Annotated in this window: 102 protein-coding genes, 1 tRNA gene and 1 riboswitch (1 of these 104 running past the window's edge); of the genes, 43 read left to right on the plus strand and 60 right to left on the minus strand. The window is 39.5% G+C overall.

Annotated features, from left to right (window positions below; genetic code table 11):
- Positions 1 to 67: 67 nt before the first annotated feature.
- A complete protein-coding gene (locus DBR40_RS13270; RefSeq protein ID WP_233603884.1) occupies positions 68 to 562 on the minus strand; it encodes a hypothetical protein in 495 nt (164 codons plus the stop codon).
- 123 nt (positions 563 to 685) lie between these two features.
- On the opposite strand from DBR40_RS13270, the gene DBR40_RS13275 reads away from it, so the two are divergent.
- Positions 686 to 1,801, plus strand: coding sequence for a trans-sulfuration enzyme family protein (locus tag DBR40_RS13275; protein ID WP_124560242.1), 1,116 nt, complete (start codon positions 686 to 688; stop codon positions 1,799 to 1,801).
- A gap of 56 nt (positions 1,802 to 1,857) precedes the next feature.
- Here the strand turns inward: DBR40_RS13275 and DBR40_RS13280 are convergent, their stop codons facing one another.
- Positions 1,858 to 2,865: a hypothetical protein gene (locus DBR40_RS13280; protein WP_124560243.1), complete on the minus strand. Its 1,008-nt coding sequence runs from the start codon at positions 2,863 to 2,865 to the stop codon at positions 1,858 to 1,860.
- Positions 2,866 to 3,078: 213 nt separating this feature from the next.
- Positions 3,079 to 3,189, plus strand: a riboswitch (SAM riboswitch).
- Positions 3,190 to 3,462: 273 nt separating this feature from the next.
- Here DBR40_RS13280 and DBR40_RS13285 point away from each other — a divergent pair.
- From DBR40_RS13285 to DBR40_RS13295, 3 genes are all read left to right on the plus strand, one after another.
- Positions 3,463 to 4,794 carry an O-acetylhomoserine aminocarboxypropyltransferase/cysteine synthase family protein gene (locus tag DBR40_RS13285; RefSeq protein ID WP_124560244.1) on the plus strand — a complete coding sequence of 444 codons (1,332 nt, stop codon included), beginning with the start codon at positions 3,463 to 3,465 and terminating at the stop codon, positions 4,792 to 4,794.
- A 33-nt stretch (positions 4,795 to 4,827) separates the two neighbouring features.
- On the plus strand, positions 4,828 to 5,886 hold the full coding sequence (gene metX, locus DBR40_RS13290; protein ID WP_124560245.1) for a homoserine O-acetyltransferase family protein: 1,059 nt from the start codon (positions 4,828 to 4,830) through the stop codon (positions 5,884 to 5,886).
- Positions 5,887 to 5,999: 113 nt separating this feature from the next.
- Complete coding sequence (locus DBR40_RS13295; protein ID WP_124560246.1) at positions 6,000 to 7,244, plus strand: homoserine dehydrogenase; 1,245 nt, start codon at positions 6,000 to 6,002, stop codon at positions 7,242 to 7,244.
- 210 nt (positions 7,245 to 7,454) lie between these two features.
- Here the strand turns inward: DBR40_RS13295 and DBR40_RS13300 are convergent, their stop codons facing one another.
- Together DBR40_RS13300 and DBR40_RS13305 are read right to left on the minus strand one after the other, a co-directional pair.
- On the minus strand, positions 7,455 to 7,907 hold the full coding sequence (locus DBR40_RS13300; protein WP_124560247.1) for a hypothetical protein: 453 nt from the start codon (positions 7,905 to 7,907) through the stop codon (positions 7,455 to 7,457).
- A 29-nt stretch (positions 7,908 to 7,936) separates the two neighbouring features.
- Positions 7,937 to 8,707: a queuosine precursor transporter gene (locus DBR40_RS13305; RefSeq protein ID WP_124560248.1), complete on the minus strand. Its 771-nt coding sequence runs from the start codon at positions 8,705 to 8,707 to the stop codon at positions 7,937 to 7,939.
- Positions 8,708 to 8,899: 192 nt separating this feature from the next.
- On the opposite strand from DBR40_RS13305, the gene DBR40_RS13310 reads away from it, so the two are divergent.
- Entirely contained in the window at positions 8,900 to 10,126 is a 1,227-nt protein-coding gene (locus DBR40_RS13310) for a multidrug effflux MFS transporter (RefSeq protein WP_124560249.1), read from the plus strand.
- A gap of 275 nt (positions 10,127 to 10,401) precedes the next feature.
- Here the strand turns inward: DBR40_RS13310 and DBR40_RS13315 are convergent, their stop codons facing one another.
- Complete coding sequence (locus tag DBR40_RS13315) at positions 10,402 to 11,091, minus strand: PepSY-associated TM helix domain-containing protein (RefSeq protein ID WP_199748340.1); 690 nt, start codon at positions 11,089 to 11,091, stop codon at positions 10,402 to 10,404.
- Positions 11,057 to 12,589, minus strand: a complete 1,533-nt coding sequence (locus DBR40_RS13320) for a DUF2271 domain-containing protein (protein WP_124560250.1) — start codon at positions 12,587 to 12,589, stop codon at positions 11,057 to 11,059. The genes DBR40_RS13315 and DBR40_RS13320 overlap by 35 nt, the downstream gene beginning before the upstream one ends.
- A gap of 258 nt (positions 12,590 to 12,847) precedes the next feature.
- Here DBR40_RS13320 and DBR40_RS13325 point away from each other — a divergent pair, with 258 nt between their 5' ends.
- The 6 genes from DBR40_RS13325 to DBR40_RS13350 all read left to right on the plus strand — a co-directional run bounded on the left by DBR40_RS13325 (position 12,848) and on the right by DBR40_RS13350 (position 18,331).
- Positions 12,848 to 13,993 (plus strand): methionine aminotransferase, encoded by a 1,146-nt coding sequence (locus DBR40_RS13325; protein ID WP_124560251.1) that lies wholly within the window; start codon positions 12,848 to 12,850, stop codon positions 13,991 to 13,993.
- 21 nt (positions 13,994 to 14,014) lie between these two features.
- On the plus strand, positions 14,015 to 14,833 hold the full coding sequence (locus DBR40_RS13330) for a nitrilase family protein (RefSeq protein WP_199748341.1): 819 nt from the start codon (positions 14,015 to 14,017) through the stop codon (positions 14,831 to 14,833).
- A 184-nt stretch (positions 14,834 to 15,017) separates the two neighbouring features.
- The gene (locus tag DBR40_RS13335) at positions 15,018 to 16,052 is read left to right on the plus strand and encodes a N(4)-(beta-N-acetylglucosaminyl)-L-asparaginase (protein ID WP_124560252.1); all 1,035 of its coding nucleotides are present in this window, start codon (positions 15,018 to 15,020) and stop codon (positions 16,050 to 16,052) included.
- A 37-nt stretch (positions 16,053 to 16,089) separates the two neighbouring features.
- Positions 16,090 to 16,968 (plus strand): YegJ family protein, encoded by an 879-nt coding sequence (locus tag DBR40_RS13340; RefSeq protein WP_124560253.1) that lies wholly within the window; start codon positions 16,090 to 16,092, stop codon positions 16,966 to 16,968.
- Positions 16,969 to 16,986: 18 nt separating this feature from the next.
- Positions 16,987 to 17,751, plus strand: a complete 765-nt coding sequence (locus DBR40_RS13345; RefSeq protein ID WP_124560254.1) for a copper homeostasis protein CutC — start codon at positions 16,987 to 16,989, stop codon at positions 17,749 to 17,751.
- Positions 17,752 to 17,797: 46 nt separating this feature from the next.
- A complete protein-coding gene (locus DBR40_RS13350) occupies positions 17,798 to 18,331 on the plus strand; it encodes a hypothetical protein (protein WP_124560255.1) in 534 nt (177 codons plus the stop codon).
- A 189-nt stretch (positions 18,332 to 18,520) separates the two neighbouring features.
- Here DBR40_RS13350 and DBR40_RS13355 read toward each other — a convergent pair whose 3' ends face one another.
- The 3 genes from DBR40_RS13355 to DBR40_RS13365 form a co-directional block, all read right to left on the minus strand.
- A complete protein-coding gene (locus DBR40_RS13355; RefSeq protein WP_124560256.1) occupies positions 18,521 to 18,913 on the minus strand; it encodes a DUF983 domain-containing protein in 393 nt (130 codons plus the stop codon).
- A 161-nt stretch (positions 18,914 to 19,074) separates the two neighbouring features.
- Complete coding sequence (locus DBR40_RS13360) at positions 19,075 to 19,662, minus strand: Crp/Fnr family transcriptional regulator (RefSeq protein ID WP_124560257.1); 588 nt, start codon at positions 19,660 to 19,662, stop codon at positions 19,075 to 19,077.
- An 18-nt stretch (positions 19,663 to 19,680) separates the two neighbouring features.
- Complete coding sequence (locus tag DBR40_RS13365) at positions 19,681 to 20,667, minus strand: D-alanine--D-alanine ligase (protein WP_124560258.1); 987 nt, start codon at positions 20,665 to 20,667, stop codon at positions 19,681 to 19,683.
- Between the two features lie 216 nt (positions 20,668 to 20,883).
- Here DBR40_RS13365 and DBR40_RS13370 point away from each other — a divergent pair, with 216 nt between their 5' ends.
- The 11 genes from DBR40_RS13370 (at position 20,884) to DBR40_RS13420 (ending at position 31,388) form a co-directional block, all read left to right on the plus strand.
- Complete coding sequence (locus DBR40_RS13370) at positions 20,884 to 21,654, plus strand: PASTA domain-containing protein (RefSeq protein ID WP_124560259.1); 771 nt, start codon at positions 20,884 to 20,886, stop codon at positions 21,652 to 21,654.
- 17 nt (positions 21,655 to 21,671) lie between these two features.
- Positions 21,672 to 22,727 carry an endolytic transglycosylase MltG gene (gene mltG / locus DBR40_RS13375; RefSeq protein WP_124560260.1) on the plus strand — a complete coding sequence of 352 codons (1,056 nt, stop codon included), beginning with the start codon at positions 21,672 to 21,674 and terminating at the stop codon, positions 22,725 to 22,727.
- Entirely contained in the window at positions 22,727 to 23,134 is a 408-nt protein-coding gene (locus DBR40_RS13380; RefSeq protein WP_039472572.1) for an acyl-CoA thioesterase, read from the plus strand. The genes mltG and DBR40_RS13380 overlap by 1 nt, the downstream gene beginning before the upstream one ends.
- A gap of 8 nt (positions 23,135 to 23,142) precedes the next feature.
- Entirely contained in the window at positions 23,143 to 24,132 is a 990-nt protein-coding gene (locus DBR40_RS13385) for a YihY/virulence factor BrkB family protein (RefSeq protein ID WP_124560261.1), read from the plus strand.
- A 95-nt stretch (positions 24,133 to 24,227) separates the two neighbouring features.
- A tRNA-Ser gene (locus DBR40_RS13390) sits at positions 24,228 to 24,312 on the plus strand.
- A gap of 183 nt (positions 24,313 to 24,495) precedes the next feature.
- On the plus strand, positions 24,496 to 25,461 hold the full coding sequence (locus DBR40_RS13395; protein ID WP_124560262.1) for a toxin-antitoxin system YwqK family antitoxin: 966 nt from the start codon (positions 24,496 to 24,498) through the stop codon (positions 25,459 to 25,461).
- Positions 25,462 to 25,709: 248 nt separating this feature from the next.
- Positions 25,710 to 26,558 (plus strand): alpha/beta fold hydrolase, encoded by an 849-nt coding sequence (locus DBR40_RS13400; RefSeq protein ID WP_124560263.1) that lies wholly within the window; start codon positions 25,710 to 25,712, stop codon positions 26,556 to 26,558.
- A gap of 635 nt (positions 26,559 to 27,193) precedes the next feature.
- Positions 27,194 to 28,045 carry a DUF3347 domain-containing protein gene (locus tag DBR40_RS13405; protein WP_124560264.1) on the plus strand — a complete coding sequence of 284 codons (852 nt, stop codon included), beginning with the start codon at positions 27,194 to 27,196 and terminating at the stop codon, positions 28,043 to 28,045.
- Positions 28,046 to 28,071: 26 nt separating this feature from the next.
- Entirely contained in the window at positions 28,072 to 28,647 is a 576-nt protein-coding gene (locus DBR40_RS13410; protein WP_124560265.1) for a DUF3347 domain-containing protein, read from the plus strand.
- Between the two features lies 1 nt (position 28,648).
- Positions 28,649 to 29,107, plus strand: a complete 459-nt coding sequence (locus tag DBR40_RS13415; RefSeq protein ID WP_124560266.1) for a heme-binding domain-containing protein — start codon at positions 28,649 to 28,651, stop codon at positions 29,105 to 29,107.
- Positions 29,108 to 29,117: 10 nt separating this feature from the next.
- Positions 29,118 to 31,388: a multicopper oxidase family protein gene (locus DBR40_RS13420; RefSeq protein WP_124560267.1), complete on the plus strand. Its 2,271-nt coding sequence runs from the start codon at positions 29,118 to 29,120 to the stop codon at positions 31,386 to 31,388.
- 105 nt (positions 31,389 to 31,493) lie between these two features.
- On the opposite strand, the gene DBR40_RS13425 is transcribed toward DBR40_RS13420, so the two are convergent.
- The 27 genes from DBR40_RS13425 to DBR40_RS13555 all read right to left on the minus strand — a co-directional run bounded on the left by DBR40_RS13425 (position 31,494) and on the right by DBR40_RS13555 (position 61,560).
- Positions 31,494 to 31,793 (minus strand): hypothetical protein, encoded by a 300-nt coding sequence (locus tag DBR40_RS13425; RefSeq protein WP_039472556.1) that lies wholly within the window; start codon positions 31,791 to 31,793, stop codon positions 31,494 to 31,496.
- Positions 31,794 to 31,835: 42 nt separating this feature from the next.
- Entirely contained in the window at positions 31,836 to 32,393 is a 558-nt protein-coding gene (locus DBR40_RS13430) for a hypothetical protein (protein WP_124560268.1), read from the minus strand.
- A 161-nt stretch (positions 32,394 to 32,554) separates the two neighbouring features.
- Entirely contained in the window at positions 32,555 to 32,971 is a 417-nt protein-coding gene (locus DBR40_RS13435) for a helix-turn-helix domain-containing protein (protein WP_124560269.1), read from the minus strand.
- Positions 32,972 to 33,097: 126 nt separating this feature from the next.
- A complete protein-coding gene (locus DBR40_RS13440; protein ID WP_124560270.1) occupies positions 33,098 to 35,026 on the minus strand; it encodes a polysaccharide biosynthesis protein in 1,929 nt (642 codons plus the stop codon).
- A 32-nt stretch (positions 35,027 to 35,058) separates the two neighbouring features.
- Positions 35,059 to 36,117, minus strand: a complete 1,059-nt coding sequence (locus tag DBR40_RS13445; protein WP_233603885.1) for a GNAT family N-acetyltransferase — start codon at positions 36,115 to 36,117, stop codon at positions 35,059 to 35,061.
- A gap of 29 nt (positions 36,118 to 36,146) precedes the next feature.
- On the minus strand, positions 36,147 to 37,184 hold the full coding sequence (locus tag DBR40_RS13450; RefSeq protein ID WP_124560272.1) for a GNAT family N-acetyltransferase: 1,038 nt from the start codon (positions 37,182 to 37,184) through the stop codon (positions 36,147 to 36,149).
- A gap of 23 nt (positions 37,185 to 37,207) precedes the next feature.
- The gene (locus tag DBR40_RS13455) at positions 37,208 to 37,702 is read right to left on the minus strand and encodes a GNAT family N-acetyltransferase (protein ID WP_124560273.1); all 495 of its coding nucleotides are present in this window, start codon (positions 37,700 to 37,702) and stop codon (positions 37,208 to 37,210) included.
- Positions 37,699 to 38,670: a hypothetical protein gene (locus tag DBR40_RS13460; RefSeq protein WP_124560274.1), complete on the minus strand. Its 972-nt coding sequence runs from the start codon at positions 38,668 to 38,670 to the stop codon at positions 37,699 to 37,701. The genes DBR40_RS13455 and DBR40_RS13460 overlap by 4 nt, the downstream gene beginning before the upstream one ends.
- An 11-nt stretch (positions 38,671 to 38,681) precedes the next feature.
- A complete protein-coding gene (locus DBR40_RS13465) occupies positions 38,682 to 39,485 on the minus strand; it encodes a phytanoyl-CoA dioxygenase family protein (RefSeq protein WP_124560275.1) in 804 nt (267 codons plus the stop codon).
- A 54-nt stretch (positions 39,486 to 39,539) separates the two neighbouring features.
- On the minus strand, positions 39,540 to 40,694 hold the full coding sequence (locus tag DBR40_RS13470; protein ID WP_233603886.1) for a glycosyltransferase family 4 protein: 1,155 nt from the start codon (positions 40,692 to 40,694) through the stop codon (positions 39,540 to 39,542).
- A 76-nt stretch (positions 40,695 to 40,770) separates the two neighbouring features.
- Positions 40,771 to 42,180, minus strand: a complete 1,410-nt coding sequence (locus DBR40_RS13475) for a polysaccharide lyase family 1 protein (RefSeq protein ID WP_233603887.1) — start codon at positions 42,178 to 42,180, stop codon at positions 40,771 to 40,773.
- A 212-nt stretch (positions 42,181 to 42,392) separates the two neighbouring features.
- A complete protein-coding gene (locus tag DBR40_RS13480; RefSeq protein WP_124560276.1) occupies positions 42,393 to 43,484 on the minus strand; it encodes an NAD-dependent epimerase in 1,092 nt (363 codons plus the stop codon).
- 116 nt (positions 43,485 to 43,600) lie between these two features.
- Positions 43,601 to 44,683, minus strand: coding sequence for a glycosyltransferase (locus DBR40_RS13485; RefSeq protein ID WP_124560277.1), 1,083 nt, complete (start codon positions 44,681 to 44,683; stop codon positions 43,601 to 43,603).
- Positions 44,684 to 44,694: 11 nt separating this feature from the next.
- The gene (locus DBR40_RS13490; RefSeq protein WP_124560278.1) at positions 44,695 to 45,591 is read right to left on the minus strand and encodes a hypothetical protein; all 897 of its coding nucleotides are present in this window, start codon (positions 45,589 to 45,591) and stop codon (positions 44,695 to 44,697) included.
- 4 nt (positions 45,592 to 45,595) lie between these two features.
- Positions 45,596 to 47,437, minus strand: coding sequence for an asparagine synthase (glutamine-hydrolyzing) (gene asnB / locus DBR40_RS13495; protein WP_124560279.1), 1,842 nt, complete (start codon positions 47,435 to 47,437; stop codon positions 45,596 to 45,598).
- 20 nt (positions 47,438 to 47,457) lie between these two features.
- On the minus strand, positions 47,458 to 48,558 hold the full coding sequence (locus DBR40_RS13500) for a glycosyltransferase (RefSeq protein ID WP_124560280.1): 1,101 nt from the start codon (positions 48,556 to 48,558) through the stop codon (positions 47,458 to 47,460).
- Between the two features lie 6 nt (positions 48,559 to 48,564).
- The gene (locus tag DBR40_RS13505; RefSeq protein WP_124560281.1) at positions 48,565 to 49,167 is read right to left on the minus strand and encodes a sugar transferase; all 603 of its coding nucleotides are present in this window, start codon (positions 49,165 to 49,167) and stop codon (positions 48,565 to 48,567) included.
- Entirely contained in the window at positions 49,164 to 50,438 is a 1,275-nt protein-coding gene (locus DBR40_RS13510; RefSeq protein WP_124560282.1) for a DegT/DnrJ/EryC1/StrS family aminotransferase, read from the minus strand. The genes DBR40_RS13505 and DBR40_RS13510 overlap by 4 nt, the downstream gene beginning before the upstream one ends.
- A 58-nt stretch (positions 50,439 to 50,496) precedes the next feature.
- The gene (locus DBR40_RS13515; protein WP_124560283.1) at positions 50,497 to 51,714 is read right to left on the minus strand and encodes an O-antigen ligase family protein; all 1,218 of its coding nucleotides are present in this window, start codon (positions 51,712 to 51,714) and stop codon (positions 50,497 to 50,499) included.
- On the minus strand, positions 51,711 to 52,805 hold the full coding sequence (locus DBR40_RS13520; RefSeq protein ID WP_124560284.1) for a glycosyltransferase family 4 protein: 1,095 nt from the start codon (positions 52,803 to 52,805) through the stop codon (positions 51,711 to 51,713). The genes DBR40_RS13515 and DBR40_RS13520 overlap by 4 nt, the downstream gene beginning before the upstream one ends.
- 6 nt (positions 52,806 to 52,811) lie before the next feature.
- Positions 52,812 to 53,696 carry a glycosyltransferase family 2 protein gene (locus DBR40_RS13525; protein WP_124560285.1) on the minus strand — a complete coding sequence of 295 codons (885 nt, stop codon included), beginning with the start codon at positions 53,694 to 53,696 and terminating at the stop codon, positions 52,812 to 52,814.
- The gene (locus DBR40_RS13530; protein WP_124560286.1) at positions 53,696 to 54,853 is read right to left on the minus strand and encodes a DegT/DnrJ/EryC1/StrS family aminotransferase; all 1,158 of its coding nucleotides are present in this window, start codon (positions 54,851 to 54,853) and stop codon (positions 53,696 to 53,698) included. The genes DBR40_RS13525 and DBR40_RS13530 overlap by 1 nt, the downstream gene beginning before the upstream one ends.
- Positions 54,850 to 56,292 carry a lipopolysaccharide biosynthesis protein gene (locus DBR40_RS13535; RefSeq protein WP_124560287.1) on the minus strand — a complete coding sequence of 481 codons (1,443 nt, stop codon included), beginning with the start codon at positions 56,290 to 56,292 and terminating at the stop codon, positions 54,850 to 54,852. Before DBR40_RS13535 ends, DBR40_RS13530 begins: the two co-directional genes overlap by 4 nt.
- Before the next feature lie 5 nt (positions 56,293 to 56,297).
- Positions 56,298 to 57,596: a nucleotide sugar dehydrogenase gene (locus DBR40_RS13540; RefSeq protein WP_124560288.1), complete on the minus strand. Its 1,299-nt coding sequence runs from the start codon at positions 57,594 to 57,596 to the stop codon at positions 56,298 to 56,300.
- Positions 57,589 to 58,137, minus strand: coding sequence for a UpxY family transcription antiterminator (locus tag DBR40_RS13545; RefSeq protein ID WP_124560289.1), 549 nt, complete (start codon positions 58,135 to 58,137; stop codon positions 57,589 to 57,591). Before DBR40_RS13545 ends, DBR40_RS13540 begins: the two co-directional genes overlap by 8 nt.
- Positions 58,138 to 58,487: 350 nt before the next feature.
- Complete coding sequence (locus DBR40_RS13550; protein WP_124560290.1) at positions 58,488 to 60,779, minus strand: GumC family protein; 2,292 nt, start codon at positions 60,777 to 60,779, stop codon at positions 58,488 to 58,490.
- Between the two features lie 22 nt (positions 60,780 to 60,801).
- Positions 60,802 to 61,560 (minus strand): polysaccharide biosynthesis/export family protein, encoded by a 759-nt coding sequence (locus DBR40_RS13555; RefSeq protein ID WP_124560291.1) that lies wholly within the window; start codon positions 61,558 to 61,560, stop codon positions 60,802 to 60,804.
- Positions 61,561 to 62,283: 723 nt separating this feature from the next.
- Between DBR40_RS13555 and DBR40_RS13560 the strand changes: the two genes are divergently transcribed.
- Positions 62,284 to 62,961 carry an acetyltransferase gene (locus DBR40_RS13560; protein WP_124560292.1) on the plus strand — a complete coding sequence of 226 codons (678 nt, stop codon included), beginning with the start codon at positions 62,284 to 62,286 and terminating at the stop codon, positions 62,959 to 62,961.
- A 77-nt stretch (positions 62,962 to 63,038) separates the two neighbouring features.
- On the opposite strand, the gene DBR40_RS13565 is transcribed toward DBR40_RS13560, so the two are convergent.
- Together DBR40_RS13565 and DBR40_RS13570 are read right to left on the minus strand one after the other, a co-directional pair.
- The gene (locus DBR40_RS13565; RefSeq protein WP_124560293.1) at positions 63,039 to 63,428 is read right to left on the minus strand and encodes a response regulator transcription factor; all 390 of its coding nucleotides are present in this window, start codon (positions 63,426 to 63,428) and stop codon (positions 63,039 to 63,041) included.
- Positions 63,429 to 63,472: 44 nt separating this feature from the next.
- Complete coding sequence (locus tag DBR40_RS13570) at positions 63,473 to 64,237, minus strand: DeoR/GlpR family DNA-binding transcription regulator (protein WP_124560294.1); 765 nt, start codon at positions 64,235 to 64,237, stop codon at positions 63,473 to 63,475.
- A 194-nt stretch (positions 64,238 to 64,431) separates the two neighbouring features.
- Between DBR40_RS13570 and DBR40_RS13575 the strand changes: the two genes are divergently transcribed.
- From DBR40_RS13575 to DBR40_RS13585, 3 genes are read left to right on the plus strand one after another with little or no spacing between them, the layout of a single operon-like run.
- On the plus strand, positions 64,432 to 66,036 hold the full coding sequence (locus DBR40_RS13575; RefSeq protein ID WP_410522637.1) for a glycerol-3-phosphate dehydrogenase/oxidase: 1,605 nt from the start codon (positions 64,432 to 64,434) through the stop codon (positions 66,034 to 66,036).
- A gap of 14 nt (positions 66,037 to 66,050) precedes the next feature.
- Positions 66,051 to 67,541, plus strand: a complete 1,491-nt coding sequence (gene glpK, locus DBR40_RS13580) for a glycerol kinase GlpK (protein WP_124560296.1) — start codon at positions 66,051 to 66,053, stop codon at positions 67,539 to 67,541.
- Between the two features lie 30 nt (positions 67,542 to 67,571).
- Positions 67,572 to 68,309: an MIP/aquaporin family protein gene (locus DBR40_RS13585; protein WP_124560297.1), complete on the plus strand. Its 738-nt coding sequence runs from the start codon at positions 67,572 to 67,574 to the stop codon at positions 68,307 to 68,309.
- 99 nt (positions 68,310 to 68,408) lie between these two features.
- Here DBR40_RS13585 and DBR40_RS13590 read toward each other — a convergent pair whose 3' ends face one another.
- Together DBR40_RS13590 and DBR40_RS13595 are read right to left on the minus strand one after the other, a co-directional pair.
- Positions 68,409 to 69,692: a M16 family metallopeptidase gene (locus DBR40_RS13590; protein ID WP_124560298.1), complete on the minus strand. Its 1,284-nt coding sequence runs from the start codon at positions 69,690 to 69,692 to the stop codon at positions 68,409 to 68,411.
- Between the two features lie 9 nt (positions 69,693 to 69,701).
- Complete coding sequence (locus tag DBR40_RS13595) at positions 69,702 to 71,072, minus strand: M16 family metallopeptidase (protein WP_233603888.1); 1,371 nt, start codon at positions 71,070 to 71,072, stop codon at positions 69,702 to 69,704.
- A 176-nt stretch (positions 71,073 to 71,248) separates the two neighbouring features.
- Here DBR40_RS13595 and DBR40_RS13600 point away from each other — a divergent pair, with 176 nt between their 5' ends.
- From DBR40_RS13600 to DBR40_RS13615, 4 genes are all read left to right on the plus strand, one after another.
- A complete protein-coding gene (locus DBR40_RS13600; protein ID WP_158674049.1) occupies positions 71,249 to 71,926 on the plus strand; it encodes a 3'-5' exonuclease in 678 nt (225 codons plus the stop codon).
- Entirely contained in the window at positions 71,916 to 73,367 is a 1,452-nt protein-coding gene (locus DBR40_RS13605; protein WP_124560301.1) for a DUF294 nucleotidyltransferase-like domain-containing protein, read from the plus strand. Before DBR40_RS13600 ends, DBR40_RS13605 begins: the two co-directional genes overlap by 11 nt.
- Before the next feature lie 618 nt (positions 73,368 to 73,985).
- Positions 73,986 to 75,599 (plus strand): discoidin domain-containing protein, encoded by a 1,614-nt coding sequence (locus DBR40_RS13610; RefSeq protein ID WP_124560302.1) that lies wholly within the window; start codon positions 73,986 to 73,988, stop codon positions 75,597 to 75,599.
- Between the two features lie 420 nt (positions 75,600 to 76,019).
- Positions 76,020 to 76,349, plus strand: coding sequence for a YegP family protein (locus DBR40_RS13615; protein WP_124560303.1), 330 nt, complete (start codon positions 76,020 to 76,022; stop codon positions 76,347 to 76,349).
- A 67-nt stretch (positions 76,350 to 76,416) separates the two neighbouring features.
- On the opposite strand, the gene rplT is transcribed toward DBR40_RS13615, so the two are convergent.
- The 9 genes from rplT to DBR40_RS13660 all read right to left on the minus strand — a co-directional run bounded on the left by rplT (position 76,417) and on the right by DBR40_RS13660 (position 86,364).
- Positions 76,417 to 76,761: a 50S ribosomal protein L20 gene (gene rplT / locus DBR40_RS13620; protein ID WP_025144714.1), complete on the minus strand. Its 345-nt coding sequence runs from the start codon at positions 76,759 to 76,761 to the stop codon at positions 76,417 to 76,419.
- Positions 76,762 to 76,834: 73 nt separating this feature from the next.
- Entirely contained in the window at positions 76,835 to 77,035 is a 201-nt protein-coding gene (gene rpmI / locus DBR40_RS13625; protein ID WP_010600880.1) for a 50S ribosomal protein L35, read from the minus strand.
- 29 nt (positions 77,036 to 77,064) lie between these two features.
- Positions 77,065 to 77,634, minus strand: a complete 570-nt coding sequence (gene infC / locus DBR40_RS13630; RefSeq protein WP_124560304.1) for a translation initiation factor IF-3 — start codon at positions 77,632 to 77,634, stop codon at positions 77,065 to 77,067.
- A 17-nt stretch (positions 77,635 to 77,651) separates the two neighbouring features.
- Positions 77,652 to 79,577: a threonine--tRNA ligase gene (gene thrS, locus DBR40_RS13635; RefSeq protein WP_124560305.1), complete on the minus strand. Its 1,926-nt coding sequence runs from the start codon at positions 79,575 to 79,577 to the stop codon at positions 77,652 to 77,654.
- A 337-nt stretch (positions 79,578 to 79,914) separates the two neighbouring features.
- Positions 79,915 to 81,006, minus strand: a complete 1,092-nt coding sequence (locus DBR40_RS13640) for an acyltransferase family protein (protein WP_124560306.1) — start codon at positions 81,004 to 81,006, stop codon at positions 79,915 to 79,917.
- Between the two features lie 142 nt (positions 81,007 to 81,148).
- Positions 81,149 to 82,057, minus strand: a complete 909-nt coding sequence (locus tag DBR40_RS13645) for a hypothetical protein (protein ID WP_124560307.1) — start codon at positions 82,055 to 82,057, stop codon at positions 81,149 to 81,151.
- 220 nt (positions 82,058 to 82,277) lie between these two features.
- On the minus strand, positions 82,278 to 83,015 hold the full coding sequence (locus DBR40_RS13650; RefSeq protein WP_124560440.1) for a (Fe-S)-binding protein: 738 nt from the start codon (positions 83,013 to 83,015) through the stop codon (positions 82,278 to 82,280).
- A 21-nt stretch (positions 83,016 to 83,036) separates the two neighbouring features.
- Complete coding sequence (locus DBR40_RS13655) at positions 83,037 to 84,344, minus strand: MFS transporter (RefSeq protein ID WP_124560308.1); 1,308 nt, start codon at positions 84,342 to 84,344, stop codon at positions 83,037 to 83,039.
- Between the two features lie 127 nt (positions 84,345 to 84,471).
- Positions 84,472 to 86,364, minus strand: coding sequence for an ATP-dependent DNA helicase RecQ (locus DBR40_RS13660; protein WP_124560309.1), 1,893 nt, complete (start codon positions 86,362 to 86,364; stop codon positions 84,472 to 84,474).
- 73 nt (positions 86,365 to 86,437) lie between these two features.
- Here DBR40_RS13660 and DBR40_RS13665 point away from each other — a divergent pair, with 73 nt between their 5' ends.
- Together DBR40_RS13665 and DBR40_RS13670 are read left to right on the plus strand one after the other, a co-directional pair.
- The gene (locus DBR40_RS13665; protein WP_199748342.1) at positions 86,438 to 89,665 is read left to right on the plus strand and encodes an amidohydrolase family protein; all 3,228 of its coding nucleotides are present in this window, start codon (positions 86,438 to 86,440) and stop codon (positions 89,663 to 89,665) included.
- Between the two features lie 80 nt (positions 89,666 to 89,745).
- Positions 89,746 to 90,009 (plus strand): hypothetical protein, encoded by a 264-nt coding sequence (locus DBR40_RS13670; protein WP_124560310.1) that lies wholly within the window; start codon positions 89,746 to 89,748, stop codon positions 90,007 to 90,009.
- Between the two features lie 258 nt (positions 90,010 to 90,267).
- On the opposite strand, the gene DBR40_RS13675 is transcribed toward DBR40_RS13670, so the two are convergent.
- On the minus strand, positions 90,268 to 92,484 hold the full coding sequence (locus tag DBR40_RS13675) for a B12-binding domain-containing radical SAM protein (RefSeq protein WP_124560311.1): 2,217 nt from the start codon (positions 92,482 to 92,484) through the stop codon (positions 90,268 to 90,270).
- Between the two features lie 478 nt (positions 92,485 to 92,962).
- On the opposite strand from DBR40_RS13675, the gene DBR40_RS13680 reads away from it, so the two are divergent.
- On the plus strand, positions 92,963 to 93,670 hold the full coding sequence (locus DBR40_RS13680; protein ID WP_124560312.1) for a hypothetical protein: 708 nt from the start codon (positions 92,963 to 92,965) through the stop codon (positions 93,668 to 93,670).
- Positions 93,671 to 93,677: 7 nt separating this feature from the next.
- Here the strand turns inward: DBR40_RS13680 and DBR40_RS13685 are convergent, their stop codons facing one another.
- The gene (locus tag DBR40_RS13685; RefSeq protein ID WP_124560313.1) at positions 93,678 to 94,868 is read right to left on the minus strand and encodes an NAD(P)/FAD-dependent oxidoreductase; all 1,191 of its coding nucleotides are present in this window, start codon (positions 94,866 to 94,868) and stop codon (positions 93,678 to 93,680) included.
- 56 nt (positions 94,869 to 94,924) lie between these two features.
- On the opposite strand from DBR40_RS13685, the gene DBR40_RS13690 reads away from it, so the two are divergent.
- The 3 genes from DBR40_RS13690 to DBR40_RS13700 all read left to right on the plus strand — a co-directional run bounded on the left by DBR40_RS13690 (position 94,925) and on the right by DBR40_RS13700 (position 97,272).
- The gene (locus DBR40_RS13690; protein WP_124560314.1) at positions 94,925 to 96,064 is read left to right on the plus strand and encodes a 5-(carboxyamino)imidazole ribonucleotide synthase; all 1,140 of its coding nucleotides are present in this window, start codon (positions 94,925 to 94,927) and stop codon (positions 96,062 to 96,064) included.
- Between the two features lie 29 nt (positions 96,065 to 96,093).
- Positions 96,094 to 96,594 (plus strand): 5-(carboxyamino)imidazole ribonucleotide mutase, encoded by a 501-nt coding sequence (purE, locus tag DBR40_RS13695; RefSeq protein WP_124560315.1) that lies wholly within the window; start codon positions 96,094 to 96,096, stop codon positions 96,592 to 96,594.
- 249 nt (positions 96,595 to 96,843) lie between these two features.
- Positions 96,844 to 97,272: a hypothetical protein gene (locus tag DBR40_RS13700; RefSeq protein ID WP_158674051.1), complete on the plus strand. Its 429-nt coding sequence runs from the start codon at positions 96,844 to 96,846 to the stop codon at positions 97,270 to 97,272.
- 28 nt (positions 97,273 to 97,300) lie between these two features.
- Here the strand turns inward: DBR40_RS13700 and DBR40_RS13705 are convergent, their stop codons facing one another.
- Positions 97,301 to 97,864: a YqgE/AlgH family protein gene (locus tag DBR40_RS13705; RefSeq protein ID WP_124560317.1), complete on the minus strand. Its 564-nt coding sequence runs from the start codon at positions 97,862 to 97,864 to the stop codon at positions 97,301 to 97,303.
- A 46-nt stretch (positions 97,865 to 97,910) separates the two neighbouring features.
- Between DBR40_RS13705 and pdxH the strand changes: the two genes are divergently transcribed.
- The gene (pdxH, locus tag DBR40_RS13710; RefSeq protein ID WP_124560318.1) at positions 97,911 to 98,561 is read left to right on the plus strand and encodes a pyridoxamine 5'-phosphate oxidase; all 651 of its coding nucleotides are present in this window, start codon (positions 97,911 to 97,913) and stop codon (positions 98,559 to 98,561) included.
- 427 nt (positions 98,562 to 98,988) lie between these two features.
- Here the strand turns inward: pdxH and DBR40_RS13715 are convergent, their stop codons facing one another.
- Genes DBR40_RS13715 through DBR40_RS13725 form a run of 3 tightly spaced genes read right to left on the minus strand, consistent with a single transcriptional unit; the run spans position 98,989 to position 104,670 of the window.
- On the minus strand, positions 98,989 to 99,930 hold the full coding sequence (locus DBR40_RS13715) for a DUF1735 domain-containing protein (RefSeq protein WP_124560319.1): 942 nt from the start codon (positions 99,928 to 99,930) through the stop codon (positions 98,989 to 98,991).
- A 22-nt stretch (positions 99,931 to 99,952) separates the two neighbouring features.
- Complete coding sequence (locus DBR40_RS13720; RefSeq protein ID WP_233603889.1) at positions 99,953 to 101,548, minus strand: SusD/RagB family nutrient-binding outer membrane lipoprotein; 1,596 nt, start codon at positions 101,546 to 101,548, stop codon at positions 99,953 to 99,955.
- A gap of 11 nt (positions 101,549 to 101,559) precedes the next feature.
- Positions 101,560 to 104,670: a SusC/RagA family TonB-linked outer membrane protein gene (locus DBR40_RS13725; protein ID WP_124560321.1), complete on the minus strand. Its 3,111-nt coding sequence runs from the start codon at positions 104,668 to 104,670 to the stop codon at positions 101,560 to 101,562.
- Positions 104,671 to 105,229: 559 nt separating this feature from the next.
- Between DBR40_RS13725 and DBR40_RS13730 the strand changes: the two genes are divergently transcribed.
- Positions 105,230 to 106,159 carry a 3-hydroxyacyl-CoA dehydrogenase family protein gene (locus DBR40_RS13730; RefSeq protein ID WP_124560442.1) on the plus strand — a complete coding sequence of 310 codons (930 nt, stop codon included), beginning with the start codon at positions 105,230 to 105,232 and terminating at the stop codon, positions 106,157 to 106,159.
- Complete coding sequence (gene ruvB, locus DBR40_RS13735; protein ID WP_124560322.1) at positions 106,156 to 107,178, plus strand: Holliday junction branch migration DNA helicase RuvB; 1,023 nt, start codon at positions 106,156 to 106,158, stop codon at positions 107,176 to 107,178. The genes DBR40_RS13730 and ruvB overlap by 4 nt, the downstream gene beginning before the upstream one ends.
- Positions 107,179 to 107,312: 134 nt before the next feature.
- Here ruvB and DBR40_RS13740 read toward each other — a convergent pair whose 3' ends face one another.
- A complete protein-coding gene (locus DBR40_RS13740) occupies positions 107,313 to 107,765 on the minus strand; it encodes a GxxExxY protein (RefSeq protein WP_233603890.1) in 453 nt (150 codons plus the stop codon).
- Positions 107,766 to 107,945: 180 nt separating this feature from the next.
- Between DBR40_RS13740 and DBR40_RS13745 the strand changes: the two genes are divergently transcribed.
- Positions 107,946 to 109,454: a bifunctional GNAT family N-acetyltransferase/carbon-nitrogen hydrolase family protein gene (locus DBR40_RS13745; protein WP_124560323.1), complete on the plus strand. Its 1,509-nt coding sequence runs from the start codon at positions 107,946 to 107,948 to the stop codon at positions 109,452 to 109,454.
- 58 nt (positions 109,455 to 109,512) lie between these two features.
- On the opposite strand, the gene DBR40_RS13750 is transcribed toward DBR40_RS13745, so the two are convergent.
- The gene (locus tag DBR40_RS13750; RefSeq protein ID WP_124560324.1) at positions 109,513 to 109,719 is read right to left on the minus strand and encodes a hypothetical protein; all 207 of its coding nucleotides are present in this window, start codon (positions 109,717 to 109,719) and stop codon (positions 109,513 to 109,515) included.
- A gap of 136 nt (positions 109,720 to 109,855) precedes the next feature.
- Between DBR40_RS13750 and queG the strand changes: the two genes are divergently transcribed.
- Both queG and DBR40_RS13760 read left to right on the plus strand, forming a co-directional pair.
- Positions 109,856 to 110,791 carry a tRNA epoxyqueuosine(34) reductase QueG gene (gene queG, locus DBR40_RS13755; RefSeq protein ID WP_124560325.1) on the plus strand — a complete coding sequence of 312 codons (936 nt, stop codon included), beginning with the start codon at positions 109,856 to 109,858 and terminating at the stop codon, positions 110,789 to 110,791.
- Positions 110,792 to 111,643 (plus strand): hypothetical protein, encoded by an 852-nt coding sequence (locus DBR40_RS13760; protein ID WP_124560326.1) that lies wholly within the window; start codon positions 110,792 to 110,794, stop codon positions 111,641 to 111,643. It abuts the gene before it with no gap.
- Here the strand turns inward: DBR40_RS13760 and DBR40_RS13765 are convergent.
- From DBR40_RS13765 to DBR40_RS13775, 3 genes are all read right to left on the minus strand, one after another.
- Positions 111,640 to 113,499, minus strand: a complete 1,860-nt coding sequence (locus DBR40_RS13765) for a M1 family metallopeptidase (protein WP_124560327.1) — start codon at positions 113,497 to 113,499, stop codon at positions 111,640 to 111,642. The two genes, DBR40_RS13760 and DBR40_RS13765, sit on opposite strands and share 4 nt — an antisense overlap.
- 164 nt (positions 113,500 to 113,663) lie before the next feature.
- Entirely contained in the window at positions 113,664 to 113,945 is a 282-nt protein-coding gene (locus DBR40_RS13770) for a GxxExxY protein (RefSeq protein WP_199748343.1), read from the minus strand.
- A 43-nt stretch (positions 113,946 to 113,988) separates the two neighbouring features.
- Positions 113,989 to 114,942, minus strand: a complete 954-nt coding sequence (locus DBR40_RS13775; RefSeq protein WP_124560328.1) for a 3'-5' exonuclease — start codon at positions 114,940 to 114,942, stop codon at positions 113,989 to 113,991.
- 184 nt (positions 114,943 to 115,126) lie between these two features.
- On the opposite strand from DBR40_RS13775, the gene DBR40_RS13780 reads away from it, so the two are divergent.
- Positions 115,127 to 115,343, plus strand: partial view of a DUF3857 domain-containing protein gene (locus tag DBR40_RS13780; protein WP_124560329.1) — the beginning only. Its footprint extends 1,751 nt past the window's final position; 217 of the gene's 1,968 nt are visible here — the first part of the coding sequence; its start codon is at positions 115,127 to 115,129; its stop codon lies off the right edge, out of view.

The following is a 115,343-nucleotide window of genomic DNA, read 5'->3' on the forward strand; positions in this document are numbered from 1 at the left end:
CCTGGCACACAACAAAAAAGCACCTCTTTTCAGAAGTGCTTTCGGGTATGTTTTTCAATGCTAAATATTATCGTGCAGCTGGTACAAACGTTAAAATGATGTTTGCTGTTCTGCCACCAAATTCAATTGGCGATTTTAATACCATTTGGGTGCTCGAAAGTTCGGTTAATACTAAACGGTAACCTTCAGTTACGTTTTTAGCTTTATCACCTTCGTAGATTTTTTTAAACTGGAAAGTCTGATCTTTTGGTGCTGCCGACCAGAAAATAGTCTGCATTACCGATCCGCACGCGCTTGATGCCGGTAAAGTGTACGATCCGTTACCGCTGTTGGTTAATTTCCAGGTACTGCCCTGAAAGCATTTGTACGATTTCTCGCCGAATAAACCTTGCACGGCACCATCAGGTAAACCTTCTAAAGCTACATTGCTTACTACCCAGTCGCGCACTACTGTACCTCTGCTACCGGTAACACCTGCGGTTACCCTTTTTGCAGTATTGCAGCTTTGTAACATTACTAAAGTAGAACATGCGATTGCGATAGCTATAAATAATCTTTTCATTTTAGTTTAATTTAAATTCTGTCAAAGTTGTTACATAAATCTTGCCAAAACAATTACGAAGTTTAAATTAGCTGCAAAATATTAAATTGCAATCTGATATTATTTCGATCAACCCCTATTATCATGAAACCCGAAACCCTTGCTATTCACGCATCTAATCTCGTTAACAGTGCTACAGGCGATGTTACTCCTCCCATTAATCTGTCTACAACTTTTTTTCGCGATGAGCATGGCGGGTACCCTGGAGGCCATATGTATAGCCGGGTAAGCAATCCAAACCGGTCTGCTTTAGAAAACACTTTAGCCAAATTAGAATACGGTGAAGATGCAGCTGCTTTCTCATCGGGCAATACTTCGGGTATGGCCTTGTTTCAGGCGTTAAAAGCAGGGAGCCATATTATTGCACCCGATGATATGTATTGGGGCTTTAAAAAACAATTACTTACCATTTTCGCCGATATACTTGAATTTGATTTCGTCGACCAAACAGACCTGGATCTGGTTAAAGCCTCTGTTAAGCCTAACACCAAACTCATTTGGTCTGAAACACCTTCCAATCCCTTGTTAAAAGTTACGGATATAAGTGCAATAACTAAAATTGCAAAGGCAGCCAATATAACTTTTGCCTGCGACAGTACTTTCGCCTCTCCTATTTTACAAAACCCGATTTTGCTCGGGGCTGATATTGTAATGCACAGCAGTACCAAATACCTGGGTGGCCACAGCGATGTATTAGGTGGCGTTTTGATTACAGCGAAAAAGGATGGACTGTGGGATAAAATTAAGAATGTGCAGCAAACCGGTGGTGCCGTTCCATCGCCTTTTGATTGCTATCTGTTAACGCGCAGTATTAAAACCCTGGCATACCGCATGAAAGGTCACTGCGAGAATGGTAAAAAAGTAGCTAAATATTTAAATCAGCACCCGAAGGTAGAAGCTGTTTTTTATCCGGGATTGGAAACGCATCCCCAACATGAAATTGCTAAAAGCCAAATGAAAGATTTTGGTGGTATGATGTCGTTCCTGGTAAAAGGTGGTGTAGAGGCAGCAAGTAAAGCGGTTAATAAAGTGCAGTTGTTTGCGCAGGCTACCAGCTTAGGCGGCGTTGAAAGTTTGATTGAACACCGCTACTCGATTGAAGGACCGGATAGTAAAACACCTAAAAACCTGTTGCGCATTTCGGTTGGGTTGGAACATGCAGATGATATTATTGCTGATTTGGAGCAGGCTTTAAACTAGCATTTAACCCTATAAGGTTTCTAAAACCTTATAGGGTTATCTATAGGACTTAAAAACTATTTCGGGTTACAAACCGTAGTTAATTTAAGCGAATAATTGGCTTCTAAAGGCTCATTGGTTTGCGCTAAACGTTGTGAACCCGTATTGGCCGGACAAGCAATATCGCCTGCGGCATCGTAAACCAATTTGTTGCCGTTGGCCAATAACTCTTTAGGTACATAAATCTGCACTTTAGTAATTGAATAGCCCGAAGGAAAATAGCGAACATAATAACCATCAGGATGTTTGGTCCAGATGCCGCTGGGCACATCGCTTCTTGGAGGTGCCATACCTGCTACAATTGCATATTTCTCCATATCAGCATAGGTGTAATTGCCTGATGCCACCAACTGCCTGATATTGTTTTCGGCTTCAAACACAGCTTTTAAGCCTGATGGCAACTGATCTTTAGCTTTCTCCATTACATCAAAAGGTAAAATGCCCAAAGCACCACCTTCTAACTGGGTAAGTTGCTTAGGTGTAAGTAACTTAATGGCAGTAAGTTTAACCTGGCCGCTGTAATCGGCAAATTTTGTGCGGGCAATAATGGTCCACAATAAAACCTGAATATCGTGCTGTTCTACTTCGGGGTGCTTTTCGGCACTCTTTAATATCGATACTACAATTTCTTCTTTGGGTCCTAAAACCGGAGCAAACATGTAGCCATCGCCTTTTGAAGGGGCAAAGGTTCCGGCTTTAAGGCAATAGCTTTTATTGGTCATTTCGTAAAAACCTTCGCAAAGCACATAACCGCCCTCCGGATTTTTAGGTAATAAATATAAAGGCTGAAATTTCTCCTTCGATTTAAAATCGGGCATCATCTCGCCTTCGCGATTCACATCTTCAAAACTGGTGGTAATGGCAGCAGGCTGTTTCAGGAATTTATCAACCCCTAAGGCTTTAGCACCCTGTGCTGTACCCACTTTTAGTAGTTTATCTTTTAAGCCACCAAACTGGGCATTAACGTTATTTAAGCAGGCAACAGTAAATAGTATTGCCAAACCATAGAATTTTACATTTTTCATGATGATTAGATTTAGATAGGTAACACAAACTTAAAGTTTTAACCATTAACTTTATATTAAAATATTTAAGGAGCCTTAATTATTTAAAATTAGCACCCTCATTCACAGTAGCTTGCTTTAAATTCAAAATTTTATTTTGTGGATTAAAATTAAATTCAGACATTTGGAATATTATTTGGCAATAAGCTAAGTAAAAGTCAATCTTCAGAGGTTGATTTATAAAGAAGTGGCGAGAGACTGGCTCCATGACCCACTGGCAACCCTCAGAAAGAGAAGGTGCCAATTCCTGACTGGCTAACACGGTGTTATCTGGTGATATAAATTTTAACTGATGAAAACATTAAATCTTCAATCGCTAAGCGAACCTGGTTCAAACCTTAAAAAAGTAGAAGATCTTTCTATGTCTTTTATGTGTTGCAATATGCAGGCGATTACTTGTATGTGCTGTTGCATACAGTAATTTAAAAATCTTCCCTTTTTGTGTTTTTCAAACTGGAAGGTCCCGCTAAAACGGGATACGCCCACACAGCTTTAACCTTTAGGTTAATCTGATCCCTACAGATTATTCAACATTTAAAAATTTAAGCATTAAAGATTATGTCAACTTCATATAAATTCGAAACTTTACAAATACACGCAGGTCAGGAAATCGATCCAACTACAGGCTCAAGGGCTGTTCCTATTTATCAAACCACTTCATACGGTTTTAAAAATGCTGAGCATGGAGCCAATTTATTTGCTTTAAAAGAGTTCGGTAATATCTATACCAGGATCATGAACCCAACCAGCGATGTTTTCGAAAAACGCATTGCAGCTTTAGAAGGTGGCGTAGCAGCATTAGCAGTAGCATCTGGTCAGGCAGCACAATTTATTGCCTTAAATAATATCCTGGAGGCTGGCGACAGCATTGTTTCTTCATCTCATGTTTACGGCGGTACTTATAATCAGTTTAAAGTAGCGTTTAAGCGTTTGGGTATTCATGTTGATTTTGCTAACCCGGATGTGCCAGAAGAATTTGAAGCTAAAATTACCGATAAAACAAAAGCTATTTATTTAGAGACTATCGGTAACCCGGCATTTAGTGTGCCCGATTTTGAAAAAATTGCGGCTATTGCCAAAAAATATGATCTTCCTTTAGTTGTTGATAATACTTTCGGTGCTGCAGGTTACCTGTTTAAACCATTAGAACATGGCGCTAACGTAGTGGTACAATCGGCTACCAAATGGATTGGCGGACATGGAACCAGCATTGGTGGTGTAATTGTTGATGGCGGAAATTATAACTGGGGAAATGGTAAGTTTCCACAATTTAGTCAACCATCAGAAGGCTACCATGGTTTGGTTTTTAGCGATGTTTTCGGTGTCGACGGTCCTTTTGGCAATATTCAGTTTATTATTCGTGCCCGTGTAGAAGGTTTAAGGGATTTAGGTCCGGCTATTGCGCCGTTCAACTCTTTCCTGTTATTGCAAGGTCTCGAAACTTTATCGCTTCGTGTACAACGCCATGTAGATAATGCTTTAGAATTGGCTACCTGGTTAGAAAATCACCCGGCAGTTAAAGAAGTGGCTTATCCTGGTTTGGCCAGCAGTAAATACAATAATTTGGCAAAGAAATATTTAAGCAATGGCTTTGGAGCAGTTTTATCTTTCGAGTTAAACGGCAGCAAAGAAAGAGCAACCCAATTAATCGATAATTTAAAACTGATTTCGCACCTCGCAAACGTGGGCGATGCCAAAACGCTGATTATCCAGCCATCGGCTACCACACACCAGCAATTAAGCGATAGCGAACAACTGGCTGCAGGTGTTAAACCGAACTCGCTTCGCGTATCAGTTGGTATCGAGCATATCGACGACATTAAGGCCGATTTTGAGCAGGCTTTTGCAGCAATTGGCTTATCAGTAAGTGCAGCCAGTTTACAAGCCTAATCCTTTTTTTATTACCATCAGCATTATTTTAGCATGAGCACAGCATCAACATATCAATATAACAAACAATTTAAGCTCGAAAGCGGAAAAAAAATCCGTAACCTGCAAATCGCTTATCAAACATATGGCAAATTAAACGCAAAGAAAGATAACGTAATATGGGTTTGCCATGCGCTTACTGCCAATGCCGATGTTTTTGAATGGTGGGAAGGTTTGTTTGGGCAAAACGCTTTATTCAATCCAAACGATCATTATATTATTTGTGCTAATGTTTTAGGCTCTAATTATGGTACAACCAATCCTTTAAGTACCAATCCGGTTAACAGCCTGCCTTATTACTTGTCGTTTCCGCAGTTTACCATCCGCGATTTTGTATCAGCACACCAGCTTTTAGCGGCGCATTTACAAATCGATACCATTAAACTATTAATTGGTGGCTCGTTAGGTGGACAACAAGCTGTTGAATGGAGCATTATTGAGCCGAATAAAATTGAGAACCTGATTTTAGTGGCTACTAATGCCGTGCATTCGCCCTGGGGAATTGCCTTTAACGAAAGTCAGCGACTAGCCATTACTACCGACCGTACTTTTTATGCCAATAAGCCTGATGGAGGCATTAAAGGTTTGAAAGCAGCCAGAAGCATTGCACTTTTAAGCTATCGTACTTACAATGCCTATGGCAGCACACAGGTAGAAAGTGTAAACGATAAAACTGATAATTTCAGGGCTTCGTCTTATCAGAATTATCAGGGAGAGAAATTAACCAATCGCTTTAACGCATACAGTTATTATTATTTAACCAAAGCAATGGATAGCCACAATGTTGGCCGCAACCGCAAAAGCATAGCTGATGCCTTAAAGCTGGTTAAAGCAAACACACTGGTAATTGGAATCGAAAACGACTTTTTATTCCCGATTTCAGAACAGAGATACCTGGCCGATCACATTACAGGTGCTGAATTTGCCACCATCCATTCTGAATATGGTCATGACGGGTTCTTAATCGAAACCAATACTTTAACCAATATTATCGGAACTTTTATTAAAGAGAGCCGCGATAAGAAAATAATCAAATTACAGCATACTGCATAGAAAGAGTAAAAGCAGAAAGACTTAAGCGTAAAGCTAAATAATAAAGACAAAAACAAATATAAGAACAATAGGATCGGTTAAAATCCGGTTATCTGTATAATCACAAAATAAAAATGAGTAAGAATTTAAAAATCGGTTTATTTGGTTTCGGAGTTGTAGGACAAGGTTTGCTGGACATTATCCAGAGCCAGAACCTGAATCTGGAAATCATTAAAATCGCGATAAAAGATCCAAAGAAGAAACGTACGCTCAATAAAGATTTGTTTACTACCGATCGTAACGAAATACTGAATAATACCGAAATCAATACAATTGTAGAATTGATTAACGATGCAGATGCTGCATACGAAATTGTAACTACCGCCTTAAAAAATGGCAAAAATGTAGTTTCGGCCAATAAAAAAATGATTGCTACCCACTTAAAAGAGCTGGTAGATTTACAGGCAGAACACGGTACTTCCCTATTGTATGAAGGTGCAGTGTGTGGTAGTATTCCAATTATCCGTAACTTGGAAGAATATTACGATAACGAATTGTTCCATGCATTAAGTGGCATTTTTAACGGATCGTCCAATTACATTCTGTCGAAAATATTTAACGAAAACCAGAGCTACGATTCGGCATTGAAAGAAGCTCAGGACTTAGGTTTTGCCGAAACCGATCCTATTTTGGATGTGGGAGGTTACGATCCGAAATATAAACTGGCTATTGCTACGGCCCATGCTTATGGTTTATTTGTAAACCCCGATATCATCCTGAACATTGGTATCCAAAACCTTTCGCAGTACGATATTAAATATGCACGCGAGAAAAATTTTAAAATCAAACTGGTACCAACAGCCCGTAAGGTAAATACCAAAGATGTGGTAACTTATGTTTTGCCTAAACTAGTAGCTAAGGATGATTTCTTGTATAATGTAGAAAACGAGTATAATGCTGTAGCAGTACAGGCTGCTTTTGCCGATAAACAGTTTTTCTATGGTAAAGGTGCAGGTGGCCATCCAACCGGTGCAGCTGTATTGTCGGATATTGCCGCATTACGCTACGATTACCGTTATGAGTATAAAAAGTACCACTCAGAAAACGGTGTAAAACATACTGAAGAAATTTTACTGGAAGTGTATTTACGCTACGCAGATGAAGATCTGATTACCTTACTGGAATTTGATAACATTAGCGAACGTTATGCTGCCGATAGTTATAAATATGTGGTTGGAACAGTTAAGCTGGAAAGCCTGATCAAGAACCGCGAATTGCTTTTAGATCAATCTGTTTTTGTGGCCTATACCGGCCGGCAGATTTACAAGCAGGAGCTGCTGAGTGAAAATGTTTTTGCCGAAGAACTGGCAGCCCTTTAAACTTAGAAACTGTTTAAATTTCTGTGAAATATCTAATGGGCGTTGTCTCCACCGCCCATTAGGATTCGCTAGAGGTGGGTGTCCTCACCCACCTGATAGACCTGTGAATTATTTATTCATTTTTAAACAGCTTCTTAATTTTTAAGGTTAATTTTTTTATTTGTTTTGTTGTTAAGCATAAAGGCCGGAGCGAGTCCGGCCTTTTGTGTTTTATTTTACTTTAACATACTTTTCAATAATCACCCGGTCCACCCCTTCTCCTTCTACCTTTTCTACGCCTTGTTGGGTTAAAGTATCTTTATTGATGCTGAGTTTGAAATTAAAAGTCTTTCCTTCCCAGTTTTTGTTTTTATAATATTCGAGGTGTTCGGTATAATTATCTTTATCCAGTACAAAAGTTCCGCCTCCGGCATCAAAATCAGCAGTATCTTTAGGGTTAACACTGTGTTTTAAAAATGCAAAATGGGTATTGTTAAACATTTTGATCATTTTCAGTTTACCGGTATAATCCGTTACCTCACTTTTGCCATGCTGCGAGGTAGTAGCCGAAACCAACTGCCAGGTGCCTTCAATATTCAGCGACTGATCTTTTTGTTTTTCTGCCGAACTATTGCAAGCCGCAAGTGAGAGCACAGCAAGGCCCATTAAATAATTTAATTTCATAAGTATTTATATTTGGTTAGTTTTTATTGTTATCCTCTGCCTGCCATCTTCATTAACTTATGCGCCAAATCTTTGCCTAAATAGCCGTCAATAATCCGGTGTACCAGATACAGAATCGGGGTCATTAAAATGGCTACAATAAATTTGTAGGTATAGCCCACTAAGCCTATGGCAAAAACCATTTTCCAGGTGTAGTGGTATTGTGGATTAAGGTAAAATGCAATAAAAATTACCACAAAGCTATCTACAAACTGAGAAATGAGTGTTGAACCCGTAGCCCTTAACCACAAGGCCCGCTCTCCCGTAATTTTCTTAATGCGGTGAAAAATGAGCACATCAACCATCTGGCCTATAATAAAGGCGGTTATTGAGCCGACAATAATCCACATGCCTTGCCCAAAAATACCCGCGAAGGCATTGTTCATGTTCAGGTCTTCCCCATTAATATTTTGATGCACCCAAAAATCGGCTGCGCTTAAATGCATAGATCCCCAAACCACGATAAAAGCAAAGGCTATTAAAATAGAAGTGAGAATAGATAAAAACCTTACCTGTTTTACCCCGAAATACTCGTTTATAATATCTGTCATGATGAAGATAATGGGCCAGGTTAGTACCCCTGCCGACATTACGAACGAAAGATGTGGCACACCTAATAGGTTGATGTCGAACTTCTTCATGCCAATGGTTTCTTCTACACTGAATAATTTAACACCAATAAACTCTGATAATATAGCATTGGCCACAAAAAAACTACCCAGAACAAGTAGTAAACGGCTTTCTTTCGTTTTAAAAGTCATAGGCAATAAATCTAAATATAATCTATCAAATTACAGCGCAGATTATGCTTTTTAACAGGAACCTTACGTTCAGTTCCGGGCTAATTTATTCATTTTAACCGCCAACTGTAATTTTTACAATCGCTCGACCCGCAAATTTAGGTTAGCAAATTAAATCTCCCAATCTTTGCGCCTCCGAAAAACTAACAGATCATGGCTAAGAAACAACACTTCTATTTAATACTTATTTTAGGTTCACTTGCTGCCCTTGGTCCTTTTTCTATTGATATGTATCTGCCTGGTTTTGTAGATATTGCCAAAGATTTAAAAAGCACCGAATCTGTAGTTTCACTATCCTTATCCAGCTTTTTTATCGGAATTTCGGCTGGTCAGCTTTTATATGGACCGCTGTTGGATAAATATGGCCGAAAAAAGCCATTGTATTTTGGTCTGGGACTTTATATACTCTCTTCATTTTTATGTTTAGCCGTAACTGATGTAAACCAACTCATTGTTTTACGCTTTGTACAAGCCATCGGAAGCTGTGCCACTGCTGTAGCTTCAGTTGCTATGGTGCGCGATTTGTTTTCAGTAGAAGAAAGCCCTAAGGTATTTGCTTCGTTAATGTTGGTGATTGCCGTTTCGCCTATGCTGGCTCCTACTGCCGGTGGTTATTTAATTTCGGCACTGGGCTGGAAATATGTTTTCGTATTTTTAGGTTTCATGGCAGTTTTAATGCTTTTGGCCTCTATTTTCAAGCTGCCTGAAAGCTATAAGCCCGATCCAAATTATTCGTTAAAGCCGAAGCCTATATTAACCAGCTTTTACACCGTATTACGAGAACCTCAGTTCTATACTTATGCCTTAATCAGCGCTATTACCTTTTCTGGCTTGTTTGCCTATGTATCGTCATCGCCAACCGTGTTTATGAAAATTTACGAAGTAAGTAAAACAGGTTACGGCTGGATATTCGCGCTGCTATCGGTTTCATTTATTGGTTCGAGTCAGGTGAATAGTTTAATATTAAAATGGTTCAGCAGTAAAAAGATTGTAACCTGGGCGTTAGTTGCCCAGTGTATATTTAGTCTTGTATTCTTAATTTTTGCCTTAAATAACTGGCTCAGTTTATACAGTACTATTGGTTTTATCGCTTTGTTTCTGGCCTGCTTAGGACTTATTAACCCCAACGCAGCAGCATTATCGCTGGCCCCGTTTTCTAAAAATGCCGGTAGTGCATCGGCTTTAATGGGAGCATTACAAATGGGTTTGGGTGCGCTGGCTTCGGTAATGGTAAGTTTGTTTAGCGAACATTCGGTTGTGCCTATGCCTTTGGTAATGACAGCAGCAGCGTTTATCGCGCTATTTTGTTTGTTAATTGGCCGCAGGTTTATTGTTAGTGAAGTAGAAGCAAGCGCTGATGCGGCTGTAGTGGCGCATTAAGTTTTTAAGCACTTTATTTCCCGCTGATTTCGCAGAAAAGGCACTCAGATTAGTAATTAAATCAATATGATCTGCGGTAAAATCATTTATATCTGCGGGAAAAACATAGGCGTTTAGTATTAGATCTTATTTTTTCTAACAATAAGGGGCTAAACTAGTTAGATTTCTCGACTTCGTTCGAAATGACGGTTAAGACTGATGACACCACGATTTTCTTTCAGCATTTTTTATAAATAAACACGGCTTTGTGTTTCTTCTGTCTTTGTGGTAAACAATTATGGCACTAAAAACTTATAAATCAAATAACAAGCAATCGTTCCTGCTGCAGCGATAATAAAACCACTCAAACGTTTCTTTTTAATAAAACAAATCAGAATAATCCCTGAAATAGAAACCAGTGTCATCAATACAGCCGAGATATCAATAATCCACGACCAGGCTTTGCCAGAATCCCTGCCTTTATGCAAATCGTTTATTACCGCAACAACACCCATCCGCGTAACAGCAAGTTCGTATTTACCTGTTTCACGATCGATAAAAGCATCTGCTACATAACCAGGCCCATTAAAAGTTAAGCTTAACTCCTGTTCTTCAATCCTAAAATCGCCCAAAGCACCTTTTACCTCATGTTTATTCCGCAGGAATTCTACTAATTGCAATTTATTAATTTTTGATGTATCGGCTACCTTAATCCATTTGAGGTTAACTGTTCCCGAATCTTTGGTAACCACTTCTTTGCCTGGGGTAAACCAATCGGCATGGTTTAAAGTTAAACCCGAAACGGCAAAGAATAAAAGGATGGTAAAACTCACCATCGAAAGGTAAATGTGCAGCCATCGCGATAATCCGGCTAAACGCTTTTTACCCTTACCTTTGCCACTCTCTTTTTTTACTGCCATTTTACCTAAACCTGCCGGTACGGCAATTAAACTACTTTTTTGCGGTTCCGATTTTTCTGTATTCAAGTGATGCTGATGCTAATTCCGGATTGGGGGTTAATTCTAATTTTTGTGCTGAGCCGGCAAATTTCATTTCTTTCGAAATAAGCTGATAGGTACCGTGCTCACGAGCCACTTCGATATAAACGGTGTATTTGCCTTCTTTTACCAATTGTCCGCTATCATTTTTACCGTCCCAAACTAAGCTATACTTACCCGGGCCGCGAGTTGCAGAACTGGTTGAACTCAATTTGCCTTCGGCACCTTTTTTAAATTCATCGCCGTTTGATCTCGTCCACGATTTTAAGTCTGGTAACCAGCGGGGTTTATTGTACCAGATGGCCAGGTTGCGAACAGGGTTTTTTGCTGCATCTTCTACCCAAACCGCTACAAAAGGACGGCGTACCCTACGACCATCAGCCGATTCGATACTGGCAATTTCGAGATTAACCAGCAATTCAAATTTGGTATTCCAAAGTTTATCGGCACGGTTAGCCTTTGGGCTGGTAACAGTCTTTTTCTCTTCTACAAGCTCGTATTTATTCCAGTTTTTACTCTTAACCTCATTGCCGTCTTTAGTAACCAATAAATAGGCGATATCATTGTTGCCCGAAGTTAGTTGCGCAATTTCATTTAGGGTAAGTACGTTAAAGGCTGTTGCCAGCGCACCGGCCTCACTTGCATTGGTTGCGATAACTGTAGCACTGATAATCTCTGATACAGGCTTTCCGCTACGTGGATCAACGATATGCGAATACCATTTGCCACCTATGCTAAAACCCCTGTGGTAGTTACCACTGGTTGCTACAGCCATATTGGCTACTTTTACCGTAGTTAAAGCGGCTTCGTTTTCGGCAGATGCCTTAGGGTTTGTAATTTCAATGTTTTCGGTTTGGCTACCTTTAATCACCATATCGCCACCAATATTAACCACCACATTTTCAATCCCTGGCGCCTGCATAGCGGCTTCTGCAGCCTTATTGATGATATAGCTTTTGGCAAACGAGTTTAAAGCAAGTGGTGCATGATTCAGGCGCGTAACGGTTTTATTTTGTGCATCAAGACTGTAGTGCTTTTGTTTAACCAGGCTCACTGCATCCTGTAATACCGCTTCAGTGGGTAAACGATTGGCTTCAGCAGCCTTTTTCCATACCCTGCTAATCACTTCTGCCGAAGCATCGATGGCGCCATTGGTTACCGTTTTATAATGTTCGAACTGCTGTAATACCTCAAATAATTCGGGCGAAATTTTAACGGTTTGCTGTCTATTATTCATCCATTTGCTAAATTCACTATCAGCTTTATAAGCACTTAAAATATGATCTAAACGATCAATTTCATTCAGGGCACGTGCTTCTGCGAGGTTGGCATCAGCTTGAGTGGCCGCTTTAAATTTTAGCTCTAACGATGTTCCCAGTACATTTTCATAATTGGATACAAAAGTACGCAAGGGTTTAACCGGCGTAATAAAAGAAGAAGCTGTAACCACCAACAGAAAGGCTGTGGCCAGGTGTTTAAATTTCATATTCAAGTTAATTTGAGATTGCCTTACAAAGGAAATGGTTTAATTTGGAATAATTATAAATAAGCTTAAATTATATTGGAAATGATACGTTTTGACCCACTGCTTTTTGAATCATCACCAAAGCCAACACCATTTGCATTGACACGATATTAAACTCAGGGTTTAATCTGATATAAACTTTAATTGATGCCCCTGACCTATCGTTTTTAAGGGCTTTGCTATAGGCTTTAAGCTTTTTTTCCTATTTTCGCTTATAAGATGCTGAATATACAATCTAAACTTCCTGGCGTAAGTACCACCATTTTTACGGTGATGAGCAAGCTTGCGGCAGAACACAATGCCATTAATCTATCGCAGGGTTTTCCGGATTATGCATGCGATCCAAATCTGGTTGAACTGGTGACTAAGGCTATGCAGGATGGTTTTAACCAATATGCACCCATGCCTGGTTTGCCCGTTTTAAAAGAAACCATTGCTGCTAAAGTAGAAAACCTTTATAAAGTAAAATATAATCCTGATACCGAAATTACAGTAACGGCCGGAGGTACTCAGGCTATTTTTACTGCGCTGGCCGCTATCATCAGTGCTGGAGATGAGGTAATTATATTTGAACCAGCCTACGATAGTTACGCACCAACCATTAAACTGCTTGGCGGACTGGTTAAGACCTACGAACTTGCCCCTCCCGATTATGCCATAGACTGGGATATGGTGAAGAAGCTTTTTACGTCAAGAACCCGGATGATCATCTTAAATTCGCCACAAAACCCAACAGGCAGCATTTTATCAGCTGATGACATGAAAGCCCTGATTAAACTGGTTACTGGTACAGATATTTTGATTTTGAGTGATGAAGTGTACGAGCATTTAATTTACGATGAGCAAAAGCACCAAAGTGTAATGTTATATCCCGAATTAAAGCAGCGGAGCTTCATTGTGGCCTCTTTCGGCAAGCTTTTACATGCTACAGGCTGGAAGCTCGGCTATTGCCTAGCACCCGAAAAACTAACCAAAGAATTCAGGAAGGTACACCAATTTAATGTTTTCAGCGTTAATAGTCCCATGCAACAAGCTATTGCCACTTATTTGCAAACACCTACCAATTACACCGGAATCGCTGCCTTTTTTCAGGAGAAACGTGATTATTTCAGAAGTCTGCTGGCCGAAAGCAGGTTAGAACTACTACCCTGTAACGGATCGTATTTTCAGTGCGTTAGCTACCGGAACATCAGCGATGAAAAAGATACCGATTTTAGTATGCGGCTGATTAAAGAATTTGGTGTGGCCACAATACCTGTTTCTGCATTTTACCAGAAAGGTACCGACCACAAGATTATCAGGTTCTGTTTTGCCAAAGAGCACGAAACACTGGCTTTAGCTGCAGAGAAATTAAAGAATATTTAACGGCACCAAACTCATATAGAAATGGAAGCACCTGTTTACACTCAAATAGAAAACCTGAAAGTAACTGTTTTTCAGGCTTATCTTTTTTGGGAAAACATCGATAAGAACCTCTTAAACCTTGCTCTTCGCCTCTCGATGGGTGTACGGGAAAAAACAGATTTAATTATCCTGCCCGAAATGTTTAACACCGGTTTTAGCATGAACTCCGAAGCCTTAGCCGAAGAAATGGGTGGTAAAACCATGCAGTGGATGCACAAAATGGCCGATTTATATAATTGTGTGGTTACCGGCAGCATCATTATAAAAGAAAATAACCAATATTACAACCGCTTAATCTGGATGGAACCAGATGGAAAGCACCAGCATTACGATAAGCGCCATTTGTTTGGCATGGGCGATGAAGACGAACATTTTAGCCCCGGTAAGCAAAAACTGGTGGTTGAACTGAAAGGCTGGAAAATCAGATTAGCCATTTGCTACGACCTCCGTTTCCCGGTATGGTTGCGTAATGTAGATCAGGAATACGATATTTTACTGCTGGTAGCTAACTGGCCTGATAAACGTTCGGCGCACTGGAAAGCCTTAATTCCGGCACGTGCTATAGAAAACCAAAGTTATGTTATTGCTGTAAACCGCGTGGGGCATGATGGTAACCAGATTTACCACAGTGGCTTATCAATGTGTTTAGATCCTTATGGCAATACCGTTTATTACAAACCAGAAGACGAAGATCTCTATACCTTTAGTATCAATTACGAAGAATTGGTTAAAATAAGGCGACAGTTTCCTTTTCTTAAAGATGCAGATAGGTTTACAATTAACCAAAGGCCAAGCGAATAACCAATGATCAAATTGCAATTTTCAAACTACAACCTCCAGTTAACCAGTTAAACGATTTATACAATTAACCAAAAGTTAGAGAATAACCAATAATCAAATTACAATTTACAAAGTGTAACTACCGATTAACCAGTTAACCGATTTATACACTTAACCAAATAAAACAACAAACCATCCAACATACATGTTTAACCGCCGTAAATTTATAAAAGCCTCTGCCCTTTCTGCCGGGTTACTGGCTATTGACAAAAGCAGCATAGCAGCTGTAGTTCCAGAGAGAAGCCAAAAAGCAGCTAATTTCCCTATTGTAATTTCGACCTGGGATTTTGGGATTGCGGCCAATGCCGATGCCTGGAAAGTACTTTCTACAGGCGGCCGGGCGCTTGATGCTGTTGAGCAAGGTGTTTGGGTGCCTGAGGCTGACGAAAAAAATCAGTCGGTGGGTTATGGTGGTTTACCCGATCGTGATGGTCGTGTAACGCTCGATGCCTGTATTATGGATGAGCAAGGCAATTGCGGTGCAGTTTTAGCACTCGAGTACATTAAACATCCCATTTCGGTAGCCCGTAAAGTAATGGAAAAAACGCCTCACGTAATGTTGGCGGGCGATGGAGCACTTCAGTTTGCATTAGAACAAGGCTTTAAAAAAGAAAACCTGCTTACCCCTGCAAGCGAAAAAGCATGGAAGGAATGGTTAAAAACAGCCAAGTATGCGCCGGTAATGAATATTGAAAATAAGCTTTACCAAAAAGCTGCCCCTCAAAAATTACCCGGAAACCAATATAACCACGATACCATTGGTATGCTGGCTATCGATGCCAAAGGCAATATTTCTGGCGCCTGTACTACCAGTGGCATGGCTTATAAACTTCATGGCCGCATTGGCGATAGCCCTATTATTGGTGCTGGTTTATATGTAGATAATGAAATCGGTGGCGCAACCTCTACCGGCGTTGGCGAAGAAGTAGTGAGAAATGTAGGCTCGTTTTTGGTGGTAGAACTCATGCGACAAGGTTATAGCCCCGAAGCAGCTTGTAAAGAAGCCGTAATGCGTATCATTAAAAAGAAACCTGAGACTGCTAAAAATATCCAGGTTGGTTTCTTAGCCATTAACAAAAAAGGCGAATATGGTGCTTATGCCATTCAGCAGGGTTTCAGCTATGCGGTTTGTAATGCCGAAAAGCAAGATCTTTTAATTAAAGGCAAAAGCTACTACTAATTGCCATATTCATAGCTCACATCTAAATAAAACTCCAATGGGACTATTAGCAAAGATTTTCGGTAAAAAGAACGTTGCCGAACGTAAAGGCGAGCCAGATATGGTTATTATTCCCGAGGATAATGAAAAAATGGATTGGGCCATTGAAAAAGCAGTGCTCACCCTTTGGTATTTTGAAGCCAGCCTGAAAAACCCATTGCCACATCAGAATTACTTTTCAGTGAAAGTGATGATTATTGATGGAGATAACGGAGAACATATCTGGTTAACCGATCCTCATTTTGATGATGAAGGGAATTTATTTGGTACTGTCGGAAATGCTCCTGTTAATGTTCATAACATAAAACTGAACCAAAAAATCGGAATTAAACGCGAGCTGATATCTGATTGGATGATTATCGAAGACGGTCGTTTAATTGGCGGTTACACCATCAGGGCTATCCGCGATAACATTCCGGATAAAGATAAAATGGCATTCGATCAGCAAATTAATTTATATATCGATGAGGGGGTTGATCATTTCAAAACAAACCTGGAAACACCCGAAGGTGCAATTCTATCCTTAGAAAAAGCTTATAACTACAAGGATATCAATGCAGCAATGGATTGTAAAGATTTTCTTGAAGAAGCCACCACAATGCTTTCAGGCATGGATATGGATATCAACAAAGCATTAATCGCAGAAACTGCCGAATTATTAAAACTGTCTTTCATCAAAAATATAGAAGAAAACGGTTTTCCTGATTTTTCAGCTATCCAGAATGCTTTCCCCGAACGTAAAAAGATCGATGAAACGCACTGGGTAATTACCGAAGTGTGCTGGCATCCCGACGGTGGTAAATCCGTTCAACTATTAAATACCTATAAATCGCCTAAAGGTTGGGTAGTACTTGGCCCAAAAGGACCCAAAGCATAACATTAAACAAAGCACAACATGCATAATAAAGAAATAGTTGGTGGATTAGAAGTATGTGCCAATTCTTATACCTCTGCCCTGGCAGCACAAAAAGGTGGTGCCATCAGGGTTGAATTTTGCGATAATCTGGCCGAAGGCGGTACTACCCCAAGCTACGGACAAATAGCGCTTGCTAAAAAAAATCTCACTATTGCCATTTGGCCGATCATCCGTCCAAGGGGTGGCGATTTCTTATACTCAGATATAGAGTTTGAGTTGATGAAGGAAGATATAATTGCCTGTAAATCTTTAAAATGTGAAGGGGTAGTTATTGGTATACTTCATGCTGATGGTAGCATTGATAAAGCCAGATGTGCCGAACTGATTGCACTTGCACAGCCTATGGGCGTGGCTTTTCACCGGGCTTTTGATATGAGTAATAACATGGTTCAGGCCTTAGAAGACCTCGTTGAGCTCAAAGTTCAACGGGTTTTAACCTCAGGTGGTGCACCAAACGCCCCACTAGGTATCGAAAAACTGGCGCAGCTCGTTAAACAAGCTAATGGCCGCATTGCAATTATGCCAGGCGCGGGCATAAATGAGGGCAACATACAGGAACTGATTACCAAAACAGGTGCTAAAGAATTTCATGCTTCAGCAAAGGGGTTTGTGGCCAGTAAAATGGAGTATAGAAATACTGAAGCCAAAATGGGCAGTATCGAAGATGAATACCGTTACGAGTTAACCTCCGAAGAGAAAGTTAAAGGACTGACAGAAATTATCAGAAAGAATTTAAATAAATAGTATTCAGTTAATTAGTATATTTAAGTAACCATTAACTATACTAATTATGATCAAAAAACTAGTCCCCCTCTTTGCGGTGGCTTTACTTTTGGCGGCATGCCAGAGTAAGGAAGCAAAAACAACTAACACGGTAGCTACCGATACCACAAAGTACCCTTACACGCCTAAAAAAGTGCATAATTGGGAAATGAACCCTGAACCAGGCAACATGGTTGCTGCCATGAGCGCATTAAAAGGTTTTGCATCGTTGGATACAGCAGCTGTTAAACCTTTTCTTGGCGATAGCATCTGGCTTATGGTCGATAACTACAGCTTTAAAGGCACCAGAAGTCAGTTTTTAGGTGAAGCACAACACGAAATAGACCGGTTTAAGCATATCCAGATCGATATGGAAGATATGGAATCGGTAATCAGCAAAGATAAATCAGAAGAATGGGTGAGCTTGTGGTACAAACAGATTTCGACCATGAAAGATGGTAAAACAGATACCGTAAATTGCTTCAACGATTTTAAAATGAAAGACGGTAAAGTGGTGGGCTGGTCTGAATATGTACAGCACCCAATGAAGGGCAAACCTTGATGATGAGACATTGCGTTTCGAGATGCTCAAGGTGACGATTTTAATAGATTATCCGTCATTTCGAGCGGAGTCGAGAAATCTCTTTATAGTTAAGCCCTTCAAGAGGCTCAGTATGGCAAACTTTAATTTGCTATAATTTAAGAAGTCAGATGTTTCCATCTGACTTCCCTTCCTATATCTTGCCGCCGATTAATCGCCGCTTCCAGGTACGTAATGCAGGCCTGGTGTTAAATAGTGCAACAAAATTACCCTCGAATAGCGGTAATTGATGGGAGACAAAAGTAGCACACCGCTTAATATCAAGGCAACATAATACCAAAGGTTTTCATAAACCAATGGTAAACCCAAAATGTAGGAGGCCACTCCTATGGTAATGATCTCAGCAACATTCATGGCGTAACTCACAAACATGGCCACATAAAAGAAGCCAGGTTCGCGCTCGAATTTTAAATTGCAATGCGGACAGTTAATATTTGTTTTCTGAAGTCTGAACGAATAAGCATTTCCTGTAAAAATATCGCCTTTGCGGCAACGTGGACATTTACATTGTAAAAAGGATTGAAATTTTGATAACTCAGCCATAATATTCTGATTTGATACTACAAAGTTAGGCTTTAATATTCCACTAAATTATGATCTGTGTCATATTGATCGTTCATTGGTCATTAGTTTATTGCTTAGTAAATAGCACAACCAAAACAGCAAGAACTTTAAGGCCAACATTCTTTACTCCGCTTTGGAGCTTATTTTACCCTTTTTACTATTTTTCCTTTAACAGTTTTAATGAAACCTTTTTCAGCTAGCATTTTTACACCACGGATTACCGTTTCTACCCGTAAACCAGTCATATCGGCCAGTTCCTGGCGGGTTACCTTTAAATGTTCGCCTTCAGCAATATCCTGTAGTAAATAATTGATGATGGTGAGTAAACGGTGATCGGCTTTTTCATTGGCCAGTTCTTCGAGCATCATCGATTTATAAAATAAGCGGTGACTTAGCGTCTGGATCAGGTTCATGCTAAAATCAGGCTCATGCTTAATCAGACAGAAAAAGTCATCCTTATTTACGGCTATAAGCTGCGAATCTTTATTGGTAACGGTATAGGCCAGATAAGGTTTGTTAATAAGCAATGCTGGCTCTCCAAAATGTTGACCAGCTTTAAAAACGCCCTGAATAAACTCCTTGCCCTCATCGCTCACAGTTACCATGCGCACCTCTCCTGATTTAATGAAATACACATACCTGGGCTGCATGCCGGGCTCGTAAATCACCAAATCTTTAGCGTAAGCTTTTACCTTTAAACCGCTGTCAATAAGCTTCTGGATATTCATTTTTCAGTTAATTTTAAACTAGCCTAAGGTTTCTTTCATTAACCGGGTGTAAAACTCTTTCAGTGTAATGCCCATTGCTGCTACCTGTTGTGGAATAAAGCTGGTAGCGGTTTGACCGGGAATGGTATTAATTTCAATAAAATAAAACTTGCCGGTTTCGTGCTCCAGGAAATAATCTACCCGTACCACGCCCCTGCAGTTTAACTTTTTATATACATCAGTTACAACCTGTTGTACCCTAACCAGTTCTTCTTCATTCATGTTGCCTGGCGTAATCTCTTCGGTGGCACCAGGTGTGTATTTAGCCTCAAAATCGAAAAACTCATTCTGAGGAATAACTTCGGTAGTAGGCAAAACAATAATCTTTCCTTCGGCACCAAAAATACCGATCGAAAACTCACGGCCACTAACAAATTCTTCTATCAGGATTTGGCTATCTTCTTTAAACGCTTTTTCAATTGCCTCTTCCAGGTCATCAGCATGTTTAACCTTGGTCATACCAATGCTGCTACCACCACTGTTGGGTTTAACAAAATACGGAAGCCTTAAATCCTGCTTAATCTGATTTACATTGTAATTGCCTCCTTTAAAGATCTGCACCGATTTAGCGGTATATAAATGATCTATCCCCTCAACAATTGCTTTGGTATAGCCTTTATTCATGGTAATAGATGAAGTCAAAGCATCGCAGGTAGTGTAAGGAATGCCAATCATATCGAAATAGCCCTGCAACTTACCATCTTCACCCGGCGAACCGTGTATGGCAATAAATACACCGTCGAACTTTATTTTTCTTCCCTCTAAGGTTAACGAAAAATCGTTCTTATCAATTTCAATTTTTACCGAATCGGCAGGCTCGTAGAACCAGCCCTTTTCGTTCAGCATAATTTTATAAACATCGTATAATTCGGGGTCGATATGTTGCGCAATAGTTGCCGCACTTTTTACCGAAACTACCCATTCGCCTGTGGTACCGCCTGTTAACAATGCTATCGTTTTTTTCATGTCTGAAATCCTGTTATAAATAGAAATTGAATATAAATATATCCTCAAAAATATAAATATCTTTGTTCTTTAGTTAATTTTGAACCATAGAATATACAATAAATAAAATCAATATAATTTGGACGGATAATTGCTTATGCCCCTAATCTATTCTACATTCAATAATTAAAAATAGCTACATTTGAGCTTACATGCATAACCCAAAATTTAAGATTCATGTCTAAATTTATAGATTACTTAAAAACGAAATCCTTTAGAAACAACATTTTAGCAGCCGTAATTACCGTTATTGTTTTGCTGCTGATCGCTTTTTTTAGCTTAAGATATTACACCAAACATGGTCAGGGTTTAAATGTTCCATTGGTTAAAGGGCTGCCGTTTGAACAAGCTGTAAAAAAACTCGAAGATGCAGGCTTAAAATACGAAGTAGATTCGGTTTTTATTCTTGACCAACCGGCGGGTATTGTTATCGACCAGGATCCAGACCCTAATACTTTTGTAAAAGATAACCGCACCATTTACTTAACGATTAATGCAGGTAAAACACCCAATACAAAATTTCCTGATATTGCGTTTAAAACCCTTAGAGAGGCGCAAGCCCTTATTGAGAGTTCGCGCTTGAAACTTGGCGATACCACTTACAGGCCTGATGTGAGCCGCGATGTGGTATTGGAAGCTTCATTTGGCGGTCAACCCATTACGGCTGGTCAGATTGTTCCGGTAGGCTCACGCATTAACCTTGTACTGGGCGACGGACGCGGAAATGAGGAAGTAGAAATCCCACAGTTAATGGGCTTAACCATGGACGAGGCTAAATTTAGCTTAAAAGGCTCGAACCTGAGTTTAGGTACCATTATTTACGATGGTCCTGTTACAGATAGCGCTGCAGCAATAATTATCAAGCAAGACCCTATGGTGGCCGATTCGGTGACCAAAGTGGCTATTGGCACCAAAATAAATATTACCTTATCTAACAAACAACAATAATTTCGCATAAAATACCGATGACTGAAGTAGAAAAAAAGAATATGAGTACCGGCAAAAAAGTAGCACTAGTAATTGCACTTGTTGTGATTTTAATAGGCGGTTATTTTGCTTTAAACCTTTACAGGCTATACTTTGCCCCTAACGTTACCGAAAATCAAAAATATTTATACATTAAAACCGGAAGCAGCTATGATGATCTGGTAGCCGAAATAAAAAAGAAAGACCTGGTAAAAAGTATTTCTTCATTTACTGCAGCAGCCGGTAAAATGAACTTACCCAATAGTGTTAAACCAGGCCGTTACCGTTTGTTAAAGGGAATGACCAACCGTACCTTGATTAACCTGATTAAAGCCGGTAACCAGGATCCGGTTAAGCTAAAATTCCATAACATCCGCAAAAAGGAAAACTTTGCTGCCTATTTAGCCAGCAACCTAGAAGCCGATTCTTTAAGTTTCATTAATGCATTAGATTCTACTGCCCTGATTGCCAAATATGGCTTTAACCAGGATAATGTTTACACCATGTTCATCCCAAACACGTACGAAATGTATTGGAACATTTCGCCGGTTGATTTCTTTGAACGGATGCACAAGGAATATGATAAATTCTGGAATGCAGAACGCAAACAAAAGGCAGCAAGCTTAAACCTTAGCCCGGCTCAGGTTTATACCCTTGCTTCTATTGTGGATGGTGAGGCGCTTTACGATAAAGAAATGCCAATTATTGCTGGCCTGTACTTAAACCGTTTAAACAAAGGCATATTGTTACAAGCCGATCCGACAGTAATATTTGCCAATAACGATTTTACGGTTAAAAGGGTAACCGGAAAGCTGTTGCAGGTACAATCGCCTTACAACACCTATAAATATGCAGGCTTGCCTCCAGGCCCAATTATGATGCCGAGCATAAATGCAATAGATGCCGTATTAAACCGCGATAAGAACAATTACATTTACATGTGTGCTAAAGAAGATTTTTCGGGTTACCATAACTTTGCCGAAACCAAGGCTGAGCATGAAGTAAATGCCAAAAAATACCGCGAGGCTTTAAACAAAAGGAACATATTTAAATAATGTATAGCCACAGTACAAAAATACGGGTGCGCTACGGCGAAACCGATCAAATGGGTTATATGTATTATGGTAACTATGCCCAATATTACGAAGTAGGCCGGGTAGAAATGTTGCGCAGTTTAGGCATGAGCTACAGCTCTATGGAAGCAGATGGTATTATGATGCCTGTTTTAGAACTAAAATGCAAATACATTAAACCTGCACTTTACGATCAGGAAATTACAGTAAAAACGATTATAAAAACGTTACCCGGTATCAGGATCTTTTTTGAATACGAGTTGTATAACGAAAAGGAAGAACTGATTAACCTGGGGGCCACCACGCTTGTTTTTGTAGATATGAAAAAAAATAAACCTACAAATCCACCCGAAAATTTTATGGAGAAATTATCGGTATTTTTTAATTAGTATTTACAATGGAATGGTTACATAGGCAATTATTACAACTTAAGCTCTATTCGAGGTTTATCGAATGGACCAAAGGATGTGTTTTGCCTGGTTTTAGTCCACTCCCATTATATACGGTGGCCACTTTCTTTTTCAGGGAAATTGGTAAAGATACCCTGGTTAATAAGGCTTCTTCATTGGCCTACAGTTTTATGCTGGCCATTTTCCCGGGTATTATCTTTCTTTTTACACTTATCCCCTTTATTCCGATAAAAGGTTTCCAGGATCAGCTCTTAAACCTGATCCAACTGGTATTGCCACATAACGCATTTGATGCTTTTGAAACAACGCTAAAGGATATCATAAAAAACCAAAACAGGGGATTGTTATCCTTTGGTTTTTTCTCTGCACTATTCTTTGCAACCAATGGAGTTAAGAACCTGATGAAAGCTTTTAACAAATCATCGTTGATTATCGAAACCAGGGGTTGGTTAAAACAGCGTTTAATTGCATTGATATTAACCGTTATTATCTGTTTTTCGATCATCATATGCATCAGTGCCATGGCTTTAGGCGATGTTTTACTGACTAAAATTAATGACGAATTACACTTAAAAGACAGCTTCCTGGTTTATACAGTAAACTTTACCCGTTGGGCATTATTGGCCGCGCTGTATTTTATTACCATTTCTATTTTATACCGCTATGGCCCATCTCATACCAAAAAGTGGAAACTTTTTAGCGCAGGCTCCTGGCTGGCCACTATTCTGGCTTTTATAACTATCTGGGGCTTTTCTTACTACATTAACCATTTTGGCTCATACAATAAAGTGTATGGCTCAATTGGTACTTTAATCGTAGTGATGATCTGGCTTTACCTCAATTCTTTGATTTTACTCATCGGTTTTGAGCTGAATGCAAGTGTTGATGTAAGCAAAAGAAGTGTAAAAATTATCCGCCCTACCTTCAATCTCTTCAAAAAATCGGAGCCAATAGAAGAAAACATTCAGAAGAAATAATTTTTTCTCGCTCTGTGTTAAGTAATTATCAATTTTATATAAAAAAAACACAATCATAGTTTGCAGATTTAGCCGGAGTTTGTACTTTTGCCTCCGGAAAGCTGGCAGAGTGGTCGAATGCGGCAGTCTTGAAAACTGTTGACTGTAACAGGTCCGGGGGTTCGAATCCCTCGCTTTCCGCCCACAAAAACGAAACCCGACAATAGTCGGGTTTTTTGTTTTCCTGATTTTTTTATATTCTGTATTAAAATGGAAAGCCTAAGAAGGATCAATACATGCTTACACCCTTTAATTGGAATTATGCACATGGTCTCGTTTTTTCACGCGAAGCTCTTTTCTTTACTAATTTCCATATATTTAAGTATGACAAATCGCTTTCTCCTATTATTTTGGTTGTTTCCTGTGTTTTTAAGTGCGCAGTCACGTATTGAACCATTGCCGCCCTTTGGCAGCACGCTCGATTCTATACGTAAGAACACTCATTTTGTAATTGAAAAGTTGGCTTCCAGTTCTGCCTGGATGGTTCATGAATATGATGCACAGGATAGTATAATGACTATAGGAACCTTTCTGGATGAAAAATTAACTATAGCATCCGGAAGATTCAAATACTATAATTATAGTCCACCACATATACAAATTACCTATGATTATGTTACCCATAAAACAGATTCTGTAATTGTACCGGCAAAAAATTTCCTGAGTAAAGTTGGATACTATGTTAATGGTGAAAAAACAGGTATCTGGACTACTTTTAACGCTTCAAAAGAAAAACTATTTGTTGAAACATTAGAACATGGCAAGATGAATGGTTTATACGAAAGTTATAATCATGGAATAGTATCGGTAAGGGGAAATTATGTTGATGATATGAGAGAAGGCGAATGGCATATATTATCAGGAAAAGGTGATACCATGCTAACTGAAATTTACAAAAAAAACAAAGTGATTAAAAAAATCGACTTTATTAAGAATAAATATAGCCACGTAACTAATCCCCGCTCCAAATATGACTTTATTCGTTATTTAAACGCCCAGCTTTCGAAAAAAGGTATCAGCCAATCTGGCACAAAAAAGTCGTTTTATAACATTACCATAGATACAGCGGGAAGAATTATTGAACCAAGCGTAATAACAAGAAATATTGTTGATGAGGATATAAACTTTGAAGTAGATAAGGCTATTATTGATGCTATGTTAAACGCACCCCGATGGGTTCCGGCAGAACAAGATAAAAAGAAGGTCGCGATAAGGATAACGGTTCAACTGGATATTGAATTTAATAAAAGAAGCGTAAGTGTTTCACTAGTAAATCCTTCTAATAATTAAACTAAGCTCTTATTATTTAAACAGACAATTCTGGAGTGATTAATAGAGAAATTTAGTTACCCTTTCGCTAAGCGTTAACTTTAATGAAAGGGAATGTTATTGATCTCATTTTTGCCCATAAGCATGATGAAATAGCAAATAAGTTATTTTAGTTTTCTTCCCGTCTTAAAAACACCGCACAATTGTCGTGTTTACCTATCCCCAATTCAGGGTACATGATGTAAGTTTGAATAAGCAAAATACAAACAATGAAAAATATCATACTATCCTTATCACTGATCATTTTTATAATGACAGCATCTGTGGCGCAACAGAAACCAGCATCGTCCGGATATGCGCCTGTTAATGGATTAAAGATTTACTATGAAACCTACGGCGAGGGCGCTCCGCTGGTATTACTTCACGGCGCCTTTATGACTATTGGCACCAACTGGAGCCAGCTGATACCCGAGCTCGCTAAAACGCACAAGGTAATAGCGGTCGAAATGCAGGGACATGGCCGTACCGCAGACATCGACAGACCTTATTCTTACACAGCATTGGCAGACGATGTTGCCGGATTATTGAAATACCTGAATATTAAAAAGACTGATGTGATAGGTTACAGTTTTGGCGCACCTATATCTTACCAAATGGCAATTGCACATCCGCAGTTGGTAGGAAAACTCGTTATCATTTCAGGCGTGTACAAAAGGGCTGGCTGGCTGCCACAGGTTCAACAGGCTATCAGTGGAATAACACCCGAAGTTTTTGCCAGTTCGCCAATAAAACAAGTTTATGATTCACTAGCTCCAAATCCTTCACACTGGGCGAAATTCATTACCAAAATGGTCAAATTTGCAGCAGAGGATTTTGATTTGGGAGAGGATAACATCAAACATCTTTCCTCACCCGTATTGCTGATCATGGGTGATAACGACGGAGTCGATTTACAGTATACTGCCCGCACCTATCAGTTATTGGGTGGTGGCATACCCGGAGATATGGCTGCAATGCCAAAGTCGCAATTGGCAATTATTGCAGGTGCCAGCCATGTGGGCCTGATGGGTAAAACAGAAATACTATCTGGTCTTATCCTTCCTTTCTTAAGTAAATAAACATTAAGCTGGTGCCCTTCAATAGCCCAATTTGTGAATCAGGAGGTAGGTTCCAGTGCATTGCTTCTATTGGCGGGGCAATTACTCATGACAACCAGACGATCTTAAAAAAAATAAATCATTGTATTTTAATTAATCTATTACCTACCTTTGCTTTGCATTGAAAAATTTAAGAATAGATATTGTTGCAGTATTGCTATTGTGTTTGGGGTCTTTTTTATTCCCAAACCTAAGTTATGCGCATGCTTCAATCTCTGCTAAAAAAATGCACACTTCCTGCTCAAAAAGCCTGGACAAAAAAGCAGCAATGAAAGATTGCTGCCCTACCAAAGCCAACAAAAAATCAAAACACAAAGATTGTAACAACAAGTGTAAACACAACTCGTGCCGTTGCTGTGCTTCCTGCCCTACTGTAAGCGCGGCTTTAGTATGCGATTTGAAAGTTATCAATCAACCACCTGCAGTTGAAAAACAGCAAATCGGTTATAAACAATCCAATTACGCTTTCGGGTTTATTTCTATCTGGCAACCGCCTAAAATAGCTTAAATTAATGGCTGCATAGCCACAAATGCGTCTTTATCAAAGTAAGGGGCGCAGTTTATTATTTAATTTATAGCATTTTAAAATCATCACAATGAAATTGACATCAAAAATATGGATGGTAATAACGCTGTTATTATCGGCTACAAACGCTTTTGCCCAAATCAAAAATGCACAAACAGTTAGCATCCAGGTATCAGGAAACTGCGAAATGTGTAAGAAAACCATCGAAAGCGCTGCGAATATTAAAAGTATTGCGGCAGTAAACTGGAATGAAACCTCTAAAATGGCCAGCATTACCTACAACAACCAAAAAACAAATACCGATGAAATATTAAAGCGAATTGCTTTAGCAGGATACGATAATACGGCTTACCTGGCTCCTGATGAGGTTTATGCAAAGCTACCTGAGTGTTGCCGCTACAACCGGACTTTAAAGCCGGTAAGTAAAATGAAAGAGGCTGCTACGGTAAAAGCAGATCACAATCACCAGGGTGTGTCTGCTGCTGCAAATACAGCACAATTAAAAACTGTATTCGAACAGTATTTTGCACTTAAAGATGCTCTTGTAAAATCAGATGCCAATGCAGCTGGTCTTAAAGCAACAGCATTGCTTAATGCCATTAAAGCTGTAGAAATGGAGAAGCTTAACTCAGCAGAGCATTCTGCCTGGATGGCTGCTGTAAAAACTTTAACAACCGATGTAACCAATCTTTCAAAATCAAAAGATATAACTGATCAAAGGCAAACATTTTCATCCCTTTCTGTAACCATGTATCCACTTGCAAAAGTTGCAAAACAAGATATGCCGGTTTATTACCAGCATTGCCCTATGTATAATAATGGTAGGGGTGCTAATTGGCTTAGCAAAGAAAGTACGGTTAAAAACCCTTTTTACGGCAGTAAAATGCTCACTTGCGGCAGTACGGTAGAAATATTGAAGTAATGGTAACTAAATATAAGAGCGAACGCATGAAAAATTTCTTTTTTTCGATAACTTGTTTAGTTATCATAGCAGTAATACTAATTTCTTGTGGCCAGCAATCAAAAACAGCTGATAGTAGGGCAAAAAACGACCCGAAAGCAGTTAAGACTGATGCTAAAGCTGATACCAAAACTAAGCCTGCCGGCCCATTGCTAACAGCTTACTTAGGCTTAAAAAATGCACTGATTGCCGATGATGCCACTGCAGTATCTGAAGCAGGCAACCAATTATTGAAAGCACTGGGCAAAATAGATCATTCTGCGATTCCTGGCGGTAAATTAAACGACTATAAGGATATAGTTGATGATATAAAAGAAAATGCCACACATATTGCTACCAATGCCGATCAGATAGCGCATCAGCGTGAACATTTCGAATCGTTGAGCAATGATGTTAACGACATGATAAACCTGTTGGGAGCGCCGCAAAAATTATATGTAGACCGTTGTCCCATGTATAATGAAGGTAAAGGTGCCATTTGGATTAGTGAAACCAAAGCAATCAAAAACCCATATTACGGCAAACAAATGCTTACCTGTGGTGCTGTAAAACAAGAATATTAAGATGAAAAAGATGTTAAAAACAGGGGCTTTCCTCCTGTTATTGCTCTTTTTACTTGTTCAATTATACCGGCCTGCCCTGAATATAAAACAAGGGCAGGCCGGTTCGGCAGGTTTTGTACAGTTTTACAGACCGCCGCTTGCAGTAGGGAATATATTGGCCAATTCGTGTTACGATTGCCACAGCAATAACACCAATTATAAGTGGTATCAATACATTCAGCCAGTACAGGTATTTACTCAAGGTCATATCAATTCAGGAAAGGAAGTGCTTAATTTCAACGAATGGAATAACTACCCTAACAGAAAGCAAAAGAGATTGTTACAATCTATTAAAAAGCAGATCGAAAGTAAAAAAATGCCACTCAACTCATACACATTGCTACATCGCAATGCCAGGTTAAATGAGTTACAAGTAAAAACATTAATTAATTGGTTTGAAAACCAGATTAGTTTAAACTAAAAAATATCAGATGAATATATATAAAAACATCGCTAAAATAATATTGCCGGTGCTTTTACTGCTCATTTGCACCAGCCCTTTACAGGCGCAAAAAGTAGTACGCTACCACCTTTACGTAAAAGATACGGTTGTAAATTACGCAAACAAAGAAAAGCGGGCAATTGCGGTTAACGGACAAATTCCAATGCCTACCCTTACTTTTACAGAGGGCGATACGGCCGAAATTGTAGTACATAACCAGCTTAAAGAAAACACATCATTGCATTGGCACGGTGTATTTTTGCCCAATAAAGAAGATGGCGTGCCCTACCTTACCCAACAGCCCATTAAGCCCAATACTACACATACCTATCGCTTTCCAATTATCCAGAATGGCACACACTGGTACCATTCGCACTCGGGCCTGCAAGAGCAGATTGGTATGTATGGCAATTTTGTAATGAAAAAGCGAAGCACGGATAACACCTTTAGAAAGGGAATAGACGATTTGCCAACGCTGCCTGTAGTGCTAAGCGAATGGACAAATCTGAATCCGGACAACGTACACCGGATGCTACATAATGCCAACGATTGGGCAGCTATTAAAAAAGGAGCTACACAATCTTATGCCGAAGCCATTAGGCAAGGTCAGCTTAAAACCAAAGTGAAAAACGAATGGAAAAGGATGACCGCTATGGATGTAAGTGATGTGTATTACGATAAGGTATTAATGAACGGCCAGGTTGCTACCAGTTTAAAAAGTGTGGATGGCAAAACCTTAAAAGCTGGCGATCGTGTACGGCTCCGTATTTCGAACGGGGGGGCGTCTTCTTATTTCTGGCTGCGTTATGCGGGTGGTAAAATGACTGTTGTGGCCAGCGATGGTAACGATGTAACGCCTGTTGAGGTTGATCGCTTAATTATTGCCGTATCAGAAACTTATGATGTGGTGCTTACTATACCCGAAAACGGGATTGCCTACGAATTTATGGCTACCACGGAAGACCGAACCCAATCTACCAGTTACTTTATTGGTAATGGCATTAAACAATTGATTTCGCCACTGCCGCGCCTCAAGTATTTTGATGGAATGAAGATGATGAATGATATGATGAAGATGAACGGCGACCTCGATGATATGGACATGAAAATGAGCCTTAACCAGATGGATATGAACGTGGTTATGTATCCGGAAATTACCGGAGAAGCTTCAAAAAGCGAAGCCCACAATATGAAAGGGATGAATATGGAGCCCGATCCAAATCGCTACAATGCAAATGCACTGGGTGATATTGTTACGTTAAATTACGCCATGCTGAAAGCACCAGCTCCTACCACGCTACCTAAAAACACACCTGTAAAAGAGCTTAAATTTACGCTTACAGGCAACATGAACCGTTACGTTTGGAGCATGGATAATAAAGTGCTGAGCGAAAGTGATAAAATTCCTGTAAAAAAGGGAGAGATATTACGCATTACGCTGTATAACAATTCGATGATGCGCCACCCTATCCACTTACATGGCTTCGATTTTAGGGTGCTTAACGGACAGGGAGAAAATGCTCCGCTTAAAAATGTGCTCGATATTATGCCCATGGAAACGGACACCATTGAGTTTCTAGCAAACGAAGAAGGCGACTGGTTTTTTCATTGCCATATTTTATACCACATGATGGCAGGTATGAACCGGGTGTTTGCTGTAGGAGATTATAAAAACCCACTGTTGCCCGATAAGGCGCAGGCTTACCGCGAGTTACAGAAAGAAAGTAATATGCCGCATTTTATGGCTCAGAACGATTTTGCCACAAACGGCAACGATGGTTCGGCCATGCTGCAAAATGCAAGATGGTCAGTTGGTACCGAGTGGCGACTTGGATATAACAACATGCATGGTTATGAGGTAGAAACACATGTAGGCCGTTACATTGGAAAAATGCAATGGCTAATGCCCTTTATTGGTTTCGACTGGCGTTACCGCAAAATGGGAATGGATGAACACGAAAAAAACATCTTTGGTCAGGTTAACAAAAAAGATAACAGAAGCGCCATAAGCCTGGGGGTAATGTACACCTTGCCCCTGTTAATTGATTTTCAGGCAGAGGTTTACCATGATGGTATTGTACGTTTGGCGTTAATGCGCGAGGATATTCCGGTATCTAAAAGGCTCAGGGCAGGTTTTATGGTCAATACAGATTTGGAATATATGGCCGACCTGAGGTATGTAATTAATAAAAATATGGGCATTCGTACGCACTACGATAGCGATATGGGATTCGGTGTAGGTTTATCGCTTAATTATTAGGCAATGGCCAGAAACAAGAAAAGGCCACTCCTTGCGGAGCAACCTTCCCGTTTCTTTAAGCTATTTTTTAAAATAATGGCTGTTTCTACTTAGCTGAGACAGCCATTATTTTTTTCCATTCATATCCATAAAAATAGATTTAATACCTTCTAAAAGTTCTTTCCTTTCGCTGGCCAGTACCAGCGGAAACCACTCATCGGTATGCAACTCTACCACATGCTCATGAATGAGGTAATGCCTCCCCGACCTTACCCGACGTTTATTGCCTGGAATAATGGTGCCTGAAAGCATTTTGATTATAATTTTGGTAATCATCCTGATGTATTTAGGAGAATCCTCATACTTACAATCAATAAAGAGAATCCATAGTCCATTCATTGTATTATACTGTATACTTGCTTTCATGTACAGAGCTTATTAAAGATGATTACTTAAATATCCCAGCTGTTATAGACTGAAGCCCCAGGCAACGCGGAAGCCTACGAAATTATTGGTGTGATCGCACTTGTAGTATTTGCCGTTACTCTCCCAACGCAGGCCGGCATCGATATAATTGTTGTTATGGAGGTAAAATATCATTCCAAATTGCGGCGCATATAGAAATGCCGCTTTTTTACCTTCAACACAATTGGTTTTATTCAAGAGGAACGAAACGCCAATTTCTGATTGTATGTAAAGATTACTTCTGTAAAAATACTTCAAACCAGTTTTAATAGGCACCAGATGAAGATCATCTACTAAACGGGAATAAGTACCTGAAACAAAGATATTGTTGAAGCCGGTATTTACCGACGCATACAATATACCTTCGGTGATGGGAAATTCGGCTTGTGCAGAAACGCCCAGGGGTGCTTCATATTTTTTAGCTAAATAACCAGTGGCCAACCCAGTTTCGATACCTACCGAATAGCGAATACCTGTGCCACCATAAACTTGCGATTGTGCATATACACCCTGAAAAATAAATAAAGATAATAGCAGAGTTAATGCGTTAATTGTTTTCATGATTTCAAAAATTTAGTGAATAGAAATCCATTACCATAAATAGCGTTATATGGTAAAGCTTTAGAGAGTTAAGAAATAATATTGGAGGCCTTTACAGAATCGTATAGCCTAAGGAGTTATTGGTTTAGTAAGTAAATAATAAGAAAATTTGGGAGTTAAGCCTATGATACGGAACGGTTACTGTTGCGCGGCATGGTGTGGTGTGCCACTGTTTCAGAAACCGTTTTCTCCAAATTGGTATGGCTTAATATTTCGTTGTACTTTTCGAGCAGCTTAATGTATTTATTCATCCAGAAATAGACCGAATTGGCATCGCCTTTGGCAAAATCTTCGGTATGCGCATCAAAAGCTTCACGAATGTTGCTGCTTGTCTTCGCAAAAGTTTCAGGCAGTTCTACCGAAAAATCATGACCGATTACACTTCCTACTTTCCAGATGATTTCGGGGTTAAGGCTTTTCTGATCGAACCAATTGTAAATTGTTCTCCTGCTTACATTTAATTTACGGGATAATTCACTTATTCCCATACGGTCCCGGCGCACAACGCGCTCCAGAACCTGGCCTACATTTAAACTCATAGCGGTTAATTTAATTTAAAACAATATTTAAATTCCATCAACATCGGGGACGACTATGTTACTGCAATTTAATAAAATTTTTGTTAACAAAAGCAAAATATACTTACTGTTTTAACGTTGCGGTAATTAGTTGGCAACCAGTAAATCAAGCTCTTCGTAGCGCGAATTGTTGCTGATATAATCAGGTATAATTTCCTTCATTTTCTTTACCATATTCAGGTCGTTTCCATCATTATTTAATACAATCAGATCTTTAATAATCTGATTTACGTACAGGTAATTATAGGCTACTTTTTGCGAAATTTTAATTTTAGGATGGTGTGTAGCCATAATTTCCTCTTCCATTAACAGCAGTTCTTCGTATAGCTTCTCTCCCGGCCTTAAACCAGTAAAAACGATATCGATATCGCTATACGGGGTTAAACCGGCCAGCTTAATCATATTGATTGCCAAATCGACTATTTTAATCGGTTTACCCATATCAAATAAGAAGATCTCGCCACCTTTGCCCATGGCCCCGGCTTCCATTACCAGTTGCACGGCTTCGGGTATAGTCATAAAATAACGGGTTATTTCCGGATCGGTAACCGTTATTGGTCCACGGCGCTCAATCTGGCTTTTAAACCTCGGGATAACCGAACCGTTAGAACCCAATACATTACCAAAACGGGTAGTTACAAAGCGTGTGCGAGCGGCATGTGTAGTAATTTCGCCACTTGGCAAAGTTTCGGGACTGTTTAACGATTGGATATAAATTTCGGCCAGACGTTTTGAAGCGCCCATAACATTTGTGGGTTTAACCGCTTTATCGGTCGATATCATCACAAATTTTTCTACTCCAAACTCCAATGCCACATCAGCCATGTTTTTGGTGCCTAAAACGTTGGTTAAAACAGCTTCTGCCGGATTATCCTCCATCATAGGTACATGCTTATAAGCCGCAGCATGGAAAACGATTTCAGGCTTATACAACTCAAACAGCGTACGGATGCGGTTTATATTCTGCACATTGGCCATAAATATTTTTATATGGGCTGCTTGGAAATTATCTTCAAGCTCTAATTTCAGGTCGTGCAAGGGTGTTTCAGCCTGATCACAAAGGATAACCATTTTAGGGTTATAATGTAAAGCCTGCCTAACAATTTCTGATCCAATTGATCCCGCAGCGCCGGTAACCAAAATGCATTTACCCGATAAATCTTTGAGAATATTCTTTTTGTTTAGCTTAATTGGTTCGCGTTCTAAAAGGTCTTCAATTTTTAAATCCCTCAATTGGTGCGAATCGAGCTTACCGTAGAGCCATTTATCAGATGGCGGTACCATGATTACTTTAATGCCCTGGTTAACGCAGATATCGATAATTTTCTTTTTGTTTAAGGTATTTAAAGCATCTTCGGCAAACAATATTTTTTTAATACCATGTTTTTCTTTTAAAAGCTCAACCGAGCAGGAATGGTAAACTTTTTTCTGTTCGAGGTATTTATCTACACGGTCGCGGTTATCATCAATAAAGCCAACAATATTCAGGTTCGAATCTTCATTTTGTTCGATGGCATTTTTGATTAGAATGGCTTTTTTCTCGGCTCCGTAGATGAGGATATTCTCTTTTGTTTCTGATTTAAGTTCTTTAAAAAAGTAAAATACTCCTTTAACCAGTGTACGCATTAGAATGAGCAGCGATGAGGAAATAAAGAAATTCAGGATCAATGCTTTATCCATTTGGCTCCAAAGCAACTGAAATCTTTGCGAAAGGATTTTATTTACGCTGATGAAAAGCAAACTGGTAACAAAAACTGCCAAAAATACCCGTAAAATATCTTCAGTATTAGAGTACCGGATAATACCGGTATGGATGCGTAGTGTAATAAAAACGCCTGCTGCAATGGCGCAGTAAAGCGCTACATACATGAAATTACTGGCGTTAAAAATTTCCTGGTAATTTAGGGTGTGCGTTAATAAAATAGATATAAACAAGGTCCAGATAACAATCATCTGGTCGATGAGTAAAATTAACCATCTAGAGTGCGCCTTGTCGGGGAAGAAGAACTTTTTCATAACTGAGAATCATTAAATAAAGCAATTGTAGATTATTGAGGGGTCATTCGGTATAGGGGAAAAAAGTCGGTAGTATCCTGGATGTCGATGCCTGATTTTTCGACCAGCTGGTTATAAACAGGTTCGTTTGCAATGTAACGCCAGCTGTAGTAATCTAGAACCAGGTTCGAAAAGCCTAGTTTCCATTCAAAAAGCGAGTTTTCTTTAAAGCCCAGGCCTCCACCTAAATGGTAATATTTCATGTTCCATTTTCTGCCAAGCTCACTTACTTCATCAACGAGAAACTTTGCTGGCGAATATTTGAGGTGGTTAGCATTGGTTGCAATTAAATGCCCCTGAATAATGCCATTTGTACAGGTAATAATGCTTCCACAGGCTATTTCATCGTCTAAACAAACCAATACCAGTTTACAATCAAATTCTGTTGAATTGATCATTTGTGTAAAATAAGCTTCATCAAACAGATAAAAATCGGCGGCACTAATGCGGCCCATATTGGCTTTGTATAATTGGGTAAATGCTGCAATATCTTCCTGCCCTCTGCTTTCGCGTAAGGTATAGCCTATGCGGCGGCATTTCTTAATACCATCCAAAGTAGTCCCTCTGTATTGTTTACGCCGTTCTTCGGCAGTTTGCTGCAGGTTAATGGCAATGGTTTTTCCATTTTCATACAATCCCTCGATTCTTTGCAGCAGCTCGTTCTGTTTAAAGAACGGGTGTAGCTTTGAAAACACAGAAACATATTTACCCTGGTGCAGGAACGCTAAAAACGCCTTTAAAAAATTATCTTTCAAGCCTTCAGGTTGTTGTTCAAACTTAAGGTTAGAAATTGGCCCCGAATAACCGTAAACGCAATGCAAATCCCTGTAAATGGTATCGGCAATTGGGCGGTCGAGCAGTGGCAGTGCAATAAAATTACCTGCTTCCTCATAAAAAAATAAAATGGGAGTTCCATTTTCGGCCATAGAGTGATACTGCCAACTGTGATAGAAATCGTAATCGGCGGCAAGCTCCACATACTTTATCCAATCAACTTTTTGCTGTAAAGTTAATTGCAAAGTTGTGCCTGTAGCATTATTTTCGATCAGCATAACCATATAATAAAAAATTAAATAATTAATTATGAAGCAATTACGGGACTACGGTAGAGTGGAAAAAAATCAATGTTAGAGTAAGGATCAAGGGATCGTTCGTTTAAAAGAGTATTGTATAATTCGTTATTGGCAATGTATCTCCAGCTGTTAAATTCGAAACATAAGTTAGAAAAACCCATTTTCCAGCCAAACAAGGTGTCTTCCTTAAAATTAACACCACCGCCAAGGTTAAAATATTTATAACCTAGTTGCCTGCCTATAACGGTAATTTCATCAGTTAACAGTTTAGCAGGCGATTCGAATAAATAAGTGGTACGGGTGGCCAGCAGGTGTACCTGCATAATTTCTTTTGTACAAACCACAATGGCTCCCGAAATGGCAATACCATCTTTATATACCATAAACAGCTTACTGTCAAACTCATCAGAAGTAAGCAAAGCAACAAAATAAGCGTGGTTAAAAAGGTAACTATCCTTAGCGCCAATCCGCTGCATGTTTTCGGTATATATTTCAGAGAAAATAACGGCATCATTAATATCGGTAGAGATTTTTACCTCATAATCACGTTTTCTTAAGCGCCTTATCTTCTCTTTAACACTCTTTCGGTAACCCGCTCGCTGACTTTCTATAGTTGTGGTTAAATCAATGGCTACAGTTTTTCCGTTTGCATGCACGCCTGAAAACTTTTCCATCAATCTTTCCTGATCGAAGAAAGGATGCAGACGCGAGAATACTGTAACATTTTGACCGGTTTGCAGATAAGCTATAAAAGAAGCTTTAAACCGTTCCATAAAATCATCGTCGAGTGATTTAAAATCCATGTTAGAAACGGGCCCTGTATATCCGTAAACGGATGTAAAATCAAAAAAGTCAGATCCGGGTATGTTTCGTTTTAAAAGTGGAAAAGCGATATAATTTTCGTTTTCCTCGTAAACAAAGAGTATGGGCAAACCGCTTTTATCTAACGAATGGTAATACCAGGTGTGATAAAAATCGTAATGCAGCGCACGCTTCACATAATCTGTCCACTCTTGCTTTTCATTAATGGTAATAATCTTTCTCATTTGGAGCTTATTAGGTTGGTAGATTAATTAACGGTCAGTAAAACCGATGAGTTTATGACCATTTTTATAAAATCATGTTCTTGTGAAACACGCTCGAAACCTACTTTTCTGTAAATGGCATAAGCAGCCAGGTTATCGGCATGTACTTCTAAAAAAACATGTTTAAGGTTAAGGTTATAAAAGGCATATTTTAAGAGCATTACAGATGCACTGTAACCTATGCCTTTTCCCCAGTATTTTTTTTCACCAATAAAAATGTGAAATTCTGCAGTATCATTTTTAATATCAAGCAATTGAATGTTGCCGATATATTCGTTTGTATCTTTAATGCAAATGGCGAAGCGTTTTTCGTTAACGGCCTTCATTTTATTGGCAAGCCAGGCTGTTTCCACCTCTACCGTAACCGGATCTCTTAAAACAAATTTTGTGTACGACCATACTTCAGGGTCGTTACGCCATTTATAAGATACATCGGCATCTTTTAATTCTAATGGCCTTATGTAAATTGGAGTGTTCATATTAGCGGTTTTAAAGCATTTACCAGAATACGCATATCGTCTAGCCCGTAACGGTGATCAATGGGTAGTGCAATCAGGTTCTGCGCCAGAAAATATTCAAAACTATCGGCACTGGCCCAATCGTAAACATTTGGCCAGTAGGTGGCTACAAATATTTTTTGTTTTATGAGTGTTTGTTTAATTGTTGTATTATCGTTTAAAAACGGATATACCATGGGAACATCACTGGCAGATAATTTTAAAGACAACAGGTTTTTATCAGCCAGATGTTCGGCTAAAAAAGCAAAGTTTTCTCTTCTTATAGCAGCACAAGCTTCATAATCAATACCCGAAAGCATATTTGTGGTTAATGCCGACATTGTTTTAATGTCGTTGTTACACAGCCCTTTATTATTCTCTATATAATCGCCATAACCTTCTTCTATATTGATATCGATACTCTTGATCAGATGTGAAAAACGATCAATAGATTGGTCCTGGTTTAAGTTTAGATTAATCTGCGTTGCAATATTAAGGTAAGCACCATCTGGTACGCCAAAAAATTTGCGGCACGAATAAAAAGTATCGGCATTGGCTATCGGTTTGCAGAAAAAAGCCTGTGCATTATCAATAATCAGGTTGCTGATCTCTTTTGTTAAGCGCCTAACTGTTTCTGTTTTTAAACCATAATAATTGGTATATAATAAACAGCTGTATGTGGGTATATCAAAATCTATTATCGGATCAAGATTTTCATCGAGGTGATAAAACTTGTAGGCAATGTTGAGTTTGTGTAAGGGTTCGAGTAATACTTCGCAGGTGTAATAAGGAAGGTATACCATGGTATAATTTCTTACCTTAAGGATATATTCGAAAGCATTTCTACCCGTATTAAGTGCAATTAAACCGGGATGATAAACTGAACCTTTTGATAGCTGTAATCCTATATAGCCACCAATGGTTTTGACGGAGTGCGTTTGGATTTCCATTGTTTTACAATTTATCCCTGATCTGATTTGTACATACGGCTTTCTACAGGACGGTAATACTCTTGCAGGCTTGCCGGTACCCGGGCATTGTAGCCTATAATTTGCCTAAGGTCGCTATCTATCTTTTCGCCAAACTCGTAGCCCAAAAAACGTGGGTAATCGAATTGCTGTTTAATATATGGCTTGGTAAATCCCAGCGTTAAGGCACGGCGTGGTTTGCGGGTAAAGTTAATGCCTCCTGCATGCCAAAGGTTCGAATCGAACAGAATGATACTCCCCTTTTTGGCTACTGCCTGTTTAGAGAAGGCTTTGAAATGCTTTTCTTCAGGCCTGATATCGAGTTTGTGCGATCCCGATAAAAAATGCGTGGCGCCATTAAATATGGTAAAATCATCCAGTACAATAATCATCTGGATCATTAGTTTTGAATCCGGAGAAAAAGTTCTGATATCGCGGTGGATGTTTTGAATATAGGATGTGCTTTTTTTGGTATTAATTACACCATTTATCCCGTTCAGTATATAATTTCCACCTAAAAAATCTCGTATTTCGCGGTGACAATATAGCTTACTCAACAACTCGATCGCGAAATTATCCTTTTCGAGTAAATGATGTAAGGTGCCCTCCATATTGGCCTCAATTCCATTTAAAATCTGGATTTCGCGGCGCAAATGATATGAGGTTTCGAAACCTGCAATTATTTCGGATATTAATTTCTGATTGATCGCCTTTTCATATACGACCCATCCATATTCATCAATAGCTTCCCTAAAGTCGGCTAAAGTGGCTCGTTTGTAAATAAATGAATTGTTCACAGCTTAAAGTTTAGTTGAATAATTTGGTTAGTTTACTGTGTTACTTCAGGTAGGTTAAGCCTGAAGCTGCATAATTTTGAAGAGTTCGGTATTAACAAGGTTTACATCGAACCTGGATTTGGCAAATTCGTGCCCCTTGCTTCCGAAGCGAATAATTTCACTAATGTTATTGATAAAGTATTCCATTTTACTGGCCAGGGCACTGGCATCCCTTACCGGAATGAGAAAGCCATTGGCTTGTTCAGGATCCTGGTTTACTGTTTCACGGCAACCAACAGAATCGCTGGTAATTACCGGCCTTCCCATGGCCATTCCCTCAAGTACACAGCGTGGAACACCCTCGCCATAATAGGATGGCAATACCATTACCGACGATTTTTCTATATCAGGCCTAACATCGTCAACCTGCCCCATGTACTGGATCGTATTGCCATTGGCTATCTGATGGTACAGGTCTTCATTAATAGAATCGATATTGGGATCATAAGATCCGATAAGTTTAAAAACAGCTTTCGGAAATTTTTCGTGGATTATCCTGGCTGCATCGTAATATTCTTTAATGCCTTTAGCGTTAATTAAGCGCGAAACCATTAAAAAGGTAACCGGTGAAGTACTTGGTTTTGAATAATTGTAGTGGCTTAAATCAACTCCCGATCCGTTTACTACATACACCTGGTGTTTCTTGTTGAGAATATTTAACTGAACCAGGCGCTCAGAATCGTCTTTGTTCTGAAAGATGATATTTAAACTGGGATCAGGCCTTAAACTTAACTTAAGCAACAAGCGGGTAATTTTAACGATAAGTTTATTATTGGAGTTGTTATCGGTAAAGTTATAGCCCAGGCCAGTAAGCATTGGGGCAATAAGTTTAACCTTGCAAAGTTTGGCTACAAAAGAGCCATAAATAACCGGCTTAAAGGTATATGGGAAAAATATATCCGGTTTTATTTCTTTCATTAGTTTATACAGTGAATATATAAACCGCAGATCTGACAGGATGGATACATTACTACCGTTAAGGTTGCTCTCGTAGGTAATTACCTTCATTTCGTCGAGCCGCTTACGTACCGTTTCCTGTTCTATTTTGGGTGTAAATACATACACCTGGTTGTGTTGCTGCATCTTTTCAATCAGCCTTCCTCTAAAATCGAGCAATGATCTGGAAGAATCGCAGACAATAAAGATCTTTTTCTTAGTAATGTTCATCATGTCAAAGTTTTTTTTTATTTAAACTGCAAAGCCACCTATCCAGGTGGCTTCGCAGAAAAAATATGAAGATTTTGGTTTACTTAGTTGGACCAGCGTTAGCCATAACAAGTGCTGGCACTGATGCCGCATCGTTAAGGTATGATTTGTAATCATACTCTGGAACCCAACTAGAAACTGCCGTCGTTATATTGTTTGCGCCACATTTATCGTAAATGTTGGTTGTAATACCGCTAAAGTATCCTTCAGGATCGGTTGCTACTTTTGTAGTTAAAGGTTTAACACAGTTAGAGAAATACTCGTTATCTGTTCTTACAATACCACCAGCTCTTGTACCGATTGAATAACCTGAATTGTTTAAGTGATAGTTGTTAAACATGTGTACACTACCCCAGTTCATTGATGGCTCTCTCTCAGTAATGTTGTACCACATGTTGTGGTGCATGGTTACGTGTAATTTACCTTTATCTGCTTCGTGACCAGCAATACCACCACTAATTAATACTGATAGGTTTGTATCGTGGAATTTGCTCCATGAAACGGTTACGTAATCAGATTCGCGGGTAATGCAAATATCTTTACCCCAGTATTCCCATCCGTGTGTACGGTCTGTAGAAAAATCACAGTGGTCTACCCAAACGTGGTGAGCCGAATCTTTAATTTGTACAGCTGCCTGTTCAACATAGTTTTTAAAGGTGATGTTCTGCACAATAATGTTGCTTACGGTATAGATATATAAGTTAAGACCTTCTAACACTGCACCTGATTTACCAATAATCGATTTGTTTGATTTTACATAAACAGGATCCATACCTGCGCCTTTAATTGTACCGCTGATGTAGATGATACGTGGAGTATTATCAGCAACAGCAGCTTTTAATTGCGCTACAGTGGTTACCGTAACTTCTGCACCACCCTGGCCACCGGTAGTAGTACCGTTTACCATAGCGTAACCCATTAAACCAGCAACTGATTGCGTTGGTGTAGTTGGCGCGGTAGTTGTATTATCAGCCGGAGGAGCAATTGTGCTTGTTCCGCCTACAGCATAAGTATAGGTACGGCCATTGGTTCTTGGATCTGTATTATCAGAAGCCGAGAAGATAACTGTACTTCCCCAATGGCTAAACCTACCTTTACCTAAATTTCTAATATCATCATGTAAGGAATGTGCCGGTCCTATTTCTACACCGTTTTCAAATAACCTTAAAACTGATTGCTCTTTCGCGGTCGAATTGTCGCCACCAGAAATGGTTTGCGAAATTTTGTACGCGTAACCACCTTCTGATTTTAAACCAGAAAGGCTTAATTTTCCTGTACTTCCAACTGTTGCGGCTAATACTGCCGACGAATCGCCCGAAAACATCTCTGTACTATTTGCTAGTACATCGTCTGCCTGTGCATTTTTTTTACAATTACTAAAAAAAATAATCGTCGTTAACATTAAACCAATTAAACTCACTTTTTTAAACAAATTTGTCTTTCTCTGCATTTTTGATTTTTTTTAAATTTACAACTTAACGCTATATGCGATAAATGAGTATATTCGAAAAAATGCAGTTAAAGTGCTGATAATTAATTAATAGAGTTTTAGTTATAGATTAGCTATACTGTAAACCAATTGTTTACAGAATGCAAAATTTAGATTTAATTATTCAATACATGTAAATTAATAATACATCTAGTTTACAATTGGATGACAATCTAAACGGCGATACGAAGTGTTTTCTGTGCAATATGTAAATCAGGGTGGTAAAATTCTGTAAACCATTTCACAAAATTCTTCACACCTTCGTGTACAGAAACACTTGGTTCATAGTTTAATAAGTGCTTTAAATCATCTACGTTTGCCGATGTTTCTGCCACATCACCATCCTGCATAGGCATAAATACTTTTTTAGCTACTAATCCTGTTTCCTTTTCTATTTCTTCTACAAAATCCAATAAGTTAACTGGTTCACCCCTGCCAATATTAAATACCGCAAATGGTGCTGAAGAGGTAGCAGGATCAGGACTCTCACTATTCCAGTCTGGATTTGATTTAGCAGGTTGATCGAAAATCCTCACTATGCCTTCTACAATATCATCTACATAGGTGAAATCACGTCTCATTTTACCGTTATTGAATACTTCAATTGGTTTTCCTTCTAAAATGGCTTTAGTGAATAAGAACAAAGCCATATCAGGTCTGCCCCATGGTCCGTAAACGGTAAAGAAGCGCAACGCAGTAGTAGGCAGGTTAAATAGATGACTGTAGGCATGAGCCATTAATTCGTTACTTTTTTTAGAAGCAGCGTACAAAGATACCGGATGATCTACGTTATCGTGCGCCGAAAAAGGCATTTTCTTATTAAGTCCGTAAACACTTGATGAACTGGCATATAGTAAATGGCCAACTTTAAAGTGACGACTACATTCTAAAATATTAAGAAAACCTTTAATATTGGCTTCAATGTAAGCATCGGGATTGGTTAAACTATAACGTACACCGGCCTGCGCAGCTAAATTACAAACAGCATCGAACTGGTAAGTTTCGAAACAATTTTCAAGGCCTGCTTTATCGCAAAGATCGAGTTTAATGAAAGTGTAGTTTTCATATTTCTCACTTTGCTGTGGAACACCATCAACCAATTTGGTATGTGTAATACCGGTTTCGGCCAGGCGGGCATGTTTTAGGTTTACATCATAATAATCGTTAATGTTGTCGATACCTACAACAGTATCGCCTCTTTCCAATAAGCGTTTTGCCAGGTGGAAACCAATAAATCCGGCTGTACCGGTAATTAAAATTTTCATAATTTTCTGTTTGAGAAACGGTTAAGAAAAGCCTTTTGCAAGGCGTGGATTTTATTTTTAAGCATAGCAGTACAGGCTGCTCTTGCAGTGTTATGGTTTAAAAGATTGGTTTTGAGCTAATTTCGCAGGCTTAAAGCGCTTAAAATAGATTGGGCAAATACTTCTGGTCGCCGGCCGTACAGGTATTGTGTGGCAATGTTCGAGGTTCCGGCGGCTTGTTTCTGCAGCGTTTCGTGCATGGCACTGGCCAGTGCCTTTGCGTTGTTTACCTCAACTTTCGCTATGGCTGGTATTTCACTTATTCCGCCGGCACAAAGTGTTGATACTACTGCGTTGTTTACCGACATCATTTCTAATAACACATTTGGGAAACCTTCTTTAATGGAAGATACCACACAAAGTTTGGCCTGTTTAAAATAGGGCGCCGGATTATCGATCTGGCCTTTCAGGAAAACGGAAGCTGTTAAATTATTTTCGGCAATTATTTGGGTTAGCAATGCTCTTTCTTTGCCCTCGCCCAGCAAAAGCAATTTGAGTTGCGGGTGTGCTGCTTTAATTAGTTTAAAGGCCTCAATCAAAACCGGAAAACCTTTTTCCGGAATTAACCTGCCTGCTGAGCAGATAAAATCGAGTTTGGCATCGCCATTAATTAATGGCTGGTTTGATTTGGCTACTATTTTATTAAAATCGATCGGATTAGGCTGAACAAGTACTTTAACTTTAGCAAGAAAGGGATTGTGAATCAGTAATTGTTCTTTCATTAAAGCGGTTTGGCAAACTACCAGATCTACAGCCGGATACCCCATTTTGTAGATGATTTTGTAAATGGATTTTTTTACTCCGGTAAAGCGGGTAAATACCGAAGTACATTCCCTTACAATCAGTTTCGGCCGTAAATAACCAATCCGTTTTAAAAAACCTAAAAAGGCATTTAAGTACGGATGTGTACTCATCAAAACATCGTCTCTGGTATATTGCCTGAGCAAGGGGACCAGCTTTGCGAAGCCGGTAAACAAACTTTGCTTAGACAGGTATGTTTTGCCAATGTTTTCGGATACTTTTAAACCAGAAAATGGTTGTTTTTTAAGGAAGATCATTTCGCCTTCAACCGCATTGGCCATCATGTGCAGCACATTTTCTGCACCGTTGGGGGCATCTGTTAGCGAAATGAAAGTGATTTTTTGTTTTAATGATTTCATTTCGCTGTTGTTTACCTGTTTTTATAATTCCTGACAAACTTTTTGATCGGCATAATAGGGCTTAACACCTTTCGTTTGCCATCTATTACAATGATGTTATCGGCAAAACTGATGTTGTGAAGTCCTTTATTGTATGCTTTATCGGGTAATATTTCGAACTGGCTGCTGCTTTTAAATTCTTTTTCGCTCAGTATTTCTATTTGGTTAATCATGATGGAACCACCATAACGGTTAACGGGGTTCTGTGTTGGCCGGTACAATGACTGCCCTACTACAAACAAGTGCCCTGCTGCTCTGCAAAAAGCCTGTTCAACAGGGATTGGATTTTGATAATGCCCGGTGTATTGTCCATCTAAAGCATTTGAATGGTAAATGTAAAGGTTATCGTGATCTCCAGAAACGCTGGTAAACAGCCAGTATTTATTGTTGTAATAGATAACAGAACTATCTACAAATGCTTTTCCGCTTACAAGCGTTTTTATTTTAATCAATTTCTCTGGGCTATCTTGATCAACCTGGTAAAGTGCTACCTCTTTGGCTTCGGATGTTTCAGGGATGCAATACAATGCGCCTGCTTCTTCAATCAGGTACGGGTAAGATAAGTGGATGGCATCCGGTTGTATACCACTGATTTTCTTCTTGTTTTTGAAATCAAGCCCGTCAATCATCATAATCTCTCCTTTACCTTTCCAAAAATCAAGTTCTTCGTAATAAATGCGGGGTGTATTGTCTACATTCACTACAAAAGGATCGGCTGCATAATCGATATCATCTTCGGGTAACCAGTTAATGGTTGAGCTTAATTTCCGGGTCTCGATCAGATTTTCGGGCGTTTGATGCACAAAACCAATGTTCCATTTATCGGACCCGAAAATTTTATTAAAGAGATTAACTGTTGCCGTTACCATGTTGTTATGCGACTAGTGAGATTTTTTTAGCGTTTGTTTTATTCTTAATGAGCCATTGCGATAGTACCAGCAATTTCCAGATTTGAGGATAACGGTTCCACTTCCCTGTCATATGCTCGTTAATAATTTCCTGCGTTCTTTTAATATGAATACCAGGTATGTTTTTTAAGTTATCGGCCGATAGGTTATCCATTACATAATCTTTAAGTTCATTTCTGAACCAGTTTTGGAATGGCATGGTAAAACCTGCTTTAGGCCTGTCGAAAATGTGCGCAGGTACATGCTGAAACAAAAGATCTTTTAAGATCCGTTTTTGGTTGCCGCTACTGTACTTAAATTGCGTTGGCAATGTGCGCGAAAACTCTATCACACGGTAATCCATTAAAGGTGAGCGCGATTCTAATGAAAAGGCCATCGATGCGCGATCTACCTTGGTATTGATATCGCCGTTGAGGTAAGTTTTAATATCGAAATCAGAAACCCGTTCTAATAAAGGTTTAGATGGATTGGTTAAAATATGCATCAGCGGATTGTACTTGGCCAGATCGGGTTGTTTTACCCAGGAGTTTTCCATATTGCCGAACATTTTTACGTAAAGCTTTTCTACGTCTTCCATAGAAATACCCATAGCAATAAGTTTGTGCCTGTAACTTGGCGACTGGTTAATTAAGCCTGCAAATGCTTTTCTAACTGCATGCGGGGCATAAAATAAACTACTTACCTGTTTAATCCATTTATAACGGTGATATCCTAAAAAAGCTTCATCGCCGGCATCGCCACTTAAAGCAACGGTAACATGCGCGCGGGTACTTTTGCTTAACAGCATGGTAGGTATAGCGCTCGAATCGGCAAAAGGTTCGTCGTAGTAGCGGTTAAAGTTTTCAATCAGCTGAATACCATCGTCGTAATTGCACTCTATGGTATGATGATCGGTACCTAAATGTTTGGCTACCTGGTTGGCATAGGCACTCTCGTCAAATCCCTTTTCGTTAAATTTAATAGAAAAGGTTTTTACATGATCGATTTCTTTGGTGGCCAAAGCGGCAACCAGCGAAGAATCTATACCACCCGAAAGAAATACCCCGAGCGGCACATCAGCATTCATTCTGATTTTAACGGCATCGGCAATAATCAGCTCTAAAGCTTCTTTGGCCTCTTCGTAACTGCCGGTAAATTTGTTTTTCCAGCCATAATCTAATGTCCAGTATTCGGTAATTTTAAGTTTATCACTTTTGATATCGTAAGTAAAGTAATGAGCAGCCGGTAACTGTTTTACATTTTGCCAGATGGATTGTGGTTCGGGTACATAGCCCCAAATCAGGTACTGGCTAATGGCATCCTCATCAACACTTAAATCTCGATCGATACTGATTTGCGAAGGCTGACTGGCAAATTCGAAAGTACCATGTTCGTGTGCGTAGTAAAAAGGTTTTTTACCAAAACGATCGCGGGCACCAAAAAGTTCGTTTTTAAGTGTATCGTAAATTACAAAGGCATACATTCCGTTAAAGCGTTTAAGGCATTCGGCCCCGTATTCGAGGTAGGCTGCGCAGATCACTTCGGTATCGGAACTGGTTCTAAACTGATAATGCTTAGCCTCCAGCTCTTTTCTGATATCTTTGTAATTGTATATTTCTCCGTTAAAAACGATATGCAGGTGCAGATAGGAAAAAGGTTGATTAGACCGTGCATCCAGATCGATAATGGCTAAGCGGTTATGCGCAAAAACAACCTGGTTATAACGTTGAATACCAGTATAATCTGGTCCGCGAAAGTTAATCCTTGCCATTTTCTCACGGATAACACCGTCTGAGTAAGGTATAGTAGCACCATATATTCCACACATAACTTTAATTTTTTGAGTTGTTAACTGATTAATTCTTCGTACTCGGCGCTAATTTTATCGAGCGCACATTTTTGATATACATTTTGCCTGATGGCTTCGGGGTTCCAGTTATCGGTTGTACAGGCCCGGATAATTTTCTGACGGAAGTCTTCTAAGTCACCTTGTGCAATTACATAACCGTTAAAACCATCGATAATTAAACCAGGTATGCCACTTACTTTGAAGGTAACCACAGGTAAGCCTACAGTAAGCGCTTCTAGTACCACATTCGGAAAACCCTCGGTATGTGAGCTAAGCACCATTAAATCGTGCTGAACCATTACTTCGTGGATATTTTTAATTTCGCCGAGTATTTTAAGCCTGTGGTCAAGCTGCATATCGCTAATCTGTTGGGCAATTTTATCTCTAAGTACGCCTGTGCCTACAAAATCGAGGTGGTAATTATCGGGCAAACCAGCCATAATCTCCACCAGCCGGTCTAAACCTTTTTCTAAAGCGAAACGGGCTACAACCAATAATTTGTAAATTTTTACCGGTGTTTTGGCTCCTTTAAGTTTGTTGGATTGCAGTACCGGGTTGGCAATTACTTTGATTAAATTCTGATCGACATTGTAGGTGTCGATCAGCGATTGTTTCATCTCGTCAGACTGGCAAACAATTTGTTTATAGCCTTTGTAGCTTGCACTGGCAAAAAGTTCGTAAAATTTAGATTTAAAACCTTCAAATAAACGTTGTTCGTGCGGGATGTTTGAAGCCCGCGCAATCAGCATCGGAATATTTAAGAACCTGCCTACCAGCGAAACCAGGATGTTGATGTGATCGGTGGTAGAGAAAACGGCATAGGGTTCTTCGCGTTTTAATACTGCATATAAGGCAAAGAAAGATCGTGAGGCTTTTTTGGTTTTAAGATCAATAAACCTCACACCATCCAGATCCATCGAAAAGCAGTTTACTGTAGAATCAAGTATAACAATGGTGATCTCGAATTTATCTTTGTTAAAGCCCTGGGCAAGGTTCCAGAAAACCCTTTCAGATCCTCCGGAAGTTAAGGAGCTCAGTACAAAAAAAACTTTTTTCCTGACTTTAACTTCTTCATTAATGGTTTGTTGGAGCGCCGACATATCTTTTTAGTTAATTACAATTCTGTTTAACGTTAACCAGATAATCTTAAAATCGGTGAAAATATCATGCTGCCTGATGTAGCGCATATTCTGCTTTATTTTAGCTGGGATGATCCGTTCGATATAATAATTCTCAGGATCTTCGGCATGTTGTAAAAGCTCGTTTTCATTACAAAACTCAACTGAGGCCCAATCGGTAATACCTGGTTTGATAGATAATACGTACCGTTGTTCTTCACTGTACATATTTACATATTTTCTTACTTCAGGTCGTGGTCCAACAAAGCTCATCTGCCCTTTTAAAACATTTAACAGCTGAGGTAATTCATCAAGCTTGTATTTTCTTAGCCAATAGCCGATTTTGGTTATACGGTTATCGTGGTTACCGATGGTGAGCAAGCTGTTGTTGCTCTGTACCACCTTCATGGTTCTAAATTTGATCAGGTGAAAATCTTTCATGTTTCGCCCCACCCTGATTTGTTTAAAAATAACAGGCCCTTTCGAATCGAGTTTGATCACGATAGCGATCAATATTAAAAGCGGGCTAAATAGAATTAGGCACAAGGTTGCAAATACAACATCGAATACTCTTTTTTTATCTGTTTTCATGATGCTACGGCCATTTGTTTAAGTTCAACCACGTTAGTTTCGATTACTTTGATATTTCTGTTTAACTGAATCTGAACGCAACTAATTACCGAAGGGATAATAAAATCAATTTCAGACTGTGTTAACTGGGGATAAATGGGGAGTGAAATTTCGCAGGCATAATTTTGGTAAGCCATTGGATAGTCTTCAATTTTATAACCCATATTTTTAAAGAGTGTAAGCATGGGCATGGGTATAAAATGAACGTTTGTAGCTATTCCAAGCGCCGCCAGATCGTCGATAATCTGATCTCTTTGTTCTTCGCTTAAACCTTTAACCCTTAAGGGAAAAAGATGGTAGCAAGATTCTCTTTGTGTGCTTACCAGCGGTGGGCTGATAAACCAATCCTGATCCTGAAAGCCTTCAAAATATTTTTTGGCAATGGCTTTACGTTGCGGTAACAAATCATTATCATATTTTCTGAGCTGCGCTAGGCCAATGGCTGCACAGATATCAGGCATGTTTATTTTGAGTCCCTGAAAAAGGATATCGTAACGCCAGCCGGCACCTCTTGATTTCGATAATGCATCTTTGTTTTGCCCGTTAAGTGTATACATTTTTAAATAAGCATATTCTGCTTCATGATCGAACTGAGTTGGAAGGTTAAGGCAAATGGCACCACCTTCGGCCGTAGTAATATTTTTTACTGCATGGAACGAGAATATGGTTACATCGCAGTTTTGAGCTGCTGGTTTGTTTAGGTAAGTGCTGCCAATTGAATGTGCCGCATCAGAAATCAACAATATCCTGTTTAACAGTGATTGTTTATCAGAAGCGCACCTGAATTTTTTCTGAATGCGGGGATCGCTAATTACTGCTTTCAGTGCTGCGTAATCGCAAGGCCAGCCTGCAATATCAACCGCAATAATGGCTTTGGTTCTGGAAGTTATTGCTGCCCTTACTTTTTCCGGATCGATATTAAAATCTTCCAGTACATCGACCATAACCGGTGTTGCGCCGCAATGTAAAACTGCCAGTGCAGTAGCGCTGTAAGTGTAAGCCGGCACAATCACTTCGTCGCCTGCTTTAACGCCAAACCATTTTAACATCAAAATGGCTCCCGATGTCCAGGAATTTACACAAATCACCTCATCTGTACCTGTAATTACCTTTACTTCCTGCTCAAGGGCTTTAACCTTTGGCCCTGTGGTAATCCATTTGTTGTTAAGGGTGTCTAATACCTGATCAACCACTGATTGATCGATAAACGGTGGAGAAAATGGAATATTCATAATCATAAATTTAATTGTGTGCTAAAAAGGTCCGCCGGGATGCAGGATGCCTAAACCGTTAATTGTATTGAACCAAAATGGGGTCTTCCATTTTGATTTTGGAGAGCTGTAAAATGGCAAAGTATAGAAACAAGGTGGGCCCGCTCGTAGCCAGAAGCCACTCGTTATGGAAAAATGAGTTAATGGATATGGCTACAAAGGAGCAGCATAAACAAACGAGCAGTGCGTTTTTCTTATCCTTGACATGCAGAAAAGCATAAAAAATTACCTTCCCGACTTTATGGTACAATAAAATGAGTAAAATAAAGCCGAGCAATGGGCCCAGGTAAGTGATAAACATCAAATAGGCATTGTGTGAGGTAATTACAACAGGGCCTTTTTTATACACAAAGTTATGCTGTACTACATCGTTCCAGGTTTTACCGTAAAAAAGCAAACCAAAAGGATAGTCGGCAATGATCTGTATATTTTCGCCCATCAAATCGCCCCGTTCTTCTTTCCCCCTCGCGTTTTCGGCACTCTTGTTTAATATGTTCTGTTGTTTTTTATCGCCCGAAAACTGTTCGAGCGAGCTTTGCGCAATAAAGAACATGCCTGCCAGCAAACCGAATAGTAAAACCGACTTGAATTTGTAATAGCTTAAGAAAAACAAACCTACCACTACTGCAAAGGCAACCATAACCGATCGTTGCATACCAAAGAAAATGAGGCACATAGACAAGCCGAATAACAGCAGGTTAAGCAGCCAGCTTCTTTTAAAGAGTACCGCGTTTACCACCATAAAAGGTGTTAATGCAGCCATCTGGTAGCCAAAGGTAAAAATGGTGGTCGATATACCTGCTGGCGCCTGTAGTACATCTTCCTGTACCAAAAGTGATCTGATTGGCGCCATATTGTATTCGTGATCTATAAACATGATCAGCCCTGAGAGCAATAAAACACCGAAGAAAAAGCCAACGGCAATATTCATGCGCTGTATATTGGTACCTATAACGTAGTTAAACAGTAAAGCAAAGGAACCAGCTACTATCAACAGGGCAAAAAAGCTTGTAATATCAGCCTGCCCAATCAGATAAAAAAACATCGCGGCTATAAAAAATACCAGCAGTTCTTTACCGTATGAGAAGCGGGTGATTTCTGTCCGGTAGAAATAAATAAGCGGAGCCAGAAAAACCACAGGTGCAGGGATCCTGAAAATCCCTGTCATAAAGATGTTGAATGTTGTTGCATAAACATAGCCAAACAACAAAAAGAGAAACATTATTTTTTTGGTCATGACAGTATTAATTCTTCCCAATTGGCCGAGATTCTTTCAATAGAATTGGTTTCGTTAATGAGCCTCGCTTTATCAGAAAATTGTTTTTTTAGATCCCTGTTATTTAATAGTTTATCTATTGCCATTGAAAGTGCTGATACATCAAGTTGTTCTACCAGAAAACCATTTACGCCATCGTTAATAATTTCTGAGGGACCAAATTCACAATTCACTGCTACACAGGCACAACCCATGCCCATAGCCTCTACCAACGCATTGGGGTAACCTTCATTTCGGGATGAGAGTACAAAAACGCTAGCTTGTGCGTAGTAATCCTGCGGATTAGATTTAAAACCAATCAACTTTACTTTACCGATGAGGTTTAAATTTGCTATCTGGACTTCTAAAGCTGAGCGTTCAGGTCCTTCGCCTGATATGAGGAGATCGACATCCAATGATTGTAAACGACTATAGGCATCAATCAACAAATCAAAACCTTTTTCGTGGCTTAACCTCCCTACTGATAAGATAAAAGGTTTATTGTTAACCGATCCAGGGTTTGGTTTTACAAATTGATGGATTGGATTGTATATCGTTTTAAAATTATGCAGCTTTTCAAATTGCTTAATCCGCTTAAATCCATTAAACATGCCAAAGGCCGGCAGTACAATCGCTTTTGATTTTCTATAAATATGAAATATAAACCATTGTAATAATTTATTGTACTGATTTAAAGTGGCATCTGGTGTTGTTCTTTCAGAAACCAGATATGGTAAACCTAAAATCATGCAGCATAAACCTGCCCAGATGTTAGCCGATGTCATAAAACAGATGGTACAGTTTGGCTTTTCCTTTTTTAATAAAACAAGTAGTCTGTAAAAAGTTAAGAAGCCATACCGAATTCTGTTTAAGCTATTGTGGCTGTCTTCTCTTTCGAGCAGGCTCACAATTTTAACTTGTTCATTGATGTGGTATTTAACCTGAGCTTTATTGAGGCAAATGATTGTAACACTGCAATCTTTGCTGCTAAAGTGATTGGCCAGATTGCTAATTACCCTTTCAGCTCCACCCCCTTCTAAGCTGTTTATTACGAAGCATAATTTAGTAGCCATTTCGAATTAATTTACTATCGTTTTAATGGTCTGGAAAGCGTTTCCAAATGTTTTATGTTTCACTTCGAAGAGGAAGTATTTTTTTAAGTAGAAATGCAAAAGCTTAATTTTCTGCAAACCTGTGTAGGTAAAAATTTTAATGAGAATATTAAAATCGCTTAATTGCATTTTCTTTAACGGAACATAAGACACCGGACTCCATATACCTCCTGGATGGCGTCTGTAACAGCTCATTACTTCTGGAAGTACATAAAGTTTTTTACCGGTTACCCAGGTACAGTAAAGTTTTAAAAACTTATCGCATGCATGGCATTTTAAAAACCATTCGTTCCTATACAGGTCTTTAATCGGTTCGATGTTACGGTAAACAATAGTGGCCGTACAGGTTTCTACTTGTTTATTAATGATCAAATCGCTAAAGCTATACTTTAAAGGAACCGGGTTAAAGTTCATGTAAAACACCTCAGTATCATCAAAATTTATTTCGCGGGTGTAGTGACAGCACATTACGTATTCAGGATTGTTTTCTAAAAAATCAACCTGTTTCTGTAGTTTGTACGGGTCGGTCCAATAATCGTCGCCATCACAGGTGGCTACGTATTTTCCTTTGGTTTCGAGCGCTACACGGATCACGTTTTGTGTGGCTCCGATGTTTTTAGGTGCTTTTAAGCGATTAATTCTGCCCGGATACCTGGCCACGTAATCATCAATGATTTCAGCAGTGCCATCTGTAGAGCAATCGTCGCCTATTATAATTTCAGTTTTGAAATTGCATTGCTGCATCAGGAAACCATCAAGTGCTTTGGCTATAAATTTACTGTGGTTATAGGTGATGCAAAAAATGCTCACCATGATTTCGTTGTGGTTCGGTTCCATAATAAATGATGACATTAACGTCCATTTACCGCAATCGCCTGGCTTCCATTTACAAGGTGACCGTAGTCTGCCAGTTTAACAACTTGTTTTTTGCGGTAATTTTGAGTTCTTAAAATAATTCTAACTACCAGATCCTGGTCGGCGCTGGTTAAAGTGTGGTATAGTGGCAGGCACATGATGCGACGGGCAATTGAATCACAGATAGGCATGTTTACCTTATCGATATATGGTAAGGCCGATAGTGATGGATAAAAGTACCTCCTGCAATACACCTGAACCAGTTCCAGCTGTTTCATGCAATCGAGCATAATTTCTTCCGACCTGAAAATTACCGGAAAGTATGCATAGTTAAAATCTGTATCTGGTTGTACTACCTGAAACTGGGCATCAATTTTATTCAAACGCATGGTATAGTGCACAGACAACTCTTTGCGTTTACTCAATATCTGGTCGATGTAATTGAGGTTGCATAAGCCCATTGCGGCATGAAATTCAGAGTTTTTGGCATTGGTCCCCAATTCGGAGAAAGTATCTACCCCGCTGTAACCAAAGTTGCGCATCAGCGCCATCCTTTTTAAAATATCGGGGTTTTGTGTAAATACAGCACCGCCTTCAATGGTGTGGAAGAGCTTGGTAGCATGAAAACTGGTGGTGCTTACATCGCCATAGGCAAAAATCGATTTGCCTTTGTATTTTGTGCCAAAACAATGTGCTGCATCGTAAACAACCTTTAAGTTGTGTTTTTTTGCTATGCGGTCTATGGCGTCAATATCGCAGGGATTACCAAATACATGTGTAGCTAAAATCGCTGTTGTATTGGGTGTTATTGCGGCTTCAATTTTATTTGGATCGATGTTAAGCGTTTCCTCATCTATATCTACAAATACCGGTGTACATCCCTGCCAAACAATACTACTGGTGGTAGCTACGAAAGAAAAAGGTGTGGTAATTACCTCGCCTTTAATTTCGAGGGCCTGTATGGCCAGCTGCAGGGCTATTGTACCGTTGGTAACGTAAAGTAAATGCGGGAGCGCCAAATACTGTTGTAACTTTATTTCCAGTTCGTTTACCAATGGTCCGTTATTGGTGAGCCACTGTCTGGCCCAAATGCTACTTACATAGCTTTTAAAATCTGCCTGCTTAGGCAAAAAGGGTTTGGTTACAGGTATCATTGTTTAAGGATTAGTTGTTTAAAATCAGTTAAGGCAGCCAACCGGATGGTATTACTGATGCCCAGGTAAAAGCCTGCGTAAATAATGCTCAGGCCTAGAATCCGGAGAAAATTATTAATGTGATAATGAGACATACACCAGTTATCTAAGCCGTAACAGGCTAAACCTAAAAGACTTGATAACATTAAAATAGGTGCTATATCGTGAAGTTGCTCTTTAAGTGGATAATTGATTAAACGGCCACTGTAAATAGAATTAATGTAGTAGGCAAAAACTGTAAAAAACAACTGAAAATATAACAGCCCCATAATGCCGAATGGAATTACACAGATAATCCCAATAACACTCAGTGTTTTTTTTGCGACTTCAAGTTTTAAAAACTGTCCGCTTTGGCCCTTAACCTTTAATATATTTAAGTTGTAGGCATGTAAAGGATACAAAACCCCCGCAATGCATAAAATCTGGAAATAAGGTACAGATGGCAACCATTTATCGGTTAAAAGCAGCGAAATTAATGGTTGTGCAATCAATGCCAGAAAAATTAATATCGGCGCATTCCAGAACAAAACCTGCTGCATTAACCTTTTGTATACCATTTTAAGCTTTACATCATCGTTGCTGATGTTGGAAAACATGGGATAGGTAACTTTATTAATTGCGGTAGAAATAATGCCGATGGGTAACTGGCTCAAACTATCTGCCCGTGCATAAAAACCTAGTTGGGTTGCGGCATAAAAACGGCCAATAATTACCGTATATAAATTCTGATAGATGGTATCGAGCAGCCCCGAAAGCGTCATTTTATAACCAAAATGAAAGTGCTTCCTGAAACTCTTTTTACTGAACAGCAAGCGTGGCCTCCAATCTGAATAAAACCAGTGCAAAATGGTTGATACCGTTGCGCTTAATAAGCTCATCCATACTAAACTCCAGGTACCATAACCATTTTTAGCCAAGAAAATGCCCAAACAGCCACCCAGGATTACGGAAGGAATCTGGATAATTGTTTGGAGCTTAAACTTCATTTCCTTGGTTAAGAGCGTACTTTGGATGCTGAAGAAAGCATTAATTAAAAAGGTTAAACCATAAATCCTCACAATATTGGTGAGCTGTGGCTGCCTGTAAAAATCTGATATAAATGGAGCCGCAATGAAGAACACCCCATAAACTACAAGGCTCCCCAACAGGTTAAAAAAAAATATAGTCGAGTAATCTTTTTGGCCAGCTGTTCGTGTACGGATGAGTGACGAAGTTAAGCCACTATCCATTAACGAGTTGCCAACGGCAATAAATATGGAGAGCATGGCGATTAAGCCAAATTCGGCCGGACTTAATAAGCGGGCCAGAATAATGGTAATGAACAGGTTTATGAATTTAACACTAAACTGCTGCCCAATCGACCATATAATGCCCGATCGTGCTTTATATGTTAAACTCATGGCTTTTACAAACGAACCGTTTCCATTGATTGTGGTAAAACTGATTTGATATCGTACACTACACAGGTTGGTTTACGCAATTCGGCAATATTCAATTTATCGAATTCCTGGTGCGCTACGGCCAGCACTATCCCATCGTAACGCCTGGTTTTTGAAGAACCGTTTTCGCAAATAACTCCGTAATTATGGTTCGCCTGATCGGCATTTGCCCAGGGATCGTGAATGGTTACATTTACTTTGTATTCTTCTAAACGCCTAACAATATCAATTACCTTGGTATTGCGTACATCCGGGCAGTTTTCTTTAAAGGTAAAGCCCAGTACAAGCACCTCAGCCCCCACAATGTGGATGTTTTTGGCGATCATTTTTTTAATAATCTGATCGGCTACATATTTGCCCATGCCATCGTTTACCCGTCGGCCAGCCAAAATAATTTCGGGATGATAGCCGGCTTCCTGCGCTTTTTGAGCTAAATAGTAAGGATCTACGCCGATACAATGTCCGCCTACAAGGCCAGGCTTAAAGTTTAAAAAGTTCCATTTGGTACCTGCGGCTGCCAATACTTCCGACGTATCGATACCGATCTGGTTAAATATCATGGCCAGCTCGTTTACAAAAGCAATATTGATATCGCGCTGGGCATTTTCGATTACTTTCGCAGCTTCGGCTACCTTAATAGAAGAAGCCTTGTAAGTACCGGCATTAATTACCGAACGATATAAAGCATCAATTTTTTCGGCCGCCTCTGGTGTAGAACCTGAGGTAATTTTTAAAATATTGGCTACTGTATGTTGTTTATCGCCGGGGTTAATGCGCTCTGGTGAGTAACCTGCAAAAAAGTCTTTGTTAAACACCAAACCCGATCCTTTTTCTAAAATCGGTACGCATTCATCTTCTGTAACACCAGGGTAAACAGTCGATTCGTACACCACGATATCGCCTTTCTTTAAAACTTTTGCAACTACTGCGCTGGCTTTAAGCAAGGGGCTTAAATCGGGCCTGTTATTTTTATCAACCGGTGTGGGTACAGTAACGATATAAACCGAAGAACTACGCAATTTTTCGAGCTCATTGGTGCAATACAAACCTTGTAAGGTGGTACATTCGAAAGTGAGCACTTCATTTAGCGCTTCTTCGCTTACTTCCAGCGTATTGTCGTAGCCGGCTTTCAGTTCTGCAATCCGGCTTTGATTAATATCGAAACCGAATACTTTGTATTTTTTTGCAAATTCTACTGCCAGTGGTAAACCAACGTATCCTAAGCCGATTACCGACATTTTTAATTGATCTTCAGAATTATACATAATGTTGTTGTGGGTTAACAGTTAAGGTAAGGTTGCTTATTGGTACTCGGGTTACTACGGCACAATCTAAATGATCAAAAGACATGAGTACATGTTTGCCCTGAATCTGGATCACCTCTCCTTCCTGGTTGTGGAAAAGACCGTTGCTGATTCTTACGCGATCGCCTTTTGATACGCCGCTCAAACTCACTACATCTACATCATTATAGGCATCCATAATGTGTTTCAGGCGCTCTATTTCGCTATCTCTTACGATTGCAGGTTTGCCCATGTAATTGATGAAGTTGAGTACACCTTGTATGTATCTAACTTTAAATCCATCTCTTTCATCTATTTTCACAAAAACGTATCCGGTAAAAAGAGGCAGGCTAACAATTTTCTTTCTGTCGGCCCATTGGTTTTCTACATTTCTAACTGGGCAGAACGATTCAAATCCTTGTTCCTGAAGGAGCTTATCCACTTTTTTTTCCCAACGTGGTCGGGTGTAGATTACGAACCATTTTTTTGCAAATGAGGCTCGGTAGTTAATTTTAGATTCCATATGATTTGATAGAGATTATGATTTAATTTTTAGCCCCTTTGGTACAGCTTCGCTATATCACTTACATGGTGTAAGTAATAATGCTTTTTTTAAGGTTGAACTGTTTTAGCAGGCCGGATACAGCTTCGCTATATCACTTACATGACTATTTTTTGTTATTCAAAACCGTAATGCTTTAAAAGGCAAATGGGCAATCTAATGTGAGTAGTTTACAGCTGCCTGAACTTTTAACCGGGCTTAGTTAGGGCACGTGGTTCAATAAGCTGGTAAACAGAATTAAATCGTTTGGGGACGTTTATTTGGTATTGGGTACTAGGTATTCTTGATATTCAGGGTAAAATAAGGCTGTTTTAGTTTGCCATGGCATAACCATAACCCCCGTAACTGTATTTCTGGTTTTTCTCACGTTTGGCGTCGTTAAAAACAACCATCGGATTTTTAAGCTTGTTATTCTCGCAAATATCTTTCAATATGGCCAGCTGGTATTTATTGGTATAGTTGTATCTTACTAAGTAAATGCTTACATCTGCGTACTCGGCCAGGCTAAAGGCGTCGGCAACCTGTCCAACAGGCGATGTATCGATGATGATATAATCAAACCTATCTTTTAGCTCGTCAAAGAGCGCATCCATTTTAGGGCTCATCATTACTTCGGCTGGATTTTCGGGCGATTTGCCACAACCAATTACCGAAATATGCTCCGATATCTTGGTAGGTTTGATAATGTCTTCTAAAAATACGGCATCATCAATCAGGTAATCGGTTAAACCAACGGTTTGCTTTAAGCCTACTTTATTCAACAAGTCAGGTTTTCTTAAATCAAATTCGAGCACCACTACTTTTTTATCTAACATACCTAAAGTTGTGGCCAGGTTTACGCTGAAGAAAGTTTTACCTTCTCCTTTCATACTCGATGTTACCAGCATCACTTTGTTATCGCCATTGCCAGCCATCAAACCTAAATTCATTCTGATATACCTGAACAACTCGGATATGGTAGAACGGTTGTCTTTTTGAAAAACAATGGTGCTTTTATCGAGGTTATGCGAAAGCTCACCAAGCATTCTTGCTCCGGTTAATTCAATTGTACTTGCATCCTGTACTTTGTTATTGAAGAATCCTTTGATGTAAATGGCACCTGCTGGTACAAGGAAGCCAAGGATAAAGCTACACAAATATAAAAGTGGCTGTTTCGGACTTTCTGGTGTTGTATTATAAGCCGGCTTATCTACTACCTGCGAGGTAGGGACGGTGGCTGAGAGCGATAAAGCCGTTTCCTCCCTTTTTTGTAACAGATATTTATATAGTCCCGATTTTACACTTTGCTCACGGCTTCTTTCCAGTAAACCGCGTTCTATAGTAGGCACAGATTTGATTTTACTATCATACTGCGAGTAATTGGCCCTTAAATTATTGCGTTCAATTACAAATCCTTGTTTAATGCTGCTTAAATTTTCTAGTATATTGGTTTTTAATGTAGCCAACTGCTCATTGAGGTTTAAAACCAATGGATTTTCAGCGTTTGCAGTGCGTAACATCCTGTTACGCTCTAACTGTAAATCGTTAAATTTAGAGATCAGTGAATTTAAAATTGGGTCTTTAAGGCCCATGGCGCTTGGTGCGAGATCATACTGGCTTTGTTTACCTCTGAAATAACTTTCAATTGAAGATAGTATTCTTAGTTGCACTGATGAGTTTTCCAGTAACTGGTTATATTCTCCGGTACGGGCAGCATTCATCTGCGCATCCATATTAATATCGGTAACACGGTTTTGTTGCTTGTAGTTTTCTACATCTTCTTCAGTGCCTGATAAATCGCTAACCAGGTATTTGAGTCTGTTATCGATAAAACGGATGGTATTACGGGCAATGGTATTTTTATTGTTAACGTTATTGATGTTGTAAGTCTCAATCAAATCATTTAAAATATCAATTCCCCTTTGTGGTACCACATCGTTTAAGCTAATGGTAATGGTGTTTGCATCTTTCACAACCGGTACTATTTTTAACGAAACCAAACTGTAGGCTTCTGTCATTTTGTAAAGGTTTTTAAACTGGATTTTGATTTTGCCAAATTCTCTTTGAAATGCCGGACCTTTCTCTACTTTAACAACATAATTTTTATTGTGCAGGGTATCTCCATACTTTACAATGTTGGTATTCAGGCTATCCTGAATGATGTATGAAATATCATCAAGATATGAAATGTTGATTTTACGGGCATAAGCACCATTTTTTAAGCTAATAGCTGTAACCACCAGCGGAGATGTTTTACCATAAAGTTCTTTTTCCCTAAAACCTTCTTTTTTAAAATAAGCAGTTTCCAGGTTCAGTTTTTTCAACACTTTAAAAATCAGGTCTCTCGATCTCAGGATCTCGATTTCGTTATCAACCGTTTTAACAGTTTGAAACATATTAAGGTCGCTGAATGCAGTACTGTTCGACATGGCTGCACCGTTTTTGTCATCAGAGATTAGCAATGTGCTGGTTACCTTGTATTTTGGTGGTGTAATGTATAAGAAACCATATACAGCACCCATACAAATGGCAATACTCAGTAGAAAATAGGGCCAGTTTCTGGCAAAACTTATCATAGTTTCTGCAAAATCTTTTGCGCCACCATTTATGATTTGTTTAGACATGTTCTTGTTATTTTAAGAGACGTTATTGTTTTAAAACAGCTGTTATTAATACTGCCACTGCCGATATAGAAGCGATTACGAGTGGCATCACGCGGGTATTTGTACTGTACTCGCTGGCTTTCGATTTATCGGGCTCTACATATACGATATCATTCTGTTTAAGGAAAAAGAAGGGAGAATTCATTACATCCTGATTGTTCAGGTTAAGTCTTTTCATTACGCGTTGTCCGTTTTGCTCTCTAATTACCAGCACATTATCGCGCTTGCCGTACACGGTCATATCACCTGCTAAGCCCAAAGCTTGTAAAAGGTTAATGTTATCACCTTGTACCGTAAAATTCGACGGGCGGTTTACTTCTCCAATTACAGTTACCTTAAAGTTAACCAGCTGTATATCAACCACCGGCTTTTTAACATATTTATCCAGTTCTCTGGAGATGGTTGTCTGTGCCTGTTCAATGGTCAACCCTTCTAATTTTACATTTCCAACTACAGGTAGGTTAATCATCCCGTCTTTGCTAACCCTGTAACCCTCTACTTTATAATTGTTCTCAGCGCTCGGTACTTTTGTATTTACAGCAAACAATACATTCGATTCCTGGTTTAAGCTATTAATGCTTACACTTAACAAATCGTTCTGTTGTATTTTTACTTCCTGAGCTGGTAATTTTTCCTCGCTTGTTTGTTTAGCCAGGTTACTAAAATATACTAAGTCTCTTCTTGGAGCGCAGCCTGTAGCAAGGCAAGTATATATGGCGATAAATAATATTACTTTCTTCATAGCTTAAGTAATGTTTGAGTTTGTGGTTCGATTTATTGAGAACTAAGCTATGCAATAATGCCCCAATGTTTTATAGGCTAAACGGGGTTGTATTTAAATTGTATAATTAATAAACAGCGTACACAGTATTCCAGTAACTGCACCCATAAATTATACATGATTTGTGAATTTTTTGGCGCAAAAGATGTAAAAAAACAAACGTTTGTTTTCGTTAAAAACGGGCTATTTTAAAGAAAAATTTGAAGGCAAAAAACTAAAAAACGTCAGAAAATGATTTAACATTTAAAAAAGCTGTTTAATACTACAATAAACTCCCCGAATTTTTGCTTTTTTAAGTGGTGCCACTTAAAATTTACTGCTGACTGTTTCCATATTATAAAATTCAGACCAGTGGCGGGTACAATTTCAACCCTTACCATTCTGATTTTGTGGCATTTTCGCATTGATGTATAACCTACTATACAGCTATTTATCCAGGCCCTGAAAAATACTTTTATTGTTATAAACCTGGTTTAATTTAGCTGGTTCCCTTTTGAAAGCTTGTAAAACGATTAACAATCGGCTGCAGGCGCCTCCAGCCTGCAAAATATGGGTACAAAAACAACCAGATTGCGCAAATGTGAAAACTGTAAACAGCGGTATGCAATAAGTGTACAGTGTGCGTTTAAACAAACAATTAAGGCTATTTAATGTATAAATTAGTGATTCACCAAAAACTAAATTATGAAAGTTATTATCTATGGAACAGGGAAAATGGCCGAATTTATAGGTTATTCGTTTATGAACGATAGCCCGTATAATGTTGTGGCATTTTGTGTCGATGATGCTTATGTACCGCCGGCTGGAAGTACATTATTGGGCTTACCTATTCTGAGCTTTGCTCAGGTAACAAAAGATTTCCCTCCGGATGCAAATAAAATGCATATTGCCATAGGTAGAAACAGCGCCAGAGAAAGCATTTATAATAAGGTAAACGAAGCTGGTTATCATTTTGCCAATTACATTTCATCTAAAGCCAATATATGGCCCGATTTAGTAATGGGGCACAATATTTTTATTGATCAATGCTGCGATATACAACCATTTGTAGCGATTGGAAATAACTGTATGCTTATTGGATCGAGAATAGGCCACCATTGCACCCTCGAAAACAATGTATTGCTTTCGGGCAATATTCTGGCAGGCAATGTAACTGTGGGCCATAACTCATTCCTGGGGATAAATTCTGCCGTGAAAGAAGATGTTATTATTGGTACACACAATATCATTGGCGCAGGCGTTTTCATTAACAAAAACACCGAAGATTATGCCATTATCACAAATGCCTCCGCAACCCAGCGCATTGGCGATTCTAAGCGTTTTGTAATGTTTACCAAAACGCCGGATGCAAAACCAGCATAATTAAAAAAGAAAAAGGTCAGGTTTACAAACCTGACCTTTTTCTTTTAAATGCTATAAGCAGCCGTAGCCAGTTGATGTTATATTTTTACGCTATTATCGGCACTTTTTTGTAGTTGTGCATTAATTCGTTTCAGCACATCATCAATATCAAAAGGTTTACTGATATAATCATCGGCAAAAGCATCAATGGCTTTCTGTTCACTGTTGTTTTGCGCCGACATTACAATAATCGGGATATGTTTGGTGAAAATATCTGTTTTTAAATCTTCGCATATTTCAGCACCGTTACCATCAGGCAGCATCACATCAAGCAGGAAAAGATCGGGCATTGCATCCTGGATATTCTTTTTTAACTCGGCAAATGATGATGAAAGCTGTAATTCAAATCCTTCATCGCTTAACAGAATTTCGATAACGTTTCTGATCTCCTGATCATCCTCTAAAATGTGTATTCTTTTTTTTCCCATGTTCAAATTATAATGTTTTGGTTTAACCGTTAGCATGGTTTTCGCTATACGATCGTAACAGTAACACCTAAACTCTCCAAATGTTTTACAATTTGATCAGAAATTCCTTTATCAGTTATAATGTGATCAATTTCTTCTAAACCGCATATTTTCCCAAAGCCTCTTTTACCAAATTTGGTCGAATCGGCCAATACAATAGTCCTTTGCGAAGCACCAATCATTTTTCGGTTTAAATGGGCTTCCATAGCGTTTGTAGTGGTTAAACCAAAATCAAGGTCTATCCCATCAACCCCTAAAAACAGTTTATTAAAATAGAAGTCCTGCAAAACCTGTTCAGCATAGGCTCCCATTACCGACGATGAGCTTTTTCTGAGCAAACCGCCTAACTGTATCACTTCTATACTAGGTTCGCGCATTAGCTCAAGTGCTACATTCAATGCCGAAGTAACCACTGTTAAATTTGTAGCAGGCGCAATATTTTTAGCAAAATAAAGTACTGTTGTACCCGAGGCGATTACAATCGAATCGTTATCGTTTAACATGCCGGCGGCGGCGATACCTATTTTATTCTTTTCGGTTGATTGCAGTTTCTCTTTCTCATTAACCGGCCGGTCAACCGTGTATGGATTATTTACAGTTGCCCCACCATGTGTTCTGAAAAGCAGGCTTTTATCTTCCAGTAGTTTTAAGTCCTTTCTTATTGTTACAGACGAGACTTTCAGTTCCTTACACAAATCAACCACATTAATGTATTGGTCACGTTGCAGGCGACTTAAAATAAACTGATGTCTCTCAGCCAAATTCATCATAACATATTTAATTAGGAAGCTGCAAAATAGCAATAAAAACAGGTTTTAGCATATTTTGTAGAAATATTTAATAAATTTTTAATACGCTTATTATATTATTTCGATTATGATTCCTTATAATTGCGTATTGTTTCGTTTTATTATTTTTACAAACACAACGAAAGCAAATTAAACATGAGGTTCGTAATTAACGGATGAGACCAATGAAGAGATTACACCAACATATACTTGCCGAAAACATCAATTGGGATCTGATTATTATTGGTGGAGGGGCTACCGGTTTAGGCACGGCCTTAGATGCTGCCAGCCGCGGACTTAAGACCTTACTGGTAGAACAATCAGATTTTGCAAAAGGAACATCCAGCCGAAGTACTAAACTGGTTCATGGTGGCGTACGCTATTTAGCACAGGGCGATATTGCCCTGGTAAGGCACGCTTTGAAAGAACGTGGCCTTTTGCAGCAAAATGCCAAACATCTGGTAGATAAAGAAGCCTTCCTCATCCCCTGCTACAATTGGTTTTCAGTAATTAAATACCTGGCCGGTTTAACATTGTACGATTGGCTTTCGGGTAAATACAGTTTCGGAAAATCGAAATATTTCAGCAGAAAAGAGACTTTGAGCATAATGCCAGGCATCAAAGAAAAGAGCTTAAAAGGAAGCATCAGATATTACGACGGAAAATTTGATGATGCCCGTTTAGCCATCAATATTGCTCAAACCGCTATAGAAAATGGAGCTGTTTTACTAAACTACACCAAAGTTACTGCCTTAATAAAAAGTGATGGCAACGTAGTTACCGGTATTGAAACCGAAGATGTACTCACTGGAGAAAAAGCCAAACACCATGGTAAAGTTGTAATTAATGCCACAGGTGTTTTTGTTGATGATATTTTACAAATGAATAACCCCAATGCAAAAAAACTGGTGCGTCCGAGTCAGGGGGTTCACATTGTTCTGGATAAAAGCTTTTTAAACAGCGAATCTGCATTGATGATCCCGAAAACATCAGATGGAAGGGTATTGTTTGCCGTTCCGTGGCATGAACATTTGCTTGTGGGCACAACCGATACTCCTTTAGATGAACATAGCCTCGAACCAAGAGCTTTAAAAGAAGAAGTAGATTTTATTATGGCTACCGCAACCAGTTACTTTAAGCGTAAGCCACTGGAAACAGATATCCTCAGCGTTTTTTCTGGTTTAAGACCGCTTGCAGCACCTACGAACAACAGCGGCAACAGCACTAAAGAAATTAGCCGCGACCACAAATTAATGGTTTCAGCAAAAGGCTTAATTACCATTACCGGTGGAAAATGGACTACTTACCGCCGTATGGCCGAAGAAACCGTAGATCTCGCCATTTCACATGCTGGCCTCGAAGCGAAAGCATGTATAACGGAGAATTTAAAAATCCATGGTACTACCAATATAAAAGGAGATCATCATCTGGATATTTTTGGTTCAGATCGTGATAGAATAGAGGCATTGATACAGGAAAACCCTAATCTGGCTGAGAAACTGCACAAAGATTTTCCTTACACCTGTGCCGAAGTAGTATGGTCGGCAAGGAACGAAATGGCCGAAACTGTAGAAGATATTTTAAGCAGGAGATTACGCATTTTGTTTATTGATGCGCAGGCAGCGAAAGATATGGCTCCTAAAGTGGCCTCGCTCCTCGCACAAGAATTATCAGCTGATCAGGATTGGGGAACAAATCAGATTGAAACTTTTAATACCTTAGCAAACGGCTATATTTATCATCCAATACAAATAAATACCGGAACGGCTTTAGCCCACTAACCAAATTCTTAATTATGAGCAAGTACATCCTGTCTCTCGATCAGGGAACCACAAGTTCGAGAGCAATTATTTTTGATCACAATGGCGACATTATAGCCATTGCACAGCGCGAATTTACCCAAATTTATCCCAAGGCAGGCTGGGTAGAGCACGATCCGATGGAAATATGGTCTACACAACTAGCTGTTGTAACCGAGGTTATTGTTAAAGCCGGTTTAACCGTGAGTGATATCGACTCGATTGGGATTACAAATCAGCGTGAAACAACAGTGGTTTGGGATAAAGAGACCGGTATGCCTGTACATAATGCTATTGTATGGCAAGACCGGCGCACTTCTGCTTATTGTGATGAAATCAAGGCTCAGGGCCTTTCGGGGAGGATACAGGGAAAAACCGGACTGATTATAGATGCTTATTTTTCGGCCACCAAAGTAAGGTGGATCCTCGAAAATGTAGCAGGCGCTAGAGAAAAAGCCGAAGCAGGCAAGCTTGCTTTCGGAACCATTGACAGCTGGCTGATCTGGAAATTAACCGCAGGCGAAAAACACGTTACCGATGTAACGAACGCCTCGCGTACCATGATTTACAACATTCACACCTTAAGCTGGGATGATGAATTGCTAGAACTATTTGGTATTCCTAAACAGATGTTGCCAACCGTTAAATCATCGAGCGAGGTATATGGCGAAACAGCAGGAAAGATTTTGGCGGCTAAAATACCTATTGCAGGTATTGCCGGCGATCAGCAATCGGCTTTATTTGGCCAGATGTGTACCGAAGTGGGGATGGTAAAAAACACGTACGGCACCGGCTGTTTTATGTTGATGAATATTGGAACAACACCTAAAATTTCGGAAAATAATTTACTAACTACCATTGCCTGGCAGATTAACGGCGAGGTGCAATACGCTTTAGAGGGCAGTATTTTTATCGGCGGCGCAGTAGTACAATGGCTTCGCGACGAAATGGGTTTAATTTCCAAATCGGCTGATGTAGAAACTTTAGCTAAAAAAGTAAAAGATACCGATGGTGTGTACGTAGTGCCGGCCTTTGCTGGCTTAGGGGCACCACACTGGGATCAACATGCACGCGGAACCATTACTGGCTTAACCCGCGGCACCAATAAATCGCATATTGCGCGCGCTGCACTTGAAAGCATTGCCTACCAAACCATGGATGTTTTAAAAGCAATGGAAGCCGATGCTGGTGTAAACATTGCCGAACTCCGTGTAGATGGTGGCGCTACGGCCAATAACCTTTTAATGCAGTTCCAGGCCGACTTGTTGAATTGTAAAGTGATCAGACCAAAAGTAACCGAGGTTACAGCCATTGGCGCAGCTTATCTGGCCGGTTTAGCTACCGGTTTCTGGGAAAATATCGACCAAATCAGATCGCAGTGGAAAATAGATACCACTTTTGTAGCTGAGGAAGGTGTAGACAATACTGCCAGAATAAAAGGCTGGAACAGGGCTGTAAAAGCAGCCAGGGTAAACGCAGAAGATTAAAAATAAGATATTCGCTTAAGAATTTAACGTATGAACATATATCTCGCAGAATTTATTGGCACCGCACTCATGATCCTTTTGGGTAATGGCGTGGTAGCCAATGTTGTACTTAAAGGTACAAAAGGAAACAATGGTGGCTGGATTTCCATTACCACCGCCTGGGCGCTCGCCGTATTTGTTGGCGTAGTAGTAGCCGGACCATACAGTGGCGCACACTTAAACCCGATCGTTACTTTGGGCTTAGCCATTGGCAAAGGTTTTAGCTGGTCTTTAGTACCTTTTTATATCCTATCACAACTGGCTGGCGCAATGACAGGTTCATTTCTGGTATGGGTAATGTACAAAGACCATTTCGATGCTACCGAAGATCAAGGGTTAAAAGCTGCTCCTTTTGCCACTGCTCCGGCTATCAGAAATAATGCTTCCAATCTGGTTTCAGAAATTATCGGCACGTTTGTGCTAATATTTGTGATTTTCTACTTCACAGATGCCAGTATGGGCACTAAAGAAAACACTACGCCAATTGGCTTAGGTTCGCTTGGTGCTATACCCGTTGCATTTTTGGTTTGGGTAATCGGTTTGGCTTTAGGTGGTACCACAGGGTATGCCATTAACCCGGCCAGGGATTTAGGCCCAAGGATTATCCATGCATTGATTCCAATGAAAGGTAAAGGCAGCAGCGGTTGGGATTACGCCTGGGTGCCGATAGTTGGTCCTATAGTTGGCTCAACTTTAGCGGCAGTGGTTTATCTGCTCATGCACAAGTAAGCCAATCGTCATCTCGACCGAAGCAAAGCGTAGTGGAGAGATCTTTAATCAGATTTCTCCACTACACACTAAAAGACGATCCTCTTCAAAATAAGCTCATTATTGAAATGCAGCCTTCCCTACCTGTTCATCGCCCAGATAAACCCAAATTGCACCTTTCAGGTATTTTGTAAAAGAATCTTTCATATCAGCTAAGGTTACTTTGTTAAAGTTGGGCACCATATCTTCTACCAGCGTGTAACTTCCCAGTACTTCAGCCTCTCCCAAATCTTCTACAATAGAGCTTGCACTTTCCTGATGCCTGTAATAACCATCGCGATGGTCTTTTTTCAAAGCATCGAGGTAGCGCTGACTGTATTTTCCCTCTTTAATGTTGTTGTATACTGTTACCATAGCCTGAAAAGCTTTCTTCGGTTGTGTAGTGCTTACAAACATAGAACTATACGGAATCTGCTGTGTCTTAATGGTAGCACCCGGCGCGTATGATAAACCTAAACGTGTCCTCAACTCATAATTCATACTTCCGCTTAATGCATTAATAATCAATACAAAGGCATGATAGTCGGGACTGTTCATGGTGGGTGCATTCATAATGCAACTCATGTAATTGGTGGCAATATCCCTTTGTTCAACTACCAAACGTTCTCCGGTTAGCATTTTACGATCGTAAACCGGAGGAGTGTAAGGTTTCCCTTTAAGCTCCTTAAAAGATGCCTGTATTTTTTGTTCCAAAGCTTCTTTGGTAATCTTACCTGCAACAACGAGGAACATTTTATTTTTGTTTAACAACTCGTTATGGTAGTAGTTACTTACCATTTCGGCGGTAAATCCACCTACTGTTTTACTGCTGCCCAATGGGTTAATACTATATGGCGAATCTTTAAACATGCTCTCCATGCTCATTTGTTCAACTCTGGTTTCGGGATCAGACTGGCTGTGGTAAATAGCCGAGATCATCCGTTCTTTAGTAGTCTGAAATTCAGTTTTATCAAAAGCAGGATTCACCACAGCATCCGAAAACAGCTTCCATCCCTGATCGAGATATTTGGAAATACAGTTCATACTAATGGTTCCATAATCTGTTGTAGAAGAACCTGAAATAGCGATTCCGTATTCATCTGCCAGCTCCTGATAATCGACTACACTATAATTTTTGGTGCCGCAAGTAGCCGCTGATGCTAAAGCCAGGTTTTCTATTCCTGCTTGTTCGGCAGTATAATTCATTACACCACCCTTAAAAAACATGCTAATGCTAACCGTTTCTTTTTCAGTTGGTTTTAAAATTACTTTCAAGCCATTAACATCAAATGAAATGGCTTTAGTTTGGGCGTGGCTATATTGGAATAATGCCACAAAGGCAATAAAAAATATAATTCTTTTCATGAGATCAGCTTAATTTGTCGATTTAAAAAATGTTTCGGGTTTTACCGTTTTCATACTCGCATTGTCCATCATTAAACCAGCACAGTAAGGCTTATCTTTAATGTATTTATGTACATAATCCAGTAAATCCTTTCTGGTTACCTTGTTTACCTCTTCTTCGTAATGGGTATAATAATCTATTGAAGCCGATGCCCACCAGAAGGAAAGTAAATGCGCGTAATCAGAGGTTACTTCTCTCCTTTCAACTTGTTCGATTGATAATAATCTTTTAGCCCGCTCGATCTGCAAATCAGACAAATAATCTTCATTGGCCCAAAGCGAAATCTGCTTTAACACTTCATCATAACATTCTTTCACCTTGGCCGGATTTGGGCTCACCATTAAACTGATAGGGCCGGTATATTTCTGCGTATAGTAATTTACATCCGCTTCCTGAGCCAGTCCCGAGTTAATTAAAGCCTGTTTCATTTTCGAACCGTTCTGGTTAACAATAAACGAAAACACATCTGCAGCATAAGTTGCCGGGATATCGTTACGCGTATCGGGGCCATGCCAGCTAAACAACATATATGGCACAGGGCTTTTATTCGATTCTACCAGATAATAATCGTTTTTAGTAAGCGGTTGAAATTCGGGAATAGGCCATTTCACAAAAGGATCTACTTTCGAGGGTTTCCAGCCACTAAAAATATAATCAACATAGCTAAAGGCATCATCAACTTTTACATCGCCGGCAATAACCAGCACCGAATTGTTAGGCCAGTAATATTTGTTTTTAATCGAATCCATTTTTGAAGGAGTGGCCGATAAAATTACCTCATGACTGCCGATTACGTTTTTCCGCGAATAATTTGTACCCCACATGTGGCGCGAGTTGGCTTCCATTAAAGCAAAAATCGGACTCGATTCGTGACGGGTGAACTCGGCATTTACGACTTCATTTTCGAGTGCCATATCTTCCTTTATAAACTTCGGATAACGGATAGAAGAATTCATCAGGCTTAAGCCAGCCTTTAAATTCGCAGCCGGAAGCGTAAAAAAGTAATTCACTACTTCTTCTCTGGTAGTAGCGTTTGAGTTGATATCCAAATCGTTCATCCTGCCATTAAGGCTTTCAAAATCAGGATAATCTTTGTTCGCCTTAAAGAACAGGTGCTCATATAAATGGCTCAGTCCGTTAAACTCGTCGGTTTCGGTAAACGAACCATTTCTACAAGCCATTTCGATGGTAGCTAGTGGTACAGTACGGTCTACAACAACCAATACCTCCAGGCCATTAGGCAGCTTTTTGAAGTGCATATTTTCAGCAAGCTTCTTTTGGGCAAAAGCAGAACCCAAACACATAATACATGCGATAACGCAAAATAATCGTGAGAGCATAATTTCAAGTAATTTTTAAGGCAAATAAGTTCAAATCTTTTACTTTATCAAATAATATATTAACAATTTAAAAATATTATTTAGTGTGGCTATATCCTAAAATTGTTATCATTTATGACCGTTATTAATTATCTTTGGTGAACATCAGTCTTTAACTGTAAACCTAACCAAGCATTTTGCAAGCGTACTTCCTCGTAGTGGATACCGAAACATCCGGGCTGCCTAAAAATTGGTCGGCACCTTATGCCAAAGAAAATAACTGGCCGCATATTGTGCAGATCGCCTGGATAGTTTATGATGCTAATTATCAGGAAGTGAAACGCGAAAACCATTACCTGAGCAATACAGATATTGTTATAGATAAGGCAGCGCAAAAAATACATAACATAAGCCCCGAATATTTACGGGTGCATGGAGAAGATAAAGAAAAAATTATGCTCAGGTTTTATGCCGATATTAAAAAGTATAAACCTTTGGTTGTAGGCCATTTTATCGAACTCGATTACCACATGGTGAATGTTGAGCTGTTTAGAATAGGCAAAGAAGATGTTTTTAAAGACCTGTCCTTTTTCTGTACCATGAAAACGAGTGCTTTATATATTACCGATTCTGTAATCAGCCACCTAAAACTCGATAAATTTTATACCATATTATTTAATGAGGTACCAGAGAATATGCATAACGCGTTGTCTGATGCATTGAGTGCCGCTAAAATATTCTTCCACCTTATAGAAAGTAAAAAAATCAGCTTATCAGCTGTTTATAGTCAGCAACATAGCTTTAATCGCGAAAAGAAGAAAGCAAAAGCATTTTCATTCAAAAAAATTTTAAAAGGAATTTTTAATGGAAGATAAATTAGCCGACCGCATTTATACAGCCCGCATCGGAGATATCACTTTCAAGAAAATAGTGAGTTGCGATCCTGCCACTCCAATTTTTGAAGCGGCAATTAAAATGGCCGAACAGAAAACCAGCTGCCTATTTGTTAAAGATGAAGCACAAGGTTATGTGGGCTTTGTAACCGATATTACTTTAAGAGATGAAGTTATTGCCAAACAGTTAAATGCAGGCTTAGCTATTGAAACGGTTATGGACAGGAATATTGTAACCATAACGCCCGATGCTTATGTTTACGAGGCTATTTTGATGATGTTCAGTAAAAAATCGCGCTATTTGCTGGTAAATGATAACGGCAATTATGTTGGTTTTTTGAGCCGGAACAGGCTGTTGAGCGAGCAGGCAGAATCTCCTTTGGTTTTTATTCAGTCGGTAAAATCGGCGGTAAACACTAGCGACCTGAAGCTGAAGTGGCAAAAAGTGCCGCATATTGTTGCTCAATTATTAAACAGAGGAGTTCATGCTAAAATTGTAAACGAGGTAGTTACTACCATTGCCGATACCATTTCGTTCAAAATTATTGAAGATGTAATTGCCAAACTCGGGCCACCGCCTGCAAAATTTGTTTTTATGGTTTTGGGCAGCGAAGGCCGTAAAGAGCTGAGCCTTAAAACCGATCAGGACAATGCCATTATTTATGAGGATACCCCTGAAGATAAACGTGCTGCCGTACGCTCCTATTTTCTCGATCTGGCTACGCAGGTTTCAGATAACCTGAACTACGTAGGTTTTGTGTATTGTGATGGCGATTACATGGCTACCAATCCGAACTGGACGCATTCTTTATCGCACTGGAAATACAATTACAAAAACTGGATCGAAGAAGCTTTACCCGAAGCAGCGGTAAAGTTTGCAGCTTTTTTCGATTGCAGGGCAATTTATGGCGATTTAAGTATCATGGAAAGTTTAAGGTCTTTTGTGGATGAAGAACTGCAGAAACCGATAGAAAAATTTTATGTCTATTTGGCTAAAAATGCTTTGCTGTACGAACCACCACTCACCTATTTCAGAAACATCCGCACGCAGAAAATACATAAGAAAGAGGTTTTCGATATAAAAACCGCCATGACACCCATTGTTGATCTGGCCAGGGTTTATGCCTTGCAGAACAGGATTTTTCAGAAAGAAAATACCGGAGAACGTTTAAAAACTTTAAAAGAACTTGGTATATTTACAGAAGAGCAGTTTAACGAACTTTCGCAATCCTATTATTATTTGATGGGTTTAAGGCTGAAACACCAGGCCAATTTAATCATTAACCACCAGTCGGCGCCAAATAACTTTATTGAAATCGATACACTGACCAAAATTGAAAAGGTAACCCTTGTTGAAATCTTCAAAATAATCCTCAACTTTCAAAGCGGAATCAGGATGAAATTTACCAATAGTTTGGGCTAAAACCACCATACTTTCCTGTGTTATGGCTTAGTACTACCGTCAATTATTTGATGGTATTTTTACCTGCCTGCCCTCCTCTTGACCAGATTTTAAGTGGCTATGGTTTCAACTTTTTGCAATAAAATATGAAACTATTTTTACTTAAGCACTTCTGCAACAAAAACAAAGCTTAAAAGCCTAATAAATAATACATCCCGGAAATAACGGCAAAAACACAAGTTCTTACGGCTTAACCTGACTGAGCAATCAAACGTTTGCGTGTTATAATCAGCACATTTTTTGTCATCCGAAATAAAAGTTATAAAAACCGGGGGTTATGTTTTTCAGGATTAACTATTAAATGTATTTCCGACAATTATAACACAAACGTTTGCGCTGATTTATTTTAACGAAGTATACTTACTGTGTGTAACTTAAGGATTACAAAACAAAAGGAAACTAACTTATTACGCTCCATTTTTAACTAAAAGTAGAGGAATAGTGGCCAGGTTTGGCAAATATTGATGATGTGATCTTCATATTTTATGAAAATCAGAACATGTGGCTGAGGTCGGCACGTTAAAGAAGGCATTATTAACCAATTGCATATTATCAAATTCCTAACCTAAAAATTATCTAATGAAAAAAAACAGTCTACTTTTTGCAGGCCTTGTCTCCGCCTGTCTGTTTACCCTATCTTGTAAAAAGGCACAAACCCTACAACCTGAGGAAAAAATGCCTACGCTAAGTCATAAAATGGCTACAGCGAACATTATTACGCAAACGCGTAATGTAAATGTAGTGTACTTTGTGCCTAACGATCTGGATACCTTAGCCGGTTACCGTAAGAGGTTAAGTGATCTTTTATTGTGGACCCAGGACTGGTACAAACAGGAAATGAACCGGAATGGTTATGGCAACAAAACCTTTGGTTTGGCCGATGATGGCTCAGGTGGTGTAAAAATCTTAACCATAAGAGGAAGCTTACCAAAAAGCAGTTATCCTTATTCAGGTGGTTCGGGTGCTGTAGCCAGCGAAATAAACGCTTATTTTGCTGCTCACCCTGCTGATAAAACCAGCGACCATACCTTAATTATTATACCAAGGTACTCTATTGGCTCAAATGGTACGCCAAGTGGTGGCCCTTTTTACGGTACGGGTAAATGGTGCTATGCGCTTGATTACGAAGAAATGGATATTGCCAACCTTGGTTTAAGCACAGCAGTAGGTAACCGTTTCAGTGTTTGGTTTGGTGGTATGGTACACGAGCTAGGCCATGGTTTAAATTTACCACACAACAGACAAAAAGTTTCTGAAAACTCTACACTAGGTATGGCGTTAATGTGGGCCGGTAACGGAACACTGGGTAAAAGCCCTACCTTCTTAACTGCTGCTGATGCTGCTATTTTGAACGCTAACCAGGTTTTCAACAATAACTCCAACACCTATTATGGTTCGGTTACAACCAACATTCCTAAAATCTATGCCGGCTATGATAGCGGTCTTGCATCAATCGTGGTATCGGGTAAGTTTACTTCAACAGGTAATGTAACCAGTATACTGTATTACAACGATCCAAACGTAGGTAATGAAGGTACTGGTGTAAACAAAGATTACAATGCCATCACCTGGGAGTCGAAAAAGATTGGTACCGACAGCTTCAGGGTAGTAATGCCAATTGCCGATTTACAGGAAAAAGCAGATGGAATTCCTTACGAACTGAAAGTGAAACTGGTACATGATAACGGTACGGTAACCGAACAGATTTATTCCTATACTTTTTCGGGAGGTTTGCCGGTGCTAACCTTTTCAACTAAAAACGAGTTAAGTAAAACAGGCTGGAGTATTGCTTCTTTTAGCTCGGAAGAAACCAGTGGCGAAGGTGCTACAAATGGCAGGGCAATCAGATTAATTGATGGAAACGCAAGTACTTACTGGCACTCACGCTGGTCGAGCTCTGCAACTACCTATCCGCATAATCTGGTAATTAATTTGGGTGCTTCGAAAACTGCTACGGGTTTAAGTTTAACACAAAGAAGCGGTTTGCAAAGGGCAATTAAGAATTTCGAACTGTTAACCAGTACAGATGGCGTAAACTTTACTTCGGTAAACAATTATGTGGCACAAAATGCAAATGGGCCACAGTATTTTGATTTTGGAAGCGCCAAAACCTTTCAGTATTTTAAAATTATAGCCAATTCGGCACAGGATGGCTTACAATTTGCCAGCTTAGCAGAACTGGGATTATACTAATAAAAAGTATCGTCATTTCGAGCGAAGTATAACGTAGCAGAGAAATCTATTTAAAGATCTCTCCATTTCGCTGCGCTTCAGATTCTTCTATCGGGTCTGTCAATGGTAGGCTTAATTATTGGATAAAAATCAATATCAGCAACAGTCACTCCAGTCTCGTCATTTCGAGCAAAGTGCAGCGGAGTCGAGAAATCTATTTAAAAATTTCATTCTGTTGTGCTCATCCTACAGCTATTGGATGGGAATCTTAAGCATAATGCATTAAGATTCCCTCTTGCGAGGGAATGACGATCTCGATTTTCTATCATTTAACCCCTACGTTAACATACTTTTAATTCTTACACTGATATTGATTTTGCCTACAAACTTTTATAACTTTAAGTAAATAGCATTTTAAACCAAATAATTAAAATCAGCACTATGGGAAAATTTGTGATTACTAAAAGGACTAACGGCGAGTATCAGTTTAATCTGAAGGCCGGCAATGGTCAGGTTATTTTAGCCAGCGAAGGCTATGTTGCAAAATCAAGCTGTGAAAATGGAATCGAGTCCGTTAAAAAGAATGCTCAGGATGATTCGAAATTTGAGAAGAAAACATCGAGCAATGGCAAGCACTATTTTAGCTTAAAAGCAACCAACGGGCAAATTATAGGCTCGAGCGAAATGTACGAAAGTACTTCGGCCAGAGATAACGGTATCGAATCTGTTCAGAAGAATGCACCGGATGCCGAAACAGACGATCAGAGTTAAGTTCATTAAAAAAGGGAGCCAATTTGGTTCCCTTTTTTAAATATGATTATCGCCTGAGCGAAAATTTCTATTTTACTGCATCAATTACAGCTTTGAAAGCTTCGGGGTGATTCATTGCTAAATCAGCCAATACTTTACGGTTTAAACCGATTTCTTTTGAAGCTAATTTACCGATTAATTGAGAGTAAGAAATACCGTGTTGACGTGCACCAGCGTTGATACGTTGGATCCACAATCCGCGGAATTCTCTTTTCTTAACTTTACGGTCACGGTATGCATATTGCAAACCTTTTTCTACTGTGTTTTTAGCAACAGTATAAACCTTACTTCTTGCTCCCCAATAACCTTTGGCTAAATTAAGGATCTTTTTTCTTCTTCTTCTCGAAGCTACTGCGTTTACCGAACGTGGCATGTTGTTGTTGTTTTTTGGTAAGCGGCGTCCAACTAAGGAACTTTAATGCCTGATACCTGGTGAAATTAATGAATTACTTTCCGATGCAAAGCATACGTTTTACGTTACCTGAATCTGCATCTGTTACAATTCCTGCATTTCCAAGCGCACGTTTACGTTTAGTACTCATCTTGGTTAAGATGTGACTTTTGTATGCTTTGTTTCTTTTGATTTTACCTGTTCCAGTAAGCGAAAAACGCTTTTTAGCACTGGAATTGGTTTTCATTTTTGGCATAACCTGTTATTTAATTTATAAAATTGTTTTTATTTTTTTGCTACTTTAGGCGCAACAGTAAGGAACATGCGTTTACCTTCTAACTTTGGTAATAACTCTACTTTTCCTACATCCTCCAAAGCCTGGGCAAACTTTAACAATAAAATTTCTCCCTGTTCTTTGTACACAATTGCTCTACCTTTAAAATGCACATAAGCTCTAACTTTCTCACCGCTCTCTAAAAAGCTTACTGCATGTTTTAATTTAAACTGGAAATCGTGATCGTTGGTGTTAGGACCAAAACGGATCTCTTTAATTACAGTTTGTTTGGCATTAGCTTTAATTTCTTTCTGCTTTTTCTTTTGCTCGTAAACAAATTTACTGTAATCAATAATCCTACAAACCGGTGGTACGGCATTTGGAGAAATCTCTACCAAATCCAATTCCAGTTCATCAGCAAGTGCCAAAGCTTTCGCCAAAGGATAAATCCCCGGTTCAACATTATCGCCAGCTAAACGCACTTCAGGCGATTTTATATACTGATTAATGTTATGCTCTGCTTCTTTTTTCTTAAAAGGTGGACGTGGTCCCCTGTTAAATCCTGGTCTTCCTAATGCCAAATTTGTACTATTTTAATTTAAACTGTTATTTCTTTTCTTAATAAATTGTTGAACTCTTCCAACGTCATTTCGCCTAAATCTCCCTCACCGTGTTTACGAACAGAAACTTTTCCTTCTGCCATCTCTTTATCGCCGATAATGAGCATATATGGGATCTTTTTAACCTCCGCGTCGCGTATTTTACGACCGATTTTCTCATCGCGAAAGTCAATCAGCCCGCGAATATCGGAATTATTTAGTTCATCTAAAACTTTTTTTGCATAATCTTCATATTTTTCTGAAATAGGAAGAATGATAAACTGCTCTGGACTTAGCCATAACGGGAAGTTTCCGGCACAATGCTCAATCAAAACTGCAATAAATCTTTCCAACGAACCAAACGGCGCACGGTGGATCATTACCGGTCTGTGTTTCTGGTTATCGCTACCTGTATATTCCAGCTCGAAACGCTCAGGCAAGTTGTAATCTACCTGAATGGTACCCAACTGCCATTTTCTACCTAAAGCATCTTTAACCATAAAATCGAGCTTAGGACCATAAAAGGCCGCTTCACCATATTCTACAACTGTATTTAAGCCTTTTTCGGCAGCAGCTTCAATAATTGCAGTTTCCGATAATCTCCAATTTTCATCAGAACCAATGTACTTCGCTTTATTTTCAGGATCTCTTAACGAAACCTGTGCGGTGTAGTTTTCGAAACCTAACGATTTGAATACATAAAGTACCAGATCGATTACTTTTTTAAACTCGTCTTTTACCTGCTCTGGCATACAGAACAAGTGCGCGTCATCCTGAGTAAAGCCACGAACACGGGTTAAACCATGTAATTCGCCACTTTGTTCGTAACGGTATACAGTACCAAACTCTGCAAAACGAACCGGAAGATCTTTGTACGAACGTGGTTTTGTTTTATAAATCTCGCAGTGGTGCGGGCAGTTCATCGGTTTTAAGAAGAACTCCTCTCCTTCCTGCGGAGTTTTAATTGGCTGGAACGAATCTTTACCATATTTTTCCCAGTGACCAGAAGTTACATACAGGTTTTTATGGCCGATGTGTGGAGTAACCACCTGCTCGTAACCTGCTTTAGCCTGTGCTTTGGTTAAGAAATTAACCAAACGCTCGCGCAAAGCAGTTCCTTTTGGTAACCACAATGGTAAACCCATGCCTACTTTTTCTGAGAAAGCAAATAATTCGAGCTCTTTACCCAATTTACGGTGATCACGTTTTTTAGCTTCCTCAATCATTGCCAGATATTCGGTAAGCTCGCTCGCCTTAGGGAAAGTTACGCCATATATACGGGTTAACTGTTTTTTAGTTTCATCACCTCTCCAATATGCACCAGCTACGTTCATGAGTTTTACAGCCTTTACAAAGCCAGTATTCGGAATGTGTGGACCACGGCATAAGTCGGTAAATTGACCCTGGGTATAGAAAGTAATTTTTCCATCTTCCAAACCATCAATTAGATCGAGCTTGTACTCATCACCTTTCTCGGTGAAATATTTGATGGCATCGGCTTTACTTACACTTTCGCGTACAAAAGTTTCTTTTTGTTTAGCCAGTTCAATTATTTTAGTTTCGATGGCCTTGAAATCATCAGAAGAAAATTCCTGATCGCCGAAATCTACATCGTAGTAAAAGCCTGTTTCAATTGCCGGACCAATACCAAATTTAGTTCCCGGATAAAGGGCTTCTAAAGCTTCGGCCATTAAGTGGGCTGATGAATGCCAAAAAGTTGATTTACCGGCTGCGTCGTTCCAGGTTAACAATTTAACCGACGAATCAGACTCGATCGGTCTTGTTGAATCCCAAACTTCACCATTAACCTCAGCGGCTAAAACGTTACGGGCTAAACCCTCAGAAATTGACAATGCAATTTGGTGGGCAGAAGTGCCCTTTTCGTACTGACGGACAGAACCATCAGGTAAAGTAATGTTAATCATCTACAACTATGATTTAAAGTTTAATAAAAAAGTTTTAAAAGATCACTTACAATGTGATACTAATTTGCTGCAAATATAGGGATTTTTCGGTCAAAAAGCAAGTTTTAGTTGAAGTGAAGTATCATGCCACGGAGGCACGGATTAACACGGATTTTTCGGGGTCGTCATTGCGAGAACGCTTTTTCAGCCGACGAAGCCTGCCTGCAACAGGCAGGCTTCATTCCTCGCAATAACGAGAATTCTATGTGTTTCTGAAGCAAAACGCCACGGATACACGGAGCAACGTTTCTATATTTTACACACTTTATGTACTAAAATGCCTTATATGGTTAACCATTTAAGTAGCACGCAAAAACTTATCCTTCAAATATTTACGCAAAGGTGCATCTACAAAGCGCATAATGAGGTAAGCCAGAACAATTAAAAGTATTACCGAAACCGGGATAACACCAAAAAGCATCATGCCTGTTGGTTTCACTACTGCTACATAGGTTAAGTAAATCCACACAAAAGGATAATGCGTCATGTAAAGCGGATAAGATATTTCTCCCGATAGTTTACATACATTTTTTAAAGCAGGGTTTAGCACAGCTCCTGCACCAAGCGATACCAGTAATGGAAAATATAGGATTACAATTATGGGCTCGGTAATCCAGTTGTACTGATCGCGGTAAGGAAATAAGAAGGCAATCAACAACAGGATGCTAACACCTATAAAACCCAGCTTATTTTTAATAATCCAGTTGAAACGATAAACCATCATCCCGGCCATAAAAGAGAAAAGCACCCTTGCACCGCCATCAAAGAAGTTCTGACCTCCCCAGCCTCCACTTACATTGGTATGGATCACAGCTATATAACAAATGCAGGCCGCTCCTATTACAGTCAATACAGTTAGTATTTGTTTGCTGAGCTTGAAGAGGATGAGGATATAAAATATATTGGCTATGTATTCCCAAAATAACGACCAAGCAGGAGCATTCAGGCAAAATAAATTGGTGTAACGCTCGGGCATTGCCGGATAAGGAATCAGAAATGCAGAAGCTAAAAACAGTAAAAGTGTTTTTCCAAATCCGTAAATAGCATAAAAATCGCTATAAGGATCGAATAGGAAGGTTAGCAGTCCCAGTACAGAACCAATTACCACCAGCGGATGTAAACGAATCAACCGCAGTTTAATGAACTGTATTAAAGTGATATGTTCTGCCCTGGTATCGTATGCATATGCAATTACAAAACCCGATAAACAGAAAAAGAAATCGACAGCCAAAAAGCCGTGCGAGAGAAAATTCTTGTTATAGTCGGTAATAGCAATTTCCATAAAGTGGTAAATAACCACCACAATGGCGGCCACGCCCCTTAATCCATCTAAAATTTCGAAATGCTGCTTAGTAGCCAGTAAGTTAGCTTTATTTTCTGCTGTAATCACTATGGTTAGGTTATAATCTGACCCCAATAATAGCCATTATGATATAATATGTCAAGAATACATTTAATCTCTTCAAAAATGATACAAAAAAAGCCTGCCCCATAAATGGAACAGGCTGCTATGTTTTGTTGTTTGTATGCGCTTAATTACCGCCTCCACCAAATACTCTAACCTGGCCAGCACCGCCACCTGGTCTGTTTTGTCTAAAACGTTTCATCATGTTCTCCATTTTAGTTTTATACTCATCGGCAGTAATCAGTTTTGCTTTTTTAGGTGCTGTTACGTCTTTCGCACTTACGTTTCTGTACTCAATGCTTTTAGCAATTGAGCTGTTTCCTCTGCCTTCGATAGCTAAAACCGCACCTTCGGTCCACATGTTTGGATTAGGAGAAAAATTAAAGCCTAAATCGTTGGTATACCAGATTTTAGTTTCTTCTACCACGTTTTTATCCATATCTAAAATTTTAATGGCTCTGGTCGATCTTACAATAGCCTGATGGCAGGTAAAACCTAAAATCTGTTTGGTAGAATCGGTTTTAACCACTTCAATTTTTGGAGCCGGGGCAGGTTTTGCTTTGGTAGTATCGTTTGGATTACCACCACCCATTCTGAACGATGAAATTGGTCCGGAACTGGCAAGGGTTAACTTGCTTGGCATATAATAAGTCGTATCGTTCAGGTCGAAAACTTCGGTTAAACCTTTATCTGCGAAAGTATAGTAGTACTCGCGGTTACCGCCACCACCACCAAAACGCATCATCATCCGGCCCATGCCGCCGCCACCGCCACCTGCACCATTGCTATCCTCGGTTTCTTCAACCGGCATATAGCTCGCATTGGTTGCTGTAAATAATAACTCAAAATTGCTTTTGCTTGATGAAGGCATTCTGGCTTTCATCTGATCGGTTAGCTGAATACCATTGGCAGATGCCATGGCTGCAGGATCGATCGTGTTTTCGAATTGTATAGCTCCTGAAGTTTTTTTCTTTTGCGCGTTTGCAACCGATGCAATAGATAAAACACCCAATAAAGCGATGAATATTTTTTTCATTTTGTTTTGAATTTGCTAGTTAGAGTTTAAAGCCTTTAAAAGGTTTAACAAAGGTATTTTAGATTTAACGTAAAGCTTGTTAAAAATTGTTAATTAAAACAGTAAGATTAACTAAACGAGTCAATTAAAGGCCACAAATCCCCCTTGTAATTTATTTTTTACAAATGCTTTTACATAAAAAACCTATCAGTTTTTTTTTTAAAACCTGATAGGTTTGGAGTTAGTATTCGGTACTTTCCAGCCAGCCATTACAAAGTACATCGGCAATGTGCATGGTTTTTATGGGCAGATTGTTTTTATCGATATAGCCTTGCAGGTGCAGCAGGCAGGATAAATCAGTTGAAATGATATAATCGGCACCTTGCGCCATGGCGTGGTTTACCTTTTGCTCGGCCATTGCCGAAGAAATGGCATCGAATTTAACCGCAAAGGTACCGCCAAAGCCACAGCACATATCGGTATCTTCCATTTCGATCATTTCCAAACCATGTACTTTTGAAAGTAACTGACGGGGTTCGTCTTTAATTTTACATTCGCGTAAAGCACTGCACGAATCGTGATAAACGGCTTTTCCTTCCAGTTCGGCACCGAAATAATCTTTCTTAGCTATTTTAATCAGGAAATCGGAAAGCTCCCAGATATTCGATTGTAAACTCCGGCATTTGTTATGCACAATGGTATTGGTAAACAGATCGTTAAAACCACCTTTTACCATTCCAACACATGATGCCGATGGCGCCACGATATAAGTATTTTCTGAAAAATCGTTTAAGAATTTAGTACCTACCTGTTTAGCTTCATCCCAATAACCTGCATTATAGGCCGGTTGTCCACAACAAGTTTGTTTTGAATTATAGCTAACCTCGTAACCGGATTTCTCTAACAATCTTAAGGTATTAAAAGCGGTTTCGGGATATAACTGATCTACAAAACAGGGCACAAATAATTCTACTTTCATCATATTCTTTAGCCTACAAACTTACAATTTTGGTGCTTCTTTGCGTTCGATTTTTTTCAAAACAAATAAAAGGACTAAACCAATAATGAAAAACGACGCCAGAGCAATAATAGAATAACGGATATTTCCAGTGATTTCTTCTATGTAAGCAAAACTAAATAAGCCAATTACAATAGCCAGTTTCTCGGTAACATCATAAAAACTAAAGAATGAGGTCGTATCCTGCGTGTCAACAGGTAAATATTTAGAATAGGTAGAACGCGATAATGACTGAATTCCTCCCATAATTAAACCCACAATAGCCGAAAGTGAATAAAACTGGTACTGATTCGTGATGTAATAACCGTACACGCAGCAACCAATCCAAACCAATACAACCATTATCAACACATTTACGTTACCGATTTTTTTGGCCAGGTATGACATCAACATTGCGCCCGGAATAGCTACCAGCTGAATAATCAGGATTACGGCAATTAGTTTAGCTGTGCCAAGTTTCAATGTTTTTTCGGCAAAACCTGCAGCAGCGAGCATGATGGTTTGCACACCCATAGAATAGAAGAAGAATGAGATTAAAAATCCTTTCAATTTTTTAATCTGTTTCAACTGTCCCCATACTTTGGTTAATTCACTAAATCCATCCTTAATGATATTGGTTTTAACCTTATCGGTTTGCGGTGTTCCGTTGGGCAATACTGAAAAAGGAATCTGCGAAAAGGCTATCCACCATACACCAACCAGTAAAAATGATAAGCGTGGCGGAAAAGAAGCATCGGTAATGCCAAACCATTCGGGTTTTAGCACAAACAAAAAGCAGATTAACTGCAAAACAACTGAACCTATGTAACCATAAGAAAAGCCTTGCGCGCTTACTCGGTCCTGATGCTCCTCTGAAGCAATTTCGGGCAGGTAAGAATTACTGAATAAAACCCCGCCAATATAACCCATGGCTGCTAAAGCAAACAGGATGATACTCATTTCGAGAGTATCGAGTTTAAAGAAATACAGGCCAATACAAGCTAAACCACCCATATAGGTAAAGAATTTCATAAATGACTTCTTATTTCCCCTTCTATCGGCAATTGATGATAAAATAGGTAAAGCCAGCGCCATAATCAGATAAGCGAAAGACAGTGCGTAGTTAGATAGCGAAGTATTAACATAAGCGCGGCCAAGGAAGGTTACCTTATCACCATGTTCTTTAGTAGTGGTAATAATGGTGTAATAAGCCGGGAAAATAGTTGAGGTAATAACCAAGTTATAGGCAGAGTTTGCCCAATCGAAGAAAGCCCATGAGCGGATGGTTTTCTTATTGTTTTTTTCTATCATTTAGTTTTAAGGAGGTTAACTGTTTAGTCGGTTAACGGGTTAATTGTAATTTTGCCAAATTGTTAAATGAGATAGGCTATACAATAACCAATTCCCACAATTTAAACAGTTAACCATTTTTAACCCGCTAAAGATAATACTTCTTCCCATCAGTTTTTATCTTGCCCGCATCTAATAATTCACGGATAATTTCGATGCGTTCATTTTCAGCGCCATTTTTGATGTTCATTACCAAATCATCGAGCGCCAGGGGCTCTTGTTGCAGCAGCGAAATGATTTCAAATTCTATTTCATCAAACAGTTGACTTTGGTTCTCTGCCCTTTTTTCGGCCAGGCAAACATCACATACACCACATTTAGCAGCATTTTGTTCATCAAAATATTCAAGCAGCTGTATACTCCTGCAAATGTTAGAAGATGCATATTGAACTACGGCGTTGATTTGTTTGTGCAAAATTTCTTTCCTTAGCCTCAGGTATTTTACATCCAGATCGAAATGATCCATATCTACCCGAGCACGGATATATTGCAATTGTGGCTGATCTGTTTGTGGTATATAGCTAAGCAGTTCAAGCGCCTGCAGTTTGTTTAATAAAGCAATAACATCGCGATAAGATAAGCCGGTTCGTTTGGCCAGATCTGCCTCATTTATTTTCACAAAACCATCAAAAGCCCCTCCATGCGAACGCAATATGGTCTTAATAACGCCATCGTAAGCTCTATTTTCGATCTGGAAACGGTAAATATCTTCATGACTGGCAATAAACATGATGCGAGAAGGCAAAAACACACTTTCGGAAAGCGTGAGGTAACCATCATGCTCCAGAAATTTTAAGCCCGAAATTGTTTTTAAAACACTAATATTAAAACGTTTGCAAAAATCAACTAAATCAAAAGAAAAGGTAAGTCCCTCTCCTGCTCCAAAAGCCAGCTGAAAGTAATTGCCCATGTAATGATATATTTTTCTAATTTCATCAGGAGTTGGAAAGCTATCCAGATACCGTGATTCTAGACTCATCACGTCAGATTGATTGGCCAGCAACACTGCATAACTCCTTTTTTCATCACGACCAGCCCGGCCAGCTTCCTGGTAATAGGCTTCTAAACTTTCGGGTAGGTCTAAATGCACCACAGTACGCACATCCGCTTTATCTATCCCCATACCAAATGCGTTGGTAGCCACCATGATACGGGTTTTGTTTTGTTTCCAGTCTTCCTGTTTCTGAAAGCGGATATCCCTTTCCAGACCGGCATGGTAATAATCGGCCTTGATTTGATTACGGTTTAAAAAATTAGCTACTTCGGCAGTTTCCCTGCGGTTGCGTACGTAAACCAGGCCTGTGCCTTTTACATTGCTGCAAATATCAATCAGTTTTTTGTATTTATCTTCGTTACCAAAAACCACATAGCTTAAATTCTCGCGGGCAAAGCTTTTAATAAAAACCTGCGGATCTTTCATCTCGAGTTTAGCCACAATATCTTCACGAACAAAAGCCGTAGCTGTAGCCGTTAATGCCAGTACCGGAACATTCGGGTGGATTTCGCGGAGTTTAGCCAGTTGCTGGTAAGGTGGCCTGAAATCATAACCCCATTGCGAAATACAATGAGCCTCATCGACAGCAATCAGGTTCACATTCATGTAAGAAATCCTTACACGAACCAAGTCAGAAAGCAATCTTTCGGGTGATAAATAGAGGAACTTAATCTTACCGTAAATACAGTTATCCAGCAAAATATCGATTTCGCGTTTGCCCATACCTGCATAAATGGCAATGGCTTCGATTCCTTTGGCTTTCAGGTTTTCTACCTGATCTTTCATCAGGGCAATTAATGGTGAAACCACTATACAGATCCCTTCTTTTACCAGTGCCGGTACCTGAAAACAGATCGATTTTCCGCCTCCTGTTGGCAAAAGCGCCAGGCTATCTTTCCCTTCTAAAACCGAAGCAATAATATCTTCCTGCAGCGGCCTGAAAGCCTGGTATCCCCAATATTTTTGTAAAATGTCTATTGCTGTCATAAATCGGCGATACCAAAACTATAAAAAAGCTATTGATATTGACTAAATTGCGGCACAATTAATCAAAAATTTGATGAAGCACCTTTATTTTCTCTCTGCCCTCTCCCTAATGTTTTTAAGTTCGAATGCCCAGGAAAAAAAATGGGACATTGAAAAATACCAGGGAATAACCAAGAACTTTACTTTAAATACCGACGAAGGCACCTGGATGAATCTCGACGTAAGTGCAGACGGACAGGAAATTGTTTTCGATTTATTGGGCGATATTTACGTAATGCCTGTTACAGGTGGTGTAGCCAAACTGATTAGTGGTGGTATTGCCTGGGATGTTCAGCCTCGTTTTAGTCCGAATGGAAAATACATTTCGTATACCAGCGATAAAAGCGGTGGCGATAATATCTGGATCATGAACCGTGATGGATCTGGTAAGAAACAGATCACAAAAGAAAGCTTCAGGTTATTGAACAATGCCACCTGGACACCAAACAGTGAATATATTGTAGCCCGTAAACACTTTACAGCAGGCCGTTCGTTGGGTGCAGGCGAAATGTGGATGTACAGCATTAATGGTGGCGATGGAGTACAGTTAACCAAAAGGAAAAACGATCAACAAGATGCAGGCGAGCCGAATGTTTCGCCCGATGGGAAATATGTTTACTTTAGTGAAGATGTAAGTCCTGGCCCAAATTTCGAATACAGCAAAGATCCTAACGGAACGATTTATGCCATCCGTCAGCTGGATTTAACCACAGGTAAACTAAACACCTTAATTAACGAACAAGGTGGCGCATGCAGGCCACAGGCATCGCCCGATGGTAACCTGATTGCTTTTGTTAAACGGGTAAGGTTAAAATCTACTTTATATGTACAAAATCTTAAAACCGGCGAAGAATGGCCGGTAAGCGAAGAATTATCGCACGATCAGCAGGAAACCTGGGCTATTTTTGGGGTTTATCCCAACTTTGCGTGGACACCAGATAGCAAAAGCCTGATCTATTATGCAAAAGGCAAAATCAGGAAAACTGAAATCGGCACATTGATTAACAGTACCATTCCTTTTCAGGCCAATACCATTCAAACGGTTCAAAAAGCTTTACACTTTGAACAACAGGTTTTCAGCAATGAGTTTTCAGCTAAAATGTTGAGGCAGCTTACTACTTCGCCAGATGGAAAAACTATTGTTTTTAATGCTGCAGGGTATTTGTACAAACAGGAATTACCGGCCGGAACTCCTGAACGATTAACCAATGGTTTGGATTTTGAATTCGAACCTGCTTTTAGTCCTGATGGTAAATATGTAGTGTACACCACCTGGAGCGATGAATTGCGCGGTGCCATTAAAAGAACAGACTATAAATCGGGCAAAACCATTACTTTAAGTGATGAAAAAGGCTTTTATTATTCACCTCAATATTCAACCAAGGGCGATAAAATTGTTTTCAGAAAAGGAAGCGGCAACGATGTTTTAGGCTATAATTATGGCCGCGGAACCGGTATTTTTATGATGGCTGCCAATGGAGGTGCCAAAACTTTAGTATCAGAAAATGGCATCCGTCCACAGTTTAACAACACCGATACCCGGATTTATTTCCAGAGTTATGCCGATGGTAAAAAAGCGTTAAAAAGTATTGATTTAAACGGTGCCAATGAACGTACGCATTTCACTTCGCAATATGCAAACCAATTCGTGATCAGCCCTGATAACAAATGGGTAGCTTTTAACGAGTTGTTTAACGTGTACATCACACCGATGATTAATATTGGTACTGCTCAGGATGCTTCAGCAGGAAATAAAGCCATTCCGGTAACCAAAGTTACTACCGATGGTGGTACCTATATTCAGTGGAGCGCCGATAGTAAAACCCTGCACTGGACATTAGGCCCTCAATATTACAGCATTGATGTAAACAACGCTTTCAACTTTGATGGCAATACACCAAAAACCCAGGCTACATCAATCGATATTAATCTGGTGCTTAAATCGGATATACCAACCGGAATTGTAGCTTTAAAAGGCGCCCGTATCATTTCGATGAAAGGTGAAGAAGTAATTGAAAACGGAACGATCCTGACCGATGGTAATAAAATAACCGCCATTGGCAAAGTTGATGCCGTAACCATCCCAGCCAACGCTAAAGTTATTGATGTAAACGGCAAAACAATTATGCCGGGTATTATTGATGTGCATGCGCATTTACGTACCAGCCCAGATGGGGTTACCCCGCAAAACGACTGGAGCTACATGGCCAACCTTGCATTTGGTGTTACCACTTCGCACGATCCTTCGAGCAATACAGAAATGGTTTTTAGCCAGAGCGAAATGATTAAAGCTGGCCGTATGGTTGGGCCAAGAGTATATTCAACAGGTTCTATTTTGTATGGTGCTGACGGCGATTTTAAAGTCGTAATTAATAGCCTGGATGATGCTATGGCCAATTTACGCAGGTTAAAGGCTGTAGGTGCTTTCTCAGTAAAATCGTACAATCAACCTCGTCGCGAGCAACGCCAGCAGATTTTAGAAGCAGCCCGGCAATTAAAAATGGAGGTTGTACCCGAGGGTGGTTCTACTTTCTTTACCAATATGAATATGGTTGCCGATGGTCACACCGGAATTGAACACAGTATCCCAGTTTTACCGGTTTATAAAGATGTAACTACATTATGGAACAATACCGAAGTAGGCTACACTCCTACTTTAATTGTGGCTTATGGTGGTCAGTGGGGTGAAAATTACTGGTACGACAGAACCAATGTTTGGGAAAACGAAAAGTTAATGACCTACACACCACGTTCGATTATTGATGCAAGAGCCCGTCGCCGGACTACATCAGAATACAGTGATTACAACCACATCGATATTGCAAAAGCGACTAAGCAAATTGCAGATGGTGGTACCAAAGTTAATTTAGGTGCACATGGTCAAATTCAGGGCCTTGGTGCACATTGGGAACTTTGGATGCTGGTACAAGGCGGATTCACACCTTTACAGGCCATTAAAGCCGCTACCTTAAATGGCGCGCATTATTTAGGAATGGATAAGGAAATCGGATCATTAGAAGTAGGTAAACTTGCCGATATGGTTATTATGGATGCCAACCCACTTGATGATATCCGCAATTCGGAGAAAATTAAATATGTGATGATTAACGGTCGCCTGTATGATAGTGCAACCATGAACGAAGTAGGTACCAGAGAGAAACTAAGAGGTAAACTGTGGTTCGAAAACACAAGAGGAAACGGCTTTATCATCCCAACCGGAGATTCAGAAACCTGGACTTTCACCGTTCCGCATTGCGATTAATATATAAACACCATGTAAGGCATTTAGGCCGACAGAAGATCTGCGCATATAAGTCTTACATGGTAAATTAGCTCCCACCTATGAAACCCAATAAAGTTTACAATATTGCCTCAACAACCTTTCTGGTTTTAGGATGCCTGGTATTTACCTACAATGGCTATAGTTTATTGGGAATTTCGACAATAAACCTGTTTCTGGCCTTAATGGTTATGGCTTATGCCAGTTCTTTTATCGCTTTAATGAAAGACCGTAAATCGGTTATTTCGTGGCTGTTGTTGATTTTAAATTCTATCATTGTTATCTGCATCATTTATTTCTTAACGCATTTTAAAATGAAGACGTAGTGCTTGCACTCGTTTTTGGATTGTGCGGGTTATTAAATAGATCTTCTTGATATGTAGGACGATATAAATTATATCAGCAAATACTAAAAAAGTATTTAATTAAATTCTTCATTTCATTAAATGCTGCCCTAAATGAAGATGGCGCATTGGTCGGTGAGGACACCAACAATAGACAAATACTTTAGATTAGTCGATTAAATCGCCCGGCTACTTTCTCAGGCGTTAAAAACGAGCGTGAGCAAGTACTAAACAAACGACTTACAAAACCAATAAACCGTATTCCCGCAATGTATTTATGGGTTTCGAATACCAGAACAATTCGAAGTTTTCCCTTTCACGCTCAAAATCGGCTTTAATATCCTGAAAAGTGCTTACGCCCTCGTTTGAGATAGCGATTTTGGTTAAAATATTAGCCAGCCATTCGCCTTCATTTTTATTGGCCTGTACAGTAAAGGTTTCCTTTTTATCATGAAAAGTTAGCGAGGCCAGCTCCCAGGTATTCCCCTTTTTCGATTTGGTAAAATAATCTACCTCCGGCTTGCCGCCTATCCAAACCACTTTAGCCGTAGGCTTGGTGTTAAAATTTTGATCATCGTTTAAGGCCCTTTCAATAAAATCAGCTGGTATTTTAGTTCTCGGAATCTTAAAATCGAACCAATCCTGCAGCTCGTAATCGAAACAGATACCATGCATAAAGTTGAACAACGATTTCTTTAAGCCGAAACTGAATTTATTGTGGTCGATGCCTGTTTTATCGATATAATTAATGTCGTTATTGGCAAAAGTACCGATTGTTTCCGTTTCCTTTACTACCCCAAATTTCTCAGGATACATCCCTACAGGGCTATGCGCTGTCATCGCAAACTGGTGCCAGAAACCCGATTGCAACACACCTGCCTCAAAAAGCTGGCGCACCATCTCCAGGCTATCAACCGTTTCCTGTACTGTTTGTGTAGGATAACCATACATTAAATAAGCGTGTAACATAATGCCTGCCTCGGTAAAGTTCCGGGTTACCCTTGCCACCTGCTCTACAGTTACACCTTTGTCAATGAGTTTTAATAAACGATCTGATGCTACTTCGAGTCCACCCGAAACTGCAATACAGCCTGAAGCTTTCAACAGCAGGCATAAATCGCGGGTAAAGCTTTTTTCGAAACGGATATTCGTCCACCAGGTTACCGCAAGTTTTCTCCTGATAATTTCGAGGGCTACCTCGCGCATTAAAGCTGGCGGAGCTGCCTCATCTACAAAATGGAAACCATTCTGACCTGTTTTCTTGTAAAGATCCTCTATCCGGTCTACAATCAGTTTAGCCGCAACAGGTTCGTAAACCTTAATATAATCTAAAGAAATATCGCAAAAAGTACATTTTCCCCAATAGCAGCCATGCGCCATGGTTAGTTTGTTCCATCGGCCATCGCTCCACATGCGGTGCATCGGGTTTACGATTTCAATTACTGAAATATAGCGGTCAAGTAGCAGATCACTGTAATCTGGTGTGCCTACATCGGCCTGCTTGTAGTCATTTCTGAAAGCATCGTTGCGGTAAACCACCTTTCCATCTTCGAGCAGAAATGTTCTTTTGTAAAAGTGAGCTGCTGCAGGGGTGGGATGGGTAATATTATGATACAGCAGTTCGATAGGCAGTTCGCCATCATCTAAAGTGATAAAATCGAAGAATTCGAACACGCGTACATCTGACAACGATCTCAGCTCAGTATTGGGGAAACCACCACCCATTGAAATCTTAACTTCGGGATGATTGGCTTTAACCCATTGGGCACAGCGGAAAGCACTGTACAAATTGCCGGGAAAAGGCACCGAAATCAGGAATAGCTTTGGGTCAACAGCTTCAATCTTCTCTTTTAATACCGAAATCAGGATCTGATCGATATAGGTTGGTGTCTGGGCTAAAGCTTCATATAATTCGTCGAAAGAATTGGCACTCCTGCCCAAACGCTCAGCGTAACGGCTAAAACCAAAGTTATCATCGATACATTCTACGATATAGTCAGATATGTCTTCAAGATAAAGCGTAGCCAGGTGCTTGGCTTTATCCTGTGTACCCATGGCGCCAAAAGCCCAGTCGAGTTCTTCCAGTTGCGAAAAACGCGAAGCCTGTGGGAGAAAATCGTCGCTGCAGATTTGTAATGCCAGGGTTGGGTTTTTCCCCTGCAAAAAAGCTATTACCGCATCAATTGTTTTTAAATACTCATCCTGCAAGGCATGAATACGCCTGGCGTTATCACTTATTGCCTTCCCACCATCCACACTTCTACCCTGCGCTGCATGACTGAATAAATCCTGCAATCCTTTTTTCGAAAATAGCTTCAAAATAACTTCGATACCTAAATCAGCCTGTGTTGAAGTAATGTTTTTGGTATTCAGAAATCCTTTGATATACGCTGTGGCTGGATAAGGAGTATTCAGTTGGGTAAAAGGTGGCGTAACAACAAAAAGTTCTGTTTTCAAAAGAGAAAGGATTAAAATGCAAAAGTAAGGGATTTTTAGCAGTTTAATTAGGCTAATTCCTACAATCGTTACGCTGTGCTTAGTTAAAGACTAATTATCATGTGATTTCTTTTCTGCATTAACCTAATTATTTCCTGCAAATTTAAATCATATCAACCATTACATTTTCAAAAAGTAAATTGAAATCTGCCGAATCTGCGTTTCTTTTCTGCGTAATCAGTGGGAAAACGTATAGTTAATATTCTCCCGCAGATTTAAATGATAATCGCGGATTAACCATCACGTAGCATTTCAAAGGCAGTTAAATCCATGGAATCAGCGGGAAATGTATAGTTAATTATTCTCCCTTAGATTTAAATAATAATCGCAGATTAAAACCATCACGTAGCATTTCAAACGCAATTAAATCCGTGAATAAACTAAAAGCCCAATTCAAGCGTTTCATAACTACATCAACGCCTTTTGCTAAATGAGATTTTTGTCCTTACTCCTTTCGCTGCTCTTTGTTCAAACTACATTTGCTCAAAAAAACTTTCTTTTCCCGAAAGTTAAAGCACATGGAAATGCTGTTGCACAGCTTACGCCACAAAACTGGACACTAATTGAAAGTGTAAGCGGTGATTTAAATAACGATGCTGCAGATGATCTTGCATTGATTTTCGAATCTAACCAGATCATTGATGAAACACGAACCTACGGCGATAACCATTCGGATATCATCAAAGAAACCCAGAAACCCCGCATTTTAGCTATCTACTTTAGAGACAAAGCCAATGACGAGTATCATTTGTCTGCGCAAAACAACGACTTCATTCTTCGATCGGAAGAAGGTGGCAAAGTGGGCGATCCGCTGCAACAAATGGCGATTAAAGATCAGCAACTGTTTTTAAGGTTTAAGGGCGGTAGCGAATGGCGCTGGGAACTGGGCTATACCTTTAAGTTCCAAAACAAAGATTGGTTTTTAACCAGTGCCATCAACCTTTATTTTAACCAGAATACCGGGGATATGACCGAAAGGATTTACGATTTCAGCAGCCGCCAGTTATTTACCACTGTAGGCAATTTGCATCGGCGCGATATCGCCAACCGCAAAACCAGCGAAGTTTTATTTTTTAATCAGCTGAGAACTTTTAAAACCTTTAAAAAGCCATGGGCATGGGAGATTATGCCGAATGTTTATTTGTAGGTTTGAATTACAAATTCTGCGCAATCACAAAGCCACTTGCCCAGGCCCACTGAAAATTATAGCCACCCAGCCAACCGGTAACATCCATACATTCGCCGCCGAAAAACAGGTTTGGGATTTTTTTACATTCGAGGGTTTTAGAAGAAATTTCACTGGTATCAATCCCACCGCGCATTACTTCGGCTTTATCGTAGCCTTTATCGCCTGCAGGTTTCACCTTAAAATAATGGATGGTTTGCTCAATTAAATCGAGTTCTGCTTTGGTTAAAGCTGCAACAGGTTTGTTTAAAGGTAAAAACTTGCCCAATGCATCGGTAAATTTCCTGGTGTAAAAACGATGCAAAAAGGTAGATAATAAGGTTTTTCCATTTGTTTTACGTTCATCATCTAACAACTCAACGATATCATGGTTGGGCAACAAATTGATGCGGATTGTTTCTCCCCGTCTCCAGAAAGAAGAAATTTGCAAAATAGCCGGACCACTTAAGCCCCAGTGCGTAAAAAGAATATTTTCTTCAAAAGCGATTTCTTCATTACTCACTTCGCAGAAAACTGAATTGCCAGAAAGTTGTGCAAACCATTCTTCGTCTTTACCGGTAATGGTTAGCGGTACCAAAGCAGGCGCAGTTTCTATTATTTTAAGTCCGTTTTTACGTGCAAAACGCAGGGCAAAATCAGTAGCCCCCATTTTAGGAATGGGTAGTCCTCCACTTGCTATAACCAGTTTTTCGGCTGTTATAACTATTGTTTTTCCGTTCTTTTCGTAACTCACTTTAAAACAATCATCCAGTATTTCAATATCGTTTACCGCAGCATTACACCTAATTTCCTGACCAAAATCCTGACATATTGAAGTAAAAACTTCCACCACATCTTTTGCATTTTTATCATCAGGGAATAGCTGACCTAAAGTTTTTTCCTTTCCTTCAATGCCGTATGTTTCAAAAAAACTAATGGTATCTTCAACCGTCCATTGGGTAAAGGCCGATTTTACGAAATGCGGATTGGCAGATATAAACTGCTCAGCTGATGCGAATTGGTTGGTATAATTACAACGACCGCCACCAGAAATTAAGATTTTGGCTCCTGGTTTTTCATTTTTTTCGAGTACAATTACCCGCTTGCCAAGATAGCCCGCCTGCACTGCACACATCAATCCACAGGCACCCGCCCCAATAATTATCGCATCTGCATCCATCAATAAATCTAAATATTGTTACTTTTGTGCAAAATTAGCATAATTTTCAACCCCTCATGGCAAAACAGATAAGCGAATTAAAATTAGGTATTTTAGGTGGTGGACAATTGGGCCGGATGCTCATCCAGCAAGCCATCAATTACAATGTTACTTCATTGGTTTTAGATCCTGATCCAGATGCGCCCTGTAAACACATCGCAAATTACTTCGAAAACGGCTCGATTACCGATTTTGATACGGTTTATAATTTCGGCAAAAAAGCAGACATCATTACCATCGAAATTGAAAAGGTAAATATAGATGCACTGGAGCAACTGGAAAAAGAAGGTAAAAAGGTTTTCCCGCAGTCGCGCGTAATCCGTTTAATACAAGATAAAGGCGTACAAAAACAGTTTTTTAAGGAGAACGATATTCCTACTTCACCGTTTCAGATTGTGAATACGAAAGAAGATATGGAAAACAGCCAGTTTCAGTTTCCATATATCTTAAAGCTGAGAAAAGACGGTTACGACGGAAAAGGCGTAATGAAAATAAACAGTGCCGCCGATTTGGATAAAGCCTTTGATGCGCCTTGTATTATCGAAAAATTGGTTGATTTTGAAAAAGAAGTGGCTGTAATTGTGGCTCGTAATGCCAACGGCGACATGAAAACATTTCCGATGGTAGAAATGGAATTTAATCCGGAAGCCAACTTGGTTGAATTTTTGATTTCTCCTTCAACTTTTGGTGAAAGTTTACAGCAAAAAGCCGAAAACATTGCCAAAAATATTGCTTCAGCTATGAACATTACCGGCATTTTAGCAGTAGAAATGTTCGTTTGCAAAGATGGCGAGTTATTGGTAAACGAAGTGGCTCCACGCCCACACAACAGTGGTCACCAAACTATTGAGGGCAATTATGTTTCGCAATTTGAACAACACTTACGTGCCATTTACAACCTTCCATTAGGCGATACCAGCAGCATAACTAATGCAATTATGATTAACCTGTTGGGCGAAAAAGGCTATGAAGGTGTAGCGAAATATGAAAATTTAGAAAAAATATTAGCCATTGATGGTGTTTATGTGCACTTGTATGGTAAGAAATACACCAAGCCTTTCCGTAAAATGGGGCATGCAACCATTGTTGATATTGACAGGGACAAAGCCATTGAAAAAGCACGGTTTGTACAAAAAACATTACGCGTAATTGCATAACCTTTACCATAAAATTTAAAAAATATATCATGAGCAATACAAATTCACCAAACTTCAGTGTCGGCATAATAATGGGTAGCAAATCGGACTTACCGGTTATGCAGGATGCTGCTGATATACTAAAAGAATTTGGAATCAGTTACGAAATTACAGTGGTTTCGGCGCACAGAACACCTGAACGCATGTTCAATTATGCCAAGGAAGCACAAGGCAGAGGCTTAAAAGTAATTATTGCCGGTGCTGGCGGTGCTGCACACTTACCTGGCATGGTGGCTTCGATCACAACGCTACCCGTTATTGGTGTACCGGTAAAATCATCGAACTCTATTGATGGTTGGGATAGTATTTTATCAATCCTACAAATGCCAAATGGTATTCCGGTGGCTACAGTTGCTTTAAATGCGGCTAAAAATGCAGGTTTACTGGCCGCTCAGATTTTAGCTACTGCTGATGAATCTTTAACTGTAAAAATGCAGGCTTATAAAGATGAACTAAGGCGAAAAGTAGAAGAATCTGCAGATACTCTCTAAAATTAAAAATCTATAATCTTTATGGCGCTCCTAATTTTTCTCTTTTGTGGATTCTTTATCCTCTATAATCTAGTTATCAATTTAACCAATCTGTCTAAAATCGTTGATTATTGTTTCGAAACCGGATCATTAGACGATTATTGGAGTCTTTTTTACAAAGCCTGCATCAGCAGAAGGGCGATTTATAGCAGTATCATTGCAGTGATTATCGGTTTTTTAACTTTTATTGCCATTGCACCTTTTGTGATTATGAAAGGAATTATCGCTGGCAAAAAAGTAGCTCAGGACATTAGTACCGGAGCTTATTTCAAGTACGAAACTGAAAACTATCTTAATACTAAATTTGCCTATACCAATATTGAACAATTGGGAATTGAACGTTTTGAAAGCACCACAACAGGAAATTTAGCCGTAGATCTACCACTAATCATGGCCTATATTGAACAAGCTTGTGACACCAATAGCATCAAAATTAAGCAGGAACTAATGCAGTATTATGACTTAGTTGGAGAAATGCAGGTACAAGTACCCCTTATTATTGAAATCGGTGAAAAAGTTTTTCCGGTATATCTAATCTATACGCAGCAGCATAGAGAATCATTTAAAAAAATTGAACCTCTATTAAAAGAAAATCATTTTGAAAATGCATTATATTTTTCCATTATAAATATGGATTAATATACATTGCTCATCACGTAGGTGCGAATTAATTTAAATTAGGGTCAATTGGAAAATTACTAACATGCGCAAATTTTGGCCCTAAGTGCACAATTACATCGCGCCAGAGCTTTTCATCATCGTTACCAAAAATCAGATCAACATTAGGGATATTGCTTACCATCCAAGCGTTTTCCTCAATCTCGCGATCTAATTGCCCTACACCCCAACCCGAGTAACCCATAAAAAACTTAATTTCATCAGCACTTATGGTATTGGTATTCATCAGGATTTTAAGTGTTTCGAAATTACCGCCCCAGTATAAGCCATCGCCAATAGGCTCGCCACTTTGCAGTTTATCGTAACAACGGTGTATAAAATGCAAGGTATCGGCAGCTACCGGACCGCCGAAATAAATGTGGTTATCGGCCTGCCACAAATCCTGTATTACATCATTTAAAATTAAGTTTCCTACCTGATTAAGGATATAGCCAACCGTCCCCTCTTCGCCATGCTCGGTTAACAGTACAACTGATCTTTTAAAATTCGGATCGGCCATAAAGGGTTCTGAGATCAGCAAGCGGCCAGTTTTCGGTTTAATGTTGTTAAGCATGACGATAATCATTTGTAGCACCATAAAAGATGCCTATTTTTGTTTTATGCAAGTTACAAATGAATTTCTACAAAACCTGCGCCAAGATTACAAAAGCGCTTCACTAGACGAATCAGACGTAGACAACGATCCGATTGTACAGTTTAAAAAATGGTTTGAACACGCTGTTGAAGCTAAAATATACGAGCCCAATGTTATGACGCTGGCTACAGCCGATAAATCTGGCCGACCTGACGCACGTATCGTGCTGCTAAAAGGTGCTGATGAGCAGGGCTTCAGGTTTTACACTAATTACCTGAGTGCCAAAGGAAAAGAGCTAAAGAGAAATCCTTATGCGTGCCTGGTATTTCACTGGCCCGAACTGGAGCGACAGGTAAGAATTGAAGGTTCGGTTGAAAAACTGGATAAAGAAACCTCAGAGGCTTATTTTAATACCCGGCCTGAAGAAAGCCAGATTGGTGCAATTGCTTCGCCGCAAAGTCAGGTGATACCCGACAGGGCTTTTTTAGAACAAAAAGTTGTCGATTTTAAAGCTAAAAACCAGGATAAAACGATTGTTAAACCTGCACACTGGGGCGGCTATGTGGTAAAACCTACACGTATAGAGTTTTGGCAAGGACGCAGCAGCAGGTTGCACGACAGGATCAATTTCGAGTGGATTAAGGGCAGCTGGGTGAAAAGCAGATTGGCTCCTTAGGTAGAAAGCTTTAGCTGAAAGCAGGTTACTTTAAACAAATAGAGATCGGCTATCCAGCACGATCTCTATTTTAACTAATCATTAACTAACCTAAATTTACTAGGAAGTACCTTTATTGAAACGCCTTTACTTTTCTAAGATCGGACGATAATTTTCTTTTCTTTTTATAAGCAATTAAAAAGCTTTTTTGTTTTTCTTGATGACTCAAATATCCTGAAAATGATACGCTCTGTAAAGCAAGTACCGATGAGTAATTGCTTTGTATCGACAAAAAAAAGGCCTCAAAAATTCAATATTTCGTTTAACATTTTTTAACTATATATTTTTGTTAATCAGTATTTTAAATAATATTAAATAGATTAAAATTTAAGATAAAAAGGGGGAGTTTCCCTTTGAATCTCCCCCTTTTTAATGACTACACAAACTGTTATCTTGCTTTAGTGTAAGTCCATTTTTCATAGAAGAATGTCCTGTCGGCACCAGACTGTGTCATGATGTAACTTACTTCTAAAACTTTGGTATTACCCGAAACAGTAAACTTGTTTACCCCTGCCGGATTTAACCTTGCCGCCCGCACAGATGAGTTGGTTCCCTGTCCGTAATAATTGGTTACCGAAGTTACATTGCCATCGGCATCCATTGTAAATATCGGAGCAAAGTTTCCGTAAGCAGAAGTAGATGTACCGCTTTTAATCGGGTGATAATAATTGTTGGCATACAGATAGCCATCATATTCTACTACAGATGTAGCTCCGGTAGTCCTCAATTCCTGAGTCATGGGATAATAGCCTACCAAAGTAGCCGAAGTGTTATCAACCATCGCGCTCGAAGCGGTTACGGTATATACGCCATCATACTTGTTTTTGGCCACAATTAAAAACACCCCTGTTCCATAATTACTGCTAATGGTTCCGGAAGAAGCAGATTTGATTTTAATGCCTAACGCGTAGGTTTTGGTGAAATCGAAAGCAGCTGTATTCAATGTAAGGTGAAAAGTTGCCGTTTTTGATCCTTTCGGGATTGTTACATTGTAGCTGGGTACAGTGTACAATGAAGTAGGTAACACGGTATAGCTGCTACTCATGGTGGCCACGGCCGCATCGTCGAAAGCTAAAACCAGGTTTACATCTTCAGGTGCTCCATCTACACCTGTATAGTTTATCGTTACTGGAAAGTCAATGGAAGTTGCAGCATCAAAAGATTTGGTGGCTACAGCATAGGCCGTAGAGCTCGTTCTCGAAGGCAAATCGGCCAGTTCAATAATCCCAACGGAGCCGTTTTCGGTATAAATGCCATCTTGTTTGGTACAAGATGTAAGACCTGCAGCGAATACCAGCAATGCAAGGCTAATTTTTTTATAATTTTTCATTTCTTTCTGTTTAAAAAATCAATTAGTTAACATCCCAAAAAATCTTTGAAGTGTAAGCGCTTAGCCCTGTTGGTACATTGGGGTTAAGGTTATACTCGGTAGTTGGGTAAAGGTTTCTAACCGGAAGTTTATCGGCCGATGTTGCCGACGATTGCAGCGATACAAAAGTTGTGGTCGCTCCTGTACCTGAGATTGCCGGATAGCCTGTCCTTTTGTACTCTTGCCAGGCCTCGTAACCATCAACAAAATTTAATGCAATGTATTTTTGTGTAATAATGGCTTCCAAACGTTGTGCGGCAGTAGCTGCGGCGCTATAATTCACGAGATAGTTGCCTGCATTTGCGGTTTTGTAAGCCGTTAAGTAAGCATCTAAAACAGCAGCAGTAGCCGAAGTAGTGCTGGCACCCGTTTTTTGAAGGTAATTGTAAGATGCTTTAATGCCATTATCGAAATTGGTAGCAGCATCGCCTGATAGCATGTGACCATTTAAGGCAGCTTCGGCCAATAGGAAATAAGTTTCTGCAGCAGGCATAATTAACTGTCCCATTACCCTGCTTTTAATAATTCCCTGGGTTTCTGGTGCATTTAGCGCAGTTCCAACGCCGATGTACCAGGCCGGATAACCCGAAATCCATGAACTCACATTGGTTTCGTTACCCAACTGGTTAATTGGTGTAGTGCCTGCCACATAGTTTTTGTAGATAAGCGCACCACGCGTAGCGTCAGACAGTTTGGTACCGTTGTAGAAAGAAAAAATCCAGCGGGTAGGAATCTGTTGTGCGGCATAAGCACCATTACTACCAGTATAAGAAGAGTGATAAGTATTCCACAAAGGATTTTGACGCGCACTTGTACTCACATAACCAGGGTTAATGGTCACATCTTCAGTTAAAAATCCTTCAGCAGAAAAAGTACCGAATGCACTTGTTGCATAAGCAGCCAGCGTACCAGCCTGTGCACGGGTTAAAATGCGCAGTTTAATATTGTTGGCAAACTTGATCCATTTAGTGGCGTCGCCTTTAAACACAATATCGGCACTTCCTAATGCGCTCACCACCGAACTTGAACCGTAAGTTTGCAGGTCTTTAATGGCTGCATCTATTTCGGTAACCAGCGCTTTATAAACCGTGGCTGCATCATCGTAATGCGGGGTCAGGTTATCTACACCAGCCAAACCTTCGGTATAGGGTACATTGCCGTACTCATCTACCAAAATCTGGTAGTAATACGATTTCATAATCCGTGCTACTGCATTATACAGCACATATTTATTTACGCCTGTAGTAGAGGTGATGATGTACTGATAGCTCCTCAAATCGGTAAATGCCGAGTTAAACAAGCCGTTGTTGGTGCCCGAATTCCAGTTATAGGTAAAAAAGGTTGATCCGGTAAACGAATAACCACCGGCGTTGGCCTGATAGCCTGCCATCCATGCACCGTAATTGAAATAAGTAATAAAATTTGAAGCTGTGTTGTTCAATACTGCCGGCAAAACCAGGTTTGGAGATGATGATGTTGCAGCGTTGGTATTTTCGTTGATATCCAGATAGCTTTTCTTACAGCTTTGCAGCGCAAAAACAGTAATCAGGGTGATCGATAAATTTAAAAGTCTTTTCATAATTCTTGTCATTAGAAAGTTAATGATATAGTACCTCCATAATATCTGGTTGGAGGGGTTTGCGAAAGTGAAGTAATCCCTACTGCATTGCTGTCTGCACCGTTATTGCTGTAATCAGGATCAGCGTATTCGTTCGATTTTGGCATCCAGATAAATAAATTTCTGCCTTGTGCACTAATTGTAGCCGATTTGATAAACTTTATATTCCGCAATACCGACGATGGCAGTTTATAAGATAATGCCAGTTCACGCAGTTTCCAGTAATTTCCCGAATACACATAGTTGTTGGTTACGCTCGAATACAAACTGCTGCTAGTCCAGAAACCTGCACCGCCATCAGAAACAGTAATGCTATTGTTGGCTACATAGGTGCCTGTTGTACTGTCGTAATAAGAAGAATTAGGGAATACAAATTTCTCTCTATTGTAATAAGCGCTACGGGCAGAAGAGCCTGAAAAATCGTAAGTAGAACCTGCTGAGCTATACTGGACGTAGTTTGAGCGGTATTCGAAGAGACCTGAGAATGTCAATCCTTTATAGCTTAACTGAAAATCAAGTCCCAATCTATTCTTCGGAATGGTGTTTCCTAAAATGTTACCTTCAGTTTTACCAACAGGATAACCTGTATTTTTGTCAACCACTACCCTGCCTTCCGGATCGCGGATATAATCGGAACCGATAATTACCGGATAAATCTGGCCCACCTGACCAAAAATGGTTGAACTGTTGCTTACGCCAATGCGGGTTAAATCGTTAGATAATGACACCAATTTATTGTTATTGTAGGTATAATTGCCGCCAAGGGTTAGCTTCCAGTCGCCTTTTCTGATTGGCGTAAAATGTAATGCTGTTTCCAAACCTTCGTTGGTTAATTCGCCGGTGTTAAGCAAATAATAGCTGTAACCGGTCGTAATAGGTACGCCGGCCACAATAGCTTGTCCGGTAGAACTGGTATTGTAATAAGTTACCGAACCTTCAACCAAACCTTTAAACAACCTGAAATCTACACCACCTTCGTAACCTGTGGTAATTTCGGGTTTAAGGTTGTTCGAAACCAGGGTGTTATTAGGTGTATAACCAGTTCCATAACCATAACCGGTTTGCGAATCGAATGTAGACTCGAGCGAATAAGCACCACCGTTGGTACTATTGCCCACGTTAACGTTACCTACTTTTGAAATACCCGCCCTGATTTTCATGTAATCGATTACCTTGCTGTTTTTTAAGAAAGCAAAAGCATCAGTTGGGATAAATGACACATCGGCTGCAGGGTAAAAGAATGATCTGTTAGCTGGTGCCAGTACCGAAACCCAGTCGTTTCTGCCCGTTAAGTGTAAAAACAGATATTTTTTATAACCAATGGTTGCATCGGCCCACACGCCGTACTGACGGGTATTGTAATTCGATTCATCGGCCGAAGGCGTTCCGGTAATGTTACCCAAGTTATACAAATCGGTAACCTGTAAACCACTACCCGAAGCATTGAGGTATTTGTAGTTGTAGCTTTTTAAAGAGGTACCCACCAATGCATTGATCGAGAAATCTTTGATATCTTTCTTGATATTGGCAAAAAAGTCGGTACTGAAGTTGCTGGTACTTAACATCTGATCAGACACGCCACTGCTTTCGTTGGTTTTTGCCGAATGATCGAGCGTGTACTGGGTGTAAGTAAAACCAGTTGTGCTGTTCTTATTCTTGTAGTAGCGGTTGCTGATAGCTGCCCTGTAGGTAAAATCTAACCAATCAGTAGCCTTATACTTTAATTCTAACAAACCAGTTAAATACTCATTCTGCGTTTTCTGTCTGTAATTATCGATAGCCCAATACGGATTTTCATAATAGTCGTTATAATAATAATCCGGACTTCCCCAGCCCGAAGTATTTTGCCAGTCTTTGTAGCTCAATAATGGAATCTGACCAGGCGTATTCAATAAATTGTTATAAATCGTAGAAGTTGCACTGGTAATATCATATTTATTCTGGGTGTAGCTTGCATTGTAATTGGCTGTGAAATTTTTGCTGAAATTTCTTGACCCGTTGTATCTCAAAGCAATACGGGTATATTCATCTTTCGGTGTAGTACCTGATCCGTTAAGATATTGTGCAGACAAATAGGTTGATGATTTCTCATCAGCTGCAGAAATGGAAAAGTCGGTCTGGTTAGAAACACCAGTATCCCAGAAATCATATTTATCATCTGTGGCCGAATAGGTAGCGTACTGTTGTGTGCCGTTTTCGAGCACGCGCCCGATAGGTTTTAAAGTACCATCAAATGCTGGCCCGTATTGCTGGTTCTCAATCGGATCGTAAACCTGAGCACCAGAAGTAGAACCTGAACCAAAGCTGTTTTGCAAAAGCGGATAAAAACTAACCTGCTCAAGCACCGTTGTATTTGAAAGCTTAATTACTGGCGTTCCCTGTTTACCTTTTTTGGTGGTAATAATAAGGGCTCCGTTCGAAGCATCAGAACCATATAGCGCAGCACCGCTGGCACCATTTAAAACGGTAATATCGTCTACATCATCCGGGTTTAGATTGCCAAGCAAAGCATTGGGCACTACCGCACCATCCAATACAATCAGCGCCTGGTTATTGCCCGTAATAGAGCGGTTTCCCCTCAATACCAAACGATAGCTCGGATTAACGCCACTGCCTACAGCATTAATCTGCAATCCGGCTACTTTCCCTGCCAAACCACCGGCAATAGTAGGCGATTTACCTGCGGTAAGCGATTCGCCATCTACACGTGTAGATGCATAACCCTGCTCGCGTGCGGCCCGTTTTATACCTCCGGCAGCCACTACTACTTCATCCAGACTGTTTACATCCGATTCGAGTACGACATCGATATTTCTGGCATTTACATTTTGTTCTCTTGTTTTATAGCCAATAAACGTATACACCAGACTGTGTACACCCGAAGGCACCTTGATGGTATAAGTGCCATTGGCCCCGGTAGTTACCCCGTTGTTTGCTCCTTTTACCTTAACACTTACCCCGGGCAGCGGCAACCCGTCTTCTTTTGCCGATACCATTCCTGTTACCGTTCTTTCCTGAGCTGAGGCCTTCATCCCCAGCAAAACAATAAAGAACAACAAAAACTTTAGTAGTTTTCTTTTCATTTACATTTTAGTTTAATAAGTTAATAATGTGTTTTTGAAGAATTAACCACAACAAGTACCGCAACAGAACCGTATGCTCTGTATCAATTGAAACCTGTTAAATGATTAGTTACTTTTTCATTGTTACCGGAAATTGAAGGGAGATCCGGTCCATCACGAATAATTGTAGCGAATAATAATTCAGCCACTAATAAAGAAGTTTGAAAATAACTAAGCTTTTAAGAAACGATAAATTATGTTTATGTATCGATAAGTCGTTTTAACATTGTTAAATGACATTTTTTAACATAATTTTTCAATTATTTTATTAATACAATAAGAATTAAACACCAAAACAGTATTAAAAACAGCAAATCTCAACAAAGCAACAAAACCCAATCTGCAACACATCAAACATTCGTCAATTTTCAAGTAAATCATTAAAATCGTCCAAATCCCGAAACAATTAAGAATAATAAACTGCATAATTATGTCCTAATTCTTCTCTGTGAATATATCTGGCAGGCATGATAGAAGTCAGATACAAATAAGTAAATTCGTCCATTAATCTGTTAAAATGATGAAACAAATCGCAGTAATAGGATCGGGTACAATGGGAAATGGTATTGCCCATACCTTTGCACAATTCGGATACCCGGTAAACCTCATTGACATTAACCAAACAGCCTTAGATAAAGCGCTTGATACCATTGGCAAAAACCTCGACAGGCAGGTAAGTAAAGGCACGCTGACAGCTGATCAGAAAGCCGGAACGCTTCAAAATATTCAGACTTTCACCAGTTTAAAGGATGGTGTTCAGCATGCAGATTTAGTAGTAGAAGCAGCTACCGAAAACGTAGACCTGAAACTCAATATTTTTAAAGAACTTGATCAATACGCACCTGCGCAAGCTATCCTGGCTTCTAATACCTCCTCCATTTCCATTACCCAAATTGCTGCGGTAACTAGTCGGGGCGATAAAGTAATTGGCATGCACTTTATGAACCCCGTTCCGGTGATGAAGTTGGTAGAGGTGATTCGCGGTTATGCCACCAGTGATGAAACAACCGAAACGATCATGGAGCTATCTGAAAATTTAGCTAAAGTTCCGGTTGAAGTAAACGATTATCCCGGCTTTGTAGCAAACCGCATTTTAATGCCGATGATTAATGAAGCCATTTACACGCTTTATGAAGGTGTAGCGGGTGTTTACGAAATTGATACCGTAATGAAACTGGGCATGGCACACCCAATGGGTCCCTTGCAACTTGCTGATTTTATTGGCTTGGACGTTTGTTTGGCCATATTAAAAGTGCTGTTCGATGGTTTCGGAAATCCTAAATATGCACCTTGTCCTTTATTGGTAAACATGGTAGCTGCTGGTAAAAAAGGTGTTAAAACAGGCGAAGGCTTTTATACCTATACTGCAGGTTCAAAAGATTTGGTGGTAGCAGCTAAATTTAAAAAAATCCTAATTTTTTTAGCATTTAATTTTATATTTGTGGAATGAATGAGCATCTAGATCCAAATGCAGATCACTTAACCCCTACCGATCGTGATATTGAGCGGGTGTTAAGACCACAGGCATTCGAAGATTTTACCGGGCAGGAAAAAGTGATGGAAAACCTGAAAATTTTTGTTCAGGCGGCAAAACTTCGTGGAGAAGCTTTGGATCATGTGCTGTTGCACGGTCCTCCGGGATTGGGTAAAACTACACTATCTCATATCATTGCCAACGAAATGGCAACCGGCATTAAAGTGACCTCCGGACCAGTATTGGATAAACCAGGCGATTTAGCTGGCTTGTTAACTGGTTTAGATGAAGGTGATATTTTGTTTATAGATGAGATTCACCGCTTATCACCTTTGGTTGAAGAGTATCTGTACTCTGCCATGGAAGATTTTAAGATCGACATTATGCTCGAAACTGGTCCTAACGCCCGTTCAGTGCAAATTTCGCTTAATCCCTTTACTTTGGTTGGCGCTACTACCCGCTCGGGTTTGTTAACTGCACCTTTACGTGCACGTTTTGGAATTAATGCGAGGTTGGCTTATTATGATGCTAAATTATTAACTACTATTGTACTGCGTTCATCCGAAATCTTGAAAACACCAATTAGTGATGAAGGCGCTTATGAAATTGCCCGACGTAGCCGTGGTACACCCCGTATTGCGAATGCACTTTTACGCAGAACCCGCGATTTTGCCCAGATTAAAGGAAATGGCACCATCGATCCAGAAATTGCACGCTATGCTTTAGATGCTTTAAACGTTGATGAACACGGTCTGGATGAAATGGATAACCGTATCCTGACCACCATTATCGATAAATTTAAAGGCGGCCCGGTGGGCTTAAAAACCATTGCCACAGCTGTTGGTGAAGATGAAGGTACTATTGAGGAGGTTTACGAACCGTTTTTAATACAAGAAGGTTACATCATGCGTACTTCGCGCGGCCGCGAGACTACCGAAGCAGCTTATAAACACTTGAACAGGAATTATCCCGGGCAAAGCGGGAGGTTGTTTTAAGCAATTAATATTTCTCGCAGATTTAAAACGATTAAACCGCAAATCATACAGATTAAATTACCAGGCATTGATCAATTAAATCTGCGTGCCTTATCTGTTAAATTTGCGGGAAAATAAAAATGCAGCGCATTTTGTCAATATAATCCATACGCTTTCCGAAAAATATTATCAGCAATGTTATCTGTATTAAAGTTGACCAGTAAGCCTAATTTATATCCTGATAACTTTAAATAAGTAAGTAGCTGTTTGTGGTGTACATTCAAAATAAATTCAACAGATTTAATTTCAACAAGCACCTTTTTTTCTATTACGAGATCAAGTTTGTATCCAACATCCACTGTAATTTCTTCATAATACATGGGTAATGAAACTTGTCTTTGTACAAATAATCCAGCCTTTTCAATTTCATATTGTAATGCCACTTCATAAGCTGATTCGAGCAAACCAGGACCAAGTGCATTATAAACATTGAAAATGCTGCCACGCACGATATAAGATATTTCATTTTCAGTCATACTAAACTTAATCATTTCTTCTAAAAATTTAGCTATCCATTTATTATTCAATCCGACATCGGTAAACGTCATTCCCGTGCAAACGGGAATCACGAAATGCTCAGCGAAGCTAATCTTAATGCAATGCATTTAGAATTCAATACTCCTTTCGGTGTCAATCATAATTTCTCATATCATTTCATTGCAGAAATTTAACATCTTTCTGAACATTTATAGCCTTTCGGTGTTCATTAGATACAAATCAAACAAGTCATGAATATCGAAATACGTAAACTAACGCTCGAGGATTACGCCGATCTTAAAGAATCTATGCTTCAGGCCTACGATAGCATGGGTGGATCCATTTGGCCCAAATCAAGCATCGCCAAACTTTTAAATCTTTTCCCAGAAGGACAACTCTGTATTGCCGTTGATGAAAAGGTGGTAGCCTGTTCACTTTCCATTATTGTAGATTATGATGAATACGGCGATCGCCATACTTACAAGTTAATTACCGGCGATTACTCTTTTTCTACACACGATCCAAATGGTGACACATTATACGGTATCGAAATTTTTGTACACCCCGAATACCGCGGTTTACGGCTAGGCCGGAGGTTATACGAAGCCAGGAAAGAACTCTGCGAAAGTTTAAATCTGAAAAGCATCATTGCTGGTGGTAGAATCCCCGGTTACCATACCTACGCTGAAACTTTAACGCCGAGACAATACATAGACAAGGTAAAAGCCAAGGAGATTTACGATCCAACACTAACATTTCAGATTTCTAATGATTTTCACGTTAGAAAAGTGCTGAAGAATTACCTGCCAGGCGATAAGGAATCGAAAGAATATGCTACGCTAATTGAATGGAACAACATTTACTACCAGGGAGTTGATGCTTCGGCCCGCTCGGCCATGACTATCCGTTTGGGGTTGATACAGTGGCAAATGCGCCTGTTTCCTGACATGGATTCGTTTTACGAGCAGGTAGAATTTTTTGTTGATGCAGTAAGCGGATACAAATCAGATTTCATCATGTTTCCGGAGTTGTTTAACACACCTTTGTTGCAACCTTACAACCACCTGCCCGAAATTGAAGCCATGCGCAAGCTGGCCGAAAAAACAGAAGAAATTGTACAGAAAATGCACGAGTATGCATTGAGCTATAATGTAAATATCATTACCGGCAGTATGCCGCTACTTGATAATGGCAAGCTTTATAATGCCACTTACCTTTGCCATCGCACCGGAAAAATCGACGAATACCGCAAAATTCACATCACGCCAAACGAACAGAAGTATTACGGTATGATTGGTGGCGACAAAGTGCAGGTTTTTGATACCGATTGTGGTAAAGTGGGGATCCTGATCTGTTATGATGTCGAATTTCCGGAATTGAGCCGCATTTATGCTGACCAGGGCATGCAGATATTATTTGTTCCTTTTTTAACCGATACGCAGAATGGTTACACACGGGTTCGCCATTGCGCGCAGGCACGTGCCATCGAAAATGAATGTTATGTCGCTATAGCTGGTTGTGTGGGCAATTTACCCAAGGTAAACAACATGGATATTCAGTTTGCACAGTCGGCTGTTTTCACGCCATCAGACTTTGCCTTTCCTACCAATGCCATTAAGGCCGAAGCCACTCCCAATACAGAAATGGTTTTAGTGGTTGATGTAGACTTGCATTTGCTCGATGAGCTTCACCATTACGGCACAGTAAAGGTGCTGAAAGATAGAAGAACCGACCTTTATCGGGTTAACCTGTTAAAATAGCATAAAAAATGCCGGTTGCTGTGAGGTAACCGGCATTTAATCTAACTATAAAAGTCGATTATTTTCGCATGGCGAACCATACAATTAAAGCTATGATAATCAGTATGGGTAAAACCCATTTCAAGGCTTGCCCTGCCCCATTTACATCTTTCTCTGTAACTGCTGGCTTTGCTGGCCCTGGGTTATCTTTATGGCTTTCGTAATCTTTTTCTATAGGTCTGTGTGCTCCTCCAGTTTCCGTATGTTTTGGATCTATATTTTCCATGATATTAAACGTTAAATGTGTGCCTAGTTGGTCAAATTCGGGTTCTTGAAAAACTACATGCTATTTTTTACTTTCTGTATTTAGAACAAGCGATTAGTAAAAATGTTTTAATGCTAAGCCTTATCTTTGCAAACTGGTGTACAACAATTCTGCAAAATATAGTCAACTGATAAAAGATGAAGCGCTTCGTTTGGGCTTTCTGTCTTGCGGTATTGCCAAAGCAGAATTTCTGGAGGAAGAAGCGCCGCGCCTGGAGAAATGGTTGAATCAGAACCACCATGGCGAAATGAAGTATATGGAAAACTACTTCGATAAGCGACTCGACCCAAGGCTATTGGTTGACGGTGCAAAATCGGTGATTTCACTTTCGTTAAACTATTATACAAACGAAACACAAAGTGACCCAAATGCACCAAAAATCTCTAAATACGCTTACGGACAAGATTACCATACCGTAATAAAAGATAAACTTAAAGAACTTACCCATTTTATAGAAACAAACATTGGCGAAGTTTCGGGAAGGGCCTTTGTAGATTCGGCACCGGTTTTAGACCGCGCCTGGGCAAAAAAATCGGGCATTGGCTGGATTGGTAAAAATTCGAACCTGATTAGTAAAAACAACGGTTCCTTTTTCTTTCTGGCTGAGTTAATTATCGATCTGGAATTAAATTATGATCACCCTTACCAGGCCGATTACTGTGGTAGCTGCACACGTTGTTTAGATGCCTGCCCAACCGATGCGATTATTGCTCCACAGGTTGTTGATGGTACCAAATGTATTTCTTACCTAACCATTGAGCTTAAAAACGAGATCCCTGACGAATTTAAAGACAAGATGAGCAACTGGATGTTTGGCTGCGACATTTGTCAGGACGTTTGCCCCTGGAACCGCTTTTCGAAAGTACATAATGAAACGGCTTTTAAACCCGAAAATGGCTTACTGGATTTGAATGCCAAAGACCTGACCGAAATAACTGACGAAGTTTTTAAAAAGGTTTTCAAAGGCTCGGCAGTTAAACGTACTAAGTTTGCCGGGTTAAAACGGAATATTGATTTTTTAAAGCCGGAATAAATGAAAGGTTTGCTCACTGTTTTATTATTCATTACAACTATCTCCTTTGTAAGCGCTCAGGAACTCAAACTCTCCAAAAGAAAACCAAATGCACTAACAGGCAAAGCATTTGCACTTAGTATCAGCGATAGCAGTCTCAGCTTAGTGAATCGTGAAAAAATCATATTCCGGGAAATTAAAAAAGGTAACATCCCTGATTTCTTAAGAAAACTGGTGCCTATTGACACACAGTGGACTAATCAGGGAAGTAATCAGACTTATCAGATTCGTTATTATGTGCTCCCTGATTATTTTGCCATAGGCAGTAACGACGATTACTTCTATGTTCCGATGACATCCATATTGGCTCAAAAGGTCGCAAAGCTTACCAAATGCGTACTTCCCACCAAAACCATTGTCGATCATATTTATATCAAGGCTACGATAAAACTAAAACCGCAACCTATACCACCAACCAGGGCAATGACCACCTCACCGGTTTTTATAGCCCATACCGATTCTATACAACAACAGCTTAAAAGCTTGTTTCCTGATAACCAACTGGGAAGCCTGACTGCCGGAGATAAAAAAGACATTATCATTTCGAATAAAATTTACGGAGAAACAACACCAAGAGTAGTAATTTATGGCTGGCACAAACCAGATGGCAAAGCCATACAGCCGGTTTATAATAAGCATAGCAATACCTGGGTCGATTATAGTCACGGGCTGAGGTTAATTCAGATTAAAATTTACATCAACAATAAAAAAGCCTCCCTTAAAAAAGCTTTAAGAGAGGCTGAAATTTGTGATGCTTTTAGTGATGAAGGCCCGATTAACAAGCCGTATTATCCGATGTTCAAATCTTACTAGTTTACCGAGAAACTATTATCGCTTTTAACCTTATCGGGTACATGCGCGCTTCCCATTACGACTTTGGATAGTTTTTTAGCTGTTTTAATTTCAATTTTCACCTGCTGATCACCTTTTTCCCAAACCCCAATGGTATTGTGGTGCTTTTCGGTAGTACCATCAGCATAAGTTAAAGTTAAATCGATAGGTAAAGGTTTAATGCTTTTGTTTTCAATAGTAACTGTATAACCATTGCTGTTTTTATTTACCGCTTTTATGGCCATATCGGTTACACCACTTTCAAAAAACCAGGCTTTCCAAAACCAGTTTAAGTTTTTGCCGCTACCTTCGTTCATGCTGTTGAAGAAATCATATGGCATAGGGTGTTTACCGTTCCAGTTTCTGATATAGGTATGTAAAGCTTTAATAAACAATTCATCGCCCAGGTAATCTTTAACAAACAAATAAGCCAAACCCGGTTTAGGATACGAATTGGTAAAGGTACCCGATCCTTTTAAATCAGGTGTTAAGGTCATAATCGGACTATCGTCTTTACCGCCAGAAGTAGATGCCGTTGGCTGCACGCCATACTCATCTACAATTGTCGAATCAATCATTGGCGAAATAAGCCACTCTCCTATGGTTGCCCAACCTTCGTCCATCCAGCCATACTTGGTTTCGTTAATACCCATGTAAAACGGAAACATGGTATGGAAAATTTCGTGGTCGGTTAGTGTAATGGCATCCGTGCGGTTATCAACCGGGTTATCGTTTACCATCATCGGGTATTCCATCTGGTCTAAACCATCAAAAATGGTTTCGTGGTTGTATGGGAAAGGCCATTTCGGAAAAGTATAACTCATCGATTCGACGGTTTTACGCGCAAAATCAATCACTTCATAATAATCTTTGTGCTTCGGATTAAAAACAGCATCCACACGGGTACGTCGTTTAGTTTTAGGGTCTACCACCAAACTGCTCGATTTCCAAAGATAATGATCGCTCAAAGCGAACACAAAATCGGTTACATTTTTGGCTTCAAACTTAAAAGTATTAAATGTATTGGGCTGGGTTACTTTCTTATCAGCCAGATCTTTATCTGTAATCACATCAATTACAGCATCATTCTTCTCAGCCGACAACATTCTGGCAACGATATCTTTTTGAAAAACCTCGTTTGGATTTTTCAAATCGCCGGTAGCCCAAACCCCGTAACCACCGGGTACAGTAATGGCAGCATTAAACTGGTCGAAGTCGTTGTAAAACTCTTCGGCACCGGTATAAGGAAATTTGTTCCAGCCGTCTACATCGTCGTAAACCGCAATACGCGGAAAGAAATACGCCACAAAATGCGATCCTTCATCTACCTGACCTGTACGCATATGCGAACCCTTATTTAAAGTATAATTATAGTCAACACTAAAGCTTATGGTCTTACCTGGCAACACTGCTGGCACGTCGACCGTCATGTTGGTACCATCGATTTTGAAGCCGGTAATGGTTTTTCCATTGGCAGCCAGCTTATCAATCGTTACACCTTCGCCTAAATCAGACTCTGAGAATTTAGCTTTCCTTGATGTGCCTTTTTTGTAAAGGTTAGGGTAAAGCTTAAACCAGATTTCCTTTAAGGTATCGCGGCTATTGTTCGTATAAACAACCTGTATTTTACCTTTTAACAAGCGGCTTACCGGATTAAAATCTACCTGAATATCATACTTTGATGAATTTTGCCAGTAGTGTTTACCAGGCTTACCGCTGGTACTCCGGGTTTCTTTCTGATAGCTTTGCTGAAATACCGGCTCAATTGGTAATTGCGTTTGCGCATTGGCGCATATTGCTGAGCACAGTAAGAAGCCTAATAATTTGATACACTTCATTGTTTTATATTTAACCACAGATAGACACAGATTAACACAGATGCTTATTTATAACAGCTTGTCAAATTAAAAAGTAACTAATAGCCATTTAAGATTCTTTTAATTTCTACCCTGGGTTTTCCAACGTTTATTAATAACCCGCACCTCCTATCACAGGCTGAAAGTTAGTTCATCAGCTGTGCCTGATGAATTTCGTTTAATTCTTTTATAGCCTTAATTTCTACAATAATTTCCTCTTCCACAATCAGGTCAGCGAAGTACTCACCTACAATTTGGTTATCGTAAAAACTGGTAATCACTTTTGTTTTAACCGAGAAGCCACATTTTGATAACTCTAAGAACATTGCATTTTCGTAAACTTTTTCCAAAAAGCCAGAACCAAGAGTATTCGAAACTGCGTATGCAGCTCCAATTATTTTTTCTGTTATGGAATTAAGTCTATCCAAATTAAATATCCGTGTTTATCCTTTTTATCTGTGGTTAAAAGACCTATTTCCCAAACTTCATTTTCAGCTGCTCCAACATATCGTTGTTAAGGGGCTGGGCAGGCTTTTCTGGTTTTGGCTGGGGCTTTTTTTGAAATTGTGGTTTATTGACTGGTGCACTATTTTGAGGTCTGGGAGCTTTACCTTCGTTCTTCTTAGCGTTAAACTTCGCCCACTCTTCATCAAGCTTCTTTTTGGTGTACAACGGAAAATCGCCTTGTTTCATCCAGGCATAGTAGCTGGGCTCTACAGCAAACACCTGTGCAGTTGTTTTGCCTTTATGTTTACCAAAATTGAAGCATACTTCATCATTGTCGTTGTAAACCATTCTACCAGCAAAATCTACCGGTTTATTGATATTGGTAAAAACATGAAGAGCATCTACATCATTTACTACCGGGATACTCTTTACGCCTTGTTTGTTTTCAAACTCAGTTTCCTTGTACATTTCTAACTGTCCTAACAATACTTTGTAAGTGGCAATTACATCGGCCTCTGCAGCATGTGCATTAACTAAATCTTCCTGACAGTAAAATTTATAAGCCGCTTTTAATGTACGTTGTTCCATCTGGTGGAATATATTTTGTACATCGACAAATTTGCGGTTGTTCATATCAAAATCAACCTCTGCTCTTAAAAACTCTTCCAATAGCATAGGGATATCAAATTTATTGGAATTATACCCAGCCAGATCGCTATCGCCAATAAAGCCGGCAATTTCTACAGCCAAAGCTTTAAATGTAGGTTCATTTGCAATATCCTCATCGTAAATGCCATGAATTAAGGAAGTTTGTAAAGGGATAGGCATTTCGGGGTTTACACGCCAGGTTTTAACAGTTTCAGAACCATCTGGCATTGCTTTTAAAATTGCAATTTCTACAATTCTATCAGCTCCAACATTTATTCCAGTAGCTTCTAAATCAAAAAATGCTAAGGGGCGCTTTAAATTTAATTTCATTTCTTTTGATGTGAGATTAGCGACATTAGATTTGGGATCGGCATGTCAAATTCTTTTTTCCAAAAATGCTAAAAAGGTTTCATTAGTTCTATAAAACCACTTTATTAATTTATAAATTTAATTTTCAAATTATTTTAGATTCTTAATTGCTACTCCTAAATTGCGCCAATTTATATACGCTCTAATGAAGAATATATCCACCCTGATTTTCCTGTTTTTTTTATCGTTAAGTACTTACGCTCAAAACTTTACTTACGGGGCTGTTACCCACGATGATTATCAATTCGATAGAAAAACACTCGACAGTAACGCCAACGCAATCGTTTTAAAAGAATTTGGTACCGCATCTATACAGCTCGACGACAATACGCATAGCCTTGTACTGGTTTTTGAGCACCATG

The organism is Pedobacter sp. KBW01 (genome assembly GCF_003852395.1).
Taxonomy (GTDB): Bacteria; Bacteroidota; Bacteroidia; order Sphingobacteriales; family Sphingobacteriaceae; genus Pedobacter.

Coding starts and splice junctions, on each gene's coding strand:
- DBR40_RS13270 (WP_233603884.1), bottom strand. CDS start 562: ATGAAAAGATTATTTATAGCTATCGCAATCGCATGTTCTACTTTAGTA.
- DBR40_RS13275 (WP_124560242.1), top strand. CDS start 686: ATGAAACCCGAAACCCTTGCTATTCACGCATCTAATCTCGTTAACAGT.
- DBR40_RS13280 (WP_124560243.1), bottom strand. CDS start 2,865: ATGAAAAATGTAAAATTCTATGGTTTGGCAATACTATTTACTGTTGCC.
- DBR40_RS13285 (WP_124560244.1), top strand. CDS start 3,463: ATGTCAACTTCATATAAATTCGAAACTTTACAAATACACGCAGGTCAG.
- metX (WP_124560245.1), top strand. CDS start 4,828: ATGAGCACAGCATCAACATATCAATATAACAAACAATTTAAGCTCGAA.
- DBR40_RS13295 (WP_124560246.1), top strand. CDS start 6,000: ATGAGTAAGAATTTAAAAATCGGTTTATTTGGTTTCGGAGTTGTAGGA.
- DBR40_RS13300 (WP_124560247.1), bottom strand. CDS start 7,907: ATGAAATTAAATTATTTAATGGGCCTTGCTGTGCTCTCACTTGCGGCT.
- DBR40_RS13305 (WP_124560248.1), bottom strand. CDS start 8,707: ATGACTTTTAAAACGAAAGAAAGCCGTTTACTACTTGTTCTGGGTAGT.
- DBR40_RS13310 (WP_124560249.1), top strand. CDS start 8,900: ATGGCTAAGAAACAACACTTCTATTTAATACTTATTTTAGGTTCACTT.
- DBR40_RS13320 (WP_124560250.1), bottom strand. CDS start 12,589: ATGAAATTTAAACACCTGGCCACAGCCTTTCTGTTGGTGGTTACAGCT.
- DBR40_RS13325 (WP_124560251.1), top strand. CDS start 12,848: ATGCTGAATATACAATCTAAACTTCCTGGCGTAAGTACCACCATTTTT.
- DBR40_RS13330 (WP_199748341.1), top strand. CDS start 14,015: ATGGAAGCACCTGTTTACACTCAAATAGAAAACCTGAAAGTAACTGTT.
- DBR40_RS13335 (WP_124560252.1), top strand. CDS start 15,018: ATGTTTAACCGCCGTAAATTTATAAAAGCCTCTGCCCTTTCTGCCGGG.
- DBR40_RS13340 (WP_124560253.1), top strand. CDS start 16,090: ATGGGACTATTAGCAAAGATTTTCGGTAAAAAGAACGTTGCCGAACGT.
- DBR40_RS13345 (WP_124560254.1), top strand. CDS start 16,987: ATGCATAATAAAGAAATAGTTGGTGGATTAGAAGTATGTGCCAATTCT.
- DBR40_RS13350 (WP_124560255.1), top strand. CDS start 17,798: ATGATCAAAAAACTAGTCCCCCTCTTTGCGGTGGCTTTACTTTTGGCG.
- DBR40_RS13355 (WP_124560256.1), bottom strand. CDS start 18,913: ATGGCTGAGTTATCAAAATTTCAATCCTTTTTACAATGTAAATGTCCA.
- DBR40_RS13360 (WP_124560257.1), bottom strand. CDS start 19,662: ATGAATATCCAGAAGCTTATTGACAGCGGTTTAAAGGTAAAAGCTTAC.
- DBR40_RS13365 (WP_124560258.1), bottom strand. CDS start 20,667: ATGAAAAAAACGATAGCATTGTTAACAGGCGGTACCACAGGCGAATGG.
- DBR40_RS13370 (WP_124560259.1), top strand. CDS start 20,884: ATGTCTAAATTTATAGATTACTTAAAAACGAAATCCTTTAGAAACAAC.
- mltG (WP_124560260.1), top strand. CDS start 21,672: ATGACTGAAGTAGAAAAAAAGAATATGAGTACCGGCAAAAAAGTAGCA.
- DBR40_RS13380 (WP_039472572.1), top strand. CDS start 22,727: ATGTATAGCCACAGTACAAAAATACGGGTGCGCTACGGCGAAACCGAT.
- DBR40_RS13385 (WP_124560261.1), top strand. CDS start 23,143: ATGGAATGGTTACATAGGCAATTATTACAACTTAAGCTCTATTCGAGG.
- DBR40_RS13395 (WP_124560262.1), top strand. CDS start 24,496: ATGACAAATCGCTTTCTCCTATTATTTTGGTTGTTTCCTGTGTTTTTA.
- DBR40_RS13400 (WP_124560263.1), top strand. CDS start 25,710: ATGAAAAATATCATACTATCCTTATCACTGATCATTTTTATAATGACA.
- DBR40_RS13405 (WP_124560264.1), top strand. CDS start 27,194: ATGAAATTGACATCAAAAATATGGATGGTAATAACGCTGTTATTATCG.
- DBR40_RS13410 (WP_124560265.1), top strand. CDS start 28,072: ATGAAAAATTTCTTTTTTTCGATAACTTGTTTAGTTATCATAGCAGTA.
- DBR40_RS13415 (WP_124560266.1), top strand. CDS start 28,649: ATGAAAAAGATGTTAAAAACAGGGGCTTTCCTCCTGTTATTGCTCTTT.
- DBR40_RS13420 (WP_124560267.1), top strand. CDS start 29,118: ATGAATATATATAAAAACATCGCTAAAATAATATTGCCGGTGCTTTTA.
- DBR40_RS13425 (WP_039472556.1), bottom strand. CDS start 31,793: ATGAAAGCAAGTATACAGTATAATACAATGAATGGACTATGGATTCTC.
- DBR40_RS13430 (WP_124560268.1), bottom strand. CDS start 32,393: ATGAAAACAATTAACGCATTAACTCTGCTATTATCTTTATTTATTTTT.
- DBR40_RS13435 (WP_124560269.1), bottom strand. CDS start 32,971: ATGAGTTTAAATGTAGGCCAGGTTCTGGAGCGCGTTGTGCGCCGGGAC.
- DBR40_RS13440 (WP_124560270.1), bottom strand. CDS start 35,026: ATGAAAAAGTTCTTCTTCCCCGACAAGGCGCACTCTAGATGGTTAATT.
- DBR40_RS13445 (WP_233603885.1), bottom strand. CDS start 36,117: ATGCTGATCGAAAATAATGCTACAGGCACAACTTTGCAATTAACTTTA.
- DBR40_RS13450 (WP_124560272.1), bottom strand. CDS start 37,184: ATGAGAAAGATTATTACCATTAATGAAAAGCAAGAGTGGACAGATTAT.
- DBR40_RS13455 (WP_124560273.1), bottom strand. CDS start 37,702: ATGAACACTCCAATTTACATAAGGCCATTAGAATTAAAAGATGCCGAT.
- DBR40_RS13460 (WP_124560274.1), bottom strand. CDS start 38,670: ATGGAAATCCAAACGCACTCCGTCAAAACCATTGGTGGCTATATAGGA.
- DBR40_RS13470 (WP_233603886.1), bottom strand. CDS start 40,694: ATGATGAACATTACTAAGAAAAAGATCTTTATTGTCTGCGATTCTTCC.
- DBR40_RS13475 (WP_233603887.1), bottom strand. CDS start 42,180: ATGCAGAGAAAGACAAATTTGTTTAAAAAAGTGAGTTTAATTGGTTTA.
- DBR40_RS13480 (WP_124560276.1), bottom strand. CDS start 43,484: ATGAAAATTTTAATTACCGGTACAGCCGGATTTATTGGTTTCCACCTG.
- DBR40_RS13485 (WP_124560277.1), bottom strand. CDS start 44,683: ATGAAATCATTAAAACAAAAAATCACTTTCATTTCGCTAACAGATGCC.
- DBR40_RS13490 (WP_124560278.1), bottom strand. CDS start 45,591: ATGGTAACGGCAACAGTTAATCTCTTTAATAAAATTTTCGGGTCCGAT.
- asnB (WP_124560279.1), bottom strand. CDS start 47,437: ATGTGTGGAATATATGGTGCTACTATACCTTACTCAGACGGTGTTATC.
- DBR40_RS13500 (WP_124560280.1), bottom strand. CDS start 48,558: ATGTCGGCGCTCCAACAAACCATTAATGAAGAAGTTAAAGTCAGGAAA.
- DBR40_RS13505 (WP_124560281.1), bottom strand. CDS start 49,167: ATGAAAACAGATAAAAAAAGAGTATTCGATGTTGTATTTGCAACCTTG.
- DBR40_RS13510 (WP_124560282.1), bottom strand. CDS start 50,438: ATGAATATTCCATTTTCTCCACCGTTTATCGATCAATCAGTGGTTGAT.
- DBR40_RS13515 (WP_124560283.1), bottom strand. CDS start 51,714: ATGACCAAAAAAATAATGTTTCTCTTTTTGTTGTTTGGCTATGTTTAT.
- DBR40_RS13520 (WP_124560284.1), bottom strand. CDS start 52,805: ATGGCTACTAAATTATGCTTCGTAATAAACAGCTTAGAAGGGGGTGGA.
- DBR40_RS13525 (WP_124560285.1), bottom strand. CDS start 53,696: ATGTCATCATTTATTATGGAACCGAACCACAACGAAATCATGGTGAGC.
- DBR40_RS13530 (WP_124560286.1), bottom strand. CDS start 54,853: ATGATACCTGTAACCAAACCCTTTTTGCCTAAGCAGGCAGATTTTAAA.
- DBR40_RS13535 (WP_124560287.1), bottom strand. CDS start 56,292: ATGAGTTTAACATATAAAGCACGATCGGGCATTATATGGTCGATTGGG.
- DBR40_RS13540 (WP_124560288.1), bottom strand. CDS start 57,596: ATGTATAATTCTGAAGATCAATTAAAAATGTCGGTAATCGGCTTAGGA.
- DBR40_RS13545 (WP_124560289.1), bottom strand. CDS start 58,137: ATGGAATCTAAAATTAACTACCGAGCCTCATTTGCAAAAAAATGGTTC.
- DBR40_RS13550 (WP_124560290.1), bottom strand. CDS start 60,779: ATGTCTAAACAAATCATAAATGGTGGCGCAAAAGATTTTGCAGAAACT.
- DBR40_RS13555 (WP_124560291.1), bottom strand. CDS start 61,560: ATGAAGAAAGTAATATTATTTATCGCCATATATACTTGCCTTGCTACA.
- DBR40_RS13560 (WP_124560292.1), top strand. CDS start 62,284: ATGAAAGTTATTATCTATGGAACAGGGAAAATGGCCGAATTTATAGGT.
- DBR40_RS13565 (WP_124560293.1), bottom strand. CDS start 63,428: ATGGGAAAAAAAAGAATACACATTTTAGAGGATGATCAGGAGATCAGA.
- DBR40_RS13570 (WP_124560294.1), bottom strand. CDS start 64,237: ATGATGAATTTGGCTGAGAGACATCAGTTTATTTTAAGTCGCCTGCAA.
- DBR40_RS13575 (WP_410522637.1), top strand. CDS start 64,432: ATGAGACCAATGAAGAGATTACACCAACATATACTTGCCGAAAACATC.
- glpK (WP_124560296.1), top strand. CDS start 66,051: ATGAGCAAGTACATCCTGTCTCTCGATCAGGGAACCACAAGTTCGAGA.
- DBR40_RS13585 (WP_124560297.1), top strand. CDS start 67,572: ATGAACATATATCTCGCAGAATTTATTGGCACCGCACTCATGATCCTT.
- DBR40_RS13590 (WP_124560298.1), bottom strand. CDS start 69,692: ATGAAAAGAATTATATTTTTTATTGCCTTTGTGGCATTATTCCAATAT.
- DBR40_RS13595 (WP_233603888.1), bottom strand. CDS start 71,072: ATGCTCTCACGATTATTTTGCGTTATCGCATGTATTATGTGTTTGGGT.
- DBR40_RS13605 (WP_124560301.1), top strand. CDS start 71,916: ATGGAAGATAAATTAGCCGACCGCATTTATACAGCCCGCATCGGAGAT.
- DBR40_RS13610 (WP_124560302.1), top strand. CDS start 73,986: ATGAAAAAAAACAGTCTACTTTTTGCAGGCCTTGTCTCCGCCTGTCTG.
- DBR40_RS13615 (WP_124560303.1), top strand. CDS start 76,020: ATGGGAAAATTTGTGATTACTAAAAGGACTAACGGCGAGTATCAGTTT.
- rplT (WP_025144714.1), bottom strand. CDS start 76,761: ATGCCACGTTCGGTAAACGCAGTAGCTTCGAGAAGAAGAAGAAAAAAG.
- rpmI (WP_010600880.1), bottom strand. CDS start 77,035: ATGCCAAAAATGAAAACCAATTCCAGTGCTAAAAAGCGTTTTTCGCTT.
- thrS (WP_124560305.1), bottom strand. CDS start 79,577: ATGATTAACATTACTTTACCTGATGGTTCTGTCCGTCAGTACGAAAAG.
- DBR40_RS13645 (WP_124560307.1), bottom strand. CDS start 82,057: ATGAAAAAAATATTCATCGCTTTATTGGGTGTTTTATCTATTGCATCG.
- DBR40_RS13650 (WP_124560440.1), bottom strand. CDS start 83,015: ATGAAAGTAGAATTATTTGTGCCCTGTTTTGTAGATCAGTTATATCCC.
- DBR40_RS13655 (WP_124560308.1), bottom strand. CDS start 84,344: ATGATAGAAAAAAACAATAAGAAAACCATCCGCTCATGGGCTTTCTTC.
- DBR40_RS13660 (WP_124560309.1), bottom strand. CDS start 86,364: ATGACAGCAATAGACATTTTACAAAAATATTGGGGATACCAGGCTTTC.
- DBR40_RS13665 (WP_199748342.1), top strand. CDS start 86,438: ATGAAGCACCTTTATTTTCTCTCTGCCCTCTCCCTAATGTTTTTAAGT.
- DBR40_RS13670 (WP_124560310.1), top strand. CDS start 89,746: ATGAAACCCAATAAAGTTTACAATATTGCCTCAACAACCTTTCTGGTT.
- DBR40_RS13685 (WP_124560313.1), bottom strand. CDS start 94,868: ATGGATGCAGATGCGATAATTATTGGGGCGGGTGCCTGTGGATTGATG.
- DBR40_RS13690 (WP_124560314.1), top strand. CDS start 94,925: ATGGCAAAACAGATAAGCGAATTAAAATTAGGTATTTTAGGTGGTGGA.
- purE (WP_124560315.1), top strand. CDS start 96,094: ATGAGCAATACAAATTCACCAAACTTCAGTGTCGGCATAATAATGGGT.
- DBR40_RS13700 (WP_158674051.1), top strand. CDS start 96,844: ATGAAAGGAATTATCGCTGGCAAAAAAGTAGCTCAGGACATTAGTACC.
- DBR40_RS13705 (WP_124560317.1), bottom strand. CDS start 97,864: ATGCTTAACAACATTAAACCGAAAACTGGCCGCTTGCTGATCTCAGAA.
- pdxH (WP_124560318.1), top strand. CDS start 97,911: ATGCAAGTTACAAATGAATTTCTACAAAACCTGCGCCAAGATTACAAA.
- DBR40_RS13715 (WP_124560319.1), bottom strand. CDS start 99,930: ATGAAAAATTATAAAAAAATTAGCCTTGCATTGCTGGTATTCGCTGCA.
- DBR40_RS13720 (WP_233603889.1), bottom strand. CDS start 101,548: ATGAAAAGACTTTTAAATTTATCGATCACCCTGATTACTGTTTTTGCG.
- DBR40_RS13725 (WP_124560321.1), bottom strand. CDS start 104,670: ATGAAAAGAAAACTACTAAAGTTTTTGTTGTTCTTTATTGTTTTGCTG.
- DBR40_RS13730 (WP_124560442.1), top strand. CDS start 105,230: ATGAAACAAATCGCAGTAATAGGATCGGGTACAATGGGAAATGGTATT.
- ruvB (WP_124560322.1), top strand. CDS start 106,156: ATGAATGAGCATCTAGATCCAAATGCAGATCACTTAACCCCTACCGAT.
- DBR40_RS13740 (WP_233603890.1), bottom strand. CDS start 107,765: ATGACGTTTACCGATGTCGGATTGAATAATAAATGGATAGCTAAATTT.
- DBR40_RS13745 (WP_124560323.1), top strand. CDS start 107,946: ATGAATATCGAAATACGTAAACTAACGCTCGAGGATTACGCCGATCTT.
- DBR40_RS13750 (WP_124560324.1), bottom strand. CDS start 109,719: ATGGAAAATATAGATCCAAAACATACGGAAACTGGAGGAGCACACAGA.
- DBR40_RS13760 (WP_124560326.1), top strand. CDS start 110,792: ATGAAAGGTTTGCTCACTGTTTTATTATTCATTACAACTATCTCCTTT.
- DBR40_RS13765 (WP_124560327.1), bottom strand. CDS start 113,499: ATGAAGTGTATCAAATTATTAGGCTTCTTACTGTGCTCAGCAATATGC.
- DBR40_RS13775 (WP_124560328.1), bottom strand. CDS start 114,942: ATGAAATTAAATTTAAAGCGCCCCTTAGCATTTTTTGATTTAGAAGCT.